Here is a 115,343-nt window from a genome sequence, read left to right on the forward strand (position 1 = left end):
TTCTCTGAGTTAATTTCCCAAATGTATCCCGTCTTAATGTCATACGCTTTTCCAAAGTATTTAAAAGCACCTTCACTAGAGATTAAGAAACGTTTTCCCTCAGGAATTTGATGAATTCTATTCACTGTCTCATCGTGTAACTTTTGGAGTTCTGCTACATACTTGTCGGCATTTTTAGTATAGAACTCTTTATTTTTAGGGTCTTCTTTAATTAATGCCTTTTTCACATTTTCAGCATATAAAATACCATTTTTAATATTCATCCATGCATGTGGATCTGGTTCTTTTTCTAATCCCTTAGTTTCTAAATAAATAGCCTCTACACCTTCACTTACTTTATAAACCGGTGCATCTTTTTCTGATTTGTTTGCAGTTTTCAATAGTTTTTTAAACCATGCTCCGCCCTCTTCTAGGTTTAATCCATTGTAAAACACCATATCTGCATCTGTCATTTTCATAACATCTTTTGGTAATGGATCATATTCATGCGGGTTAGCTCCAATCGGAACAAGACTATGAATCTCAACTTTATCTCCACCAATTTGCTTCACCATATCATATATAATGGAGTATGTAGTTACAACTTTTAATTTTCCATTGCCCTCTTCTTTTCCATTGGTGTTACTCGAACACGCTGTTAATGCAAATACGAAAATACAAAGTATCGATAATAAAACATTTTTGAATTTCATCTTTATCCTCCAATCAATTATGACAACTCTGCTCTATTTTTTCTAATTTTGATAGCTCTCCAAAACAAACCTTGTGACGGTGAAAAAAAGAATGCCAATGCGAACAAGAATGTTGCGACAAGAACAATTGTTGCACCTGAGGCAAGATTATAAGAGAAACTAAAATATAGCCCTACTACAGATGAAAGTGCACCAATACCTGCGGCTAAATAAATCATGACCCATAAACGATTTGTTAATAAATACGCTGTAGCCGCTGGTGTAATAAGCATAGCGACAACTAGAATAATTCCTACAGTTTGAAGTGATGCTACTGTAACCATTGTAAGTAGAATCATTAAGCCATAATGAATCCATTTGTTCGGTAATCCGTAACTTTGCGCCATCGTTGGATCAAAAGTGGATACGAGTAATTCTTTGTAAAACAGCATCACAAGCCCGATAATAACCACTCCGATAATAAGTGTCATCCACATATCAGAAGAACGAACTGATAGGACATTCCCGAATAAAATATGATACAAATCAGAACTACTCTTCATAAAGGTAATTAAAATAATCCCTATAGCGAAAACAGATGTGAACATAATCCCTATCGCCATATCATGTTTAATTCTACTATTTTGACTTACAAATCCAATTCCAACTGCAGTAATAACACCTGTTAAAACCGCCCCTATGAAATAGTTCATACCGATCATATAAGAAAGTGCTACTCCAGGAAGAACGGCATGTGAGATCGCATCACCCATTAATGCCATACCTCGTAAAATAATAAAACATCCTATTACCCCACAAATCACTCCTACCATAACGGAAGTTAAAAGCGCCTTCTGCAGAAAACTGTACTGCGTTAATGCATCTATAAATTCTACAATCTTCATGATGAATGTACCTCCGCTGCATTATTAAACAATATTCCTTGATTCACATATGCTTTTGACATAACAGTTGGTTCTAATACTTGTCGTACTTCCCCGTAATGAATTAAGCTTTTATTCAGTAATAGTAATTTATCAAAATAGGACTCTGCTTTACTTAAATCGTGATGTACAACAACAATCGTTTTCCCTTCTATACGTAATTCTCTAAGAATTTTAATAATTGTCTCTTCACTTGTTACATCAATTCCAACAAATGGTTCATCTAAGAAAAATATCTCTGCCTTTTGTGCTAGCGCTCTCGCCAAAAAGACACGTTGTTGTTGTCCACCTGAAAGCTCACCAATTTGACGATTTTTAAACTCTTCCATTCCGACCTTTTTTAAACATTCAAACGCCCAATCCCGATGCTCTTTCTTCGGCCTTTTCATCATCCCTAAAGATGGATACGTTCCAATTAGTACGACATCTATTACTGTGATCGGGAAATCCCAATCTATATCACTTCTTTGCGGTACATATGCAACATGTTTTCTAGCGCTTCGAATATCCTCTCCAAGAATCCGAACATATCCCTTATCACTTGGGATTAAATCTAAAACAGCTTTCATTAAAGTAGATTTCCCCGCACCGTTTGGACCGATAATTCCAACGAGTTTTCCTTTTTCAATTTCAAAAGAAACGTTTTGAACTACTTGATTCCCTTGATAGGATACAAACAAATCTTTGACGATTATAGCCTCACTCATTTTTTGTGTATTCCCCCTTCTTTTTTTCTTTAATATAATTATTTTGCACAAAGGCAACTTTCGGACAAAAAATATAATATGAATTTACATTCATACCTAAGTTTCCCTGAGGAAACTTTTTTATATGAGTCAAATTATATAAGCCTAATGTAAATTTGCAAACTACTTTTTACTAATTTATGAATATACAATAAAAATCATTATCACTATGAAACAAAATACATGATCCATTCTATGCTCTTTTGGAAAGGATATTACTGTGAAAAATTAGCACTATAGTATATAAACGAAAGAGCCTACTCGTATGAGTTGGCTCTTTCTCTTTGAGAATATCCAATACGCTTTACAGCAAAAAACTATGATTAAAGTCAAATCACTTCCAAACAACACCCCGCCGCTCGTATTCCATTCTATATTCAACAGCAGCTGCAATTTTAGGACTTGCGAACCTTTCCGTAATCCAAAGTCCTAAGTCAACTCCTGAAGTAACTCCTCTTGCAGTAATAACATTTCCTTGATCCACAATTCTGTAAGGAAGAAGCTCTCCTCCATATTCACTCATTTCACTCTGCGCCAAACGATGCATTGTTGCCTTTTTATCATTCAATATACCGGATGCAGCTAGTAACATACCTCCAGTACAAACTCCCGCAACAATCGTTCCTTCATTGTGCATCTCTCTAATTATTTTAGTTAAAGTACCAAGTTCAGCTTCCTTTCGTGCCCCGTGCTCAGCTTTATGATTCCAGCCACCACCAGGTACAATTAACAAATCTGGGCGATTATCCATTCGTAAAAAATCATGTAGTTTCACCGTAACTCCAAACGAGGTAGTAACTTCTTGTTTTTGTTCACTAGAAACTAACTCAACCGTAAACGGAGCACCTTCTTCTATCGCTCTTTTCAATACCTCAAAAGGTGCAAAGGAGACAAGTTCTCCGAAGCCGTCAAACAATACAATTTGTATTTTCATTTTTAGAACACCTCATATGCTTTGTTTTATAAATCCCAAAAGAGAAGAAATGTTATCTACAAATTAACAATGAAGACAACCTTTCTCCCCTTACTCTATAAACTTTCAAATGTCCCTCTAATTCTCTCCCGTCACCTAATAGACTCATCGTCTTTTTAACGAAGTTCCAATTTAAACTACCGGATAACCATAGCAACGAAGAAAGTCTTTTATAATCATTTGAAGTTAAAATGTTATTAGCTTTATACCCTTCTAAAAATGCTCTAGCAACTTCCGGACATACTTTATGCGACTGTATTCCTTTCGTTCGAGAGTACCATTTTATTAAAAAGGCTAATCCTTCAATACGGTCAACATAACTAATAGATTCAAAATCTACAATTCCCTTTACCTGTTGACTTGAGTCCCATAAAACATTCAAAGGATTTAAGTCTGTTTGTACAATAAACTCTAATTCACTCGTATATGCGCAGTCTATATGATATTTAGCAAAATCTATATACTCCCGCAATTCCTTACATGCGCTTGTCTTGCTTTCTAACATATTAATAAACTCAACATACCCATCCAAATGAGATTTCTTCTGAAAAATCGCGCTTTGAAATGCACTAGAAATATCATGAACCTTTCTTGCTTCCTTTCCAAATGCTTCTGCGATAGCTTCTGTACAAAGTGTAATATGTTCTCCTTCAATCCAATTAGACAATATAAATCGGTATTGTTCATCATTCCATGCGACTAATGTAAATGACTCCCCTGACCTATTTTTATTAATTTGCATAAAAAGGATCCCTTGCTCGCGTAAATAATACGTAAAACGTACTTGCTCTATCAATTGTTCGTTTGATAACGCCCCAAAAGCCGGATTGATCGTTCGCTTGCTATTGATAAACCGTGCGGAATATCGCTTTCCATTCACCATAATTTTATAGTGTAAATCTGTATTCCAGCTATTTTTATGTAACTCTTCTTCCACTGCTAGTGAGTGAATTTCTTTAAAATAATTTATTAATACATCTTTTATTATGTATTTCATCCTTTTTTCCTTTCATGTGAAAAAATTTTCAATACAACTCAACTTCCTCTCATCATATCCATGCCACCATTAAAAAAGGCCATAGCCTTTCCCAAAATGAAAAACTACGGTTCTTTTTACAACTCAATAGTTAAAATATTTTCGAAAGGTGGAGTCTCTATAGCTTTTAAATAATCTCAAATTAATAATTATAGAGTGATTCCGCCTATAAACAAAACCCACCAGAAACATCTAAAATCTGCCCTGTTACCCAGCGACTATCCGAAGAAGCAAGGAACGCTACTGCATCTGCAATATCTTCAACTTGTCCTATTCGTCCAAAAACAGATGAATTCGTAGCAAAATTTCGTATTTCCGGATTATCTAGCAATTTCGCATTTATATCTGTCTTCGTATATCCAGGCATAATTGTATTCACTGTTATACCTCTTTCTCCAAGATGTTTAGCTAGAGGAAGTGTCATCGTATTTAATGCACCTTTACTTAAGCCGTATGCAATGGACCCTGCAAAACCAAGTCTTACTTCAGCTGATGAAATGTTAATAACTCGCCCCTCCGCTCGTAATAACGGTAATGTTTGCTGAATTAAGAAGAACGGCGCCTTAATATTTACGGCCATAATTTCATCAAAAATTTCTTCTGTCGTATTTTCAATCGTTCCTTGTATACCTATGCCTGCATTATTTACTAAAATATCAATCTCTGATGTACAAACTGTCTCTTGCAGTTCTTCCTTTAATTTCTCTACTAGTCTTTTGACACCATCAATTGAATTGAGTTCAGATTCAATTAAGAACGCTTTTCCTCCATTAGATTCAATTTCTCTAACTGTTTCATCTGCAGCTGCTTTATTTCGGCCGTAGTGAACTGCAACTAATGCACCATCTTTCGCCAATCTCATCGCAATCGCACGACCAATGCCCCGACTCGCTCCTGTTACTAACGCTACTTTCCCATCAAGATTCTTCATTTTTTCCACCCTTCCTACATTTTCGTTTAATAAATCCTATACTTATATTTTTATGCAAATACTAATAATTTTAAATATAGATTTATAGGTAATTTAGTTCCTTCACTTATGATATTATAGTTATAATTTACGATTTACTTTAGAAAATAAAAAGGAGGGCTATCCAATGCAAAACGCAGTAAAACTAGATGAAATTGACCATAAAATTATGAACTTGTTGCATGAAAATGCGAGAATTTCTGTTTCAGAAATAGGACGTATTATATCCATGACGCAGCCCGCTGTAAAAGAACGCATTAACAAGCTTGAAGATCAAGGGGTTATAGCCGCTTACCGAACGAAGTTTGAGCCTTCCAAAATTAATAAAGACATTCAAGCATTCATTATGTTCAAAACGAGTCAATGCTCTGATTTTATCCAATTTTGTAATGCCGCTCCTGAAGTAACAGATTTATATCGAATTAGCGGGGAATTTAATTATATGATGAAAGTCATGAGCGATTCGATGGATTCTCTCGCTGCATTTTTAGACTCTTTAATGCAATTTGGATTATCGTCTCCTTTAATTGTTTTAAAGAGTGAATTTGAAGAAAAATTGTCGTTCTGATAAGAGGGTACGTATTATCCTCCGCTAACATTAAAAGTTGCTTCTTTGTGAGAGAAATCAACAAAATAAATGATATAATCTATTTAAAATCAAATGATCAAACACAATTGATATAGATGGTTAGGAGAAAATTAATGAACGAAAAAATAGGCTATGTTTGTAAATTTTGCGGAGTATTTCACGATGAACTCCCTATATGTTATGGGAATGAGGCTCCCGATTATTTTTACTATATCCCTGAAGAAGAGCTAGAGAGTCGAGTTGAAATGGATGAAGATCTATGTGTAATTGATGATGAATATTTCTTTATGAAAGGTTGTATTGAAATTCCAGTTTTAGATGGAGAGGGACCTTTTATATGGGATGTATGGGTATCTTTAAGTGAAACAAACTTCCAAAAGACGCTTGATTACTGGGAAACGAAAGGAAGAGAAAACGAATTAGAGCCAATGTTTGGTTGGTTATCTACCCAACTTCCTTGTTATCCAGATACAGTAAGTTTAAAAACAATGGTTCATACTAGAGAAATCGGTTACAAACCTTATATTGAACTCGAACTAACAGACCATCCATTATCTATTGAACAAAAAGATGGTATTAAACTAGATCGCATCCAAGAAATTGCTGAAGAAATTTGTTATCAAAATAACGAAGAAATAAATGATTAGTAAATAAAAAAGAACATTGAAAAATCAATGTTCTTTTTTATTGCATTTTCACTTATTAATCAGATTTCTCTTCGAAAAGAGAAATCTCAACTGTATTTTAACCACCTACCCCTGATTCCTCTGCTCCTCCCTAAACTCCTCCTTTACCTTCTCTAACAACCCTTCTTCCGTAATTAATCGATACGCTGTATTCGCTAGTGCTTTTGCCGATGTAATTAATGCTTTGTCCCCGAGTTCTGAACGAGCTGCTTCTCTAAATTCATTCGTATGCGCAATTAAATCGTCTGGACCGATTTTAATGTACGGATGAATTGTCGGTACGACTTGGCTTACGTTTCCTGCATCTGTTGAGCCAATTCCTACTCTTTCTTTACGGTTTACATCTTCACCTAGTAGTTCTAACTCTTCGGCTACGACGTCATTAAATGTTTTTGTTACGAGTAGTTCATCGATTTCATTTTGGAATTGATGAATTTTTACTTTCGTACCTGTTGCTAACGCTGCCCCTTGTGCAATATTTCTTACTTTTTCTGTTACTTCCGCACATCTTTTTCTCGTTGCAGCACGGATGAAGAAGCGTGCCGCAGCATAATCCGGAATAATGTTAGGTGCTTTGCCACCTTCTGTAATGATTCCATGAATTTTCACATCTGATGGGAGTTGTTGGCGAAGTGCATTAATACTGTTATACAGCTGGATAATCGCATCTAATGCGTTAATTCCTTCTTCTGGTGAGGCTGCTGCATGAGCTGTTTTTCCGTAAAAATGAAAATCAAGTGGATCGACCGCTAGTGATGGACTCGTTGGAGCTGTTTTTCCGCTCGGATGAATCATAAGCGCCGCATCAATGTTTTTAAATAAGCCAGCTTTCACATAACTCGATTTTGCGCTACCATTTGGCCCGCCTTCTTCTGCTGGTGTTCCGAACACGACAACTTCTCCGCCGATTTCCTCAAGCGTTTCTGATAACGCGATCGCTGCTGCAACGCTAATTGTTCCGATTAAATTGTGACCACACGCATGACCGAGTCCTGGTAAAGCGTCATACTCAGCTAAAAATGCGATAACTGGTCCTTGTTTCCCGGAACTTTTTCGCGCGATAAACCCTGTTTCATGACCAGCTATATTGTGCTGCAACTGAAATCCTGCGCTTCCTAACAACAAACTTAACGTTCTTGATGCGTAAAATTCTTGGTTACCAATCTCCGGATTCGCATGAATATTATGACTTGTTTCTATGTACTTTTCCTTATTTCTTTCTATACTCTCTTCAATTGTTTTTCTTTGTGACGTTACTCCTGTCGCTCCCATTTTTCTTCCTCCTTTTATTTTCACGTAAAAAAGCCTCTTTCTAAAAGATAGAAAGAGGCTTCTGTATATACAGTCAAAATGAGCTTCTTTCTTATCTTTCAAGTTACCTTGCTGGAATTGGCACAGTATTCATAAAGAATCCGCTGCCGAGGTGTCATAGGGCCAGTCCCTCAACCTCTCGTGATAAGAATTTTCATAAAATTATATTAAATTACATTCATTCTAAGTTCATTCTGATTAAAAGTCAAGGAATTCCTATCCGAATTTACCGAATATCTAAAAATCCTTTTAACACACCAATTGTTTCTGGTGCTTGCAGTCTTGCACATACGTACGGAAATTCCATACTACCTTCAAACATCATTTGAGATGTAAGTGGTGCTCCCGCCCAAAAGATTTCATCATCGATTACGATAAACGGGAATGCTTTATTTTGTCTTTGTAACTTTAGATTTTTCAATGGAACTGGTCCATCACTATACACTGTTATTTGCGCATTTGTACGCATTAACGCTTGCCATACTCGCTTATCCACTTGTTTTGTACTTGGAAGTGAAATAATAATTTTTCGTTTTGCGGCTAAAATATCTTTCAATAACCCTTTCGGCTCTTCAAGATTCATTTCCATAAACCAGCGTAAACGTTTCGAGATTTTTCGCTCCCACAATTGTCTTGATGTCGTGCGATCATACACATCTCCGTGACGTTCTATATGAGCTGTTAATTGCGATAACGCTTGTTTTCTCGAAAGATTTTTACGCATGTAGTGGCAATCTGATAATTGAATGAACTTCCCTCTCGCTCTCGTTACTGCTACATTGACGAGGCGATGGTTTTTATGATCAAAGAATAACACGCCAGGGCGTTCTTGCGGATAACTATCTACCGTATCAAAGATCATCATATCTCTTTCAGACCCTTGAAACTTATGAACTGTCGCCGCTAAAACTGGTATGTTTTGATATTTCGTTCTCTGCAACATTTCTCTAATGCACGTTGATAAAAAGCGGGACTGTGCCCTGTAAGGCGTAACTACACCGATAGATTGAACACCATCTAACAATCCAATTAACATCATTTGCATCGCTACTAAACCAGACATAATATTAAAACGAGAACCGGAAGCAGCGTCTTTTAAAGAAAAGGCTCCCATTAAGCTCGTATCAAATAAAACACTCGCCTCATTTGCGAACGGTTGCAGTTTCGCAAGTTCTTTACGCTCTGAAACAGATGGATGATCGTACACTCTATTTTTATAAATAAATGAATTCGTAAACTTCGATATATCCGTATGCATACGTCTTTGCTCCTGCAGCATAAAAAGGTTCGGATGTGCTTCTGATTTATTTACAGAATCAACAATCCCTGCATGATAAAACATATCTTCACCGAGCCATTTTCGAACGAGTTCATGGTTCGCCATCGCAATCGGAGGTAACTGTAAAAAGTCACCACAAACGACAATACGTTTCCCAAGTGAAGCAGCTAATGCGATTTGCGGAACATAAGCCATACTTACTTCATCTACGACAACTAAATCAAATGTACGCTCATAAATAAGGGAATCAATTGCACATTTCGATAAAGTCGCACCGATTACTTTCGCATTTTCAATGTATTCTTTTTCTACTTCTTTAATTTTCGCTTTTTGCTTTCGAAGATTACTTTCAATCTCTTGTATACGCTTCTTATCAGCAGAAGTCGCTTTATATGATAAAATCTTTTCACGAAGATCTTGTCGTGTCTCTTCTAAATAGAGTCTTTCTTCTCCCCAAGATCCATTCGTCGTTTCAACTAACTTCGATGCAAGTAACGTTTCATGATTTCGTATATGCTCATGTTGACTATAACCGTAACGAACAATTTCGCCAGGTGTCCATTTCTTTTTCTTTTCAATTTGCTTCGTTACTTCACTCATTAATACGTCAACTGCCGCATTACTATGAGCTAACACAAGTACCGATTTTCCTTTTTGATAATGAGCCGAAATAATACGTGATAAATTGTACGACTTCCCTGTTCCAGGCGGTCCCCACACATACGTTGTCGGATTGTAAAATGAACGATACGCCAATTCATTTTTCGTATTTTTCATCTTTTCAATATGTTTCGGACTGCTCGTCCCATCAACAAGACGCTTTATACGATTACGTTTTAGCTTATCTTTATGAGCTTCTTTCAATCTCTCTTGCAGTTGTTCTAACAGTTGCCACGGTTCACTGTATAAAACCGCTTCTCGTATTTCACCTTGTATATAATCGTTTAATTTCAGTTCTATTTCTAATCCATGTACAGATAATACTTCTCCTGTCGCTTCCTCACCATCGAACTCAATTCGAATTGGTGAACCTTCAGGTAAGCTTACTTCCGAAATAAGTTGAAATACGTATACTGTACTTTCATAATCTGTATATAAAAAACGACCGTTCATGATAGAAATTTTACTACCACCTATCGTTTTCCAATGTTTAATTTCATACGCTAATGCATAATGCCACTCTTTCATCGTTGCCGATAATGAAGGAGTTTGAGTAGGTGTATTCATCGTATAATCTCCTTCCTTCTCCCCAAACATACTTTCTCACTATACCATATAACACGCTAAAATTTGTAAGGTTTTTATCTTGCTTATTTTCTTAATTTTCAATAATATATTGTATATAATTTTCAGAAAGAAGGAAGGAATCTACATGCCAGTTAGAAGAATCGAACACGTTGGACTTATGGTTACAAACTTAGAAACATCTATCTCATTTTATGAAGAAGTAGTCGGCTTACAACTCATTAAACGTATGGGACATCCAAATCCAGACTTAAAACTCGCTTTTTTAGGTGTGGAAGAATCGAAAGAAACGATACTTGAACTAATTGAAGGTTACAACTCTTCCCTTCCGGCAGAAGGAAAAGTACATCACATTTGCTTTAAAGTGGATTCATTAGAGGATGAAATCGAAAGACTACAGAAACACAAAATAACCTTCCTACTAGGAGAAGAAATTGAAAAATTACCAGATGGAACACGTTACATATTCTTCGCTGGTCCTGACGGAGAGTGGATTGAGTTTTTTGAGACGGAGAGATAAAGTAAACCTTTATTTTGCGGGATAGAAAAAGAGCCGGAATTCCGGCCCTTGTTTTTACAAGTGCATATCCAGTAACAATAAAACATACCTCCAACCTGAGAATTCACCAAGATTAAAAACACAATCCTTTTGTTAGGAGTAGAGAATGATTAATACAATCTATATTATTATTTTTTGGATACTTATTCTATTTCCAATCCTGTATGTAATTAAGATACAGCGCTGGAATATAAAAGTGGCTGCCGTATTTGTTGGAAGGATCCTATTAAGTATTATCTTTTTCATAAATGGAATGGTGTTAGGAATGCAGCGAAATTGGTCAGAGCCTCCCTATGAAACAGAATGGGATTTCTTTATAAAATCTTTATTAAACGGGAAAACTGATGCACTTATACACTTGGTACTTCTAATTATTATCATTACTTTGGATCTTGTCATCACATTTTATTATATTAATAAAAAGAAATAGGGTGTTCTCTCCTATTTCTTTTCTTAATGTTATAAAAATCTTTCAAATAGCTCTAACTTGCACAATGCTTCCCGTTAATATAATACGCTGATTCTGTGAAAACCGTAAATACAACCTCTACTTCTGGAAGTCCAAAATCCATTACATATGTAGTAATGGCCTTGGCAAATCGATCACGAATTTCCTGTCCACGCTCGAACCATTTCACTTCAATAAGAGGAAACGCTTCTATTTCTTCTCCATTGAATACAAACGTAGAACTTGGTAGTTCCAAGGTGAAATTATCCGTACCACACTCACAGATATCTGCGAGCTCTTCTACTAATGGCTTGCTTATGCTTTTTAATTGTTCAATAGTAATTCCACGAAACACAACATGCGGCATGTGAATCCCTCCGTTAGATAGCTTTATATTTGCTCACATCATAACACAATTTATTTTGCTGCACTAACATCTATTGGTACATTTCAATGACATTCTTAAGAATGATCATATGTTATTGAAGCAATACATGTATTGTAACCTGAAAAATAATAAAGGGGTATTGTCACATCGATATCAAACTATCAAAAAGAGATGACCCTAAATTAAAAAACACGCTATTCTTTCTGTAGCATCAATTCAAAAAAGAAGGGATTCCCCCCTTCTTTTTTGAATTCCGTGTCCCTCATTATTTACTATAACCGCGATTCAGTTTAGTTAACTTTTCATTGATGTGAAAAATTCTTACTCTAATATCTTTAACACCAGATGCTTGAAGTCTATTTTTGTGCATTTCCGCGTATTTTTCAGCATCTTGTTTTTCTTCAAATACATAGATGCCTCCAGCTTCTTTCGTTTCTTGATTCTCCGTCCATATTTTCGAATGGAATCCTTCTTCTTCATTAATACTTTTTGCTAAATCCAAAAATGCTTTTTCCATTTCTTCACCAAAAGGACCTTCAAACGGAAAATCAACTTGTAGTAAATATGCCATTTTCACTCACTCCTATGTTCAATATTTTCACAACCTCTTTTATAAAATAATTAAAAAATGATAGCAACTTGAACGCATACAGTTTAACGGCTTTAGGTTATGTTTAAAAAAACAGCCATTCCTTAGTGAAACGGCTGTTTTCGTAATTCAATAAAAGCTCCCAGATTGCGGTAGATATTTTTAAATATTATTTTGTTTTTTTGACTTGATTATAATAAAAGATGGACTTCGCGATTCGTTTATTAAATCTGGCATTTTCTCTATCCCTGCCAAAGTTGATTGCGGCTCGATTATTTTATCCAGCGAAAGCCCGTGTTCAATTAAAGTATTTATTAATGTGGCAACAGTTCTATGATAAATAACCACACTATCGTCAACAAACCAGTTGTGTACTCTCATTCCTTCTTCTTGATAATTATCTAATGCCCAGTGTGATTTATTACCATCTTCAGTTTTTATCCAATGGTTGCTTCCTTTGCGAGCTGTTGCTATTGGGTGTTCGGTTGAAAAGATAAATTCACCACCGCTTTTTAATAATTCATTAATCTTTTGAATCATTGCCGAGTAATCTTCAATATAATGTATAGAGAGGGAACTTATAATCAGGTCGAACTTTTGATTGGCTAGTCCCATATCCTCCATAGGAAGACACATAAATTCTATGTTATCATCCTGATTTAACTTTTTAGCACGTTCAATCATATTTTTGGATATGTCTACACCTATTACGTTTTTTGCACCATTTTCTATACAATACTTTGAAAAATGACCATCACCGCAACCCAAGTCTAGTACCGATTTTCCTTTCAAACACAGAATTAATGATTTGATTGCTGGCTGTTCTATGAAGTCATTAGCACTTATTCCACTTTCACGCAACGCTGTGTAGTTTTTGAAGAAATTCGGATTATCGTAAACATTTTGTCTCACTTACATCACTCCTCTGATAAGGTTTTCATAGATTAAGCTGACTTCTGTTTCCAAATTACCATACTAACCATAAAAATTTTGTCATCCTTTTATTCATGTTGTGTATATAAAGCATAAAGATTGTTGGATTTTGAATCAACATATACGTCCCTTTTATTTAAAAATAAAAAAAACCCATATTCAATGAAAAATACAGGGTTTTTATGAAGCAGTTTATTTCGTTTACAGTTATACTTAGTCGAAAGAAGTTCGTGAATTAAATATTACTTATCTAATTAAGACGAATTTAGATTCCGGCCCAAACATCTTTTCCATATCGCCCTTCTTCTTGCACACGATCCAGCCAATTCCTTGCTTCTTGTTCACTGACTTCATGAATTTCTTGATATGCTTGACAAAGGGTGTCTTCTACGTCAGGAGCCATTTTACTTCCATCACCACATATATAAAGATGCGCTCCATTATCTAATAACGAAATTAAATTGATTCTATCTTGTTTTATTAAATGCTGTACATATGTTTTAGGATATCCTTCTAGGCGAGAAAAAGCTGTGTGTAAAGAGATTAATCCATCTCTTTCATCATTTTCTAGTTCTGTACGATAGAGATAATCCTTTTCAGGATGACGACAACCAAAATATAGATGTGCTTGTCCTAAGTTAATACCTTTTTGCTTTTGAACACGACGCGCTTGCAAGAATCCACGGAATGGTGCAATTCCAGTACCTGGTCCAACCATGATAATTGGTGTTTCTGGATTTTCAGGTAATTGAAAGTTTGATTGTGGCGTTCGAATGAAACAGATAATCTCATCTTTATTATGACGCTGAGCTAAATAATTAGAAGCGACTCCTTCATATGTCCCTACCCCACTCCATGCAGGTGCATTAACAACACCAACCGTAATGCTCAGACGATCCTGTGCAACGAGTGGAGAGCTTGAAATAGAATAGTAACGCGGTTTGAGCGCAGGAAGAAGTTCTAAAAAGCGTTCAAATCGGAGTTCACAAGCCTCATACTTTTCAAGAAGATCCAACATTGACATACGTTTCTTTAATATTTGTTCATGATAAACTCCCTCTTCCAATAATGATTCCAATTCCTTTTTATGAGGAGGGCATGCTGTGAATGTCACCATTTCTCGTATTTGTGCTCGAGTGGCTGCTTCTTGAACTTCTACACTATAACTAAGAAGGTCAAATAAACTAACAGGACTGTCTAAAGGTATGTGATTTACACTTCGTCCACTTGCACTCAGTATGACTTGATCCTTCCCATTTAATCCAAAGCGTTTTAAAATTCGGTTGACATTTTTCTCACTATTAATTGGCAGCACCCCAAGGTGGTCACCTTCTTGATACGTAGCGCCTTCTGGCAAGGATATCTCAATATGTCGCGTGCTTCTTTCACTGCTAGATGATTGAAGTTCACGATTTTCTAGTATAGATGCATAAACTGCTTCATATGTTCGCGCAAGAGGAGATCCTCCAAGACGACTAACAAATTGTAAACTTAATGTACTGCGTTCTTTCTCAATGTTTTTGTTAAGTTCCAATCCAAATGCCTTCATCGCATCAGACCACATACTTTGTTTCCATTGCTCGAGCTGTTCCTCGAAATCACCACTTGCATCTGCTTCTCCACGTGTCGAAAATCTTGTTGCTCCTTTTTGAGCCATTTGCTCATCAATGTATCTTGGAATTCGCTGATAAGTACTAGCCCAATTATGATCTCCACAACCAAAAACTGCGTATTGAACACCTTTTAGCTCATCCGATTTTAATTCCTCCAACCATTGCACAAACTGCCCTGCATTACTTGGTGGTTTTCCATTATAAGAAGAAGTTACAATAAGAACCGCCCCTTCTTTTGGCAGACTTCCAATTCCATCGTTAAGTGCTACCACTTCTGTTTGAACACCTTCTAAACTAGCTGTATCTGCTAGTTCTCTTGCAATACCTTCTGCTACCCCTGTATCCGATCCATACAGAACAAGAAGCGAAAGATTATCGGCTCCAATAATAGAAGGAGTCTTCTGAACTTGCTGTTCGATTTCATCGTTTTTCAGTTTCTCCTCTATAGGCGCAAGAACAGTAGTATGGCTAATAGTTTGATTTCGGGGTAGAATCCTAATTTTAAAATCACCAGGCTTTAGCGTTAATGTTTGTTTTACGTCCAGCTGATAGTCTTGATAATCGATGAATTCAAAATGTTGAAGAAGCATTCCCATTACGAGTGTGGCTTCATGAAGTGCAAACTGCATACCGATACATGCTCGTTGACCATTTCCAAATGGCTTATAAGCATGATGAGGAACCTTATCCAGCTCTTCAAATCGTTCAGGTTGGAATTCTTCCACATTGTCTCCCCACGCGTCTTTATCCCTATGTAGCTGTGGAATAAGAACAGAAATACGATCTTCTCCTTTCTTAATTGGATATTTCCCACCAATCACTGTATCCTCTTTTGCATAGAGACTGAATGCTGGAGCAGTAGGCCATAGACGTAGCGATTCATTTAAAATCATCCGGATATACTTTAATTTCATAACTTGTTGGTATGTTGGAGTGGGATCTGTTAAAACCCGATCTACTTCTTCATAGGCTTTTTTCAATTTATCTGGATTCTTTAATAAAAAATAGATTGCAAAAGATAATAATCCACTTGTTGTTTCATGCCCAGCTATTAAAAAAGTGATAATTTGGAAACGAATATTTTCATCATCTAATTTTTCACCAGTTTCCGGATCCTGCACATTTAACATACGGGAAAGTAAATCATTTTCTTCCTGATTTCCACTACTTTTACGTTCAGCAATAATATTATCTACTAAAGAAAACATAGATTGAATATCATGCTGAAATTGACGTTTCGTTCTCCACATGAGTTTATCTTCTATATCCAGCCGCTGTAATTGGTGCATCGCCTCATCTAGAGCACGGCTCATGCTAGTAATAAAAGGATGAGGGGTCTCACGATAATAGCTATTAAATCGATAATTAAAACCACATAGACCAATTGTATCCAATGTAAGGCGAGTCATATCCTCCGGAACATCTACGTTTTCATTCGGATTAAGCCGTGCCCATTTTTGAACGAGTTGTACAGCAATATCGACCATCATAGCATGATAACCTTTCATTGCTCGTTGGCTGAATGTAGGCATCAAAATATTATGAGCTTTTTTCCAGTTAGGCTCGTGAGTCTCGCTTGTAAATAATCCGTCTCCAGCAAAGGCGCGAACTTTCGCTAAAGCACCCTCTATACTTTTATCAAATCTTGTTTCGTCACAGACTTCTGCTACCAGTTCATGTCCAGAAACGACAATAATGGTATCACTTAAAGTTTGAATTCGAAAAATGGGACCATACTCTTCCGCTATCTTGATAAAGGATAGGGTCGGTTTATCTTTATCGATTAATGGGAGATTCCCCAGCAATCCATATGTTTTCGGTTGAGGAATGGCAGATACTTTTTTATCCATTAAAAACACCCTTTCAAAAAAGCATGAAATAAAATATCCCATTCAATAAAAAGAAGATAGCAATGAATCGCCTGGGATAAAGATATGTAATTGATTACCTTATTTTATCTTTTCCCGAACTATTCACGATTATGATATTGCTTATAAGGTTGGTAATCTAAGTTGTTTGTTGATATTAGATTTATAACTTGCAGAGAAAATACTAAATTAAAATGAAGCGTATTATTATAATGTTTATCACAAATTGAGAGCTAAAGATTGTAGTATTGGGAAAACCAGTAGTTCCTAATGTCAATTCAAACAAATACGATAAGCAAGTATACTGTGTTACTAATGAAAAAGGATCTGATATGAATATCAGATCCTTTTTACTATATATAATTATTTCACTGGTCCTTTTCCAAATTTAAATACCAGCGCCTTAGCAGCAGAAATTTGCATTTCTTCATAGTCTAACTAAACAGTAAAAAAACTTGTAGGAATCATGATCTAGAGTCTTATTTTTCCCTACCGATTTAACCTCTCGACAGCTTCCGCGCTTGTATCTACACGTTTAACGAAAAAAACTAATAGTAGTGCAACAACATTCATGCCAAGCGCTACATAGAATGAATATTGAATTCCGGATAATAAAGCCTTCTGAGTTAACATTGCCTTCGTAGCCTCTGTGAAGGTTGTAGGATCTACATCAACCATTAGACTTTCAGCTTTTGTTTTTGTTACAGAATTCATAATCGTAACAAGAATAGCAGTACCAATCGAACCGGACACTTGTTGAGCTGTATTATTAACAGCTGTACCGTGCGGATTTAAGCGAGTTGGTAATTGATTAAGTCCGTTTGTCATAAGTGGCATCATCACCATCGCCATCCCAAACATCCGCAATGTGTAAATAAGAATAATATGTGTGTGACTAGATTCGATTTGCAGGTTTGCCAGCATATAAGTTGAAACAGCTGTAATGGAAAGTCCTACTATACCAAGAATCCGAGGGCCATATTTATCAAATAGTTTACCTGTAATGGGTGACATAACCCCCATTATTACCGCACCTGGGAGCATCATCAGCCCAGAGCTCAGTGGAGAAATACCACGGACGTTTTGTACATAAGCTGGTGTTAAAATCATACCCGAAAACATGGCCACTGCGTTAACAATTGCAATTACAGACGCAAGTGCAAACATTGGGTACTTGTAAACACGTAAATCCAATAACGGTTCATTCATTTTTAATTGGCGGACAATGAAAGCAATTAGGGCAATAGCGCCTATGATTAAGGTTGTTAAAACAATTTTATTCGTCCAACCGTCGGAGCTTGCAGAACTGAATCCATATAACAAACCGCCAAAACCGACAGAAGATAATAGTAATGAGAGATAATCAAGTTTTGCATTTTTATTTTGTCTCATGACGTTCTCAGATTTCCAAATCCCTAACAGTAAACTAATGATTGCTAACGGTAAAATCATTTCAAAAAGCAAACGCCAGTCATAATACTCTACAATATAACCTGATAGTGTCGGTCCAATTGCTGGAGCTGTAATCATAACTAATCCAAAAATCCCCATTGCGGTTCCCCTTTTTTCTCTTGGAAAGCTTACTAGCATAATATTCATTAACAAAGGCCCCATGACTGAAGAACCTGCTGCTTGAACCATCCGGCCAGTAAGTAATAAACTAAAGTTCGGTGCTAAAGCCGCTAAGGCCGTACCAAAAATAAAAATCACCATAGATGTAATAAATAAGCTCCTATTGGAGAAGCGGGTTATTAAAAATGCTGATGCCGGAATTAATATACCACTTACAAGCATATACCCTGTAGAAAGCCACTGGATCGTTGAATAATCTTTAATGTCTAAATCTTTCATTATTGATGGCAAAGCTACATTTAAAAGCGAGTTATTTAGAAATGAAACAAATGCCCCAATAAAAAGGATTACAAGCATTAAATATGGTGGTTTTCTTTTATGTAATGTTTCACTCATATATTTATTTGCCCCTTCATTATAAATTCCATTGATTAGTTTAAATCGTTTGTATATCTGCATAAGAATATATTGTCCTTGCAGTATTTTGCCAAACTCTTCGAATGGATATTCTCTTTTTAGCAATTCTATTTGCTCGACATAACATTTTAAAATCTTTTTTATTGATTAAACCTTTATAAACATTTAAATAAGATTTTGAATGAATATTTAAACACGTTTGTTAACCGAAATTAAATTAGGCTGAAATAAACAAAAGGAGCAACTGAAAATACCCTTCTAAAATAAAGTGAAACTTTACTCAGTGGGACTTTTACAGGCAGTCCCCCCCCTCAAACTTCTTTGCTTTCGCTGAATTTTGAGGGGGCGGTGTCTTACTACCCACAAATAGCGGGATAAATCAACAAGACCACTCACCCATTCTTTTAAATACGGGCTTGTAAATCTAGTTATGTAACCATCCATAAAAAGGAATATTACATAGGCTAAGTCTAACATTACATTTTTAAAGTGAGGGGAATAAGCTTATGCACCAATATTGGTATTTGAATTCAAATGGAAACGGGGAGCAATATAATAACCAAATTTCAATGTCATCATTACATTCACAACCTCAAATAACTAAAGCTCAGGGAATGGATGGTCTGAAGGTTCCTGAGAATTTGAGTTGTCGAGTCTATCCATTTGGTTGGGATTCACCAGCCAATTATACGGGTTTCACTCCCGAGCCCCCTCCCTTCCCTTTAGGTCAGCCAATCCATTATGCAGGGATGATGCCCCAAGGACATCCTGGTAATTGGGCTCCATTACCAGGCCATGCAGGTTTTAATTTTCAAAAACCTCCCATCCCCTGGCCCCAACCATTCAATCATACAGGGATGTTCGCACAGGGTCATATTGCCGCTTTACTATCACCGCCAGCCAAAGCTTTTAATTTTAATACCAATAATAACTGGGGTGTTTTTGGAAATTCTCCAGGATGGGGAGGACAGATAAATCCCATGGGATGGGGGAATAACGGGCAGCCAGGAATGCTTGGAAACTTACTGACAGCAGGAAAAGGCACCATGAATGGAATCGGAATGCTTAGTAGTCTAATCGGTATGGGAAAATTCTTCTTTTAGTTAATTAGAACGGGAGGATAGGTCCATAGCTCAAACATGCCCCCTCAATGTATTTATTGTATAGGTTCCAGTACTCCCTCCAAGTTCGTTTGCTAGTCAAGCGAACTTAATTAATAAAATACAAGGGAAAACCTTCATCTTATGTATGAAAGGATCTTTCAATTAAAGATCCTTTTATATTGCTCATTTAACTAAATAAATTGGTTAATTGCATAACGCTCTTCTAACTTTCCTTGCGAAACTTAGCGGATCATCAACGTCTTCGATATTAACGTAAATTAAATTCGGCTCATCACATAACCACTCATTGTGTATAGACGAAACGATTATTCCTTGTTTAATAATTGTAGCAACAAATTCAGTAACTTCTTTTTGTAAGAGCGCTATCCGCCCTAGACATAATGCCCGTCCAGTTTTATTATCTCTTGATTCGAATGAGAAGGAAGTTGTTACTCTAAAACGTTTTCCTAAGATAGTTGCTTGTATTTCATCCCGATTTATTGTTGCCACGCATTTTCCACCGGCGAATCCTTCTTGGCCACCGATAATTCTTGCAAACTGTTGACAAATTAATTCATCATTAAACGCCATACCTTGAATCATCCCCCTTTTACTGTTAGGTTATGAATGAATACATACGTCTGAAACGGTAATGAATCTATTCTATTACAAAAAAGATGATAGCAATCTAACGAAATCTATTAGCTTGATTACTTGAATTAACTCGGCTATTATATGTTAAAACATTTTTAAAGAGCATAAAAAAGACACCCTAAGGTGCCAGCCTCCAACTTGAGAATCGTATCTATGTATGGAGAAATTTAGAAAAGACAAATACTAAAGATAAGGTTCTAACTATAATTTATAGAGCTCTTATGCCATTAATTAATTACATTGTTCATCATAAGAAGAATCCCGTTATATTACTTTCTGACCAGTCTCGTTAAAGCCATCCCAATAAATCCAGCGCCCATTCCTATTAGCCATCCAGCATGAGTATCGCCTAATATAGATCCCACTCCTCCGCCAAGAAACATGCAGCCAACAAATACTAATCCTCCAATTCCCCAATTCGTCCGTTCCATAATTCAATCACACCCTTTCAATAAAACATATGCTTTTAGCTATCTAAACTTTCTTGCATAGGATGGTTAATTTTTTTGCTTAGGTTTAGCACTTTCAGGGATATCTGCTTTCAAATCGGATGCTTAGTACTCTATTTTATAATCAAAAACATTGTTTATGGTGTTAACACCACATGTCTATAAATCTAATAGAAAAGGTTTCCTCAAAACGAAAAATTAGAGGCTTTTATAGCAATGAAATTCATTTTTCTTTATTTAGCTAGCCGGTAGTTTAGTTTAATAAGTCCAAATGATAAGATAGAAGAAATAATGATGAATATAGGGGCGATTCAAAATGGATAACTGGAGAAATAACACAATTTGGTTTGAACAAATACCAGATGATCTTCAGGCTTGCTTAAACTTAAAAGAAGATAAATTTAATGAGATGCAGCTTGAAAATATTGAGTATTTAACTTTTTGGTATCATAAAAAAAATAAGCTTGGCAACTTTTTGGGTATGCCAGAAAATCTCCTCTATTTAGAATTAAACTGGTCCAATATACACGATTTCCTTGGGGTAGAAAAAATGAATAAATTAAAGCGTTTAGAATTACATTATTGTACTAAATTACAAAATGATTTTGGTTTGTCTGGATTAGCCGATACGCTAGAATATTTACATATTAATCAATCAAAGAAATTTGTACCAAATGAAGAATTATTCTCTCTGAAGAATCTTCGGGTTCTGTGCCTTAATTCTTGCGGTAATCTTGAGAATTTGAATTTTTTAAATCATTTCCCTAATCTAATTGACTTTAGATTTGTTGATACTAATGTGTTAGATGGTGACTTATCACCAATTTTAGAACATCCAACAATCCGAAGTGTAGGCTTTCTGAATAAGAGACATTACAATATTAAAGATGATAAGATGGATGCTTTTTTAAAGGATAAAAATGGTGGAGGAGAATTTAAAACCGTTATCAATTATGGCGAATATGAGACTTTTAGATATATTTATTAACTCAATTGTTCTTAAACTAACGGAGTGCTAATGTTAAATAAGTAGCATTTTTTACTTCCGCTAACGAGAATTATTTAAATAAGCTGTCCATATGGGCAGCTTATTGGATTTTTTCAAATACGCGATATTTTATTTGTCGATAATTTTTTAATCTTCATTATTGATTTCTATTGTACCTGTTCTAGCACTAACCTTTAAAATATTTAATAGATTCTCAGGTGTCTTGATTTCCACTTCATATTCAAATTTAGATTGAGCTAAGTTGTCATCTTCTAATTCGAATTCTTTTTTCACATTAATAATTTCTCCATTTGTATGAGCTAAAGAAATTTCACGAACTTGTTTCTCTGTATAGTTTTCATTCTTTTTCGCATAATTGTAGCCCATACCATAATATCCACCAACAATAGCAATACCACTTACTAAAATAGCAATTACACTTATAATTATTTTCTTTTTATGTTTTAACATTTCCATCCACTCCTTAATAATTAATCATTTATTCCAAATCTTGCTTCAAGTACATTTTCTGCTTGCTCTAATTGATCTTCAAGTATATCTTGTTCTCTTTCTTGTATTTGATATTGTTCAACAGTTATCGTTCCAGCGTGAAAATCTGCTTCTAGCTGATCATCAGATAGATCTATCTTGTCATCTAATTGGTCAATTTCTTTTTTTGCTGCTAAGTACGTATTTAAGTTATCTTCTTTTGCTCCAACTGGTTTCGTATTATTTGCCTTTTCTACAATAGATGTGACTTCGTTTTTGAAATCTTGTGTTTGCTTAGTATCATTCATAGCAGGCCCTGTTTTGTGTGGTTCTTGTTGTAGTTGCGTACCTTCTTTTTGTGATGTATCGTTTTCTACTTTCAGTTGTTGTATTTCTGTATCGTTATCAGCTTGAGTAGAACAAGCTGTTAAGAATAAACAAGACATTGCTCCAATCATCATCCATTTTCCCATTATGTTCTCCTCCCTTTACATGTGCACCTTATCCATGTCCTTATATTACTGAACAAACATTAAAGGAAGATTAATGCGCAAAAAAATAAAATGATATAATTAAATAGTTTCTAATCTTTCTTTAATGTTTCGGAATTATAGTGATACATATAAATAAGAAGAAAAGGAGAATGTTAATGCGAGTTCTTATTGTCGAAGATGAAAAAGACTTACAAAATATATTGGTAAAACGATTAAATGCAGAATATTATAGTGTCGATGGATGTGGGAATGGAGAAGATGCTTTGGATTATATAAGCATGGCTACCTACGATTTGATTGTGCTTGACATTATGATTCCCGGAATAGATGGTTTACAAGTATTACAAAGATTACGTGCGGACAATAATACAACTCCTGTCTTGCTTCTTACAGCTAAAGATACAATTGATGATCGCGTAACAGGACTCGACTTAGGTGCGGACGATTATTTAGTAAAGCCCTTTGCTTTTGATGAGCTGTTAGCAAGAATTCGAGTGTTGATGCGAAGAAAAACAGGAAATACATCTAATGTGTTTGAAATCGCTGACCTAGTGGTGGATTGCAATATGCATAAAGTAACAAGAGGAGATCAAGTTATCAATCTTTCCAGTAAAGAATTTGCTATTTTAGAATATATGATTCGTAATAAAGACGTTGTGTTGACACGAGATAAAATTGAGCAACATGTGTGGAATTACGACTATGAAGGTGGCTCGAATATTATTGATGTTTACGTCCGCTATCTTCGCAAAAAAATTGATAGCCAGTTTGAAACGAAGTTAATTCATACAGTACGAGGAACTGGTTACGTATTGCGAGTAGAATCATGAAAAGACTATCAATAAAAATGAGAGTGACCCTATGGTATACGGGGCTAGTTGTAATTATTATGGCACTCGTGTTAGCTTTTATTTTAACTTCGTCAGATAAAGTTTTGCTTTTTAATATGAAAAATCAATTGAAGAGCACAGTAAAAGAAAGCATTGAAGATATCGAATATAAGCATGGACAGTTAAAGATTGACGATGAATTTGAGGCCTTAGAAGATGGAGTAAATATCATCATTTATAGTAAACAAGGTGAGCTGATGGCAGGACATAATCCAACAACCTTTAATAAAAAGGTATCGCTTAAATCCGATGAAATACAAACCATTAAAGACGGTAATAAGGAATGGATAGTATATGATTTTCTCCATAATGTAGGCGGCGATGAGCAAGTCTGGGTTCGTGGCATAATGACCATGAATCAATTATCATCGACCATGAATACGCTTATTGTGGTAACACTCATCTCATTTCCATTACTTATTCTCATTGCGGCAGTGGGAGGATATTTTATTACGCAAAGAGCGTTTCGACCTGTGCAACAAATGAGTGATTCAGCCAGTGAAATTGGTGATGGTAAAGACCTTTCGAAGAGAATTAATTTACAAGGTTCATCGAAAGACGAAATGTATCATTTAGCACAAACCTTTGACAAAATGTTTGAGCGATTGGAGACATCATTCGAAAGTGAAAAACAATTTACATCTGACGCATCTCATGAATTAAGAACACCAACATCTGTTATTATTTCGCAATGCGAATACGCTTTATCGCAGAGGAATAATCCGAAAGAAATGGAAGAATCGTTAGAAGTAATTTTAAGGCAATCGCGTAAAATGTCCGCGTTAATCTCGCAACTCTTATTATTAGCACGAGTTGACCAAGAAAAGCATAATACTTTTCAATTTGAATGTATCAATATGAGTGAATTAACGGAAATCGTTGTAGAAGAGCTTTCATTAATGGTTCAAGAAGCTTCGATTAATATAACAACACATATAGAGGAAGACCTGTTTATTAAAGCAGATCAAACATTGATGATGCGTTTATTAATGAATTTACTAACGAATGCGATTGCTTATAGCAAAGCGAACGGCACTGTGAATATGCAACTGTTCCGGGATGAAACCAACATAATAGGTAAAGTCTCCGATAATGGCATAGGCATCAGCGAGCAGCATATTGTGAAAATATGGGACCGCTTCTATCGAGTTGACGCAGCACGAACATCTTCAAACAATGGAAACACAGGTTTAGGATTGTCGATGGTAAAATGGATTATAGAACTACACGGAGGAGAAATTACCGTTGAAAGTGAATTAGGAGAAGGCAGTACTTTTACATTTAAACTACCAATTGAAAACCGAGCATAATGTATGCTCGGTTTTAGCTTTAGAATACAGATTGATTAAAAAGCTCTCTTCAGTCCTTATTTAAAAGTAAATACAAAAACTCCATTTTGAAAAAAAGCGATCAAAATGGAGTTACTCTTTTTAGCTATATATGAGATTTTATAAAACCATCTACTTAAATCTATTTTCCAAGTATACCATTCAACAATCTGAAATATTCTAATCAACATAGATCATGACTTTAATCAGCTCCCAACAAACTTCTGTACCCACCTAAATTTTGAGCTGGGAGTTTTACTTTCCACAAATAGTAAGAGGCTAAATATATAATGAAGCCCCAGAAATCCAAAGGTCTCTGGGGCTTCATTATATATTTAGCTCTTTTTGCTTTTTGTTTTGTTTATGTCTATGCAGCAATTTTCGACTTATGAGAGAAATCAGTAATAAGATCAGTATTAGTATGAAAAGTTGCATAAATGATAAATCAAAATATTTAGCACCTGTAACTATTAAAAGTGTAGAAATCGTACCTTTTACAATGAAAAAAATAATAATCCATAATCCGCCTTTTTTCCAGTTCATTTTTATTTTACCCTTTCCTACGTTTTAATTCTTAAATGGGACACCTTAATAGAAATCTATTATATTAATAAAAAAGTAAACTTTTTCACAAAAATCATGTCCAATTACATGTGACGACTTCATAATAAATGAAAATGATATTCAGTGTCAATTTTATTGACTATTTGAATATCTATTTATCATCTCAATCTCTTTCTACTTCGTTTCTTATAGGCAATGAACTCTTGTTTTCAAACAAAAACACCTCCATTGAATTTGCACACTAAATATGCGAATTCAAGAGGTGTTTTTTCATGTACCATCAGATAAGATTTCCTACTTTATTTATTTTTTGATACGTAGCTATTTTCTAGTACACAATAACTGGATCATTAGTGTTCAAACTATCATATACAGTTTTTGCAACATTAGGAAGAAGGTTTACACACCCGCCTGATCCCCCTGTTAAATAAGCATTATTTGCCCAGTCTTTTCGCCAGCCTGCATCATGGAATCCTTGGCCACTATTTGTGAATGGAACCCAGTAATCTACTTTAACTGCATAATCAGCTTTACCTACTGCGCTGCCTTTCAGCGTGTATGGTGTTCGTTTATATAGAACGTACCACACACCTGGTGATGTATCTTCACTCGTGCTATGTTTACCAGTTACTACATTTGTTGTGACGACTAATTTCCCATCTTTATAAATCCAAATTTGTTGATCTGCAATTGAAACTTCCGCATACGTGTCTCCGATGCCATTATTCGATGTTGTTTCATAACCGATACCTTCCTTCTCCCAACCATTTCCATGGATATTAGAAGCAGATAGCGATTTTTCACCCTTTTCAAAAGCTTGTTGAACTTGTTTTGTTTCTTTTTCAACATCTAGTGCCCAGCCGTAGCCTTGTCCTTTTACTGATATGACCGAACCGGAATGGGTTTTAAAGCTGAAATTTTTATTTAATGTTGATTTAGCATTATTAATTTCAGCAATCTTATTCTTAATGTCGCTCGCATCGATTGTAACTTTCATATCCTTTGACATAGAGGCATTTTGAATTAAATCTTTCGCTTTTAAAGGATACACTTCATTCTGCACTTTATATTCAACTGACTGCCCAAGAAGATTCTGTAGTGCTTTCTCCTCTTTTTTAACAATCGGATCGTCTTCTTTAATAGGCTGTATGTATGTAGACTTCAGATGAATTTCACTTTTATACTTCTGCTTGTCGTAATCTTTCAGTAGACTAGTAACGTCATACTGTTTTCCATCAACGCTCTTCGAAATAACAACTTTTCCTTGTTCCAGCTTCGCCATAGCATCTTGAGGCGCTTGTAGTTTTTCATTCATAGAGATGAGCTTTTCTTCTACAAGTTTTTTCATCGTTTCACTACGATACTGATCCGCCTTTTCCGGTAGCACTGAATATTTTTTTTCCTTTGAGGAAGGGAAAAATGTCCACTGGCTTTTTAATAGTTTCTTAACTTGAGGCAAATCTTTTTCCGTAAGTTCCGTTTTTGTATCTTTTTCATCTAAAATTTGTTGTTGATCAACATAGACTTTGTTTTCTAGTCCAGATGTTTTTAATTTCTGTATTGCCTGATCAGCGTTCAGACCACCGACTTTTGTGTCATTAATCGTAACATTTGAATTGAAGTGAGTTGCCTGATAATAACTCATTCCTCCAATGAGAAGTACAATTACACCAACACCCGCTGCAATAAGCTTCCAATTTGTAAAACGTTTGCTTGATCTTACTCGTTTTCTCTCAACTTCTTCAACTGATTCATTTATTGGATTATTGTTCATCAATCTTTCCCCCGTATACATTAACGTCAATCGATTTTAAACTAAAACCATTGACTAGTGTACCTTATTTTTCCTAAAATTTCATTATTTTTAAAAAGATTTTATCGCATTTAATTGATTAAATTTAGACTTTTTAATAGAAAGACACACTGAATAATCCCTTACAAGTAGTGAATCATTACAAAAAATCTGAAAAAGTTAAGTACTATTTTATTTCCCTTTGGTTCGGTTATCATTTCACTTAAAATACAAATATAATCCGTAACCTAAAAAAATTATTAATATTATAGAAATAATGAGTATTGTGTATATGACCCCTCTTAATGTTGTACTCATATAATCACCCCTCTCACGCTTCAATAATTCCATTATATAACAAATAATTCGTTGGAAGTTTAAAACATGTTTTAAACCTAAATTAAGCGAAGTAAGGGACGCCATTTGACTCCCCTTACTTCGCCTTTAAAGAACAATGAGTGAATCGCTTACTCAACCAGCTTATTAAGTAACCTTTCACTATTTTTTACACAATTGTAATTATAGTGTTTTTTGACATTTGATCATTATAAATTTAAATGGAGGTTTACTTGCCATATTTTTATGTGGCTCCACAATTTCCGTAGTTTCCATCAGTCCATATTTTCCAAAGTCTTGTTGTACCGAGTCAACATCATAAAAATACATTTTTACCCCTTCCATTATCTCGAAGTAGTCTTTACCAAGTTGTTTCCCCTTCCCAAACATTGGGGCATCTTTAGAAATAGTAGTAAAAATCATATATCCGTTTGGTTTTAACTGACTATAACAATCTTTAATAAACTTCTCTCTCTCATCCTTATTCAACAAATGAATAAGTGCATAACAAAATATACCGTCATACAGTTTGTTATCAAAAGGCATATCCGTAACTGAACCGTGGAAGAAATTAGCATTGAGTTCATTTGCCCTCGCCAATTCAATCGCCGTTTTTGAAATTTCAATACCTGTTACATGTATTCCGTTATCAATAAAAACCTTCGCATTTCTACCGTACCCAATACCAGGAATCAATATATCCTTCACTTTCTTTTCAAGGAAAATGTCCTTCGTCAAAATTGCGGAATCTGAAGGTTCAAATCCCCACATCATTTGATTTTCTATAAAACTTGCTTCCCAAAATTCTGTCATACATCAATCTCCTATATATATATATCGTTATTCACCATTGAATGTTGAAAAATCATCGCATATTCACGAAATTGTATCAAATTTCAACATTAATTTAAAACAAAAAGCATTGGATATCCAATGCTTTTTCACACTTACGCAAACAGAGATGTATTCGCATATAAAGCTGGTGAACCACCTGAATGTACGAATAAAATGTTGTCCTCTTTATTAAATTTACCTTTTCTAATTAAATCGATTAGTCCCGCTACTGCTTTACCTGTATAAACTGGGTCAAGTAAAATACCTTCAGTTTTCGCAAGTAACTGTACTGCTTCAACCATTTCTGGTGTTGGTAAAGCGTATCCTGGTCCTACATATTCATCAAAGCATGTAACTGCTTCGCGTGAAATAGAGTTTGGGATACCAACGTGAGCTGAAGTTTCATCTACAAGTTTTGCTACTTTCTCTTCTTGCTCCGCTTTTCCTCTACTTACATTTATTCCGATTACAGGAATTTTGCTTTGCGTTCCGGAAAAGCCAGTAATTAAACCAGCATGCATACCAGCGCTACCACTTACACAAACAACTGAACTGAAATCAATTCCTTGCTCAAATGACTGAGCCATAATTTCTTGCGCACAAGCAATGTATCCCATTGCACCAGTAGGATTTGATCCACCAACTGGTATTACATATGGTGTATTACCTTTTTCACTAACTTCTTTCGCTACTTTATGCATCTCTTCCATAAGATCTGCTCCGTTTGGCACAACAATTACGTTTTCAGCACCTAATAAATGATATAAGAAATAGTTTCCGTTAAAGTCTGGCTTTTCTTCTGGCTCAAGCCCTTCTTCTAACACAAGAATACATTTCATTTTTTCTTTTACCGCAGCTGCAAGTGTTAGACGGCAATGGTTTGACTGAATACCACCAGCTGTAATTAACGTATCTGCACCCTTTTCCTGTGCATCCGCAACTAGAAACTCTAACTTTCTCGTCTTATTACCGCCAGCTGTTAAACCAAGTAAATCATCTCGTTTAAAATAAATAGTTGGCCCACCAAGTGCTTCAGAAAAATTGTTTAATTTTTCAATTGGTGTATATGATTCTGTATATTTTTTTCTCGGAAATTTAGCTAAATTCATCAATAACGCTCCTTTTATACTCTTTCACAGTAAATGTAACCATACTATTATTACATGGAAAAATGATGAAGTCACCTTTCTGGATTAAAAATGTAGGGAATTTCGTTTCGGTGCATGAAATTGCATTAACGATTTTAACTTCAATACGGTACATGAAATTTATATCAGCGATTCTCAAATTATATCGACCGATACTTAAAATATATCGACTTGCCGATAAAAAACGACAAAATAAAAAGAGCCCACTCATTAAGAAGTAGGCCCTTACCAATCACTTATTTACCGAAAAACGAAGAAGCTGCGTTAATCCTGGCTCTAAATTCATTTCGCCTTTATGGCGTACGTATACAATTTTGTTCCCATCAAATTTTGGAGGATTCGCTTTATTGTACGTGTACCACTCATTCGTTCCTTCTACATTGTACTCCATATACTCTGTTGCACCAACGATTACGTTTTTACTATCATCAGCCGTTACATCTGGTGCCATTTGTGCAATTTTTGCATCACTAATTAATAAGTTCTTTATACCTTTATCACGTTTATAATCGTAAGCCGTTACGACAACATCGTTACCATATGCTTTCACTTGCAACCCTTGTTTAAAAGAAGATCCATCCGGAGCATGAATCTCGCCGCCATTTGGACCAGCTGACCTCCATCCTGTTTCAATGCCGCCCGTATTTACAACTGTAAATCCTTTTTCATCTCCGCCTGCAATTTTCTTTTTACCAGCCCAGTCTGGTAAATTTAAATCCCAGTGCGTATGGCTCGTGAAAAAGACAACTTGCGGGTAATCTTTTAATATATCGTACAATTTATCCACGTTTAAATAGTCATTTAAATACGGTGATTGTCTTGAACCAGATACAGAATCAGGTAAAACGTGGTGAGAAAAAATAAAAATCGGCTTATTTTTATCTTTTTGACTGTAGTCTTCTAAATTTTGTTTCAGCCAACCTAATTGTTCCTCACTTAAGTACACTTGATCTGACATTTTTGAATCATGGTACCTCATATATTTTTCTGTCCCTAAAAATAATAGTGGATAACCATCTAATTCTTTTTTATGGTACACCTTTTCTTGTCCGCTAAATTTCAAATATCGATTAAATAGCGTATCTTCTGCTACACCGTTTGGCCATGTACTTTGAGATAACTTTCCATCAGCTGTCCATTTCCCAGCGTAAAACTCATGGTTCCCAATAGCCGACCATACATTTTCCGGATGCTTGTTTTGGTTTAACACACGCTTCACATCATCATATTGTGATTGCTGTCCTTTTGACGTTATATCCCCATTCATAATAAGTGCTCTAGATAGCGGCGTCACTTTGTTCATATCTTTTAATACGTGATCAAAATCCGATAAATCCCCTTGAATGTCACTAATAACATTAAACATCGTCGCTGTTTTTCGTGCTTGTGCTTGTTCTTTTCCCTCAGCATTCATCGAAAACGTTGGTAATAACACTGCCATAACGGCTAACGAAGCAACTACCTTTTTCATACAATTTCTCCCCCTAATAATAAAATGTATAAACTGACATGTTCTGCTTTCTCTTAGATGCTTGCCCAATTCAAATTATAAGGAGGGATTGTAAAGATAGATGACGTTAAAAATTAATTGTTTTTTAAGAGATTTTGTCGTTTTTACACTCCTCATGGAGCTATCTTTTCAGTTAACCTACTAATATTAAATGAATGTATAGTTACGCGATAAATCGCTTCGTTTAATATGTTGTATTTTAATCTACTTTACACACTCTCAATAAAGCACTTTACCCCTTCAAATTTTCTTCATTTAATCTGAACAGCTCTTGTAAAATAAAACGTCCATCTTTTCTTATCAGTACGTCATCGAACCAAATTTCACCCCCGCCATACTCTGGCCTTTGAATGTTTACTAAATCCCAATGTATCGCTGATTTATTCCCATTATCTGCACCTTGTAACGAATCTCCAATTGCTACATGATAACTACCATTTATTTTTTCATCGAATAACGTATTATTCATTGGGTGTAATATGTAAGGATTAAAAGCTAGTGCAAATTCTCCAATATATCTTGCTCCCTCATCCGTATCAAGAATTCGATTCATTCGCTCTGTATCATTTGCATATGCCTCTATTATTTTCCCTTGTCTGACATGTAACTTTATATTTTGAAACGCATAACCTTGTTGAACAGATACTGTGTTAAACGTTATTACTCCATTTACTGAATTTTTAACAGGTGCTGTATACACTTCACCATCAGGTATATCATCCGTTCCATCTCCTTTTAAAACGCCAATTCCTTCAATTGAAAAATTCAAATCCGTACCTTCTCCAATAATCCTAACTTGCTTTGTCTTTTCCATTAATTCTTTTAATGGCTCCATTGCTTTCGACATTTTATTGTAATCTAACGTACATACATCATAATAAAATTTTTCATAAGCCTCAGTGCTCATATTCGCTTCTTGCGCAGACCCCGCATTCGGAATTCGAGTTGTCACCCATCTTGTTTTATACACTGCTTCACTATGAGCTTTTCCAAATATCTTTTGATATAACTTCATTTTTCCTGCTGGCACATCTGCTAATTCATATGCATTTCTAGGGCTACGGAGATTAATATATACTTGCATCTTACTTAAGCGGTAACATTCCCAATCTGCAAATAACTTAAATTGTTCTTCAGATCCTGATAGAATCAATTGCCTTGTAACAGAAACATCACGCATTGATACATGTGCGTATCCCCCTGCTTTTTCCACAAACTTAATAATTTCACGAACTACTGCGGGATCTATTTCAGTAACACTTTGAATCAATACTTGATCATCGGGCTGCACTTTAGTTGAATGATTGACTAGTACATCCGCTAACTTCGATAGTTCTCGCTTCATGAGACTCTTCACCCCTTTTTCATCCAAACAATAGATACACAATAAACAATTAGAAATAAAATATATTAATTCCAAACAGCCGGAATCACCGCTACACCAAAATAAAAAGTTCCTGGTAACAACCAAATGCTACAAGCAATCATAAAATCCTTTTTCCTTGCAACTGCCGCAATTACTGCTAAAAAAGAAGGAAGCAAAAACATGAAAAATACAGTGATATATAGTTCCTTATTAAGTGTTTGATTGCTGTAAGGGTTAAAATATAGAAAAACAATTGAAAGGATAAAAATGCTTACAGCCGCCACTACCCCTATATAAACATTGATTTTTTTTCATAATCCCCTACTTCCAATAGCAATTTTTTGTACTGAACGTATCTTTTGAGTTCAAAGGTTAGCTGAAACTTGTTGAAGAAAGTGTACCGCTGAATGGAGTACGACTAAGCCATACACATAAAGGAATTAATTCTTGTGCTTGATATTTACTTTTTCGTTGAACGAATCCTGTTTTTTAGCCAGGTGCTCCGCATCCCATTCACTTAAATAAGATGCGTATTCTAATTCATCTGGATTATCATGTAACATAGAAATAAACTCTAATTTATTCCCATCACAATCCAGAAAGTATACACTTGCAGCTGGCATCCACCTTTGGACAATTGGCTCTTGATTTCCTTTCCCTTGGCTTCCCACCACTTCTATTCCACGATTCTCTAACCACAATTTAGAAGACTTTAGAAATTCTAAATCTACACCAAAAGCAAAGTGTTTTATCTCAAAATCTTCAATATTATGTACTTCCCATAATCCAAGCATTTGCTTTTTACTTTCTCCTACCCAAAAGAAGGCCACCTTTCTTTTGGATAGTTTTCTTGCTAATGCTAACCCCAACTTATTTTGATAGAAATCTATCGCCTTTTCTAAATCTCTTACATGTAAATGTGTTTCATATATGTTCTGTATCATTCTGCTTATTCCTTTCTTTATTAGTTAAGTAGTTACTGTAATTCTAAATCTGAAGTATGTATAATCATTGTAATTTATCTCCATATCCAATATACCTATTTACTATTCTATCGAAATTGAAATATGATAAATCCAACTGAGGTAGTAAATTCAAATAAAAATTCTACTACTTTTGCAGGAGAAATCTCCAATACATTCAGATGAAATCATACTAAAATAATAAAAAAGCGCTATTCTTTTAGTAAGAATAGCGCTTTTGACTCTTGGAGTTAGTTAATATTTTTCAGTAAATAGGTATGTGCAATTACCCCATCACTATCAAGCTAAGTTCATACACCGTCAATTATAGTAAAGGTTGTTTCTTTTTTAAAGGCTATGTGTAAGGAATTTAACCCTCCCCCAGGAATCAAAAAATTTTTGAGGGGATGCCTACGTAATATAACATATTTACAATTACGTTGCGTTTAGGTTTAAAATGCGTATCTTTTTCATCTATATTTCAACTACCATATTTAAGTTTATAAGAGTTATGCTTTTTAAATAAAAGTAATTACTTGTTTTATAAACTCGTAACCAAAATAACCACTAAATCCGAATAGTACTATTGCGGCAAATATAGATACCCCTTTAATAAAGGTTGGATTTAGAAACCGTCTAGTAAAATGAACAAAGCTTAATAAGACCATATCATGCATAAAGATACCTAATAAAATACCTACAGCTATTAATATAAATGTTGATGTACTTGCACTACCTAATGAAGAAACTAGAACCGGCCCAAAGACCCCTATCCAAAAGACAATATTAGCCGGTGATATAGCAATCATAAAACCAGATAAATAAGCTGTTAATAAAGATTTATTAGGATCTTCTCCCTCTATGTTAACTTCTGACTTTGCTTCTTTAATACTTTCTATTCCAATAAACATTAAAAACCCAAAACCTAGTAACCACATAACTGCTTCTACCCACGGATTGGTTAATACACTAGAGAACCCTAGATAAATCAGAACTATTAAAGATAAATCTACAGTCATTCCTCCTATACCTACAAACCAACCATGTACGAAACCATTTCTCATTCCTTGTTTAGTCATTTGGACAGTCATAGCACCTGCAGGTATTGATAAAGATAAGCCTAACAATATATATGTAAAGAGTGTTACAATCATAAAAATTCTCCTATTTTAATCAATTATTATTCTTTTTATTAAATTATGCATGAAAAGGGCACTTACCTTTGATCGATTCATTACCATCTGTTATTACAGATTATTTCCATTCTCTTTTATCTGGAGCAGTCACCCAATTAGATGACCACTCTTTTGGACCATGTTCGTTAAGATATTTTAAAATACTCCAAGTACCCCTTTGTTGAAGAGCAATGCCTAAAACCCCATAAGATCCTTTACATGTTTAGCGTTCTTTTTAGATGTTAGTTTTTCAAGTAATAAAAATGCAACATCAAAAGCTGTACCTGGATTTGAAGATGTAATAATGTTTCCATCTTGAACGATTAAATCATTTTGTACTATTGCACCGAAATTCTTTAACTGCTCTTTTCGTTTACTCGTCGGATGACTGTATGTGGTGGCTTTTTTATCTGTAAGAATTCCGCTTTTTCCAAGCGCTAATGATGCGACACATATACTGGCAATAGGCTTCTGCTGGGCATAAAAATGTTGAATAACATGTAAGAATTCTCTACTATATGCATCCCGATAAAAGCCAGCTTCTTCAAAACCTCCTGGAATAGCTAATGCATCAAACTCATCTAATTGAATATCATCAACCGTTTTTTCGGGTATGACAGTAAAATTCCAAGTACAGGTTAATTTATTCCGAAGGCCAACTGTTACGACCTCAGTTGATCCATCTCCCTCCCATTTATTCCAACCTAGTACATCTGTAAATACACTAGCTTCTACTGCTTCAAATCCATCAGCTAATAATAATAAAACCTTTTTCATATCGTAAATCGCCTCCCGTTATCCTTATTTTATACAAATATATAAGGCTGATAAATAAGTTTGATAAGGATATTTGATTGTTTGGCTTTATTATATAAGGAATTTAGGTTATTCTATTTTATAAAAAAAGGTTGGATAATTTATGGATCAAATTGATAAAAAAATCGTGGGATTATTACAGTCAAATGCAAAAATTTCAATGAAGGATCTAGCAGAAGCCGTTCACTTATCTGCTCCGTCAGTAACTGAGCGAGTACGGAAGTTAGAGGAGCAAAAAATTATTGAAGGTTACCATGCACATGTTTCTCTAAAAAAAATAAACCGTCCAATTTCTGCACTTATATTGTTTAAATCAAAGGATTGTAAATCATTAGCTAACTTTTGCTATAATCATCCAGATGTACTTGAGTGTTACAGAGTAGCAGGGGAAATTAGCTATATTGTCAAATTAGCAACGTATTCTGTAGAAAGTTTAGAACAATTTATTGATGATACAATGCAATATGGTACACCATCAACGAATATCGTGTTATCTTCTTATGAAAAAAAAATAATTGCTCCCTTTATTAGTGAAAAATAAAAATACTGGCACAATCAATTAACTATTACTTACTCAATAATCCTTTAAAAATAGCCCTGATTTTTTGACTGTATAAAAATCAGGGTCTCTAATCATTTTTATCGTTTTTGGGTAACCCATTTTTATTAGCTGGGTAACGATGTGCACTTCCCCCTATATAAACATTTAAATTATTCTTCACAATCCCTCTACTTCCAATAGCAACATGCTTATTACTTCCCATCACTACACCTCATTTCCTTTTTTACAAAAAAAAGACACAGAGATCCCTCCCCATGCCTACTACTTCTCTACTTCTTCACCGCATGCACATAATGCACCGTCTCAAAAGCTTCTAAATAATCGTTTCGTCCCTCAAAATATAGTTTATTAATATCCTCTGGTGATAAGTGCTCATAAATGAGTAAGCCCGCCTTTTCTAATAGTGCTTCCATTTCGGTATAAGAAAAACACGATTTCATCGGCTCCCCGCCTATCTCAGCCATCTTTATCATATTTTCAACTCGATTGGATAATCCTTTTTCCGTAAATAAGTTTTCATCAGGGTAATCAAAAACGATAGAACTCCCTTCTGGAACCATCTCGAATAAACATTCTATTAAACTGGAAAGTTCCTCTTTTGTTAAATAGTACGTAACACCTAAAAGGCTAAAGAAAGTCTTTTTATTTTCAAATCCTTCATTTACTAATTTTTGCTTAGAGAAATCCTTAGTAAAATCCATCGAAACAAAATGAAGATTGCTTGGAATTTCTAGACCTGATTCTTTCACTCTTTGTATTTTAAACGCTTGCGTAGAAGGATGATCCACTTCAAATATTTCTATTTTATTTTCTAATTCTCGGTGTCTAAAACTAAACGTGTCTAAGCCTGCACCGAGTATGACGTATTGCTTCGCGCCTAATGCAATTTCATGTAATAGCACTCTTTCACAATATGCCGCGCGTGCCAAAGGTGTTGGTGATAATTGAACTTGTGTAATCCATTTTAAAATTTCTTTCGGATTGTCTTGAAACTGCTGTGCAATGCCTTTATTAAAAAAATGTATTCCTTGAACCATGTTCGTTTCAATATCATTACGTTCTTTTTGTGAAATAAGATCTTTAGCTACATAATCATCAAAGATTTTAGAACTATCAAATTCACTATGATACGCCCTTCCGAAAGCTGATACTAACGACGTTACACTTGCTTCACCTTTTTTCACGCACATACACTCTCCTTCATTTCCACAACAAAAATAGGGTCCCCCCTGGCCAGGAGAACCCTATTATACACTTTATTTTTACATTGTTAAATTATAGCATAAATAAGTTTTTTTGTCAAGTTTTCAGCCCGCTAACACTCCGACACTTTGTATATTCTCCGGCAGGAACATCGAAATTATATACACAATTTTCCGAATTATTTATTCATTCTTTTTTGAGCAGTATTAGTATCTTGAGATACCGGTATGTGTTCGGTAGCTCTAGATAAACCTGTTTTTGGCATATTAACATAGATTGCTTCAGAAGCACCTTTTTCTATTTGATAGGTTTCGTGAAAAACACCGACACTCCCATTATCTTTAATCTTATTATTGTACGATTTCCAAGCATATGAATGATTTTTTCCGTGAGCATAGTTTACTAATTCGTCGAATCCCTTCCAGTATTGAATTAGGATTACTTTTCTCCAACTAAATAAGAATTCTGTATGTAAGAAACCCCATTGTGGATTTTGATACAATTCTTTAATCATAGGTCCCATAGCATTAAAAACTGGTATCCACTTCCAAAATTTTAATAGGTTATTAATACGCATACCAATAATAAAAACAACAAATTCTTGATCCTTGCTATTGGCTATATGCCTGCCGTTAAAAATTTTAGCCCCCACTTTAATCCCCCTTTTTTACTGAACATAAATAATGTACAGCTCCCAAATAAACCATAACACTCCCCCCTGAATTTTCCAATTAATTTAACACAGATTATGAAAGGCCGTATTTAACAATAAAGGGTATATAGAAGCCGAAACGGACGAATGTATTTGCTGAATGAGCTGTTTAAGGAAGAGGAATATGTACGCATATTAGTTCATTTTGACATCCCAGATGATGTTCTTTATGAAAGAGTGACTCGTAGCAAGCGAAGTACAAATATATTTAGAGGTAACTATTCTAGTTTCAAAGAGGTACTCAATCGCCAACAGGCCGAATCACTGCATGAAGATGTGGTAGATCCTGTAGAAAATGAGGCTGATTATTTGTTTGTTATTCGCGATAGTAAAGATGTAAAATCTACTATAGAAGAAATTGTTCATCTTGCTGAAGATTTGTCCCCTATCCCAAAATAAGAGACTATAAGAATCACATAATCATAGATTATTATGCAAATACTTCCTCTAGGCGCCGAACATGGTATATAATAATAAAATAATCTACTTCTATATGCTCAATTTTACACAATAGAGTTCACTCATAGGAAAGAGGTACAAAAATATGAAAACAAAACAAACAATCGCTGCTTCTACACTAGCTTTAGCAATGATTGCGGGATCTACCCCTACTCATGCAGAAGTAAATGAAGCTACTCCCCAGCAAAGTACGGGAGATCGCTTAGCTGAAATTAAGCAACATAGACAAGAGTTAGATGCGAAATTACAGCAGCACAAAGAAAATGTGGATCAAACATTAAATGAACTTAACCAAGTTAAGGAAAATGTTGACACAAAGGTTAATGAACTACATGAGCGTAAACAAGTTGCTGATGAAAAAATTAACGAAATTAAACAACATAAACAAGAGTTAGATGCAAAACTTCAGCAAGACAAACAAATTGCCGAGGATAAAATCGCGGAAATTAAAGAGCATAAAAAACAAGTAGATGATAAAGTTGCTGAAATTAAAGAACATAAGCAAAATATCGATAATAAGGTTACTGAGATTAAAGAACATAAACAAACTGTCGATGAAAAAGTGAATGAAATTAAGCAACATAAAGAGAACATCGATCAGAAGGTTAATGAACTTAAGGAAGTAAAAAAACAGGTAGATGACAAATTAGCTGAGTTAAAGAAAGCGAAACAAACTGCTGAGGACAAACTTGCTGAGCTAAAAGAAAATAAGCCGAATACTGGGAACACGTTAGAGGAGCTTAAGAAAATTAAAGGCAATTTAGATAGTCTTTCCGCTAACTTAGAACTAGCTAAACAAGATGTAAAAAACAAACTAGCTGAATTACAAGAAGCTAGACAAGATTTACTAAATAAAATAAACGAAATGAAACAAGCGAAACAAACTGTTTCAGATGATTTAACAAAGAAAAAACAAGACTTAGATATTAAAATAAACGATTTTAAACATACTGAGAAAAAAATTGATGACAAATTAGCTGAGTTACATACAACAAAGCAAAATGTAGATAACAAAATTAATGAAGTATCACAATCGAAACAAACGCAAACAGACAATAACAATACTACTGTTCCAGCGAAAAACAGTGCTAGAGAACTTCCTAACGCTGGTAGTGAGCAATCAAGTAACGTGCCTTTAGGAATGTTATCTGTCTTAGGTGGACTTTTATTAGTAACACGAAATAAAATTAAAACGTTATTCTCAAAATAAAGCCATTATATCTATTTTAAAATAATCATACAAAGGCCAACTGCACATATATGTACGGTTGGCCTTTTTTCTTTATATTAACTGTCCATCTCTAAGTGTCAATATACGATCACATACATCAAGCATTCTTTCATCATGCGTAATCATAATTGCTGCTTTTTGACTTTCTTTCACTTCACGTTTCATCATTTCCACGACTTCACGTGCGCGTTTTGAGTCTAAGCTTGCAGTTGGTTCATCCGCTAATATTAAATCTGGGTTGTTCATGAAAGCACGAGTGATTGCTACCCTTTGTTTTTCCCCGCCCGATAGTTGATTTGGATAATGAGTTTTTCTTTCAGATAATCCAAATGCTGCTAGCAAGTGATCCGCACGCTTTTCCGATTCTTGTTTGCTGTCTTTTTTTAACTTTGCAATGTAAAGCAATTGTTCTTTTACATTTAAATATGGAACAAGATTTGCGAACTGGAAAATGAAGCCGATTTTTTTCAAACGAATGTCTGTCATTTCCTTTTCTGATAACTTCGTAATATTTTGCTCGCGAATGTAAATATCCCCTTTTGACGGTGATAGTAAAGCACCCGCGATTGATAATAACGTACTTTTCCCTGATCCAGAAGGACCGACGATTCCGATAAATTCTCCAGCTTTCACATCAAGCGACATCGGATGAAGGGCTGTTACTTCCGTATTCCCTTCTCCGTACACTTTACTTACTTTGTCTAATTTTAATAATGAAGTCATTACATCCCGCCTCCAATTGCTTCTAATGCATCAACTTTTAATACTTGGTATAACGAAATAAGTGTTCCTAAAATACTAATTACGATAAAGATTGCTGCATATTGTGCAATCATCGGTGTTGTTAATAAGAACGGCATACCCGCTGGTAAAATTTGTTCTAATCCTTGTACAAGAACAATACTGATTACCATCGCAACGACTGATAAGAATAACGCCTGTACGACTAAGCTATTTGCTAAATAAGAATTTTTCGTTCCAATTGCTTTTAGTACACCTAATTGCTGTGTTTTTTGCAGTGTAATTACGTAGAAGAATACACCGATTAGTAACGCAGCGATAACAAGTAAGAACGCAATGATCATCGTTAATGTTCCTTGCTCTTCTTTAAATCCTGGAATACTTTGTAGCACTTCTTTTTTGTCGATAACATGTGCATTTTTAATTTCTTTATCTGTATTAAGCGCAATTGCACTATAATCTTTTTGGTTTGGTTGTGAAATAGCGCCCCATACGTCTTCATTTACATAAACGACTGGTGTATGGCTAAACATTTGATCTTTCGTAAATCCAACGATTTTAAATTCTTTCTTTGAAACAGGATCAATAATTGTATCCCCAATATCGATTCCTTTTTCTTTAATTGATTCATCAGCAACCATTTCGTTATTTGCTGTACCTAATTTCTCACCTTTTACAATTTTCGGTTCTAAAAATGAATCACGTTCACTTGAGAAAATAGCAACATCCACTTTTTTCGAACTATCTTTCTTTTCATACGTTGAAACTTTCACACGAAACGGAACTGCCTCTTTCTCGCCTGCTTGATTTACTACGTTATCTACATCTTCTTTCTTAATTTGTGAACGAAGTAATTTATTTTCCGCATCATCCGCTAGTACAAATTTATTTGCCTCCATATTTTGAATCGATGAAGCATTATCATATGATAATCCATTTGCTAATCCTGAAATTACAAGGACTAAAAATGATAATAACACCATAATAAGTCCGATTAATCCATATCTTAATTTTGATTGTTTTAATTCACGCAGAGCTAAAAACATTTCGCTCGCTCCTTCCTATTACTTTCTATGCACTTATCATAAAAAAGAAATATGAACGGAATATGAACAGAAGATTACAGAAGAAAGATTAAATTTTCAGAAAGTATTGAAAACAAATGAAATCCTTGATACAATTCAGTCAAATAATCTTGACCGAGTAATTTAATTTGAGGAGTTGATCATTTTGAAGCCCGTGTTAACACTAACTACTTATAGCCAACTAAAAGCAATAAGCGATCCACTACGTGCCGAAATGATGATGCGTCTATGCGAACGTCCTTATACAGGACAACTGCTATCTGAAAAATTCGGCATTTCAAGGGCGAAAATTCATTATCATTTAAAAGAATTAGAGAAGAATGGCCTTATAGAAATCGTATATACAGAAGAAAAGAATGGCATCGTTCAAAAGTTTTATCAATCTGTCGCTAAAGGATTTACCCCTGCCGCGGACCTATTACCTCATTTAGAAATATTAAGCGAATCAGGTCGCCAAATCTTTTTACAAATGACGGAAAGAACGAAAAGCCATATTCTCGCTGCACCAGAAGAATCTTTTACATTACGAAATGCAAGTGAAGACCCAGCTGAGTGGAATTACGTTTCATCCTGCTGGGAATTTGATGCTACGCCAGAACAATTTCAAGTGTGGGTGAAAAAGTTTCATGAATTAATGGCTGAATTAAACGAAATCACAAAAAGTGCGGATAAAGATCCAAATAGTAAAGCTTATTATATTTCTACTACTGCACTTCAAATCGCTGAGAGAACAATGCAGCAATTTGTAAAAAAAGAAGAAAAATCGTAATGCGATTTTTTTTACATAAACGGTCAAATTTATTTTACCGAATAAATTTTTTATAAAGGAGTAGATAAAGTGGACATATTAAAAAACCGGAATTTCCTCTTACTATTTTTAGGGAGAATTTTTACAAACATAGGAGATAGTTTGTATTATGTAGCAGCGATGTGGCTCGTATATGAGCTGAGTGGTGATCCTTTTTATTCTGGATTGGCTGGTTTCCTTACATTATTACCTTCTGCATTACAATTTCTTACCGGTCCATTCGTTGATAGATGGTCAATCAAAAACACCCTTGTAATCACACAAGTCCTGCAATGCATTCTTATATTAATCATTCCTATTACACACTACTTCGATCTATTAACAGTTCAACTACTACTCATCATTATGCCCATCGTAGCCTTTATCGAACAATTCGCCTATCCCGCACAGTCAAAAGCTTTACCACTTCTACTGCATAAAACACAATTATTAAAAGGAAACTCTCTCTTTTCATTTGCGTATCAAGGCATTGACTTAATTTGTACGACCCTTTCTGGAATATTAGTAGCACTATTTGGCGCAATCACTTTATATGTAATCGACTCTTTCACATTCGCGATTACTGCGATTTTGTTTATTTCATTAAAAATGCCGACACAAACCGAAACAGGCACATCACTTTCAACAAAGCAATATTTCTCTGATTTAAAAGAAGGCTTTTCAATCGTCTTTCGTTCATTAATGGGCATCTTCTTAATCGGTTCAGTTGTCGCTAATTTTTCAATCGGTATGACGATGGCAATACTCCCTTCTTTCGCCGATTCTTTAGGAGGGGTTAAATTATACGGTTTCTTTTTAGCCGCTATATCCGCCGGTAGTTTAATTGGAGCACTATTCAGTTCATGGGTTGGTAAACATAATATTAGCCATGTCTCTATTATTAGCTTTGCGACTAGCGCTTTCTTTTGGTTTCTCTCTACGTTTGTACCGTTTCAATGGTTATCAATTTTTTTATTCGGCTTAGCTTGGATACCAATTGGTGCGACCAACATATTATTTGCGACAATTAGTCAAACTTTAATTCCAAATCAATATCTTGGACGCATCAATTCAGTCACACGAAGCATGGGTACAATCGCTATGCCGTTCGGCTCTTTAATTGGCGGTTACACCGCAAATGTATTTAGTAGCCAACTCATTTTCGCGCTCGCTAGCATCGGAATTTTATTCATTTCTCTCGTATGGCTACTTCATCCGAAATTACGTTCATTGCCGAAAGCTGATGAAATTACAGCGGATACTTTTGAGCTTCGGTTTAAGGAAGAGCGCGGGAAAGGTGCGGCTTTATAGCAGAAAGAAAATATTATCTAATCCGTAATGTGTAGTTATAATAAAATTATTTAATTTTATTATCTCAAACAAGCATAACCCCGTTCTAAATATAGGACGGGATTATGCTTGTTTAATTTTGTATGTAAGATACTTCACTTCACTAAAAAATATAACAATAAAGTTGTTTAAAAATCTAAGTTTTATTCAACAAGAGCGCCCTTTAATGGAATAACTAAAACGTTCAGTTAACGATTTGATGGCCATGCCCTCTGTATCTTCCTTAATTGAATAATTCGGCCTGTATGATAAGCATCATGAAGCATGGTGTCCAGTAATTTACCCTCAAATGAATTTTGTTCAAGCTCTTTTTCGGAAAAGGTAAAGCCTGTATCGTTGATTACCAAGTAATCGTTGATACAGGCTTTTTTAATTTTTGTTCAACTAACACATGCGTTAGTTCAATAAGATTTTATTAATCTCTGTCCTATATTCATCTTCATCAAATACGAATTGAGGTATTAAATTACATATCATAAGGTTCAAGCTTCAAAATAAATTCTTCAACATCCTTGCCTCTTGCGTTGGAAAAACCCTTATCTTCAGAGATGATTTTAAACCCGCATTTTTCCAATACCCTGATGGAGGCGAGGTTATCTTTAGCGGAACGAGCATAAAGTGGGCGTATCTTAATATACTCCAGAAACTCTGCCAACGCTAAAGTTACAATACCATGACCCCAATATTCCTTCCCAATCCAGTAGCTTACTTCGGGTTCGCCGAACTGTTCAAAGTTCGAGACGTGTCCAGTGACAATGCCATTGAATAATATAGTCTTAATTGTAATAGTCTCGTCAGCAATATTTTTTTTCCAATGGTCAAAAAATGCGTCCTTATCAGTGGGGTCTTTAGCTGTAAAAGCAGCCATATAGTTCGCCGTTGAATCTAGTTGTTGTTCGAAAAAGATAGGAAGATCTTCCTCTATGATATCTCGTAGCTTCACTTCGCTTTTGCTAATGGATTCCATATAATTGACAAGCTCCTTAACATATTTTTGAATATAAATTCTTCAAAGTTTAGAGAAATTCCTTCTTCAACTATGCCAGTTAGTTGAATTAAAAAGTTTATTTATTGGCCAATGGTATAAAGTCCAAGTTTTCATCCCTAAGATAGTACATTGTCCCATTATCTGTTTGTGCTTCTCTAATGGATACAACCTCATGCTATTTATCCTTTATTTTTTTGCTTAAGGGATATTGTCATTTAGCTACTAACTCCTTTAAATACTTAAAGTCAAGGTCCTCGCACCAAGGCTACGTCCTCCACCATAAAATAATATACCTAATATCATAGATTATCTATTATGACTATGTATTTTAAATTTATCTGTTTAGATAAAAAAAGATAGTAGGGGCATTCACCCCTTACTATCTTTACTATTGATATTTATGTATCTTTAAATATATAAGTGATGTACTTTTTTGATATTATGTGTGACATTGAATACACGTTACTACAATGATAATCATGATGTACATTCACATTTCTTCTTTTTCATTTATTTCGGAAGCTCAACCCGAACAGTCGTCCCTTCCCCTTTCGTACTATATACCGAAACGGTTCCTTGATGCAGTTCAACAATTTTCTGCACAATTGATAACCCTAAACCGCTACCTTCTACGTTTCTCGCTCTTGCTGTATCTACTTTGTAAAAACGATCAAATATACGATCCATTTCTTCTTTTTCCATACCAATTCCGTTATCTGATATAGAGATTATAACGCTAGATTCTAATTCTTCTACAACAAATTCAACGGTTCCGCCATCGTTTGAAAACTTAATGCTATTCGTAAAAATATTACTCCATACTTGATGAAGTAAGTTTTCATCACCTTTTATGACGATGTTTGGCACATCAAACTCAACAGCGATATCTTTTTCCCGCCATTTCCATTCGAGCATAAAAATGACGTCTTTAATTTGCTTTTGTAAGTGAAACTCTTTCATTTGTAGAACTTTCTCTTCTTTATCTAATGAAGCAAGCGTAAGTAACTGTTTACATAAACTAGACATCCGCTTACTTTCACCCTCAATAATTTTCAAGTAACGTTTTCTTTCCTCTTCACTCATATTCTCCGATTGTAATGTTTTCGAAAAACCTTGTATCGAAGAAAGTGGAGATTGGAATTCATGAGAAACGTTAGAAACAAACTCTTGTCTCATTTGGTCTAATTCTTTAATGCTCTTTGTCATCTTTTGAAAATTAGTCGCTAGTGTACCAATTTCATCTTTTCGATTTTCATCTAATTCGATATCATATTCACCACTTGCAATCTTTTGAGTCGCTTTCGTAAATGTTCGAATAGGACGAACAATATACCCTGCTGCAATCGCTATAAAAATGATACTTAATACAACGATGAAACCGAGTAATACCGCTAGAAAAATTCTCATCTCGCCGAATTGTTGCTGAATATCAGGGCGAATGAATAAAGCGTACTGTTTATCATCGTGTTTTAGCGGTACACCGACACTATTAATTAATTCATTATCGAAAAATCCTGTAATAAAGAGGCGCGTTGGATATGTGGAAACGCCATTAAACGTCTCACCTTGCAATACTTTATGAACGGTATCATCACTAATTGTTATCTTACGAAACGCATTCCCAATACGCTTTCCATGATTTTCGTCATCTACAATATAAATTTCATACCCTAACTTCGCAATAGACTGTAAGTATGCCTCTTTATTCTCTTGACTTTGCTTTTCATATAATGATTTTACTTCTTTAGCATACATTAAAATCTTTTCACTATTGTACGGTTTTAACTTCACTTGATAATATACGTTCGTTAATAAAAAACCGATAATACTACTAAGAAGCATAATACCGACTGTCATAAAAACAAATCTAGAATATAGTGATTTCATTTTATTTCAACTCCAACTTATAACCGAGTCCGCGTACTGTCGTAATTTGAAAATCATCTGTTCGTTTTGAAAAACGATCTCTCAGTCGCTTCACATGAACGTCAACTGTTCGTTCATCTCCTTCAAAATCCATTCCCCATACTAATTCAATTATTTCTTCTCTTGAAAAGGTTCTTCCAGGATAACTAGCAAGTTGTGATAATAATTCAAATTCCTTTAATGGAAGCAAAATCGTCTGACCGTTACACTTCACTTCAAACCCTTTTCGATCAATAGTCGTTCCGTGTAATGTAATAATATCAGCACTAAGCATTTGATAACGGCGCAATAAAGCTTTCATACGGAAAATTACTTCAGCTGGTTCAAATGGTTTTACAATATAATCGTCCGTACCAGAAATGAATCCTTTTTCTTTATCGACTAGCTGATCTTTTGCAGTTAATAAAATAACAGGTATATCATGATACTTCCGGATTTCTTCGCATAACGTATAGCCATCAACAAACGGCATCATAATGTCTACTATCGCAAGATGAATATTTTCTTTCTCTAAAACGCCTTGCGCTACCTTTCCATCTTCCGCTTCAAAAACTTTAAAGCCCTCTTTTTGTAAATGGTAATGCAATAACTCTCTAATATGTTTATCATCATCAGCTAATAAAATATGTATCATCTTCATTAAACCCTCTCTTGTTCATCCTTCTACATTCTTACATTAAGAAACAATTGTACTTTTTGCAAGAAAAAGAAAAACAAACTGCTATTAGTTTTTTTGAATAAGAGTTGATACATAATACGCTACAAGCCAACATTTTAAGATAAATAAAAAGAATCTATTTTGAAAAAAATTATTCAAAATAGATTCTCACATTTTAGTATTAAGATTATTTTAATAAAAAATAATTTCTAAGCCTTAGAAATATCAACAAATCCTTCTCCAAATACATCACGAACATCGTGTATAGCGATGAACGCAGCCGGGTCCGTAGTTTGAACAATCCGTTTTAGCTTCACTACTTCTTGCTTATTAATAACAATATAAAGAATTTCCTTCGGAGTTTTCGTGTAATAGCCATGACCTGAATACACGGTAACCCCTCTGCCCATTAAGGTAGTTACCTTCCCGGCAATTTCATTCGGGTTATCAGAAATAATCGTAATGGCTTTCTTCGGATTTAAACCTTCAATTACAAACTCCATCACTTTCGTTGCTACATATAGCATAATAATTGTTATCATCAGTTTTTCTGCACCAATGATGAAATAAGATGAAAACGCAACGATTAAATCGAAGAACAGTAGACCGTAGCTAATGCTCCACCCTAAATACTTATGCGTCATCCTTGCTAAAATCGTAGTACCTGCAGTTGTTCCGCCAACACGAATGATAAGACCAATCCCGCACCCGATAAATATTCCTCCGAAAATGGCATTTACGAGCATTTCATCTGAAGCAATCGTCCAGCCTTCTGTCAAATGAAGAAATAGCGAGTTCGTAACTACAGCGATAATCGTATAAATTGTTGTGATCTTGTTTAAAAATTTATAACCAGCTATTAACAATATTGCATTTAAAATTAAGTTGACTAAGCCTGGTGACCACTCAAATAAATAGTACGTAATAATCGTGATACCTGTTACCCCGCCCTCACCAAACTCGTTCGGGATAACAAACAAATTGACACCTAACGCAAAAAGAAATGCACCAATAATAATAAAAATAATGTCTGTCGTTCTTTTTTTCATACAGTACCTCACTTCTTATGTAAATATTTATTCTGCCATAAACTCTCACCATTATATCGTGGAATATTCAAATCGAACAGTGGTTTATTTTTATTTTAATATAGGATGATAAAACAACTTTATCCTATATCCACATGTAATTTAAAAAGTAAAACAACTGTATTTATTATGTACTACAAGTAAAGTTTTGATTTCACATGCAATTCACGCTAAAAAATGAATATGAACACTTACTCGCACAAACTTCGAATAAAAAACAAATAGGCGAAGCTATAGAATAGACTTCGCATCAAGCGTGTGAGCACAGAGATTTATATAAATTTTTATATTCATACATTACAGGAATAAATTTACTTATCTTTCTCCATATATTCTTTAATCTTTCGTTCTTCCCACTCTTTTCCGAATATCCCAAATGGAAAAGTTGTCAAACCGTGTATAACGATACCGATCCCCCAACCTCCAAGTGGATATAAAAACCATAATTTGCTTGAATCAGAGCTTATATTTATAAAAAAAAGCATTAAGTTAACTAGTATATAGACCGTTAAATGAATGTAAAACGCTTTTAAATTCTCCATCCTTTTTTTAGCTCGTAAATAAACCTCATCTCGCTCCATCCTTAAACACCTCTTTCATTATTGTATTTTTTAAACTCGCTCCGATTTAAACATCATATTCTAATCGAAAATCCCTTATTCTCAAAAAAACACAAAATAAAAAATACCCATCAAATTGTCATACACATGATAATTTGATGGGTACTGCATGATACATTTAGTTTTTACATTTATTGTTTGGAGTAAATTGCAAATAACGACTTATACTCGCCTTATTAAGACCAGATCCATACATCCTCATTATTTTCAACGTTGCTCTTTACTTCATGAACTTTTTCGATATGATCCGTTGTGTTGTAGTTAATAGAAATTCCGCCCCAGCCTACATACTTCATATCAATTTTTACTTTCTCACCCGTATTAAATACTTGTCCTTTAGTTAAGTACACTTCAATAATAGCTTTCTTCCCATTTACTGATGGATACTGCACTACAACATATTTAGTAGAACTATCTCCTTCATCTTCCATCGTTCCTACTTTTGATACTTCCCCAATTACATAATCAGGAGAACCATCTTCTTTCATGTGCATACCTAATTTATTTGACGTATTTTCAACTGTATTTGCACTCATATATTCAGTAAAATTACGCATCATAGATCCAGTAGCTTTAACCTCATCCCCTACTTTCACATTTGAAAGGGAATCTATATATACACTTACAGGCTCCTCATATTGCTTAGATTTTACGACAATTACACCGTTATCTACTTCTACTACTCGCCCTTCTAACGTCGAGAAATTCGATTCAATAGAAGCGGCACTCGCTTTTGATAGTTCTAATCCTGGTAAATTCGTTCCTGATAATGCTGCGATCCCTAAAGCACCTGCTAAAATTATTTTTTTCATACCCATATGTAACCTCTCCATTCATGATGATTATATTTTTTTGATTGGATACGACCAACCTGTAACCATTATAGTTACAGGTTATAAAAAATAGCAACCTCCTTTCGCATGCAATGTTGCATACTGTAATTTTTAAATATAAAGTTTGATAAAAAGATTTATTGTATTTTATTCATATATTCAACAATATTGTTAGGTTCATAAATAACAGCAGGTGTATTTGTTAATGGTGGCGAAATTAAATGTCATGTACTATGTTCTTCAACTCTACGGTTTGTATAGTCGTAGTTAATTACATTATGTAGGAGCGGAATTAATATGTTAATGAAACCAAAAAGATTACAGCCAGGAGATATTGTGGCGACAGTAAGTTCTTCATGGGGAGGTGCTGGTGATTCTAAGCTAAGATGGCGATATGAGCAAGGAGTAAAAAGATTAGAAGACGTCTTCGGTCTTAAGGTTGTCCCAATGCCAAATAGTTTAAAAGGTAGCGAATACCTTTACAACAACCCTGAGGCTCGTGCAGAAGATTTAATGACAGCATTTAAAGATACTCGTATTAAAGGAATTATTACGAATATTGGCGGTGAAGATAGCATCCGTTTACTTCCTTATATAGATTTTAATGTTATACGCGAAAATCCGAAAATCTTTATGGGCTACTCTGACGATACCGTTTCACATTTGTTTTGTCATAAAGCAGGAATTCCCTCTTTTTACGGTCCAGCAATCTTAACTGATTTTGCCGAAAATGTGGAGATGGATCCATATACAATTGAAATGGTGAATCGAACTCTCTTTTCAAATGAGAATATTGGCGAGATTCAACCAGCTCATGAATGGACGAGTGAGCGTTTAGAATGGATAGAGGCGAATAAGGATCAACGGCGTACGATGCAGCAAAACAATGGATATGAGCTACTTCAAGGCTCTACTACTGTACAAGGGCGTTTAATTGGTGGTTGTATGGAAGTACTGGAATTTGCAAAAGGAACGGAACTTTGGCCTAAGAAAAAACATTGGGAGAATAGTATCCTTTTCTTTGAAACTTCTGAAGACCATCCAGAACCAAGTTATATAAAGTATTGGTTACGAAATTATGCAGCGCAAGGCATTCTACAAAAAGCAAAAGGCATCATTTTTGGTAAACCAAAAGACGAAAAGTATTATGAAGAATATAAACACGAAATACTGAAAGTTATGAAAGAACATAACTTAGAAGATTTGCCGATTCTTTATAATTTAAATTTTGGCCATACCGAACCAAAGTTTATTTTACCTTACGGTGCGATGGCAGAAATTGATTGTGAAAATGAGTCTTTCTCTATTTTAGAAAGTGGTGTGGAATAAAGTGGAAATTTAAATAAGCGTGGGGGTTCCCTCCCCCATCTCAATCAAGCTTAGAGTGTTAAGAAATTATAAATGTTAGGTGTTCTAGAACATGAGGACACCTATGTCTTTGTAATTATTGAATAATCAGTTGCAGTTCGTTACGAATCACCAAAAAAAAATAAATTATCCTTTCCTAATAATTCTACAGAAAGGATAGCTTATTTTTTTGCTTTATAGGTTGTATAAAACCTTAGCTTGATATCGATGTAGCGTGACCCAAAATAGCCGATAACCTACACTAAACAAAATACCAAAATATCCCTTTAAACTGATATAATGAAATATAGAATACTATATAAAACTACAGGAGGCTATTATTGGATAAACTTTTTGATCATATGAAAACAAGGTTCATTTTAATGTGGGCTATTATCTCGTTTGTAATAATGATGTTTATTTTACCTTTATTATTCAAAGAAATTCCTAAAGATGTAAAGTTAAATATCGCTCTTATTATTTCAATTTATGCTATCCCTATGTTTTGGATTGGTTTTAAGTTTAAAAGATATAATATCTCGTTTAAAACTTACTTGTCAAAACCATCTTCCTTTTCTTTTAGAACAATTTTTGCATCAGCAATTATGACTATGCTTTTTGGATTAGGTATGTTATTGCTAATCGTGATGGTATTTTCATTACTACCAACGGACACTTCGTTAGAGGATACAAACGAAATAGTTAAAACAAAAAGCATGTGGTTTGTTTTAATGAAAGCCATAACTCTTTCTTTCATCGCTCCTATCTGTGAAGAAATTTTGTTCAGAGGCTTTATTCTTAGTCGTTTTACGTATAAATTTGGAATAAAAAAGGCAGTTATATTCTCTTCCGTCTGCTTCGGTATTTTACATTTAAATAATGTATTTGGAACCACACTATTTGGGATTATTTCTTGTTTAATGTACTTGAAAACTAAAAGTTTATTCCCTTCTATAATAGCTCACATGGTTAATAATATAATTGTAGCTTCGAGAGATATCTTTTCTGCTTTACAGTCTACAAGCACACCTTCAGCACAACCTGATTTAACTATCATTCTTTTAATATCTACTGTGCTAATAACAATTGGATTAATGTGGATTATCCCTTTTATTAAAAGGCATTCAGAACTATTAAGATATAATAGTTTACCACCATTGAAGCACACCACAACTTAATTAAAATTGTTACTATGTGAAGGATTTTTCATTTTGGGTTAATCTGTTTTCTTAGGTTGATGGACAAGGGACCATCAACCACTTTATATCCTTTTCATTCACCCCCTCTGCCTAACCATTACAGAATTATCCCAGAAAAACTCCCCTTCATTACTTCTTTTTCAAGTTGATTCCTACATGTAAATAGCGCAATAATTTTTGTGCGATTTTTTTCATCGGGTTCAAATTGTTCAATGGTTACGTCACAACGAATGGTATCACCGCTAAAGACAGGACGTAAAAATTCAAAGTCCATCTTGCGAGCTAGCACGTTATAATCACCGCCAATTTTTGTAGGCAACGTTGATGTTAAAAGTCCTTGTACAACAAATCGTCCTTGTTCATCCGGTGTAACATGATGAACACCTTCATCTTTAGATACTTCTGTAAATAAAACAACATCTTCTTTTGTAAAAGTTCGCTCAAAGGTGATTTTTTCGCCTACTTGCAATTTCATCCATACCCCTCCTCAAAAACACTTTTAAAATAAGAAAAACCGAAATTAAAAATCATTTCGGTTTTCAAAACTGTAGAAGTCTATATTTACTTTAGCGAATGAACAAACAACCCACTACGAAGTTTCGGTTCAAACCACGTTGATTTCGGCGGCATTACTTCTCCAGCGTCTGCGATTGTTAATAAATCTTCCATTGATGTCGGATATAATGCGAATGCTGCTTTGTATTCACCGCTATTCACAAGACGTTCTAGTTCTTCTAATCCGCGGATTCCGCCGACGAAATCAATGCGTGAATCTGAGCGTGGATCATGTATTTCAAGCACCTGACTTACTAAATGATCTTGTAAAATAGATACATCTAAACGCCTAACAAGATCATTCGCATCAAACGTTTCCTCTTTCACAGTGAGCTTATACCACTTCTCGTTTACATACATTCCAAATGATTTTGGCTCATTTGGTTTATACGGTGAACCCCCTGCTTCTTCCACATAAAAATATTGCGCAACTTGCTTTAAAAATTGCTCTACTGATAAGCCATTTAAATCTTTCACAACCCGGTTATAGTCCCAAATTGATAATTCATCATGAGGGAATAAAACAGATAGGAAGAAATTGAATTCCTCTTCTCCTGTGTAATTCGAATATTGCTCTCTTCGCATTAGCCCTACTTTTGCAGCTGATGCAGAGCGGTGATGTCCATCTGCAATGTACAAGTTAGGAATATCTTCAAATGCCTTTACTAAAGTGGCAATTACTTCTTCATCTGCAATCTTCCACGCAACATGCTCCACACCATCTTCTGCTGTAAATTTATAGATTGGCGCATGTTCTTCTTTCCAGCTTGCAATGAAACGTTTCACTTCTTCTTTTGTACGATACGTTAAAAAGATTGGCCCCGTATTTGCGTCACACACATCTACGTGGCGAATACGATCAAGTTCTTTTTCATGACGCGTTCTTTCATGTTTTTTAATTGTATCATCTTCATACTCGTCAATCGATGTACAAACGACAAGGCCTGACTGCGTTCTTCCTTGCATCGTCAGTTCATAAATGTAAAGCGCTGGCTCCTCATCTTGAACGAACACTTCTTCTTGTATAAATTGCTTTAAATTTTCACCCGCTTTTTCATATACGCGATCATCGTACGGTGAAAGTGCCGGGTCTAAATCAATTTCTGCTTTATCAACGTGTAAGAAAGAATATGGATTCCCTTTTACAACTTCTCTTGCCTCTTCACTATTTAATACGTCATAAGGAAAAGCTGCTACTTGTGCTGCTTTTCCTTCTACTGGACGAATAGCACGAAACGGTCGGATTTTTGCCAAGTTTCTCTCTCCTTTACACAATCATTCGAACAGCTACAACACCTGTGATTTTGCTTATATTTTCCACAATATTCTCTTTCATTATATCATCAATTCCGTTATCAATATCAATCATTGTGTACGCCCAAGAATGTTTACTACGATTAATCATATCCGCAATATTAATATGATGTTCTGCTAAACATCCTGTAATTTGTCCTACCATGTTCGGAACGTTTTGATGCATAATTGTAATTCGTTTTTTTCCAATGTACGGAAGTTCTACGTTTGGATAGTTTACTGAATTACGAATATTACCTGTCTCTAAATATTCACGTAATTGACGTGCAGCCATTACTGCACAATTTTCTTCAGATTCAGACGTAGATGCACCGAGATGAGGAGTTGCTGTTACATTTTTCATCTTTATAACATTTTCATTCGGAAAATCCGTTACGTAATGCTGAATAATCTCTTCATCTAGCGCTTTTCGAAGAGCTGTTTCATCAACAAGTGCCCCTCTTGAGAAATTGAATAGACGCATTCCTTTTTTCATCGTTTCGATCGCGTGTTCACCAATAATCCCCTTCGTTTGGTTCGTAAGAGGAATATGAAGTGTAATATAATCACATGTTGCAAAAATTTCATCTAAGCTAAACGCTCTTTGTACTTGCGTAGAAAGACGCCATGCTGTTTCAACAGATATATACGGATCGTATCCGACAACGTCCATCCCTAAAGATAACGCATCGTTCGCAACTAAAGCACCAATTGCGCCAAGACCGATAACACCTAAACGTTTCCCTGCAATTTCTGACCCAACGAATTGCTTCTTCCCAGCTTCAACAAGCTGTGGTACTTCTTCTCCATCCAACTCTTTCGTCCAGCTCACTCCGTTTATAATATTACGGGAAGACATAATAAGGCTTGCGATAATAAGTTCCTTCACTGCATTCGCATTAGCCCCTGGCGTATTAAATACTACAATCCCTTTTTCCGTACAACGCTCAACAGGAATATTATTTACACCGGCACCAGCTCTTGCAATTGCCTTTAAATCTTCGGAAAACTCTTCTTGATGTAAAGAATAGCTGCGAAGTAAAATACCATCTGGATGACCTACTTTGTCTCCAATTTCATAGCGATTCCCATCAAAAATTTGCAAACCCTTTTCCGCAATTTGATTTAACGTCTGAACACGAAACATATCCCCATCTCCCTATCTATTTTCAAGCTCAAATTCCTTCATATAGTCTACTAATTCTTGTACACCTTGGGTTGGCATCGCATTGTAAATACTAGCGCGCATACCGCCGACTGAACGATGTCCCTTTAGCGTAACGAAACCGCGCTCTTTCGATTTTTGTAAAAACTGATTGTTAAGCTCCTCTGACGGTGTTGTAAACGGAATATTCATAAGTGACCGATACGTGGGATCAACTGGTGAAGTAAACAATTTAGATTCATCTAAAAAATTGTAAAGAAGTGAAGATTTCATTCTATTTTGTTCTTCAATCGCAGATACCCCGCCTTGTTCTTTCAACCACTCTAGTACAAGTTTTGCTACATAAATACTAAAGGTTGGCGGTGTATTATATAGGGAGTTATTTTCACTGTAAGTTTCATAGTTTAACATCGTAGGACAAGTACTATTTGCACTGCCAATTAAATCTCTTTTTATAATTACAATCGTTAAACCCGCTGGCCCTAAATTCTTTTGCGCACCCGCATATATGAGACCAAACTTCGTAACATCATATTGTTCTGATAAAATATTTGAGGACATATCCGCAACGAGCGGTACTCTTTCTAAATGTGGAATATCCACATATTTTGTCCCCTCAATTGTATTGTTCGTTGTAATATGTACATAATCTAGTTCTTCACCATTTGGTAAATCATCCATTTTAGGAATCGTAGTAAACTTCTCTTTTTCAGAAGAAGCAATCACTTGTACTTCTCCTACTTTTCCGGCTTCTTGCAGCGCCTTTTTAGACCATGAACCTGTCAGTACGTACCCAGCTTTTTTATACGTACTCATTAAATTTAACGGTATCATAGAAAATTGTAATGACGCACCGCCCTGTAAAAATAAAACTTCATACTCATCAGGAATGTTCATTAATTCACGAAGTAAGCTACTTGCTTCATCAATAATACTTTGGAAATAAGAAGATCTATGGCTCATTTCCATAACAGACATGCCTGTCCCGTTATAATTTACAAGCTCCTTTTGCACTTTCTCTAAAACTGGCAAAGGGAGTATAGATGGTCCTGCTGAAAAATTATACACTCTCTCCATCACCCAGATAACCTCCCTATTTCTCATTTTTATTATTTTTTAAACTTTCTGAATTATAACCTATATACAATACACGGTCAATTTGTTTTCCGTTATTACGGCGCAAGACGCAATGGAATCGCTCGCATGTGCACCCTGCTTTTTATAAACATACAAAAAAGTGTTAAGTACATAATCGTACTTAACACTCTAGTAATTAAGTATAATAGCTACTTACTCGTAAAGAACCGATCGAAAATTTGATAAATAGCTGAAAGACCAAAGAGCCAATAAATAGTATCCACAAGCGCCGGCATAGAACCAAACCATTTCTCAACTACATTATAATCTAACGCCACAAACAACCAATTCAAACCGCCAAGAATCACCAAAATTACTGTAAGGTATGACAAAAATTTCATTATGATTGCCCCCTAGGTGATAAGATGGTGAAAGGCCTTTCACTAAAATATATGTAATAGATTCTAAAACTTACCTATTTTATAAAATTTATTTTCGATACCAGCCATTAATAACTGTCTCTGCTTCTTTACTATGTATTTGATATGAATGATTACTATCATTAGATCCGATAAACCAAATTGAAAAACCTTTAAAATATGGCTTCGCTTCTAATACATCTCGGTAAGCACGCCACCCGTTAAGTTGTACATCTTTCGAAAACACATTCGTAACATCTGGGTTCCACGGGCTTTGTAGTCCAAGTTCACGTGCTGGCACATTAAATCCACCAAAATAAACTGGCTTTCCAGTTGTTTTATGTAATGTCTCAAGTTGCTGAACGACATTTTGGCCACGATTGTATACTGTCGTCGCAAATAAGCTTTGTTTTACTTCTTCGTATGATGGATTTCTTTTTCCTGAAACTTCAAACCAACTATCAATACTTACAATGTCCACCTTTTTTAAATACGGGCGATTTATTTTCTCTTTAAATTTCGCCTCAAAAGAAGGATCCCAACTTGCAGTTAACCACCAGTTCATTTGATACAAAACATTTCCTTTATACTGCTGGCGAACAAAATTAATCGTATCATTCCAATATCCTTCTGCATATTCCATATTCACGAAATTAGAAGCGATTTTCAGCCCATAAATATTGTACTTACTTGTAATGGAATTAAAAATATCTTGTAAAACAACAGTTTTCCAATTCCAGAAGAAATCGTTAATATTACTAGGGTTCCACTCTGTTTCTCCAATATTTCCTTGCTGAATAAACGGAAACGGCTCCAATATAACTTGTATATTATGCTTTAATAATTCTTGAATTAAAATAATAGCTTGTTTCTTTTGCGCCTGATTAATTACCATATTAGCCGAATTTACATCCGAAATATCTACTTGAATAGGTACATTCACCGTATTTAAATTCAAGCGCTCTACATCTGCTAACACTTTCGCTACATTGCCTACTTCCCATACCGTTACGTTTCCTGATTTTATTTTTCCAGATTGAACAGTATTTACATCCGCCTGTATATTTCCCTGGAAACAAAAAGAAAACAACATGATACACGCTCCTAAAATACTTACTAAACTCTTACTTTTCTTCACAAGTTTCCTCCTATAATTTTTGACATACTTGCTTATTCTATACAATGTTTCACATATATTCCACAAGAATATTAATGAAATTTCATCAATAAAAATGCTATTCACCCTTTATCCATACCTTATTCATACTAACCTCCTAAAAATAGTAAGGTAAATAAAAAAGGAGCGTATTTCCGCTCCTTTTTTATCTTTTCACGATTGAAGTTATTGAATTTTTTCTGATAATCTAACCACATCTATCTTTTCTTATAAATAAATTTTTATACTCATAAATGTATCAAAAAATTTTTATCTATATTCGCTTTTTGTTTGTATTACTTTTACATTTACTTCATTCGTATTACTTTCATATCTTTGAATATTCATGATTACACCTCCATTATATTTGTATATAACATCCGCCTAATTATGATATTTGGTAAAATTCACTATTCGAGACGTAATTATTGCAGTAATTAAGATAATAATAGCGGTTATCAAGCCAGATTCTCCAATCCAAATCTCAGTTTGATATCCTGTACTTGCACGTGTGAAAGGTCCTTGAATAATGGCATTCCAAGTAGCATGGATGATAACCGAAGGCCAAATGCTACCTGTGATAAGTCGTAAATAAGCTGTAATATAACCGAATGGCACAATACAAAGATAGATACCAAGTACTGAAAGAACGACAGATGGTCCCGCTACATATAGGCCAGCAATAACAATTGGAACATGCCACGTTGCCCAAATCAATCCACTAATAAGGATGGGCCGTGAAAACTCTGCATCAACTAGCCTTGTGAGCATATAACCTCGCCACCCCATTTCTTCTCCCAAAGCTGGGATTAAGCCAAGCAAGCTTCCGAAAATGCCGCTCAATACTACTAGATAAATGAAACTGAATGGTGCCGTTACATACTGAAGTCCAAGCATATTGTAGATTGGTTCTAACATACCACCTTCGGGATGCTGAAACCCCGCAATTCCGCTCAACCAGGCGATAGAATAAGTAATTCCGCAAATAATCATAGGGATTAGCAGAGCAAAACCAATCCCCTTCCATATCTTTAAGTTACCGAGACTAAAAGATACATCTTTAAACCCTTCTTTCAGTATTATGCGAGTCAAAATAGAAGATAATGCTGGGGTAAACATATATACCACAATAAGCGGCATACTTTTCGTAATTATTACTACTACATTTAGGATAATAGAAGTAATGATTAAGATACTCAGAAATAGTTGAAGTCCTATTTTAGCACGTTGGATTTTATCTTTATTGTGGAACGATTTTGCGTGTAATCTCATTGTAATCCGCCCTTCCCTTTTCATTCACTTGTTTATCGAATTTACTTCTTGTCATTTCTACAGACACAACTTAGAATAAAAATATTTTTGTATACAGATTCATTCATCTTTAAAATCCCTCCCAAATTCATAATCTAGTTTTACTTGCGACTCATCCATGCAATTATTATTTATAAGTTGTCATAACCGATAGTACAAAAGTGTAATGATTAGCATATGACCTGTGTCAATTAACCTTATGACAATATGTAACTAGAAAATATGATATGGAATAAATAACAATTGAATTAAGGCAATTGATTCGTGCAAGTACATGAATCAATCTCGCTTTTAAAAATAATTCAATTGAGGTGGAAAAAAATGAATAAGAAAAGAATAATTGCAATGGTTAGTACAGCTTTATTAGTCACAGGATGTGTAGAAGTAGGAAAGGCTCAAACAGTAGCAGTCGAAAATTCAGGCCAATCAATCCAAAAAAATATAGTTAAATCAATACAATCACAGGCTTATCCATTAAAAACGATAGAGCCGTCAAAATCATTTGAGGATTTAAAACCACTTAAGAAAATGATTGGGAGCGCACAATATGTAGGATTAGGAGAGAATACTCATGGAAGCTCTGAAATTTTCACTATGAAGTTTCGCCTTGTGAAATATTTGGTTACTGAGATGGGTTTTACAAATTTCACAATGGAAGAAGATTGGGGAAACGGCTTAAAGCTAAATGAATATATCCAAACAGGAAAAGGAAACCCTAGGGAATTTTTAAATTATTTATATCCTACTGATGAAATTTTAGCCATGATTGAGTGGATGAAAGATTATAATGCTGATCCATCCAATAAAAAAAAGATCCAATTTATTGGGCTCGACTTAAAGGAGTTGGACCAAGGTTGCTTTAATAAAGTAATTGATTATGTAAGGCTGCATCGACCAGATTTGCTGGCAGAAGTAGAAGAAAATTATAAAGAATTGTCGGCTTTTAATGGAAGTACACAGGAATATATGGACCTTGCTCCTGAAATAAAAGAAAAGTTCAAAGCAAACGCTGAGAGAGTAGCTCGATTACTAAAAGATGAGAATAAGCAATCCAACACAGAAATAGCTTCACCCGAGTACATCTGGGCGAAAGCAACGGCAAGTGCAATAGAGAAATTTACCACAATGCTAATTCCTAACGACTATCCAAGTATGTTAAGGCTACATGAGCAATACTTGGCCGATCATGCAATGTGGGCACAAGAGACATTGGGTGGTAAAACAATGGTATGGGGACACAATATTCATATAGCTAAAGGAATTATCGATGAGAAATTATACCCTTATGTTGCGGGGCAGTATTTGAAGGAACGTTTAGACAATAATTATGTCACAATTGGCAGTACAACTACGGAGGGGAATTTCACCTTATACAACGACACAGGAGATAAGATTATAACGGATCCGATTCCACAAGATGTAAATAGTTTCAATTATACTCTCGGAAAAGTACCATATAAAATGTTTTTATTGGATAATCGTCACCTTAAAGGACCAGCAGAGAAATGGGTTAAAGCAAAAAGACCATTACTAAGTATAGGGGCACGACTCTTACCGAACGAATCGGCATACTTTGATAAGTCATTGCTTGAGCAATTTGATATTATTTTTCATATTCGAAAAACAAGTCCATCTCATATTAAATAAAAGTACAAAACAATCCCTTCTCGCATCTGCAAGAACGGGATTGTTTTATGGAGATTAATATAAGCATCTTTTTTAACCAGAAGTAGGTTACTCTCCCCTTTTTAGCATCATTTAGAAATGTCATATGACACTTTTACACTAGTGAGAATGACAAAAAAAGCAGTACAATTCGGTTATTACATAGATAGGAGCGATGAACTTTATGAAATCAAGATTCATCCAGAATGGTTATTTTTTATTGCTAACTTTCGTTACAGGATTGTTTTATTTTTGTTTTTATCTAATAGCTCTGCTATTCAGTTTCACCCTTTCATTTACGGTAATTGGGATTCCACTAGTTATACGCGTACTACAGACTACTACACCTTTTATCCAATTCGAGCGCATACAGACGAAAATTTATACAGATATTTCAACAGACTCTTATGATAGAAGTATAACAATAGATACATCGAACTGGACTCAGGTGAAATTAGTGCTTACAGATCATCGTACTTGGTCTGCTGTCTTTTGGTTAATGCAGAAATTAGTGATTGGCATTTTCAGTCTCATTAGTGCAATCATTTTTTATGTAATGCCACTTATGTTGCTGTTGGCACCACTACTGTATCAATACATCGAAATGAATATTATATTCATACAGATAGATACTTTTGCCAAGTCCCTCTTTGTAATGTTTATGGGTATAGTATTTACCGCCATAAGTATTAGAATAGTAGATGGTTTGACAAAGAAACTTGGGGGCTATACACGTAGCATGATTCGGCAACTAAATCGATAGAAGTTTGCAATCTGTGCGTAGTATCGCAGTTTTAAATTTAAAAGTATAATAGGCATGAAGGATTAAATTATAATATATGAAGTAAAAAGGTAGGCTACTTAGGGGGTAAATGACTTGTTAGATATGGTTAAGTATTGGTTTTGGTACGATTGGATTATGTTAGGGATACGTCTACTTACTAGTGTGTCTATCATCCTAGCTACATTAAGTTTTCAGGATGGGTTAACATTGCCACTTTGGATTATTATTCTTTGGGAGGTTGTTGCCTTCTCAATTCCATGGGTAGCCTTACTGTTCAATTACAAATATTACTTGTTCACAGAAATACTGCTATATGGTGGACAATGTATATATTTAACCTCATTATTTCCGGAAGCTTACAACATATTTCTTATATCAGTGTTTCTAATTGCTGTAAATAGTAAGCATTTGTCCTATTATTGGACAGCTCCAACAACAGTTTTTATAACAACTGGAATTTTCTATGCTGTTGCGCCAAGTAATAGCTATTGGACTATGGTCACCTACTATGGATTCGCTTATGTAATGGGATTCGCTTTTCATTTATTAATCGCCAATCATAAGCAAAATGAAGTAATTCGTAAACAAAACGCGGTACTTGAGCAATATATGTCTCAGATTGAACGCATTACACTGGCAGAAGAACGGAACAGGCTGTCGAGCGAGCTTCATGATACAGTTGGTCACGCTTATACTTCTATTATTATGGGGATGGAAACGTTGCGTACCGAACTTGCTACTGAGATGGGTATACAGAGGCTAGATTCTCTGCTTGAAATGGGACGTAAAAGTATTGAGGACGTGAGAGGTTACCTACATCAAATGGATTCTCCGTGTCAATCCCCTTCCTTGATTCAATCTCTACAAAATCTTGGAGCCGAATTTCAGGAGCACGCTCAGGTAAATGTAAGTTTTAGGACATTCGGAGAGGAATATCAACTATCTCAGCAAGCGAAGATCGCATTCATTCGTTGCTTACAAGAGTCCCTTACGAATGCAGTACGTCATGGCCAGGGGACTGAAATTATAGTTTCATTGCAGTTTGAACAACAATATACGAGGTTAGAAGTTCAAGATAATGGAAAAGGAAATGTAGAATGGCAGGAAGGCTTCGGTATGAATGCGATGAAAGAACGGGCAATGAATTTGCAAGGTCAATTGTCTGTATATACAAAGCCAGAGGAAGGAATGCTTGTTACATGTACCATACCGCGACAAACTGAAATAAAAGATGGACTTATTCGTTTGTTAATTGTAGATGATCAGCCATTTGTTCGGGAAAGTTTGAGGACACTACTCGATAGATATGAAGATTTAAATGTAGTCGGTTTGGCTGAGGATGGCAATCAAGCCATCGATTTGTGTGGGCGCCTTCAACCCCATGTTATACTTATGGATTTAGATATGCAGCACATGGATGGAGTCGAAGCAACCAAAAAGATTAAGCAACAATGGCCACATATCCGCGTATTGATTTTTACAACTTTTCAAGATACCGAACAGGCGTTGGAATCGCTTCGCAACGGTGCGGATGGTTTTTTACTCAAATCTATTGAAACGTTGGAGCTAGCTAATACGATCCAACTTATTCACAAAGGTGGGACACTGATTGATCAGGGAATGTCTCACAAAATATTTGAGAAGTTTGATGAGCAAAAAGAGACACCTCAATCAAAAGCAACCGCCTATGAGCTAACAGCTAGGGAGATAGAAATATTGCAGCTAGTAGCAAAAGGACTTCGATACACTACCATAGCATCAAGGTTATATTTATCGAATGGTACGGTCAGAAACTATGCTTCCACAGCTTATACAAAGTTAGGAGTCCGTAACAAAGAAGAAGCTGTTCAAAAGGCTCTAGAAATTGGAATTATTGAATAGCAAAATGTTATGCGGTGTATAAAAATGAGCAACAAAGAAAAAGAACACTTTGTGTGGTTTCTTTTGTAACAGAGTAAATAAGGCCCGTTATCGTATAAGTAAATGTTAAAACACTTACTGTTTTGTCATAATAAAATCATTGAATCTTATTCTCTAAAATACAAAAGCCTACTATCAATTTAACTGATAGTAGGCTTTTAAAATGATTTAAGAACTGGGTTATGTTCTAATTTAACAGTTTTCATCAGTGGAAATATTATCACTTCGGCTGTAAAGTTAATACTTCCCCTTCAATTCCATCTGTATTTAAAGTAGTCGTATGATACTCACCATTCACCCAATCATCTATTTGATCATGATACCAATCGCTTCTAAAATGTCCTGACTGTCCCGGCCCCACTATATGATAACCGTTTGACATATCTTTCGTATCAATGACAAATCGCCAAGAAGCTCCATGATTTACAATACCGTTATCTCCGTAATTCGCTGCTTGAACAGTAACTTGACTTCCTCCAATTGGAACTGGTTTCTCACGATTAAATGCGAGTAGTGCCAATATACTAGATGATCTCGAAATTGGATGTGTAAAAGCAAGTTGATGGTAATCGCCCCACTTCCACTCTGCAACATTCGGTCCATATTCCTTCTGTAATTTTTTCATTACATTCTCGTACGATGTATGCACAACTTTCGTGAACCCTCCGTACTTCGTAAACCAAGCGCTATTTTCTCCTGCTACTTCTTTTCGAATCAATTCATCAACTACTTGTGACTTCCCTTCAAATAACTCCATCACATCTTTCGGTATTTCTTTTGAAAATAGCGTATTCGAAATCTCTTTCATTAACAAATGGAATATTAATGGTGCAGCTTCATCTTTACTATCGTAAAAATTCCACTTTGTTAATTGTTTTACGCCTTCTTTCTCTACTTCATTTAAAGATGCTTTATTTAACTCTTTTAAAAATATAGGAGCAAATTCTTTCCCGTATAAATTTTTTTGATCCATCTGTAACTCTTCTAAATCTTTTACCGTATACTTATCCTTCTCTTGCAAAAACTCTTGAATACGCATTTGCCTGTAGGGTTGCGCCCACGTATTACTAATATGGTACGGATAATTATCATCAACAATTTTATTATTTGCAGTTGAAATAAACCCTTGTTTTGGATTTATTACTTTCGGTAGCTGATCAAACGGAATATACCCTTCCCATTCATATTCATCTGTCCATCCTGGCACTGGCAAACTACCATCACCTTTTTTACGCACTGGTATATTTCCATTCGCTTTGTAAGCAATGGTTCCATCATTTGATGCAAACACAAAGTTTTGAGTTGGTGTATGAAAATCTTGAAGAGCCGTTTCAAACTCATTCCAATCTTTCGCCTTATTCATATTTAATACAGCCTTTAATTCAGCGGAAGGCTCCAAAGCAGTCCATTTCAAAGCGAATACTGTTTTTGTTTTCTCTTTTCCTTTATCCGCAAACTCTGAAATAACTGGACCATGCCTCGTAACCGTAACGTTATACGGAATTGTTTTCCCGCCTTTTACTTTAATAGATTCATCAACAACCGTAGCCTTTTCCCATTTATCGTTATACAAAAATTCATTTTCATTATTAGGATTTCGCTTCTCAATATATAAATCTTGCACATCAGGACCTGTATTCGTAACGCCCCATGCTATTTTGTCATTGTGTCCTAATATAACGCCTGGTACTCCTGCGAAAATAACGCCACTCACATGTAAATCTTTCATTTCAAGTTGCGATTGATACCAAATAGAAGGTGTCGCAAGAGATAAATGAGGATCATCCGCTAAAATCGGCTTACCAGATACACTCTTTTCACCACTCACAACCCAGTTATTACTACCGTTAAACTCTGGTGGAATAACTGTCTTTGAAAAACTTTGTGCTACATCCACATTTGTATTTTTCAATTCAGCTAGCAATCTAGGCGCATCTTTCGGATATGTAGGAAATAGCTCATTTGCTTGCTCTTCCGGAAGATTTTTCAACGCCCAATATCGAAATGCTTGTCCGTGCCAATGTCCTCCTAAATCAAACGCCATATACTTTCCAATCGTTAAAGAGTCCACAATTGACCATTCAGCAGGTTCATAACCTAATAGAGTAAACTCCACTGGCAATTTCTTTTCGGCCTTCGCTTCACGTATAAAAGTATTCACCCCATCCGCGAATGATTGCAGGGCATATTTCGCTTCTCCATCATATTGACTAACAGATGCTTCTGCCGCTCGCCGTAAACCCAGCGTTCGAAACAATTTATCTCGATCAACAGCTGCTTCCCCTACAACTTCACTTAACATACCAGAAGCTTGTCTTCTACTTAAATCCATTTGAAACAAACGATCTTGCGCTTGTACATACCCTTGCGAGAAATATAAATCATGCGCATTTTCCGCTTTAATATGTGGTACACCTTTACTATCCCGCTTTACCGCAACAGCATGTTGTATATCCTCTAGCTTTATCGTTCCATCTATCTTTGGCATAGATCTCAGCGTATATATGTTCAAAAAAATCATAGCGCAAATAAACAAAAAAAGAACGATACTACTAGACCAAATAAAAATTCTTTTTCCCCTTTTTCGTTTCTTTTTTATGACGACTTCCATACAATCCCTCCTCTCTCAATCTATTCGCTTCTATTGTGAAAGAACCTTTTAGAAAAGAAGAAATCATTAACTTGCTCATGCTATGGATCATACAAACTGAATACTTCTCTCTTACGCACTATTTCCTTTCCTTTATTAAAGCTTACTCGTCCTTTCTTACACCAATTCCTCAAAATCCCCTTCACATAAGCAAGTGTCCCCTTATTATTTTCAAACGCAATTTTAAGTGCCTCTAGTACTTTATCTCCTGAAACTCTTTGCATCCATCCCTTTAATTCCTTCACTATATATGGAGATAAACTACTAATATTTTGTTCGTAAAACTTGTAAACTTCACTATGCGGAGTGACCTCCTCTACTATTTCTACCTCTTCCTTCTCTTGAATAATTGCTTGTTGTGAATTACTACTAACCTCTTCCTCTGGCATACCAAAATACTGAAGTAATAACGGAATCTTGCATTCTTCTTCAAGACATTTACGCAAAAACTTATGTAGGAACTCTTTACTTTTCACCATTTTCAGCTCACGTAATACACATTTCTCTATGTTCGTATTAAAAATAGGATTATAGTGTAGCCAATTTATAATGAATAACTCTTTCGTTTCCGCATCATATAAAATCTTCCCGTATTCCACAAACCGGTTCAATAACTTCTCAACAGTCTCCATACTGTAACCAGTTTCAAGCTCTGCCAAACGTTTTGGCAATATGTAAATACCACATTGCTTCGTTTTCGTATCAGTTAACAAATATATATAAAAATAACGCTCTTCTGGCGTTAAATCTAATATGAATTCATCTTGCCAAAAGTTCACCTGCACATTACGGTACACCGCCATATGTTTCCCACCTCCTTTTATTCATAAAAAGGTAAATTTCAATCCTTCAATATACATATAGGAATGAGGGCTTTGTTTTTGCATTTGAATTCCAAATTTTTTTAACTACTACAACGACGGTTTTATTTTTTCGCGCTTTTTTGTTCTTGTAGTTGTTTTTGTTTTGTTTTTTCTTAGTGATTTATTACTTGGTAGGGGCTTATAAGGGGCTTATATAGTGTTTTCATTCCTCTCTTATCCGATGCCTAATTACAAATGTCTCCAACAATCTTCATATATTGCAGACAACCATTATGATTCACCTGCTCATATTTACACGAAAATAAAAAGCACCCGTTGCCTTCGTAGACAATTCAGTGCTTTAAGGTTGAAAGTTTATAAATAAAAGTGTCTATAATCGAAATAGTTGATTGAAATACAATTCTGTTACATTTATTTTAGTAACGATAATATGATACATACCGTATTATCTACAACTGAACGTTCTGGGCGAGATTTCATTAACACCGTTAATCCAATTAATGAAGTGACTAGCGTTTGCGCCAATGCTTTAGCATTCACATCACTTTGTAATTCTCCAGACTGAATACCTTTGGCGATCAATTCTTGAAATATAACTGAAAGATACATTTGATGTTCTCTAGTCAACACTTCAAATTTTTCATTATGAGGAGAAAGCTCCACCATTGTGTTAATACAAAAACAGCCTTTATTTGATTCTTTTTTATATTCCTCTTCCACCATATTTTCAAAAAATATACGAATGGCCTCTTTTACAGATTGTTCTTTTTGAAGTTTCGTTCGAATGCTAGCTGCGTGTAAATTCGTGTATCTCCGTAACGCAGCTTCAAACAGCCCTTCTTTATCACCAAATGCTGCATATAAACTCGGTCTTTGTATTTCCATTTTAGCAGTTAGATCGCTTAATGAAGTAGCGGCGTATCCTTTTTCCCAAAAAAGTTGCATAGCAGCATCCAAAGCTTTTTCTTTATCAAATTCACGTAGTCGAGCCATTTAATCCCTCCTCTTTTTTCACCTGTTTTCTAAATTATAAATCACTTTTTTATGTACTAATCAGTATATTATATATCGTATTAAATTATAAATGATATGTCAAAAGAAACTGAATTTAATTTACAATTCACTTGACATAGCAACTTATCCTTGATTATATTTGACTTACGAAATAATATACCGTTCGGTACATTATTTTAAAAACAAAAGGAGATGATATTATGGATGCTAAAGAAAAAATGACAACTGCTCTTACACAGAATAATGATCAGTTCCAATCACCTATTAATACAATCATGCCCGGATATATAACTCTATTATTTTCAATAGCTTGCGGGATGGCTGTGGCGAATATATACTTCGCTCATCCTCTACTTGATTCTTTATCAAATGCGTTTAAGATCCACCATTCAACTATTGGTGTCGTTATTACGATTACTCAAGTTTGTTATGCACTCGGATTACTTTTATTAGTTCCACTTGGTGATTTGTTAAACCAAAAAAGACTTATTATTGTTCAAATGCTTTTATCCGTTTTCGCTTTAATTGTGGTCGGAGTCGCTCCTTCCAGTACCGTACTTTTTATAGGTATGGCCTTAGTCGGAATTCTTGCGACTGTTACGCAAACACTCGTCGCATACGCATCCATTTTAGCTAACCCAAAAGACCGTGGGCGAATAGTAGGTTTCGTCACGAGTGGTGTCGTAATAGGAATTCTACTTGCACGTACATTTGCTGGAACATTAACAGATTTAGCGGGATGGCGTTCCGTTTATCTTACCTCTGCTGTACTTATGCTCTTCGTAATTGGTTTGTTATATCGTAATTTACCTAATCTTAAACATAAAAAAACAGCTATGACCTATCCTAAATTATTACATTCCGTTCTCTTATTATTTGTAGAAGAGCGTCTCTTACGCATTCGCGGAATATTAGCATTGCTCATTTTCACTTCATTCAGTATTTTATGGACTTCATTAGTTTTACCTCTAAGTGCTGCACCATATAATCTATCACATACAGCTATCGGAGCATTTGGTCTTGCTGGAGTTGCTGGTGCATTAGCTGCCACTAAAGCAGGACAACTTGCTGATCGCGGATTCGGAGAGAGAACTACTGGCATAGCCTTATCCTTATTATTACTTTCATGGCTCCTAATTAAATTAATGAACCATTCTCTATTCCTACTAGTTATCGGTGTTATCCTTTTAGATTTAGCTGTGCAAGCTGTACATGTCACGAACCAAAGCATACTTTTCACAGTGCGTCCAGAAGCGAGAAGTCGCCTCACTGCCAGTTACATGATTTTTTATTCTATCGGCAGTGCAACAGGTGCAATTCTTTCAACAAACATTTATGCAAGCTACGGATGGAACGGAGTTTGTATATTAGGTGCATCCGTTAGTGCTTGTGCTCTTTTATTTTGGGCAATGACCTTACGGCGATCATCACAACTAAAAGAAGAATAATTCATTTATATATTTTTTAATACGTATTTTTCTACAAGATTATAGAATACCATTTACTTTTTAAAATAAATCAACGGCATTTTCATATTAAAAATGCCGTTGATTTCAAATTTTATGTATGCGATTCGCCATGTCATGATAATAGATCATATACTAGCAAAATACATCTATTACAAATTACCTTTAACTTTTCTAACAATCTCGTTTATCGTATTTCGATCAAACTTGTCACTAATTTCGTATGGCTCACGATCTCCTACTAATTGTACGCCTACGATGTCGTTGCGGTCCTTACCGTATTGCACTTCAATAATAGATCCGCGCTCTATTTGTTTCCAAATGTAACCTGCTTCATCTTTATTATCTAAAATAATACAGTCCTCAATATTTTCATCGATCCCAATTAACTTGTTATCATCCATATACCCAATCTCGTATTGTTGACGTTCTTTCGCTTTGCCGCTTACTAATATACCTTTGCTACCATATGAGTAATCCATATAGTCCTTTTTCTCCGCTTGTACCGCTTTCGGCTCTTGTACTTCAGTTTTTTCAGTAGTCCCACAACCAATAATAAGACCGATTGGCATAACTGCAGTTAATACTACTCTAGTAAATTTCTTTATCATTTATAACTAACCTCACGTGATTAAGTTTTAGTTTCATTTATCGCTTTATTAAAGGATAACATGGCAACGCGAAGAAAAAGCCAAACAAAAAATATTATTTACATTTCCCACTTATATAAGGGACTAGGCCGTTTAAACCTAGTCCCTACATTAACTTTAACTTTTCTTTACATGCTTAATGATGCTTCATCCTTATTTCTTTACTATACCCTGTACAACTTATGTGTTAGAAACTTCTTCTTTCATTTTATCCCGCTATTTGTGGGCAGTAAGACTCCCACCTCAAAATTCGGCTGGAGCAAAGAAGTTAGGTGGGAGAATAACTGCCCGTAAACGCCCGATTGGTGTAGGCTAATAATCAGTGGGGGATGCCCCCCACTGATTAAAGTTTCACTTTATATACCCTATCTCTTTTCTCATCACTTTTGACAAAAACCAGCTTTCCTTCTTTAACAAAACCTTCTAATAGTAAGCATACTTGTCCATATGCTTTCGGCTTATTCGTAGTGAATCTTTCATCGGGTATTTTACCAGCTCGTATTAATTGTTCACATAGCTCAAGTGCACTTATTTCTTCAGAATTAAATAATCCCAATATATCTTGTTGCAATGGCGATAAAAGTACTGGTATCTCAGCTACCTCCACCGTTTCTTTTTCCTCTTCAAATAAATCTTCAAATGAAATTTGATTCATTACATCTTTTCCTTTCTGATAATGAATTTGCTTAACATGAACTGAATCTTATATGTACTAGAACTTTTAAATTTAGTTATTGTTATGTAGTCCTTACCTCTTTACATAAATTTTATAACTCATATGCATCATTTTAAGTAGTATGTTTCAATTATACCAAATATACGTTCTATCATCTATTGTAGAATTCGTTATTGCAGAAATGAAAGCAATGGTGAACATCATCTGATTTGTTAGTTGCACAAAACATGTAACAAATCTATACTCATCTTTTAGTTTGTCAGCCACTTCTATAAAAGTAAGACTAGAGCCACCTAACCCATGTAAACAAAAGATAACCGGATTTTTCTTATTACCCCATTCTGTGATGTGTACTTTCTTATGTCGATTATTAACAAAATATCTCTTCACCCTATTCAGCTCCTAAAATATTTTCCCTACACCAACTATTTCATCTTAACAAAATTTGTAAGATGCTAACAAATAAAAACACTACCAATCGCAGTGTTTGGGCTACCTCCACATGTCTATCAAGCTAAGAAAAGCTAACATCCAAAACAAAAAAGATGGCGAGGTTAATATTGTAGCATCTGGAAAGTAGGCAGTCTCTAAAGCCTAGTTAAGCAGATACAGTAAGCAAGTATTCTATGTTACGAATGAAAAAGAATCTGATATGAATATCAGATCCTTTTTCACTGCTTCTTTTATAAATTTAATTTCTTGATACATATATCTTTTCACACGATAACTGGTTCATACGTGCTCAAATTATCATACACCGTTTTCGCAATACTAGGAGGAAGGTTAATACTTCCACCAGATATGGCTTTTTAATAGAATCCAAGTGTATTTTTATTTGCTAGACTTAATTTTTTCGCAATACTCTTCTAAAGTTAACCCTTTTTCTTTTAGATAAACAGCAACTTCTTTTCCTACGTAACGATAGTGCCATGGCTCATACTTAATGCCAGTAATATTCTCTTTATCTTTTGGATAGCGGAGAATAAACCCATACTCTGCAGCATTCTTATCTAACCATTTGAATGCATCGGTAGTTTCAAATTTTGCATTTAAATCTTCTACAGTATTCTGCCATTCAACTGAAATAATGTCTAATGCTAATCCAGTATGATGTTCACTTGCGCCAGGATACTGAAGATATTCCAATGCCTTAGCACTAGCCTCTTTATCCGACAAACCTTGAGATTTATAGCTTTTAACTGAAGCATCATAATACGTTTGTTGTAATTTTATAGCTCGATAACTTGATCTTAAATAAAGATTGATCCCCTCTTTTTTTGCAGCTGTTACCATATCCTGATAGGAAGTTGCAATTCTGCTATCGATTTTCATATTTGGCTTAGCATTTTGGGTAATACTTGTTAATTCAATTCCTAGTTCCTTTGGTAACATATGCTCTCTATTTACAAGGATAATTCTCCAATCATTAAGATCAGAGATAGGTAAAACATCTTTTTTATTCGCATTTATCTCATTTTTATTTTTATCGTTATTATTAGTAGTTTCCTGAGATGTTTGCTTTCCACTACAAGCAGCAAGGCTCCATCCCAATGTCAATACCAATGCTAAAATTATAAATTTTTTAATTGTATCTCATTCCCTTTTTGTTTATTAGTCTTTATACCAATTTCCCAACACATCTCTAGGAATATCCTTGAAATCCTTCAAAGAAACGGGACCTACAAATTTTTTAATCCCATGATTTTTAGAATTTTCATTCGAATAATCTTTTAAAAATTGAATTTTAAATTGTTTCTTACCATCAGCATAGTCGGTTACTGTCGGTACGAGTGCCGCTTGTCGTATACCAAAAGTTTTATCTTCATACTTAACAAATTGTATATAGGATAATCCTCCAACCAATGTTTCTAATTTTTCTTGAGCAGAAATAAGATTTCCAAGAGAATAATAGATTAGCGTTTGATGTCCATCTTTATTTTGTTTCCACTCAATTGGTTGAATTACATGTGGATGATTTCCAATTACTACATCTACACCTAAATCTGTTAAATATTGAGCAACTTCTTTTTGTTGTTTTGAAGGTGTAGTGGTATATTCAACTCCCCAATGCACCATAACAATCACCATATCAGAACTACTCTTTGCCTTTTCCACATCATTTTGTATCGCTTTTTTATCAATTAAATTTAATGCCCAAGACTTATCAGCTGGAATTTTAATTCCATTCGTACCATATGTATAATTAAGTAAAGCAAAACGAATCCCATTTTTTGTAATCGTTTTTATTTCATTGCGCTCGTTTTGACTCTCATTAATGCCTACCGGGATAACATCCGGATATTTCTTCCAGTATTCTCTTGTATTCGCAACACCTTTAATACCCATATCCATAGCGTGATTTGTCGCTTGAGTCACTATATTGAATCCAGTATCCACTAAAGATTGACCCACTTCTTCAGGTGTATTGAAAGTAGGATATCCCTGTACTTTTAAATTATTTCCTGCAATCGGGGTCTCCTGGTTCACTATAGCAAGATCACTTGATTTAACAGCTTTTTTGATATTTTCATAAATATAGTTATAATCATATGAACCGTCTTTTTGTTTGCCATCTTTAATTACTGCGTCATGGTATAAATTATCACCCGTTGCTAATAAATTCACAACCGATTTTACTTTTTTATCTTCCGTAAAATTAGGAGACTGTTGGATAGGACTTTTATCTACCCAATTTGGTGCTTTTAATGATGTATCTATATTGGATTGAGCCGGTGGTAATGAAGCTTTAGATGTCTTAACATCTGTATTACCACAAGCGGTTAAAAGCACTAAAAAAATAAGACATAATAAAAAAAACTTTTTACTTCTCTGTAAAGTATCTAACATGTGATCCTCTTTTCTGTTTTATTACTTATAACCAGTTCTAACAAATCATTCTTTAAAACAACGTATTTTGGCTTTACCCTTAATTATGGAAGGACACTTTGTTACATTTGCTTTGGAATATACGGATAATCATTTTCCATTCTCTAGCAATCTATCAATTCCATCAGAATTGATAGATTGCTAGAAAAACATGATCCATCAGGATGTCGACTAGATTCTAATCAATCCTCCAGATATTGAGTTTCATATACCTGTTCCAATTGCAGTAACTGATTTAATCTAAACAAGATAGGAGAATAGTTCATATAGCCTCTTCTCTTGCTTTACGTTCGTGAGTGGCTCCAAAAAGAGGGGATCGTTGCTGTAACCCCCTTTAAATATTATGGAAGCTTTGTAACTAATTTCTTTACGTTAAGCGACAAATATTATACCGATAAAAACAAGTAAGACCCAAGAACTTATTTTACCAATATACAAAAAAAGTAGCAATCTTTTCTACGCCCTATATAAAGAAGCCAATTAGGAGAAATGCAAAAGGAAATGGCATTTTATATGTATCGTACTCTGAATTGCACATAATTTTTAGCAAAAACAATAAATACATAATTCCCCGTTTGTTTTCTATGAATTTCCGCAAAAAAAATAGAGGTAGTACCGACATTGGTACCAACCCCTCATCCAATCATTTCAATATAATTTCACGCTTTCTTCAGTGAAAATAGAATATAGATTTTTTCAATTTCATGCGATTCTTCTAATACCCACGAAGTTTGATTTAAAATCTTCTGTAACCCTTCCAATCCAAGATACCTAATTTGCACACCAATAAACTCCGTAAATCCAAGGTATCCCGGATTTACATGCGCTCGGTCGAAAATTAATAAACCCGTGACACGGGCATCCGCTGGGGAATTTTCAAAGAAACGGTTTAAATTCTCAATGATATCTGAATCCGAACCATACTCGAAAAGCCCCCCTTCCGATGAACAGAGCTGAATCCAACCTGAATGTTCCAAGCTCATTTTTAATAATGAATCCGGTTGGCTCCAGTTATAATGAGTTGTATTAAGAGTTATATCAAGACCATGGAATCGTTCCCCCTACTGCTTCAAGACACCCATACACCTTTTCGCGAAATTAGGGCCGTAAGTATCAATATCTAAAATATTAATCTCAATCTTTCGTCCCTTAAGTAATTCCGGGTCTGATTCCTGTATTAAAATCAAAGTATTGATACTGTCCGTAGCAGCACCACCAGCTATATTAAAAAAACAAAGACCCCGTTCAGGGAATTGCTTAAGCTGAGGAAACAAAATTTCCGACTGGTGTCTGCAAAGATCCCTCAGCCTAATCCGAAGTCCCATAAAAGAAGTTTGCTTCACCGCCCACTTGTCCCGAAAGCCTAATTTTATCCCCTTACTTAAACCAGGGCCTAGTTTGTACAGTAAAGTACGCATACCGCTAAGATAGGAATCATCAACATTCGGCATTTTCACAAAGATATTTTGAATAAAGCTAGGCATCTTTTTTAACGATTCAATGCTCCGGGCTGATTTGAGGCAATTCAAATGATACGCCTGTTCATCAATACTTTCATTAAAAAGGGGATGAGTGATATCCAGCACCGGCAATTGAATTTCATCCTCAAAAACCGCATAGAGGATTCGCTGATTTTGATTTACTTCCATATTTTGAACTCCACCTCGCTTAAGCGATCAATTTCGAACTAACTAAAATACAAAGCTAGTATAATTCTGCTCTTCCAGAAAGATTTAAAGTTGCGGTTGTATTTACTTGCCATTCCGCACCGAACACAAAAAATGATACGTATTTATAGTATGCTTTTTGATATTACACTTTTCTTCTTGACGACAAAATTGATGGAATACAGATTAACGAGCACTCGGCTAATTCACCTATTTTCCCCTGCAAATTTTTAGTTTTAATTTATTATATTCGCTCTCCAATCCATGTCCGGCCAACTAGTTTCTTTTCGTTCTTCCTAGAAAATATCCATTCATTCTATTCAATTCCTCATCTTCCTATTCCTTCATTGGTCAATAAAAAAACAAGCCATCCAACTCACAAAGACTGAATTGGATGGCTCTATACGATAAAGAGAATTTATTATTTGTATTACTTCAATTTACCCTCAAAAACAATTTTTCTACCACACGGTTCAACTTCTGTTTTTCCGTCTTTCTTTACTTCATGAAAGATTGGCTCTTCCATGCGACGAGACGGTGCATATCCTTCTTGTTCCATACGCGCTAAGCAGTCTGTAATCGTTTCGTTTTCTAGTACTTCAAATTTTTTCTTATTAGGTTGTTTTGTCATGCCCTAACCTACTTTCTATTTTTCTTGATGCGAATTGATTCTTCATGTAGACCATATATACCATTGCGAGAATTCCCATTATAATCATAACCGCAATAAAAAAGCTTGTATACTGTATTTTTTCTATAAATACGCCTCCTAATACAGGTCCCATAATACTTCCTATACTAAAGGCGATTCCGGATAATATATTACCTGCTGGTAGTAAGTGTCTCGGTAATAAATCTGTCATAAATCCAAGCCCTAGTGAGAAGCATGAGCCAATGACCATACCTGCTATAAGCATACATGCAAAGACAATCCAGTAATATTGATCAAATACTGCCGCAAGTAAGAAAATGCCTGTACTTATGCTAAACGTCCACGTTAAAATACGGTCTCTTCCGTATTTATCACTTAATATACCGAGCGGGATTTGTGTAATAATGCCCCCAACTGCGAATGCTGGTAATAAGAAGGAAACTTCCGATACAGACCACCCTTTTCGAAGTGCGTATACTGGTAAGTTACTATTTAGCATCGCTTCAAGCACACCGTATGCGAGCGGACCAATTAGTGCAATCCAAGCTAATCCAACGACTTGTTTATAACGAGAAAAGGATGATTCACTTTCAGTTTTTGCCTCATCTTGTGCTGGAAATGCATTTTTCGTTGGGAGTAGTAAGAGCCAACCTATTAAACAAAGTATAGTAGATACGATAAATGGTGTCGCAAGACCGTACTGAACAGTGCTTGCTAAATACGGACCAACTGCGAAACCAATTCCGAAGAATACACCGTATATCGATACTTGTCTACCTATTTTACTAGGATCTGACGTTGTCGTAATCCACGTTTGCGTTCCGACATGGAGCATATGATCTCCAACACCAACTAGGAACCTAAGAATAAACCATACCCAAAATGAAAATGTTTGTGTAAAAAAGAATAATGAAATAATAACGAGAAACCCACCAATTACGATAATTGGTTTCATTCCAAACTTTTGCATCGGTTTTTCAAGAAACGGTGAAATAAATAATATCCCAATGTATAATGCCGTCGCATGAATACCGTTAATACTTGAACTAACCCCTTCTTGTTCAAAAATCATTGCGATGGCAGGTAAGAGCATCCCTTGTGACAAACCCGAGATTGCTACAATCCCAACCATAATCCAAAATGTAAAACGCATTGACATCCCTTATCTCTCCCTTTTGTAATTCACCACACTCATTATATATTGTTTACTGTGGAATAAGAAAGAACTAGTGGCTGAAATAATTTTGGTTTTCCCACAAAAAAGAAGCTAGATACATTTCATCTAACTTCTTCCTCAACCTACTTATCTTCTAACCAATCCTCAACATGTTTTATAAACACATCTAAACAATCAATAAACGGTGAATGCCCGCAATCTTCTAACACCTTCAACTCCGCATTTGGCAAATGTTTCGCTAATTCCTCACCAACTACTTGTGGTACGACATAATCGCGGTCACCTTGTATGACGAGTGTTGGAGCTTTAATATGATGAATTTGCTTATTTCCCTCTACAACCCCGTTATGTTCATCCGAAATATTAAATGTAATGAGCGCATAATTCACATCTACGAAATTACGTTGCGTTAACATATCATCTAAATACTTTTCATAACGATTCGGTTCAGGTTGATTATGTGTATATATTAATAGATTCCATACTGTACGGTAATATAATTTATTCATATTTTTTATCGCATCTAGCACTGGAGCAATTTGTACGGGATCTTGCGCGATTTCTTCTTTCGTTTTTACTAAACTTGATACGATCGGTTGCCCGTTAATATCTTTTTTAAAAATTGGATATCCCTTCATTCCCACTGATTCTACTAAAATCAACTTTTCGACAAATGTTGGATGATTCGCTGTAAATTGCATCGCAACACCACCGCCCATTGACCAGCCCATTAATGAAAATTTTTCTAGTTTTAATTGATCGATAAATAGTTTTACATCTCTTGCAAAGTCTTGTAATGAATCTATCGATTGATTATATGTTGATTGGCCAAATCCTCTTAAATCAAGAGCGTAAATATGGTATTGATCTTGCAACTTTTCAATAACTAAATCCCAGTGTTGTGACGATGTCATGTTCCCGTGAATGAGTACAAGAATTTCTGTATTTTGCCTTCCAACTTCCTGATACGCAATCGTTTCTCCGTTCGATAGTGAAACAAACTCCATTGTTGCAGGCTTAATCATCACAAGTTCCCCCCATTCTTTTAATAGAAAGAAAATTCTTTACTTAATTAAAGAATACCATGTAGAATGTACGTTCTCAATACAAAATCTATACGAAATTTCCACATAAAACAACATGTCTATTACTAGACAAGTAAAATAAAAAGGTATATAGTTAGCTAGGTAACTAATTTGAAAGGATCAAAATACATGGACGAAAAACAACATTTTTTTCACATTGTCAGTCAAACTTCTCGTAAGTTTACGAAGAAATTTAATGAACGTGTATCTCCAACAGGATTATTTAGTGCGCAATGGGCTGTTATTTTCCGCATTAATCAAACTGGATCTTGTACCCAAACAGAATTATGTCAGTATTTAAATGTTGAATCCCCAACGATGACCCGCACGTTAACACGTATGGAAACGATGGGCTGGATTATTCGGACGGAAGGAAAAGATCGCCGTGAAAAGTTGATTTCCTTATCGGAAACAGCAATAGAAATGATTCCAGTATGGCAAGAAGAAGTTGATTCCTTTGAAGAAAAGACGCTAGAAGGTATTAAAGAAGAAGACTTACATGAAGCTTTTCAATTGTTACAACAAATTATCAAAAATTTAGATCATTAATTTGGAGGGATGACGATGCAAAGTGAAAAACTTTGGACGAAGGATTTCCTCGGAACTTGTTTTAGTAGTCTGTTTCTCTTTTTAACATTTTACATGCTTATGACTACTCTGCCTGTCTATGTTATAGACAGCCTAAAAGGAAAACCTGAGGAAATTGGTTTAGTTGCAACTGTTTTTCTTATTTCATCTGTTTTATGTAGACCATTCACAGGAAAATGGCTCGATGATTTAGGAAGAAAGAAAATATTATTTATTTCACTTTCACTATTTTTAGCCGCTACTGTTATGTATTTCGGTACGCAAAGTTTATTTTTATTACTTGCCCTTCGCTTCTTACATGGTATTGGATTCGGAATGGCAACAACAGCAACTGGAACAATTGTAACTGATGTAGCACCAGCTCATAGACGCGGTGAAGCACTTGCTTATTACGGCGTATTTATGAGTCTACCGATGGTAATTGGTCCTTTTTTAGGTTTAACAATTATTTCTCATTTTTCATTTACTGTACTATTTATCGTGTGTTCAGTATTTTCATTACTCGCATTTTTATTAGGATTACTAGTCAATATTCCGCATGAAAAACCAGTAAGTAAACAAACACGTGAAAAAATGAAATGGAAAGACTTAATTGAACCATCTTCTATTCCGATCGCTCTGACAGGATTTGTTTTAGCCTTTTCTTATAGTGGCATTTTATCCTTTATTCCTATTTATGCGAAAGAACTCGGTTTAAGCGAAATTGCAAGTTACTTCTTTATTCTATACGCACTTGTTGTTGTAATCTCTCGTCCATTTACAGGAAAAATATTTGATCGTTTCGGTGAAAATGTACTTATTTATCCAGCTATCATTATTTTCACAATTGGGATGTTCATTTTAAGCCAAGCGCAAACTTCATTTTGGTTCCTTGGCGCAGGTATGTTAATCGGTTTAGGATACGGAACATTAATTCCAAGTTTCCAAACGATTGCAATTTCTGCCGCTCCAAACCATCGACGTGGTTCTGCGACAGCTACTTACTTCTCGTTCTTTGATAGCGGCATTGGCTTTGGTTCTTTCATTTTAGGTATAGTCGCTGCCAAATCAAGTTATCATAATATGTATTTTATCGCAGCTATTATCGTTGCGTTCACTTTACTTCTATATTATGGATTACACGGACGAAAACAAAAATTCAAGAAACAAAGTACAGACGGAAAAATATCTGCTTAACGTTCATAAGGAAAGTAAACTTACCCGTTTACTTTCCTTATTTTGTATTTATTTTAAGACGAGCGTATACTTATAATAGAAACTAAAGGAGGTACATGCATGAATGTAAAGAAATCTCCCCTGCTATTACTGTTACTAGTATTACTATTCGTAGTTACAGGGCTTGGGTTTACTTTTTTTAAAAATAATAAAACGACCCCCACTAAAGCAAATGTCACAAAAGAAAACTGGTTAGACGATCCTTACTTACGCTGGTCGTATACACATATGAAAGAATTCACTTTAATAAATGAAGTAAAAAACATCCCTGACCAAGTTGCTCCCTTCCCTACCGCGTTACAAAACTTAGACGATTTTGCTGTGGAGCGTAGATTTGGAAATACGACTCCTCTAAAAAAACTTTTAGACGAAAACAAAACAGATGCTTTTGTCGTTGTACAGAATGGTCAACTTGTTTATGAACGATATTTCAATGGATATAACGAGAGTGAACCTCATGGAATGGCATCGTTAGCAAAGGTATTTACTGGTGCAATTATACAATCTCTCGCTGAAGAAAATCGAATTGATGTAGAAAAAACAGCTGACACTTACATAAAAGAATTAAAAAATACACCGTTTGGTAAAGCAACACTTCAACAATTAATGGACATGCAAGTTTCCGCTGAATACCCTACTCACGGATATATGCAGCTAGGACTAGAAAATCAAGATGCACAACTATATTTAGCTAGTAATATTTTACCCCGAGGTAAAAATTACGAGGGGCCTATGAAAATTTATGATATGTTACTAGAAGCAGAAGAAACTGCACCACCCGGTTCCTCTTTTTCTTACAATAACGGATCAACAGAAACACTCGCTTGGATTATCCGAACAATCACAGGAAAATCATTAGCTGAAAATGTAAGCGAGCGAATTTGGTCTCAAATTGGTATGGAAGAAGACGCTTATTACGTTACAGATGAAACAAAAGTAGAACAAGCAAGCGCTGGTTTAAATGCAACTGCTAGAGATATGGCGAGGTTCGGGCAATTACTTTTAAATAATGGTCAATATAATGGAAAACAAATCGTCCCTTCTTCTATTACAGAAAGTGTGAAAAATGTACAAGAAGGTGAGCTCGCAATTGGTCGTGGTGCTTCCATTTCTTATCATAATCAATGGTGGATTCCGCACAATGAACAAGGTGCTTTCGAAGTGTTAGGCAGTTACGGACAAACTCTTTACATCGATCCGAAAGCAAGTATGGTAATCGTCCACTTCTCTTCTAACGCTGCGCCTAGTAATGAAATCCATTCGGTTTATTCCGATATGTATATTGATATTGCACATCATTTGGAGAAGCTTCCACAGTAGTGGAGGCTTTTTTTATTTACCCAAATCCTATTCCAGTTAGTACTTGGTTAGTAGGAGTTGCCGAAAGAATTACTATTTAAGCCACGCGTAAACCCCATTTATATTGATAATATTTTAGTAATTTGAAAACACTAGTGCTTAGGAAAGGAGGGATTACGAATGTCTGTGAAAAAGCTATTAACTGGATTAATCATTTCACTTGCGATGATTGTAGTTATTACTACTTTAGGATCACTCCGCGTATTGGCCGAATCCGACGTTGTGAGACAGCCTATTGAGGTTGAATTGAATGATGATTACTTTAATCCGAGTATCATCACTGTTCCGGTTGGGAAAACGACGACGTTGCTATTGAAAAACAAAGGAAATAGAGAACATACCTTTACGGTGAAAAAACTCGGAATTGACGCCGAAGTCCCGTCAGGAAAAGAAATAACAATTACCGTAAAACCTGAAACTCCCGGTACATATGAACTAATATGTCGGTTCCACTACTTGAAAGGAATGGATGGAAAAGTAATAGTCCAATAACGAGCGGTACCGGTCGATCCTTACTTTTTGATAAAGTGAAACTTAAATTCGTGGGGGTATCCATCCCCCACAGATTATGAGCTCTCACTAATCAGTTTTTTACTGGTAGCATAAAATCGTTACATTTTCATAGCGTATGAAATTTGTGTTTTGATGGTGCTATCCCATCGCCATCAAGTTAAGCTTATATAAGTTTAACTTTACGTAGAATTTTTTCTTTTTTCTAAAGGTCCAGTGTAAGTTCTTTAAAGATTTGCATACTAAATAAACCCTATTGGGTTTCAATTTTTTTGATTATGCTACATGATTGTGAGACATAGTAAAGTCATATACGACGCCTAAGATATCAAAGACTGTTTTCTTCTTGTACCGGTGAGATTTTCTCCCGTGTAAAAGATCATGAGAATAGCACTCAAAAATCAATTCTTGGATTCAGCACTCAATCATTAGAAGAGGCTATTTTATAATAATCATCCCCAAAAAAAAGAAACGAACAAAAATGTTCGTTTCTTTTTTTTGTGTTTAATGCTCAAGAAAACTTATAACCGCATAAGTATATAGAACGACTAGAGCAAAGGCACATATTCCCATAATTATAATCGCCAGTGCGCTTTTCTCTTGTCTAAACCCTATAATTCCAAGAATAAATGCACTCCACATTGTTACCTTAAGCATTGTAGAAAGGTTGGGAATTGAATATCCACTCAACCAGGTAGAGAAACTTACAATTACGGAAAAAGAGAACAAAGTTAGAACAATAGATAATATATTAATGTGCTTCCCATACTTCAGTTGCATTTCGCTACCCCCTTTTCTTTTCATTAGTGAATAATAGGTAGATGGCTATATTTTTATTCTATTCTAAATTTTCTTAAAAATCCACAACGAAAAGAAGAGGTTGTCCCAAAAGTCGCTGAATAGTTACTTTTAGGTAACCTCTTTTCTTTATTTTTTACTTTCCTGTAGTTTAGAGATACTTGCTTCTTTTTCAGGTAACGTATCAACAAAATCCTTTTGAGATTTTAATAAGTCAGATTGTTGTATCCAAGCCATAAGATCATCTAAAGATTTACGGGCTTCTTTTACATCGCCAGTAATACGATTCATGTTCAACTTATTAAATTTAACTAAAATTTCTTGTTGAATCTCACCTTGCAATGCATTGGCTTGCTTTGTTAATTCTTTATTTTCATCACTTTTTTCCTTTTGAACATTATTCATAGCTTTCCCGATTTCATGTTTATCAAAAGCATCTTGCGCTTTCTTTAAATTTTTGGTTTGTTCTAACTTACTTTTAATCTTCTTATCATCCTTCAACTTCAAAGCCTCTTGACAATTCTTTATAGCTTCGCTATATTTTTTATCCTTAATGTTCTTATCAGCTTTTGATGTATAATCTTCAAAGGAATTACTACTACAAGCTGCCAGTAGCAAGATGAATGCTAGAATTAACCCATAAAACTTAACATTTTTCATAGAACCTATGCCTCCCCTTCTATATGCATATACTTATATCATTACAATTTCTGTAAAAATCGAAAGGGATACATATGTTATCAATTTGATAAATATTCTGTTGGAGGCATTATGTATCATTTATTATCTTTTTCGGTAGACTGAATATATTCAAAGAAATCCGGTGGTTCTTCCATTGCTTCTTTTTTAAATTTTTCAAGTTCTTCACGTTCACGCAGAGACAATTTTTCTAGTTGGAGTACCACCCCATCACCATCAAGCTAAGAAATGCAAATACCCCCAAAACGAAAATTTTATTATTTTACAGTTATTTACGGGAATTCAGATCATTCAACTTAAAATAACTGTTAGTTTCCCAAATAATCAATATCTGATTTTATCTAATAGGTTTACAGAGGGTTATGTAAGGACACTATGCGTTAATATAATACTTCGCGACTTCTTTTATCGTAGTTTACCTGGAAAAGCTCTTCTCTACTTGGCGGTGGTGGGGGCTTTTTCTTATACACTTTTACTTTTTTAATTCTTTTAGCGTTACATCCCTAAAGAACTTTGAATAAGGTTTGTCGCTATCGTTTATCTATGGGATGCTATTTAATCTTTTAATAAATCTTCGTCTAAAAAGAGTTCGATGTCATCTAAATTTACACTTTCTTTTCTTTCATGAATTGAAAATTTTAAAATAAATTCTTCAAATGAGTTTGCTATAAGATAATAATATTCTTTTCCATCTTCGTTTATTGTTTCACCTTCATGATACCAATAATAAATTTTACCCCTGTATTTATTTTTTAAGCCTATACATATTAAATCTCCCCCGTCTGCATCTGCAATAGGCATTACACTACTTCCTAAAATATCCTTATAAGTTTGAATGATTGATTCAATTTCATAGGCATCACTAGTAATACCATAAAAGCCACCTATCGAGTCAAAACCATCCTTGGGAGTTACAGGGGTAACTTCAATTGGCTGGTACATTCTATTATCCTTAATAAAACACCCTCCATATTCAAGCAAAAACTCTTTGTAGTCTAATGGTAAATCTACACCATATATTCGTTTAATTGTTTCGATTGACTTATATGCATCTTCTTTTTTTGATACTACCATTTCCGAATCAATTATTTCATTTAATACTTGCTTTATTATTTTTTTCATTTTATTTTCCTCCTCTTAAATCTGATGCTGAACCTATATGTGGTATATTAGCATGTAAATCTGTTGGAATTAACTCAATTTCAGTAGAACTTTTATGGTGAGGTGTTAACCTTTTTTCTTTTAACCAGGTCTTTCCTTGATTCTTTGATTTAAAGTATACGCATAGGTAAATAGAGAAGAATGGAGGATTCTTACCTAACATCCTATATTTATATTTGAGTAGTATTTGGAAGATGTGAGTAAATACCATCAATATGAGGTTGTAGCTGATTTCTCGAATATAAAAACCTATATTGATAATTGTAGTGACCCTACACTAAAAGCACAGGTAAATGCTAGTACTATTGTGGTGATTATAGCAAATTAAAAGCACAAATTGGAGAGATAGCTCCAGGTTTTGGGACAATAAAAGGGGGAACACAAATACAACTTCCTTTAACAGTCGAACAATTAGAAGGATTGAAACAAATAAAATAAGGAGGATAATTTTAATATGACAAGAGATGAGGCAAAACGAATCCTATCAGAAGAAGGATTAAAATATTATAACTGGTTTCATGAAAAAGATGTGGATCCGGATGAGGTTCTAATTTATAAAGAGGATAATAAGTGGGTTATTTGTGCAACTGATGAGAGAGCGAGTATTGTAGAAACCTCAATTGCTCATTATGGTAATGAAGAAGAGGCATTAGATGATTTTATTAAACGAGTAAGATTGGAAAAAATATTAAAGCCATGAAGATAAAAGGTTGAGTTAATTTTTTTTGAATATAGTTAAAAAGCAGTAACCCGAAATTAATTTCAGGCTACTGCTTTTTAAGTTAGTCCTGGGGTCTCGCCACATTGCTAGCAAGCTAACAAAAAGAAATCCCCTCAAAGTGAAAAAAATACGTTATTCTTTCTGTAGAATCATAGGAAAGGATGGCGTTTTTTGCTTTATGGGTAGTGCAAAAACTTAGCTTTATAGCGATGGGACGGAATCCCTATAAAGATTTTTAATGTAATAAAATACGTTTATGTTACTATTGAATATTTCATCTCCTATTCCTTTGCTAAATGCCATTTAATGATATGTCCAGCGTGTGTAAGACCTCCTCCAAACCCATAGAGTAAGAGAGTGTCCCCGTTTTTCACCTTTCCTTCGTTCATACCTATGTCTAATGCCAATGGAATGGAGACGGAAGAAGTATTCCCCATGTATGTTACACTCGTTAATGTTTTATCCAGTGGGACACCTGATTTTTCACATATAGATTCAATCATTCGCAAATTAGCACTATGTGGAACAAACCAGTTCACCTCATCCAGTTGTAACTCTGCTTGACATAACAATTCTTTAATACCAATTGGTAGTGTCCGTGCTGCCCACTTATATACTTCTCTTCCATTTTGAACTATCTTCCCATGTGTTTTTAAAGGATTTCCAAACATGGTAGTAGATAAATTTTTACGATATACATGCATACCCCCTTCCCCATTTGTCCCAATATGGGTAGCTATAAAGCTAGACACTTCTTCATCTTTCTCTACTAAAACAGCTGCGGCTCCATCTCCAAATAAGATACATGTAGTTCGATCTGTATAGTCTGTAATCTTAGATAAGGTTTCTGTCGTTACAATTAAAATCTTGCGATGAAGACCAGATGTAATTAAACCATTCGCCAGATGTAATCCATATGTAAAACCAGCACAAGTAGCATTGAAATCAACAGCGCCTGTATGCTGAATATTAAAATGCTCTTGTATTTGGCAGGCTACACTTGGAAAAGTGTAGTCAGGCGTAGTTGTTGAAACGAGAATACAATCCACGTCGACAAGACTTTTATGATAACGTTCCACTAAGTTTTCAATAGCTTTAAAAGCTAATGTAGAGGCATATTCGTTATCACCAGCAATTCTTCTTTCCTTCATCCCAGTTCTTTGTACAATCCATGCATCATTTGTATCTACTAGTTTTTCTAAATCATCATTGGTCAGCTTTTTTTCAGGTACATAGGTACCAATAGCTGTAATTCTTGCTTTTGATTGCATACATTTATCCTCCTTTACTATTTTTACACTTAATTATATAATCAAATAATAGTACCAGGTGCTAATTATTGTGAATATTCGAACATGCTATTTTAGGGAATTAAACTAACTAAAATATCTAGCTATGGTATAAAGGAGAGAAATTCATGTTCAATATTCAACAAATTAAAGAAATTATTCCCCATCGTTACCCCCTATCGGATCATTGAATTAGAAGAAGGAAAGCGTGCAGTTTGGCTCAAAAATGTTGTGACTAATCAAGGGTTTTTTACCGGTTGTTTTTCTGGCTATTCAGTTATTACCAACATCCTTATTGTAGATGCCCTTTTAACATGAATAAAAAAAGTAGAAGTTTATTAAAAAATTTTTTGGAGAAGAACAATGCTAAAACCCTGTATTAATGGAGAAATAAAAGAAATTTAGAATAATTTAAAGGGAGAAGAGTGATGATTGATATTTTAAAGATTTTTGCGGCCTTAGTTTTGGGCTACCTTTTAGGCAGCCTTAATACAGCGGTGATTGTAGGGAGAATATACGGAAAGGACATAAGAAGCCATGGAAGCAAAAGCGCCGGGCTTACCAATACTCTGAGAGTACTTGGGAAATCTGCTGCGGTGTTTGTTCTTGCGGGAGATATATTAAAAGGGATAATTGCCTGTTATATAGGCTTGTTCCTTAGCGTTTACTTTTATTCGGGAGAGGCTAAAGATTGCGTAAGCCTTTTAGCGGCAGGCGCAGGGGCGGTTATAGGGCATAACTGGCCGGTATATTTTGGGTTTAAAGGGGGCAAGGGAGCACTTACAGCAGTGGCTGTGCTGTTTATGGTTGACTGGGTTATGGCCCTTTTATGCCTTGGCTTTTTTGTGATAATAGTAGCTTTAACCCGTTATGTCTCTTTAGGTACAATATGTGCTACATTGCTTATTGCGGTTATTTCATTTATTCCTGTTTTTGGGAATACCGTATATTTTTATATATTTGCATTCCTAATGGCGTTTATGGTTATTTTCAGGCATATGGAAAATATAAAAAGGCTGCTTTCAGGAACAGAAAATAAACTTATTTTTCTGCGGCGTTGAGCATGTCGTCAAAATAGAAAAAAATTGGGGTTAGTTAACCGTTTAAGGGGTACGGCAACGATTCTTTACTTTTGGAGCCACTCAGGAAAAATGTACTTTATGGCGTACCGCCACATGCCTATCAACCTAACAGAACAGGTTGCCCCAAAAACGATAAAAATGAACTTCGGTGCTAAAACAACACAAAATTTTCGTTTAGGGGGTACTTTAAAATCTTAGCTTGATAGCGATGTGGTGCTACCCCACCACCATCAACTTAATATTTTGAAGTATCCCCAAAATGATAAAAATAAACTTCTTTCTATAAATGACACAAATTTTTCATTTTGGGGGCATTATAAAATTTAAACTTGATAGCGATGTGGTAATACCCGTTTAGAACGATATCTTTGCCCTAAAAAAAATCGAACCATAAATTTGCCGGCAAGCTTATGGTTCGATTTAAATTATTTACTTTTAGTAACTACTCAGCCCCTCTATGAAAAAAAGCCAGAAAAGCATCTTTTTAAATGGGCGAGAGGGACTGGCCATGCATAGAAGCGGTCAGGGCCTTTTCCTGCCACGCGTAAAGCTTTAAAACAAAGAAAGGCAGCGAGGTGTAGGTCCATTTTTATCTTCATGGCTGGAATTATACTCCTTACCAAACTTCTAAATGAAATGTATAGCTGAATAGTTACCTTATTTTTCAAAAAAACATTCTGACTATTTCTTTTTCACTTCTTCTACAAATTCCCATGTCTCTCCGTTATCTTTTGATTGATAAAGTGCACTACTATCGCCATTGTAGTCTCCATCTGCCCCTTGTCCCACTAACATATTAAAAACCCCATCTTTCTCATATGGCATACTAGGAGAATCAAAAGGACTTATTGTGGACTGTGTATGATCTAATTTGACTTCATGCGGCGGATATTCTACCTTTTTGAAAGATACCCCCCCATCATCTGTGCGATATAACTCTCCCTCATTACCAGAAGGTCTAACTGCTCCTAAAAACCCAAGTTTATCATTTATAAAAGTGATTCCTGATACACTACCAATCCCCCTATTAAATGGGTCTGGATTGATAACCTCCCATGTTTCCCCTTCATCACTAGTCTTGCTTAATGAATAAAAGGCGCTCCCTAATGCTTTATCTGTCATATTTAGTTTATAACCAACTTCTTTTGATAGGAAAAACTGTTCTTTTTCATTCTTTAAATCTTGTTGTTTCTTCTCTTTAGGCCTATCTTCATTTGGAGGCGTCTTTGATTTACTCCAACTTGCGTCACATATTAAGTTATATCTAGCAGGTACTAGCTCTTTCTCTTTTCCAGGGACAAATATAGATACAGTATATCCAATGATTTCAGAAGCTGCTTCTTTAAGACTCTGCCCCTTACCATCCTCAGTAATATTAATAATTCCCTCTGTATTGGATCCCCAATTTCTTTTTCCATAATAAATCAACCCATACTTACTTTCATTCCACTTTCTAACCGTTTGCTTAACTGGAATCGCCTTAACCGTTTTAATTAAAGGTTCTACTAATTTATCATCATCATAATCAGGCTTTGCATACCCGTCTCGTATTATAGTAATATCTTCTGATTTCTTCTTATTATAAGAGATTAAATAAGTTTCTTCTTTCCCATCAACATTTTTCCCATAAACAAATGTATCAAACGCTGTGATTGTTCCATCTGAATGAAATGTAAGATCAAAATCAGTTGCCATATACAATTTCTTTGGCAAAGGATGTTTTTTATTTATATCTTCAAAAATACCTTCTACTCCAGATTCATATATATTATTATGTTTAAGTTTAACTGACCTTTCATGTTTTAACCTTTCTATAAACCATGCCAATTTGCCATTGTAATTTATTGCACTTTTATAAATCTGCATCCCATAAAATGATGTAATTGCAACAATAATGATAATAGAAATGGATCTCCATGCTATTGAATTAGTTAATTTTTTAGATTCATATTCTCTATTTTTTATCACCTGCATTGTAGTAAATGTAGTCATGGATATAAAAAGCACTATACATAATAACAAAATATAAATATTATAATTCATCCTTCCGTACTTACAGTATAAGGCTAACTCATAACAAAAAATGCCGTATACAATTATTAGTATTGGATTTGTTACTAATGACAGAAGTAACCTTTTTGCATTTTCCCTAAATATAGAAATCACTCCTAATTACATGAATTACTGATATTAAGTATACTTTATTGTAAAGTAACAAAAAAGCTATTTAATCTTGCCGCCAAAAATACAATAGACATCTGTCTATGTAAATGGCAGTTGTCTATTAAAGCCGTTTAAAAATCTAGTTGTTTCATAGACAATGGATTTTTGAGTGAATACTAAAGTTGCTTCATTTGGGAGCCAAATAATGAAAATGAACCCTCATAATAAACATAACAAATAGAGTATTTGCATTTAAACTCTATAAAACTCAAATGTATTTTTTTCTAGACATATTGCTTCATCGGAATTTTTGATAATAATATCAAAACATTGACTGTATGGATGCATAAACACTTCGTACTGAATCCGACGTTCTGCATGAGACCGCCTTAAATAATTGATATCGGCTCCCCTTTCAGCAATATCGCGGCTAGACCTTCTCATTAATTCTGTTTCACCATCTGCATAGAAGTAAATTTTTAAATCAAATAAATCGGGATTAATAAATGCGACACTCATTCCTTCTACAATCATTAGTTGAATAACCTAAGGCTGCTTCGGTAGCCATTTTTTTGTACCAACTGGCAGTTTAGTTTTCAATATGTGAAAAGGGATTTCTAAGTGATTAATTGAATATATATTTATTGTTTACTAATTTTTGAGAGGCCCCATTATGGGAGATAAACTTTACTGTATTGCTATCAAGTTCTTAATGAAGAAAGACTAAGAGCTTCGCACGGTTCTGTAATAACTTATAGTAATGCTGTGACGGGATCTCCTGTTAGTGAGATAGGGTGTTTTTTAATTTATTTATCATAATAACGTACCACGAAATTGCAACTCTCGTCCTCAAGAATTATTTCTTTTGGGTGAAAGTTTTTTTATTATATAAGTTTCATTCTGTCATAATTTAAAGTTTTCGAGAGGAGAAATGATATGAATTCTATTTTATTAGATGTTCCGTTACAAATAGAAACAGACAGACTAATTCTTCGAGCACCACTTCAAGCTGGTGACGGGAATGTCGTACACCAAGCTATTAAGGATTCAATTAATGAGTTAAAACAATGGTTGCTTTTATTCCAGTCAATCCCTACTGTTGAAGAAACGGAAATTATCCTGAGAAATGCCCATATAGATTTTTTAAAAAGAGAAAGCTTTCGCTATCTTATCTATCATAAGGATACTAATGATTTTATTGGAACTGCTAGCCTTCACGGAATTAATTGGAAGATTTCTAAATGTGAAATTGGATACTGGATTAACACGCAATTTAGTGGCAATGGATATATGACAGAGGTAGTAAGTGAGTTAACAAACCTTGGATTTCAGTTACTCAAATTTAGAAGGATTGAAATAAGATGTGAATCTACTAACACTAAAAGTCGTATGATCCCTGAAAAATTAGGTTTTGGGCTTGAAGGGATATTACAGAATTTACGATACGGGAAAGCCCACGCAGGACTTTAGTCCGTCTTTAGACGTGGGATGAAAGCATCGTTTTTGCATAGCAAAACATGGTATACTTTATTCATAGTCATGCAAAAGACTCTAAAACGACTGTTCTCTGAAAATAGAATACATATGAGGTTGGGGTAGCCAATTCTTCTACTCCTTAAAATGTATTAAGTCGTCATGCAAAAGACGTAAAAACATTTGAGAACGAACAATCTGTACGGTATGGTCACAGTACCGTAGCCCACGAACCTATATGGTCTGTTGTGGGAGTGGTGATGGCACACCGCAATCTTGCACGTCAGCGATACCAGAAATGGACTTCGCCTTTGGTAGCAAGAATCCCACTGACGTTAGTCAGCTGGCCCCTTTAGGGGTGGGAGTGTAAAGTAATGAAGATCTTTCAGCTGACAGTAAAAAACTAACTGATACCTGCATCTATGCAAAGATAAATTAGATTAAAAGTTTAATACTCAATTGAGTATGTTTACACAGTTTATTCCCCTTCTAATCCGTTATTATGATTTGTTTAGAACTATAGTACATCAATATGTTTAAAATGAAATGTACTGAACTGGTATATTCTATTAAAACAAGAAGATTTACTTCTCATATTAATAACATCAGTATTATATGCAAATGTTACAATCATTTTATAAATAAATTACTTTATAAAGTTATAAAATTGGGACCGTACATATTAGACCTATCTAAAATGTACGGTCCTTTTGTTTACTAGTACTTATCTAACCTAAAGATAAGTATGTGGTCCTTTTACAATTTGAATTTCTTTGTAAGCTTCTTATATTTTCTATATGAACGTCTAACAATGTTTAACATGAAATACGGTACTTTAACAGGGAAAGGCAATTTATAAATGAAAGGCAAGTAAAAGGTGAAATATGCCTTTTCTAAGTCTCTCCACTTACTATCTTCTTTTGTTTTTAAGAAATCAGATACATCGACTACATATCCCCTTCCGTTTTCCATCATCACATTTTTTCCGTGAACATCACAAGGAGTTAATCCTTGCTCCCTTGCATACTCTATAGCTTCATTGATATCAAGGATTACCTGCTTAGGAATCTTAATCCCCTTATGAATAGCATCGTATAAGGTAATTTCTTTTAAACGTTTCAATACTATGAAATTTTCTCCTTTATACATAAGCTTCGAATAAGAAGGATGATTTCCGATTCTTCGGTATACTTCTGACTCTTTTTCAATTCCTTCTCCTTCTCGCGCGTAAACTTTCACTACCCAATCTTTGTATTCTTTGTGCATAAATACTGCGGCATAATTACCTGTCCCTAAACACTTCCAAAGTCTAGGAATATCTTTAACTACTATAGGCTCGAATTCATCCTCACTTCTTATGCTTACCTCTTTTAATAATTCGTCCTTTATCAATCTCACAAAACTATTTATACTCATCATTTCCACTCCGGTTTTGCTACAAGGGGTACTACCCCATACCCATCAAGTTAAAAAGTACCTTCTTTCCTAATACGAAAAAAATGAGCAGACTTCACTAAGTAACTAACTTTAGCGAAATAAAATTTTCATTTAGGGGGGTACTTCAAAACCTTAAAATGGATATTCTACGCAAATATATATTATTGATACAATAAGTTATGTTAACTTCACATGATTATATTATACAAAAACTCAGCAAATACCGTTACAAAAAGTGTACAAGCCATATCTACTCTCTCTAAATAGTTTATTGCGAATCTATTTTAAGGAGAATTCTTACATCACAATTTCATAAATCTAAGGTTTCAAACTATTCATTACGAAAAAAAGACCGTATTACTACGGTCTTTTTCTCGCTCTTATGCAAACACTATGACTGTGTAACTTTATTAGAAACAAGTAGTTTTTCAATACATATAGGTAACATGTCTAATAACGTTTCAAATGCATAATTTACGTCCAGACGCTCCGTCCATTGATGTGCATCTTTTCCTACTGGTCCCATATTTAATACTGGAACGTCAAACTCTTCTAATTCCTCTAGTGGAATCGAATAACCTTTATCCCATAATGGCATATTGTCTACGAGAGAACTCATTGAATCCAATGGGTTTTGTAAGCCCACATAGCTTAAATCTGAAATTCCGCCAAAATAATTTTGGTTTTCAAATGTAATGCTATGATTATAGTGGGCATACTTTTCCATTTCTACAACTACCTCTTTAATTAAAGGATTGTTGCGTGAACTCACAGCTGGATAGTATGGCGGTGCAAAGAAAAGTACAATCATTGGAGCCTTTTCTTTACATAAGATAGCTAATTTGTCTACTAAATCAATAGTTACCGCACGATCATCTTTATCTTCTCTATTTTTTATAATATCGGATTGAATTTCATCTATTTTTCCTTGCCCATGTTGTTCAATTGCATAAGCAATAAGCTCTTCATACGTTAATACATATACTTTAAGATTAGGCGGTATGAACGGATTATGCTTAGAAAAATGATACGCTCGCTCCTCATACGATTCTTCAATTTTCTCTGCTACTTTCGTTACTTTTTGGCGTAACAATGAAACTACATCTGTCATCGTTTTTTCTAGTAAAAACAAATTAAATAATGTGACTGCACGATGAGGAATTTGTACAGAATAATCCTCCTTTAAGTCTCTTTGAAGCAAGTTAGTTGGTGGAGGACTCGCTTCACCATCTACAATATCGCAAAGGTCAGTATTCAACTCTAATTCAGCTGTTAATAATGCAGCCATATAACTCCCATTTAATCCTGCAAAAGGTTCGCCTACATGTGTCTCTTTTCCATAGCAAAGGAAACCAGGTAACACCTTACCAATAGAACCAGTATAAATATACTTATTTTGGTCACCAGGATGCCTTGAAAACATAGACTCTGAATTTAGGACCGTTTTATACTCTAAGTCATGTTCTCTTGCTAAGTCTAATAATCTTGGAACAGCGGCTCTCATCCCTACAGAGTTCACTTCTTCATCTGGAACAGCCAATAAAAGAACATTCCCATCAAATCTTCCTTCACAAGCTTGCTCAACCATCGCCATTTGTAAGGCTAGACCACATTTCATGTCCATCGTTCCTCTACCAAAGAGCCAATCTCCTTGTTCAATATCTTCACGTACATGATCTGGTAGCTCATCTTTATGAGAATAAAACATAGATGTTAATTTTTTAGGGTTAAATGCATCTTCTTTCCACACTCCGTAATCTTGTACATCTACAACATCAAAGTGACTAACAAGAATTACAGTATTTTTTGTACTATCACTTTTCTTTACTAGAGCTGTAACAAAATATCGTCCATCCCCCGTCAGATTTTTTTGCAAATGATGCGGATTTTGTTTGAAATACTGTAAGTCAGATAGTTGTTCTACAACAAAGTCTGGCAATATAACTTCAGCTTCTGAACCTGTAATACTAGGAATTTCAACAAGATTGCTTAATAATTGAACCAATTGTTCTTTAGATTGCCACTTTGACATATAAATCCCCCTATTTTTCCGCATTATGAAATTCATTTCCAATATATGAATAAAAAATGACGACAGCTATCAAAATTATAATTTTGCCGTTTGGCAAGCTTATGGTTCTTTTTGTTTGCGGCAAAAATATGCTTCCAGGATTTGAAGAATATTTTTAATATCGCTTTTAAATAAAATCACTGTTTTTATTTAAAAGCGCGATGTTTTGCCCCTTTGGATCTGTTTATCTAAAGAGATGTTTTTATAGTGAAAAGAAGATCTGAACTGAAAGGCGGATTAAGAAACTGCTGAGTAGCAATAAAGTTACTCCACTAAAGGGCCAGATTGTTGAGGAACGTTTTCAGGAAATTAGATTATTCGAGTTTGAATATATCATTGAGATTATGAAGGTTTTTTACTTAAACTGACGGGGCAGTAATACTCAATTAAAAATAATGGTAAAGTTAGCGAAAAGAAGAAGGATTGAAAATTGTATAGATTCATTCATTGTAATACATTTTAAGTTTTTGTGTGGCGAGGTATTTGAGAAGTAAGAATGATTTCATCAAAAAAACATTGAAGCTCCAACGGGTTTTTATATGACTATTTTTCCAGACCCAATTTAACATCACAAATTACAAATAAACATTCTATACTTTTGGTTAGATTTTTTATATAGTTTGATTGACAGCAAAACCTAAGAAAAGGGGTGTTATTCATTGAGAATCACTTGTCACCTTGATCAATCTGATTTACAGGAGTATATGCAAAAAGTCTTTGATACCAGTTATTTGGTTTCTAGTGTAACGAAAATGCATGGCGGTGCACAAAAGGTAGTCTATAAGATTGATTGCAGCAATGGATTTTCCTGCGTTCTGTATGTTTGGGATCTTACCATGAATTATTTTCAAGAAGAAATAGCAAACCGAGATATACATGAGCACTCCTATAGTAGTGATTTATTTGAATTAAATAACAAGTATTTAATTCAACAAGGAATTCAAACTCCCCTTCTATATGATCTGAATAAGGAAAGAAACCGTCATCCTTATGATTATGCTCTCGTTGAATATGTAAATGGACAAAAGGCAGAAGTTTATTTTCAACATTCCGATTCATATGTTAAAGATAAAGTGTTTCAGCGGATAGGAGATATGCTGGCAGACATGCATGCCAACGAGAGACTTACTCATGGGAAAGTGAATCAAAGTGGGATCAACACGGAAAAATGTCATCACTTGCAAATGAAGAATGCAAAAAGAGATTTAGATTACGCATGCCAACATATTGACAGCATCAGGGCTAGTCATAGCAATCTACTCGATACATTGTACGAGCTTGAATCAAAAATTGAAACAAGAAGTCGTTATGGATTTATACATGGGGAACTCGGCCCCGATCATGTATTAATTAATAACAAACTAGAACCTTATTTGATTGATATCGAAGGAGCCGAGTTCTTTGATATTGAGTATGAGCACAGTTTTTTGCAGTTTCGATATGGGGATTATTATCGATATTTAAAGAATGATACTCTCGACCCCAACAGGATGTTATTCTATCGATTCCATCATCATATATCCTTAACTTCAGGCGGGTTGAGATTGCTTCACAGAGGATTTCCGAATCAACAATTTGCAAAAGATCTAACCGATTACCATTCCCGTTGTGCACTGCGTTTTATTGAAGGTTGAACTTATGTCATTAAAAATTTAAAGATAGACAGGAGTTAAATACAATGATAAAAGGTTTCGGAGGAATATTTTGGAGAACTAAAAATCTTGATGTTATAAAAAAATGGTACAGTGAAGTGTTGAAAATTGAAATAGAAAATTGGAACGGGACTGTGATTAAACCCGAATTAGGAACTGAGACTATCTTTTCTTTCTTCACTGAAAATGACAATTATTTCCCAACAGAACAACAAGTGATGTTGAATTTCCAAGTACATAATCTAAACGAGACTATTCAGCATCTTGAACATATTGGTGTACCTCTTGAAAAGAAAGAAGAGATTAATGAATTTGGAAAGTTTATTTGGATTAAAGATCCTGAAGGGCGATTGATCGAACTTTGGGAGAAATAGCCGGTTGTAATCATTTGCTATTAAGCTAACAGATGCTTTAGTTCAATAAGGTAAATAAAAAAAGTGCATCTCCGTTTATTAGACACAGTCTAACAATCGGAGGTGCACTTTTTTAATCTAAATTAATACTTTTAATAAAATCAAAATGATTTTCATCAGCTAATTTATCGATATAACCTGTTATATACAGATTTGCTTTAGATACTTCTGTATTCTTAAACTCAGAATAAAAATCAGGAGAAAATGATACTTCTAAAACAATACTATCCCCAGGTTTAATATTTAACTTATTACCTTTAGCTAACACTCTAAATGGATTTGTTGTTTGGCCAGAAACAGTAGGTGATTTAGGAAATGAAAACATAACATTATTTTATACAATAATATAATCGGTATTATTAGTCATTTTTATTTTATAAGATATTTCAGTGTTCATATTAAGATTTTTAGAAATTAATTCATACACTATTCCATTTTCAACATCTGCTTGTTTAAAAGTAATATTATTTTTACTAGAACAAGCACTCAAAATAAAAAACAAAACCAATATGATTATTCCATATTCTTTTTTCATTGATCTATTACCACCTATCAGTAAACACTATATCCTCTTTGGATTGTCATAACATTTGAAACGTACGTAACACTAGTAATACTCTAAAAGCTAGAATTAGAACCGATAATGACAGTAGCGTCCAGTTCCTTGTTTCTAGCGACTTTTGTGCTAAGCCCAGCACCAGCAAAGATTTCAAAGGCCCGGGGTGCCTGAACTTCGCTCGTCTCTATCAAAAGATGTCCATCCAAAGCTAACCAGAGTAAAGCATCTTCTGCTACTCTTCGCAGAATGTTAAGACCATCTTCTCCTCCGTCAAGCGTTACATTTGGTTCATATAGGCGTGCCTTCCGGGGGAGAAACTTTATTATTTCAGTAGGAACGTAAGGTACGTTCGCAACTAGGATATTTACATGGCCCTTAAGTGAGTCTGGTAGAGCTTTATACAAGTCACCTTCAAAAGCACGACCGCCAAAATTCGTTACATTGCGGCTAGCGCATTGTACTGCGATAGGGTCAATGTCAACAGAATACAATTCAACTCGTCCCAAAGCTGCTGCCAGTGCGGCACCCACCGCACCTGATTCACAACATAGATCAACAATGATATCGCTAGAACGCGACAGGACCTCTGTTTGATGAACAAGGAACTCGGTACGTTTACGCGGTACAAAAACGCCTCGATCCACTTCTATTCGTAGACCACAAAACTCCGTGTATCCAACAACGTATTCCAGAGGTAAACCGTTGACTCGCATTTCTACCATTTTCATAAGGTCCTCTGGAGTTAGTGCCTCTGACATAAGTAACCGGGTCTCATCTTCTGCAAAAACACAACCGGCACTTCGAAGCTTGCTAACTATATATTTTTCCATTTTCATATCCAAAAATAAATTTGTTTTATTCTCTATATTATCTCACCACTTTTGATAAAGTTTGTTTGTAATTCAGAGTTCGTTAAAAATAGCTAATATCCTTTTTCAATAATCTGATTCTTACATAAACTGTCATTTGATGGGCATATTCGTTCTATGACCATCTCTTTCCCTTGTATATAGAGCATTCTTTTCAATTTCTGTTTTCGTTTATATCTAATTAACAGAGATATAAACGAAAACACATATTTTTACACTATTTCGATTTATATATACAAACTATATTTTTAACGTTTTGGGCTATTTGCTTTGCTTAAGTTGATTTGCATAGATACTACCCCTCTTTGAAATATTTCAGTTCAAAATGAAATAACATTTCAACATAGACTATTAATCTACCTAGACATTATGACAACTACCTTAGATATCTGAATTTTCTATACATTAAAGGTTATCACCTAAACAACCTCGAATATTGTAATAAACATACATAACATAAGGAGGTTGATCTATTTTGTTTCGTTCATTTACAAATGGATGTGTTGCTCTTGTGCAGCGTTTCTTACCAGAACCGTTTATTTTATCATGTTTATTAACTGTTTTCGTTATCTTCTTCGGCATGTTTGCAACGCACCAAACACCGGTCGAAATGATTACACATTGGGGCAATGGAATTTGGGGACTTCTCGCCTTTTCTATGCAAATGGCTCTTGTACTCGTGACAGGATCTGCATTAGCAAACGCTCCTCTTATTAAAAAAGGATTAACGAGAGCAGCGAAATTACCGAAAACAAATGGACAAGGTATTATTGCTATTTCAATCGTAAGTTTACTAGGAGCATACATAAACTGGGGATTTGGTATTGTTGTATCGGTTTTATATGCAAAAGAAGTGGCCAGACAGTTAGAAGGATTAGATTATAGGTTAGCAATTGCTTCTTCCTACTCTGGATTTCTCATTTGGCATGCAGGCCTTTCTGCTTCTATCCCTCTTACGTTAGCAACAGGAGGCGAAACGTTAATCAAAACGACCGCTGGGAGTATTAAAGAAGCGATTCCAATAACAGAAACGTTATTCTCGCCATACGCTCTCGTTCCGGTTATTATCTTTCTCGTTACGATGCCTCTTATTAACCGAGCAATGCATCCAGATGAAAAGCATACAATTACTGTAGACCCTATCGTGTTCCATGAAGAGGCTGCCGCTCAAGAAGTGGAGCAAAATACGTTCGCTGAAAAAATGGAAAATAGCATAATTATTACACTTTGTATTGGATTATTAGGTCTTATTTATATTTTCAACTACTTTTATACGAAAGGCTTTAACCTTACACTTGATATCGTTATTTTCATGTTATTGATTGCGGGTCTTATTTTCCACCGTACTCCGATTCAATATATTCGCGCTTTCTCTGACTCAACTAAGAGTGCTTCAGGCATTTTACTTCAGTTTCCGTTCTATGCTGGAATTATGGGGATGATGATTGGAGTAAATAGTGAAGGGCTTTCGCTTGGAGGAGCTATTTCTACTTTCTTTATTAGCATTTCAAATGAAACCACATTCCCGCTCTTTACATTTTTAAGTGCTGGCATTGTAAATATTTTCGTTCCATCTGGAGGCGGTCAATGGGCAGTGCAAGCACCAATTATGATTCCAGCTGGCGCTGAACTTGGTGTACCTGCCGCGAAAACAGCGATGGCAATTGCATGGGGCGATGCTTGGACAAATTTAATTCAACCTTTCTGGGCATTACCGGCATTAGCGATAGCTGGTTTAGGCGCGCGTGATATTATGGGATTTTGTGTTGTTAACTTACTATATGCAGGATTTATCATTAGTCTATGTTTCTTATTTATTTAAACGAAAAGCTAGTTTTATACTAGCTTTTTTATATAATAAATCATTCGTTATCTATACAGCTTATTACCTTCCTCCACTCTACCTCTGCATGATTTAATGCTTCATATGTAAACAAATCTTCACATACTTTTTCAATCATATGAGGATTGTTCTTAAGGAAATTCCACTGCAATACTTTAGGAAGAAAATATGTTCCATATTCTTTACTTCCCTTTATTACCTCATCAACTTCTCTTTCACAAATCCCTCTTATTAAATAATCATTTCTTAATTGTATCTGAATTTGTTTTAACGTTTCACTACACTTCTTCAATTGGACTAAACACTTAATATACGTACGAAAAAGTTCGTCATCATACTTACAGCACTTTATAATACGATCGATTTCATTCATAATGTACGAGCCGCTTCTTCTATTTGTAACAGCCATTTTTCACGCTTCGTTACTTTACTCGTTTTCACAGATTGAAAAGCAGAACGTTTTATATTGCGAATACCACAAAAACGCAAAACCCCTCTTTTCATCATAATCCAATCCGCTGATCGATATAATAGTGCTACGTACCATAACGGTGAGTCTAACGTATTAATAACCCACGCCTTCTTACCTTTAAATAAGCCTTTCGGTAATGCCCCCTCATATTTATAAGCAAATCCAGCTACAAAAATACGATCGATAAATCCTTTTAAAATAGCAGGCATGCCCCACCACCATATCGGATATATGAAAAGAAGAATATCCGCCTTCTGCACTAATTCTCTATATCGCTTCGTCTCTTCTTCATTTAGTAAATCACGTCTTTTCTTCTCTTCATTAAATACAAGCACTGGATCAAATTGTTCTTTATATAAATCAAGTAGCGTAACAGAATGATTTGTTTCCTCAAGTCCTTTTTGCACATGCTCTAAAATTACCCCATTAAAGCTTGAAGGATTAGGATGAGCGTATATAATTAGTACGTTCACTACAAAACAACTCCCTCTTTAGTTAAAGTTTCCCCTTCTTTAACATCTTCTCTACGATTTGCACATTTTTCGAACTTTGTAACAAACGATTTAATACTGTTAGTAACTCTTCTTTTTCTAAACCGTTCAGTTTCTCTTTAACCGTACTCTCACCAGCACCTTGAATTTCATACACAACTGCCGCCATATGTTTACAATAATTTTCGTACGGACACTCGCAACTACTTTCTGCAAAATCTTCAAGATCAATAACCACTTCATAATTTCCTGCATTACCAGTCACAAAAGCAAATACTTTATTATCATGTACTTCAACATCTTCTACATGTCCCTCTTCATAATATTCATAACCTCTATCAACAATATATTTCGGAATATACCTATGTAGTTCTTTTAATAAATATGCGTACATAACAACACCTCTTCCTTTAATTCCCTTTTGACTTCCAAAATCCTGCATGTTATTCTAATAACTGTCAAGTAGCGAGTCTACGTGACAAAACGACTGACACCTATTCGGCGGAGGTGTCTCTTTTCATTTGCAGCCGATATGAAGTGCCTCTTTCAGGCACATTCAATCTTTGACACTACACACTCAACACCATTCCCTTGTATCAGGCTGCTTTAGCAGTCTTTTACGCTACATACTTCAAAAAAAAGAGAGCTCAGCTCCCTTTTCCCGCCTTATAAAATACCCCTTTTTCAGCATAGCGATATTCATCATCAGCTAAAGTAATTTTCCCATCCAGTTTGAGTTCATCTAATAGTCTTGATAAATAAAATTGATGTAACATTTTTTTAGTGAATTTTCCTTCATGATGCGAAACGATATGTTCTTGAATATCTAACAATGATATTGGCTTATCTTGCTCTATCATATATTCATAAACTGTACTACGCAGTTTTACGTATTTTTCGAGTGTCACAGTACTTCGCAACCCCTTTCTTCTTAATATAAATTTTCGTAATCGGTTTTTTTGCAACAAAAAAACCTCTCCGATAAGAAGAAGTTACGTATATCTTCGTCTTATCTCCCAGAACAAATATGTTCTGCTGGAATTAGCACCTGCATCGCGGTTGCTGGGTTTCATCGGGCCAGTCCCTCCACCTCTCTGGATAAGAAAATATTCACTTTAAATTTAACTATACGTAATTTTATTATAATTGTCAAATAAATATAAAAAATTATATTTTCTTATTTATTGTTCATACTACAAAAAGATGTACAAAAGGAGGCTACTACTTTGAAAAAGAATGCTCGTGGATACGTACAAGATTCTTTTCATTCCTTACAAGAAGCGAAACATTGTTTAGAAGATGCATTACAGACTGTTGAAGAAGATTTTAATCGCGCACGTATTGAACAATCCCTTTACGCTGTAGAGCAAGCTCTTCAACGTTGCGATTACACCGTTCACATTTTAGAACAAGAATGAAAACTTCCCATCAAAAGATGGGAAGTTTTTTTCAAATGGCATACTTCATCATTATTACCGTTATTATTAAAAAATATACAGAATTAACAATTTCTAAAATCCCTACTTTTAATATAGAAATCTTTTTGCCATACAACATAATGGCCCGAATTACACTTGGTACAAATATGAGTGAACACCATGGATTTATAGCAAATACAATTACCGTTAATACAATATGGTATCCCCAAGATATAAAACGATACTTCGGATTGTTTTTTTCACGAATCATCGTTTTCACATAAAACGTACTTCCTAAAAAATATAGAAATGAAATAAGCGCAATGAATAATGCTGTTTTATCTATGAATTTCACGGAGAAATAATAACTGATTAAGCCGCCTATACAAAACACTATAATCGCACAAATATCATTTAGTAATGCTCGTTCATTTTTTTGACGAGCGTAATACATATTTACAATAAACAATGGAATCATTAATACTGCGAATAAAAGAATTCGCCATTCATATAATAAAGAAATCATCCCAAATATAAATGCAATGATAAAATAAACAATTGCAGCGTGTAGAAATTCTTTTTTTCGTCTTTGCCTTATGTACATGAGAAATGGATAAGTGGCTAGATAGATAAAGAACCAGGCTAAAAACAGTGGGATATGATAAAAAGTAGGTTTACCAAGTAATACACTTAATAGAAATGGTATGACAAGCATCGCCCATGCTCCATGTTGCTTCGGAATAACTAACTTCATTAACTATACACCTCCCTCTTGAAAATAATTCTCACCTACTATTATACAAATAATTTCATATAATAACGGATATATATTGAATCTATTTTTTGACAATAAAAAATGCTTCTTACAATATGTAAGAAGCATGAAAGAGGCAAACGAATATGTAAGTCGCGACCCTACCTTATATGAGTATGCTTTTCTATGTCACGTTATGCTCATCTAATATACCGTATTTCTTTTTAAATCTTGTGAGGATCGTAATCCATGACGTACTAAATAACAGAAGGAAAATAACATTCGATATCGCATGACTAAGATCGAAAGAAAAACTTGCGACATAGTAAGCAATAACTGTTTCCCACGTTGCTTCCTGTATAAAACCAAGAAGACCCCAAAAATTCATAATCCAGCCAAATAGAAATCCAACGGCAAATCCGTACAACAGTCTTCCCCACAGTTTTTTCATTAAAAATGTATTACGTAATAGTCCAGCTATAAACCCGATCATGCCCCAAGAGAACATTTGCCACGGAGTCCACGGACCTTGTCCTAAAAAAATATTAGATACAATGGCAGCCGTTGCCCCAATCATAAAGCCAGTTTCACTTCCAAAAACAATTGCAGAAACGATAATGACAAAAGAAGTCGGTTGTACACTTGGTAAAATAGAAAATGGTACCCGGCTAACCGCTGCAATCGCCGCTAACACAGCAACGATAACAATTTCACGTGAAACAAACGCCTTCCTTTCAAAACGAATATAGAAAGGTAACATAATGACAGCTAATAAAAACAAACTACTTACCATGTAATACCCGTCCATAATAAAAGTCGTAAAGAGTAGTGTACATATTACAACGGCAAAAATAAATATTATAAATGCAACATATCGTTTGGACACGCTTCGTACACATCCTCCCACGTTAATGCAAACGGCAACTCTCTACGGATGAATCGATTAATAGATGTTGTATAAAAGAAGTTACCACTAAAGAACTCTTTCGGTGCATCATTCATAATGACTTTCCCGTCAAATAACATCATACATTGATCAACGTATTTCGCTGCAAACTCAATATCGTGCGTTGCCATTACAATAGTTGTACCTTCTTTTTGCAACTGTTTAAATAGCTCTCCAACTCTTTCCTTTTTCCATGGATCTAGTCCCTTTGTCGGCTCATCCAGTAATAATAAAGTTGGCTTTGACAATAAAGTTGTACATAATGCGAGTAGTTGTTGCTCTCCCCCGCTACAATCATGTGGATGGCGCTCTTTAAGTGAATCTAACCAGAACTTTTTCAACATTTCTTCTGCTATTACTTTTCCCTCTTCTCCATATAATTCACGCGCGCGCTCATAAACCTCTTCCCACACTGTATCAAATGTAAAATGATAATACGGGTGTTGTGATACGTACCCTATACTTTTAAATCGTTCTTTCGAATCAATTTTATGTATCATTTTTCCATTCCACTTTACCTTACCTCTTCTAGCTTTTTGCAATCCTACTAAAATCGTTAACAGCGTAGACTTCCCGGTTCCGTTTTTCCCAACTAGAGCTGTCCATTTTCCCTTTTCGATGTTCACTGTTAAATCGCGTAAAATAAGTGGACTACTTTTTTCATATTGAAAAGATATATGTTCTGCACTTAAAATTACTTCTTGCTTTTCACATTGTTCTACTTGCCCATTCCTATATGATATCGCTGAAAAATCATTCATTTTCATTTGTGCTTCTCGCACTGTAAATGGAATCTCTTTCACATTCCACTCTAAAAACAATCTTGGAATTTGCGGAATGAATGGACGAAACTTTTCTACTTCCCACATGTTCGCTATCACACTTTTAGAAGTACCATCATAAATGATTCTGCCATTATCCATACAAACAACGCGTGTTGCGAGCGGTATAACTTCATCTAAACGATGTTCACTTAAAATAATCGTAATTCCAAGTTCTTCATTAATACGCTTTAACAATCCTAAAAACTCTTTCGCAGCAATCGGATCTAGCTGCGCTGTCGGTTCATCCAGTAATAGTAGCTTCGGCTGCATAACTAATACTGCTGCTAAATTTACTAGTTGTTTTTGACCACCAGATAACGTATGAACAGATTGGTGCAATAAATCTTGAAATCCTAAAAAGCTAAGGAGTTCCGCTATTCTTTTTTGAATAATATGTGATGGTAACCCAATATTTTCTAAAGAGAATGCTAGTTCTTGAATAACTGTATCCATTACGAGCTGATTTTCTGGATTTTGAAATACCATACCAATTTCTTGTGCAGATAATAAATCTGGTACATCTTCTAATAAAGCACCATCGTAATATGTATGCCCAGAACGCGTGCCAATTGGAAGTAACTCCTTTTTAAAATGTTTCAATAAAGTTGTCTTCCCAGAGCCGGAACCGCCAGCAAGTACTATAAATTCTCCTTTTTGAATAGAAAGAGAAATATGCTGTAACGCTTCTTCATTTTCATCAGTATATATAAATGATAATTTTTTTATTTCTGCATGCGCCACCATATCCATTCCGATACGATAAACTTAACTAAATCTATACAATTTAATCAAATTTACACAAGTTAGTGCTTCATCGTGTTCTCGCAACCCCGAAGGGACGAGGGGTATAACACTCCACACGAGGCAGTATCGTTACCTCCTATTATCAAGCATTTATTTTACCCATCTTGATAAATTTATCGAAGCATTTACATCCCTATCGTGATGGCTATTGCACCCAACACAACACCACTCACGTATTTTTAAACTCCACTGTCCTTCTGGTTGAACTGAATGGTCGTATTTTACTCCACAACTTGAGCAAATCTTGCTTGAGGCGAACCATTTATCAGCTTTTACATACTCAATGCCATACTTCTCACACTTGTATGATAAACATTGAAAGAAGAAGTTTAATTTTTGAAATGAAAATGCTTTCGATAGTTTTTTGTTTTTTAACAGGTTTGAGATATATAAGTCTTCCACAACAATCCTCATTGGTTTGGTTTTCACCAATTTAGCTGTTGCTTGATGGATATGGTTATTTCGGATATTCGTAATTTTCCTAGATAACCGAAGGTGCTCAGTTTTAGCTTTTTCATATCCGGCATATTGAAATTTCACACCTTTTTTAGATCTCCTAGACATATCTCTTTGCGCTGACTTTTTCCTTTTCAAAAGTTTTTTAACCTTAGCATCTTTGTTTATATTTCGTTCTTTCGTACCATTAGAAGCTACAAACAACTCTTTTAAACCAACGTCCACACCAATCGACTCATTGGTTAGTTCTTGTGGTTCGAATTCTTCTTTGAACCCTACACTAATCCACCAGTGACGACCATCAAATGTAACTCTTGGATTTGATGGTTTTTTGTTTCTTGGTAGTTGTTGGCTTGTTTTCACTTCTCCAATAGACTGAATATCAACTACTTTCTTTCCTATAATCAGTCTTTCATAACTGGCATAAAATCCTTGGATTAAATCTTTTTTGGTTTTATAAGAAGTGTGATAGCCATTTTTGTACTTTTTGAACGAATTTTTTCGCGCCTTGTCAAAATCTTTTGAAGCCTGTTTGGGAACTTGTGCGTTGATGTCATTTAACCACTCATATCGCTTTCGCTTCTTGATCTTTGTAAATCATTTCTGTAAATCTAACTGTGAAACAGATTTTCCAAATAGCTTATAATATCTATCACTCATTCTTTTACAATAGTTATAAGCAAACCTTGAAGCTCCAGCATGATTTCGAAGCACTTTTTCTTGTTCAGGCGTTGGAATCAGTCTGACTTTCTTCGCCAATATCATCAGAAGTCAACTCCTTGATTATCTGTTTGGTCTTTTTAGAGCGCTTGCCTTGAAGTTTACAACTAAATACTGTAATGATTTGAACAAGGTCTTCTACGACCTCCTGTTCTTCTGTTTTAGCAGTATTGTCAATTACTTCAATCGCTGTTCCATGTAGTTGACAGATCTTTTCAACCAACTCATAACCGAACCTCACAAGTCTATCTTTGTGCATGACAACAATTTTTTCAACCTCATTGTTCTCAATGCGTTCAATTAACTTGTTAAAGCCTTTTTTCTTATAGTTGATTCCAGAACCAATATCTTCGATAATTTCAAATTGATAACCTCGCGCGATAAGATAATTGCTTCATTCTATCGACTTGTCTTTCTAGGTCGTTTTTTTGACTCGAAGAACTGACTCTACAATAGCCAATTACTGTGCGATTATTTGGGCGCTCCCCTTTTAGATAATGAAAGATTTGTTCTTCTGAATAGTAGCGTGTTCCACCAGCAGTCACCTTTTCAGGTACTAATTCACCGCTTTTGTGCATTCTCCTAAGACTACTAGGATGCAAACCTGTTAATTCCGATACTTGACTAACTCGTAAAAATTTCATTATTATTCTCACCTCATTGGATTCACCATAGAACATACGTTCAGTAGATTCAACGAGATTTGATAGATTTAATTAAATTTATCTTGTTCAACTAAGGGCGCAAGTCCTTAGCCAGTTCTCTTATGAACTTCTCATGTTTTCACATGAGCGCAGACTATATGTTTATCTCTTTAGAGATAGAGGATTTTTCCATCACCATAGGCTTGTGATGTACTCTCGTCAGTTATACGAGATAGTCGTTGAACGTTCATCTTATCAATTTTAACTTAGATGATTCGATGCGGAAGACCCATTGTTCTAGTGTTTAGGATTTAACCTTGCACCATCTGATTGATTTTTTCTGCTTTCGCAACATTCACGCTCACCATTTCTAGCCACGTTGTAGTTCAATCAGCTTTAGGGATTGCCCGCAGTTAACCCTCACTACTAGCCAATCACTTGACTAGCAGGGCTTACTGCTATATTTAATTAACTTTAGTTATAATTGATTAAATAAATCGTAACAGTTAGTTACCCTTCCTTCCATTACAATCGGTAAACTAATAAACATCATAAATAGGAAAAACATAATTCCATCGTATTGCTGGAACAGTATTGATTCCACTTTCGGATAGATGATCAATTTCCCTCCGCCATAATAACTAAATATGAATGAGGATATAAATAGAATACTTAAATAACTTAGCGTGTACCAATCGCGTCTTTCCATTCTATACCTAATATAAGTCGTACGTTTCGTTACACCAAATCCACGAGCTTGCATAGAATCTGCTGTTTGTAGTGCATCTTCTAACGAACAAACTAATAACACTTGCAGTAATTTCATTCCATTTTTTATACGCTCAATGAGTGAACCTGAATCTAATTGTACACCTTTCGTTTTTTGGACAAGTGTAATTTTCTTTAACCGCCTAATAAACAAAGGAACAAATCGCACTGTAATCATCGTTAACAATGCAACTTTCGGTGAAATTCTTGAAAACAAATATAAAAATTTATGACTCGAAATAATATCGTTATAAGAAGCAAATGTAAACATAATTGCAACTAATAATAATCCCATAACAAGTCCATACATACAAGCCTCAAGCTTAATCCGGCTATCTCCTAAATAAAATAACGTAGTCGCTCCTCTATGTGTTAATAAAGAGTTAAATAAAATAACCATCAGAAAGAATACGATAGTACTAGGTAGCATCTTTCTGATTTTCTCACCATTTCCCTGTACTATATTTAAGATTACTATTAGTATAATCGCTCCAATTAAAAAAAGAGGATGAAGACACATCATACATAGTATCATCACCCCAATATAATAGAAAAAATTCACAAAAGGATGTAAAGAAGAAAAATTTATTTTCATAGTCCTTTACCGAAGATCCTTTCTTAATTTAGTATACATACACCCATTCAACTGTATCTCCTGGTTTAACTGTAACTACACCAGCACTACGGTTCGGAAATGCACCGTTCACACGGTATTTCCAACCACTTGTATCACTTATATCTTTTTCGTATAAATCATTAATCCCTTTTACGTAAACATCACCTTTAGATCCACTCGCATCAACATCTAATCCTGTACTCTTTAGCACACTATATACAGTAGCACCTTCCTGTACATCTACCTTTTTCGCACCTAATAAGTACCCTTCATTTCCTTTTACCGAGATAGTGACTTGTTTCGCTTTAGGTACTGGTACTGGATCTGGATCTGGATCTGGTGGTGGTACCGGTGTTGGCGGAGCTGGTACATTATTGTTCTCTTCTGGATTTTTCTTTTGTTCCTGCTTTGGTGTTTCTTTTGGCTGATTAACAACCTTTGCTTCTTCTTTTACTTCTGGCGCTTTCGGCTGCTGGGGTTTCTCTTCTTGTACTTTTTGTTGCTCTGGTTGTTTATTTGCAGCAGGCTGTTCCCTTGGTTTCTCTTCTTTCTTTACTTCAGGCTGTTCCTGCGCTTTTTCTTCTTTCGGTTTCTCTTCTACTTTTTGTTCTTGTTTATCTTTCTGCTCTTCTTGTGGTTTTTGTTCCGGTTCAGCTTGCTTCTCTTCCGGTTTCGGTACATCTTTTTGTTCTTCCTGCTTCGCTACTTCTTTTTGCTCTTCTAGCTTCGGTTCTACCTTCTTCTCAGGTTTTACAGCCGTTTCTTCACATCCGGCTAATAATCCCAATGAAAGAATTAAAGAAATGAACCATTTCATCTTACTCATGCTGCCCCTCACCTTTCATAATAAAATTAGGAGCAAATGATTGCTCCTAATTTTTGTTAAGCTGCTTTACGTCTCCATAATACATATGCAGAAGCGATACATAATACACCCATACCTACTTGTGTTGCTGCACTATGAGAAGATGCTCCTGTTTGTGGTAATTGATTCTTATTCTTGTTTGTTTCTTTATTAACTCGTTCGTTATCTACAACAACTTTTAGATTTTCATCTTTTGGTTGTTTTTGTAACTCTTCTTGTTGTTTCGGCTGTTCTACAACTTCTTTTTCTTCTACAGTTGTCTCTGGCTCTACAATTGGTTTCGTATCGATTTCATTCTCTACTACATTTGACCAATCATAAATCGATTTTCCAAGATCTTCAAACTGAAGTAACGCTAAAAATGCTTGCTCTGTAGCCATTCCGCTACCTTTTTGATCACTCGGTAACCATTTGAACTCACCATTTGGAAGCTGGTATGACATTAAATTTTGTACTGCTTTATTAAGACGATCTTGATCTACATCTTTAACTAGCGATAGTCCAATAATTGCTTGTGCAGTACTATTAGAATTCTCTTGTCCATCAGCGGCAAAACCACCATTACCTAGCTGCTGCTTGTATAAATAATCAACAGCTTTTTGAATAGCTGGCTTTACATCTGCTTGATCTTGATAAGGAGCTAATGCTGCTAATACCATACTTGTTACATCAACGTTACTAGCACTTTCTTTACTACTTGAACTATCATATGTCCAGCCACCGTCTGTATGCTGGGCTTGTAAAAGTGCTTGTACTAAAGCAGCTCGATTCCATTTTGCTTCGGCCGGAATCTCATATTTCTTTGTATCTAATGCAAGTAATGTAAATGCGTATCCTGTAACGGAATTCACTTTATCTGATTCAAATAAATTTTGTACTAAATTTTGTCCCTCTACCTTTGTAGGATCTACATTCATTGCATTCATCATAATAATCGTTCTAGCTAAATCTGTTGCTGAAAAACGATTTAAACGCTTCTTAACCTTTTCAGCTACTGGCTTAACATAGTTTATTTTCGTTTCAAGCGGAACATTTACACCTGAACGAGCAAGTCCAATCGCAACCCAATCACTACCAATTCCATCTTGTAACATCTTTTCTGATGTTTTAGAAATCGCTTCGTTTAATTGTGCTGCTGGAATTTCGACTTTCTCTTGCTTTGGTTGTTCTGTTACTTTATCTTCTGGTTTACCATCTGGTTTTTCTGTTTTCGGTTCTTCTGGCTTACCATCTGGCTTTTCTGTTTTCGGTTCTTCTGGCTTACCATCTGGCTTTTCTGTTTTCGGTTCCTCTGGTTTACCATCTGGTTTTTCTGTTTTCGGTTCTTCTGGTTTTGGCTCTTCTACAGTTTTACAAGTGCCAAATTTATCTAACGTTTGTTGCAACGTTTGTTGACTCATATTGCTCCAGTCTGCAACGTAACGAAATGCAACAACATCCCCAGACTCTAATTTATAACTATCCGCACCAACTTCTGCAGATTTATCATTTACATCATACAACCAACCGCTCGTTGCTCCGGCCATTAATCCATCGATGCCCTTTATATACGTTCCAAATGACATACTTTCAGATGTTACTTTGTCACCCATAACTTTTTGTAGCAAACTAAAAGCTGTTTCTCCATCTTCAATGGAAACTTCTTTCGGACATAACATAATTCCTTTTTGTGATTCACCAATAATTGCAAGTTTCGCTGTCTTTCCTTCAGCAAACGTAATATGTACTGTATTCGCAAAAGAAACAAATACAAGTGCAACTGCCATTAATGATGTAAGCAGCCATTTCTTTAACATTGCCATCCCAAAATTCCCTCCCTTTACTAACATTCACACAAAAAAAGACCCTTTAAGGGTATGCGGTTGACACTCTCTTTTTGTAAGTGTCGAACAAAAATGTACAACACCTCCTACCCGCATTAACGAGCAGTAAGACCCCCACCTCAAATTCAACGAAAGCAAAGAAGTTAGGTAGGGATCAACTGCCCGTAAATGCCCGATTGGTGAAGGCTAATAATCAGTGGGATGAACAAAATCCCCACTGATTAAAATTTCACTTTATCGTAAATACGATAAACCTATACATTCTACAAATTTTGATTTTCTGTATTATTTTACTATTGACAAAGAATTTTGTCCATGATTTATCGGATTTATTTTCTAAGAATAATAGCTTAATAGCCTTCCATTATTAGAAGTCATCCCTCACTATGTAAGCTTTTATCACTAACAATAATTCCATCTTCATCTACATAAACATATTCATTCGGTTTCCATTCAACTTCACCAAATTGCACCGGAATATTTCTTTCTCCTTTTCCTTCTTTTACACTTCTATTTGGCATTGTCCCTAACGCTACAATACCAATATTAATATTTTTTAATTCACTAGAATCACGAACATACCCATTTACAATAATTCCTGCTAAGTTTCTTTCTTCCGCAATAGCTGCCAAATTATCACCGAGTAACGCACAATTTTTAGAAGCTCCGCCATCAACAACTAATACTGTACCTTCCGGCAGTGTTTGTAACCCCTCTTTTACTAGTACATTATCATCCTTCACTTTTACCGTTGCGATTTTCCCATAGAATTATTTTTTCTTCCCGAAAGACCGAAAAGACTGGCGACATATTTGTAATTCCTTTTCAAATTCATCACATAGATCCGTAGTTTTCCACATCTCTTTCCCTCCTTTCTTTTCCTTTTATATTACATATTCTTGGATTTTTTTCGTTTCCCTGTCTAATGCTGCAACAATTTGTATGTGCAGAAAAAGGATAGAAAAACTATTGCCTTAAGAAGCCACCTTTATTATAATCTATTTCACAGATAAATTTCAGAATATTAAAAATTAACCAGGTGAAAAAGGAGGGGTTTTATGCAATTACAGACCGAGGTAAAAAAACAGCCGAGTAAACGAAAGTTTAAAATGCCTGACGCGTACGTACTACTATTTTTTATCGCCTTACTTTGCGCCATTGCTACATATTTCGTTCCTGCTGGAGAATTTAAAAGAGTTACAAACGGTACTGTTACAACGACAATACCAGGAAGTTATCATTCTGTTCCACAATCGCCGGTAGGGTTTGTTTCTTTTTTTACCGCTATTGAAAAAGGGATGACACTTGCTGCTCCGATCATCTTTTTAATTTTATTTACAGGTGGAGCTATTGCGATTCTTGAAAAAACAGGTGCTCTTGACGGTTTAATCTATCATGTAATTAACAAATTTCGGAATCAGCAATTACTTTTCATTTGTATTGTCGCCGCACTCTTTTCTATTCTCGGAACGACTGGTATTATCGTGAACTCAGTTATCGGCTTTATCCCCATCGGCATCATCGTTGCACGCACATTAAAATGGGACGCTATCGTCGGCGTAGCAATTATTTATTTAGGCACTTATGCTGGTTTTAATGCTACTATTTTATCTCCCTCACCTTTAGGCATTTCACAAAAAATCGCAGAACTCCCGATGTTTTCAGGAATTGGTTTACGTACGGCAATTTATATCTCTTTTTTAATTGCTACCGTTTTGTATATTAATTGGTATGTAAAACGCTTAAAAAAATTGAATAAAGGAAGCATACTCGGAGATAACTGGTTTCCAAGTAATGCTCTTTCAAGTGAGAAAGAAACAGAGAAAACAGAAGTTCCTTGGACAATACGTCATAAATTAATTTTACTCGTTTCAGCTTTATCATTAATTGCATTTTTAATAGGCGCTTTTCGTCTACATTGGACGGACGCAGAAATGACCGCTACTTTTATTTTCATAGCAATTGCAGCAGGAATCATAGGTGGCATGAAAGCAAACGATATCGCTTCTACTTTTCTAGCGGGCTGCCAAAATCTCATATACGGTGCTTTGATCGTCGGAATGGCTCGTTGTATTTCAGTCATTTTAGAACAAGGCAAATTACTTGATACAATTGTTAATCAGCTAGCACAGTCTCTCGAAGGACATAGCCCTGTATTTGGCGTTCTCGGCATGTATGTAAGTAGTGCCGCATTACATTTCCTCATTTCATCCGGGACAGGAGAATCTGTTATTTTCATTCCGATATTAGCTCCATTAGCCGATTTCATGCATATTACACGCCAAGTTACAGTACAGGCTGTTATGCTTGGAGAAGGTGTAGTGAACTGCCTCAATCCAACTTCCGGTGTTTTAATGGGCGTTCTCGCAGCGAGCGGCATTTCTTATGGAAAATGGATTCGCTTCATGGCTCCACTTGCATTCATTTGGTTTATCATTGGACTTATTTTTCTTATTGTTGGCGTGAATATTGAGTGGGGACCGTATTAAAAGACTCATATTATACTTAACTTAATAAAATATCTATTCTATTCTCCAATCCTATAAAAATCACTTATTCTAGTATAGATATAAACAGGGATTGATCATAGTGATCAATCCCTTCTCTCAAAGTAAAATACCTTTAAATATTTTAATTCCAAATTTTATTTACCCATTCTGGATGATCAATAAAAGGATTACGATTATGTTGATATTTCGTAAAAATCACTTCATTACGCTTTCGCTCTAAATCATCTACCGGGTCTTGTTCATTCCATTTTAGTAAAACGGATAGTTTACCCATGTACGGATCTTTATTGTTATTCACCTTTTCATTTAATTCTAAGTCTATTTCGCCGTTGTCTCCTTCATAACGAACAGCCATGTAAAATAGCATTCTAGCGATATCTCCTTTTACACTATCACGAGGTTCCCAAGAATCACTATCGTACTTACATTCTGTCGCTTCTGAATGATTCACACCACCATTATCAAAATCCAGATTTCCACGTGAGCTATTTACAGATACATCCGTCGCTCTTAAATGATGCAAATCTGTTCCAGCTCCTGCAGTCGTTCCAAAATCACCGTGAGATTTTGCCCAAACATGCTCTCGGTTCCAATTATCAACTCCTGAACCATTCGTAAGTTTCCCTTGCGAACGCCCAGTATATAAGAGTATCACATTGTTTTTATTATTTGGATCTTCATCAGTATCTCTTAGTGCTTCCCAAACCGCACTGT

The 115,343-nt window shown here is 35.0% G+C and carries 107 protein-coding genes, 9 pseudogenes and 2 riboswitches (2 of these 118 cut by a window edge); of the genes and pseudogenes, 32 read left to right on the forward strand and 84 right to left on the reverse strand.

Going from position 1 to position 115,343, the window contains the following annotated elements:
• From mntA to ABH957_RS04355, 6 genes are all read right to left on the reverse strand, one after another.
• Nucleotides 1-692: the 5' portion of a manganese ABC transporter substrate-binding protein/adhesin MntA gene (mntA, locus tag ABH957_RS04330; protein WP_404453182.1), read on the reverse strand. The gene continues 244 nt to the left of window position 1, outside the view; only the first 692 of its 936 coding nucleotides appear in the window; the start codon lies at nucleotides 690-692; the stop codon falls past the left edge of the window.
• 17 nt (nucleotides 693-709) lie between these two features.
• Nucleotides 710-1,576: a metal ABC transporter permease gene (locus ABH957_RS04335; protein ID WP_002165479.1), complete on the reverse strand. Its 867-nt coding sequence runs from the start codon at nucleotides 1,574-1,576 to the stop codon at nucleotides 710-712.
• Nucleotides 1,573-2,322 (reverse strand): metal ABC transporter ATP-binding protein, encoded by a 750-nt coding sequence (locus ABH957_RS04340; protein ID WP_002084653.1) that lies wholly within the window; start codon nucleotides 2,320-2,322, stop codon nucleotides 1,573-1,575. The genes ABH957_RS04335 and ABH957_RS04340 overlap by 4 nt, the downstream gene beginning before the upstream one ends.
• Before the next feature lie 373 nt (nucleotides 2,323-2,695).
• A complete protein-coding gene (locus ABH957_RS04345) occupies nucleotides 2,696-3,295 on the reverse strand; it encodes a DJ-1/PfpI family protein (RefSeq protein WP_404490830.1) in 600 nt (199 codons plus the stop codon).
• Between the two features lie 52 nt (nucleotides 3,296-3,347).
• Nucleotides 3,348-4,331, reverse strand: coding sequence for a phosphotransferase enzyme family protein (locus tag ABH957_RS04350; RefSeq protein ID WP_404510678.1), 984 nt, complete (start codon nucleotides 4,329-4,331; stop codon nucleotides 3,348-3,350).
• Between the two features lie 205 nt (nucleotides 4,332-4,536).
• Nucleotides 4,537-5,301 (reverse strand): SDR family oxidoreductase, encoded by a 765-nt coding sequence (locus ABH957_RS04355; RefSeq protein ID WP_404453173.1) that lies wholly within the window; start codon nucleotides 5,299-5,301, stop codon nucleotides 4,537-4,539.
• Between the two features lie 166 nt (nucleotides 5,302-5,467).
• Here ABH957_RS04355 and ABH957_RS04360 point away from each other — a divergent pair, with 166 nt between their 5' ends.
• Together ABH957_RS04360 and ABH957_RS04365 are read left to right on the forward strand one after the other, a co-directional pair.
• Nucleotides 5,468-5,908, forward strand: a complete 441-nt coding sequence (locus ABH957_RS04360) for an Lrp/AsnC family transcriptional regulator (RefSeq protein WP_404449198.1) — start codon at nucleotides 5,468-5,470, stop codon at nucleotides 5,906-5,908.
• A gap of 134 nt (nucleotides 5,909-6,042) precedes the next feature.
• Nucleotides 6,043-6,576 carry a DUF2199 domain-containing protein gene (locus ABH957_RS04365; RefSeq protein WP_328012272.1) on the forward strand — a complete coding sequence of 178 codons (534 nt, stop codon included), beginning with the start codon at nucleotides 6,043-6,045 and terminating at the stop codon, nucleotides 6,574-6,576.
• A gap of 105 nt (nucleotides 6,577-6,681) precedes the next feature.
• Here ABH957_RS04365 and ABH957_RS04370 read toward each other — a convergent pair whose 3' ends face one another.
• Nucleotides 6,682-7,887, reverse strand: a complete 1,206-nt coding sequence (locus ABH957_RS04370; RefSeq protein ID WP_404490829.1) for a M20 family metallopeptidase — start codon at nucleotides 7,885-7,887, stop codon at nucleotides 6,682-6,684.
• 88 nt (nucleotides 7,888-7,975) lie between these two features.
• Nucleotides 7,976-8,077: riboswitch (SAM riboswitch) on the reverse strand.
• Between the two features lie 75 nt (nucleotides 8,078-8,152).
• Complete coding sequence (locus tag ABH957_RS04375; RefSeq protein ID WP_404453167.1) at nucleotides 8,153-10,462, reverse strand: AAA domain-containing protein; 2,310 nt, start codon at nucleotides 10,460-10,462, stop codon at nucleotides 8,153-8,155.
• 115 nt (nucleotides 10,463-10,577) lie between these two features.
• Here ABH957_RS04375 and ABH957_RS04380 point away from each other — a divergent pair, with 115 nt between their 5' ends.
• Nucleotides 10,578-10,970, forward strand: a complete 393-nt coding sequence (locus ABH957_RS04380; protein WP_404449206.1) for a VOC family protein — start codon at nucleotides 10,578-10,580, stop codon at nucleotides 10,968-10,970.
• Nucleotides 10,971-11,115: 145 nt separating this feature from the next.
• Nucleotides 11,116-11,439 carry a hypothetical protein gene (locus tag ABH957_RS04385; protein WP_404449208.1) on the forward strand — a complete coding sequence of 108 codons (324 nt, stop codon included), beginning with the start codon at nucleotides 11,116-11,118 and terminating at the stop codon, nucleotides 11,437-11,439.
• 52 nt (nucleotides 11,440-11,491) lie between these two features.
• Here the strand turns inward: ABH957_RS04385 and ABH957_RS04390 are convergent, their stop codons facing one another.
• The 5 genes from ABH957_RS04390 to ABH957_RS04410 all read right to left on the reverse strand — a co-directional run bounded on the left by ABH957_RS04390 (nucleotide 11,492) and on the right by ABH957_RS04410 (nucleotide 18,816).
• Nucleotides 11,492-11,824 (reverse strand): DUF1904 family protein, encoded by a 333-nt coding sequence (locus ABH957_RS04390; RefSeq protein ID WP_002142404.1) that lies wholly within the window; start codon nucleotides 11,822-11,824, stop codon nucleotides 11,492-11,494.
• 286 nt (nucleotides 11,825-12,110) lie between these two features.
• Nucleotides 12,111-12,416: a monooxygenase gene (locus tag ABH957_RS04395; protein WP_149190667.1), complete on the reverse strand. Its 306-nt coding sequence runs from the start codon at nucleotides 12,414-12,416 to the stop codon at nucleotides 12,111-12,113.
• Between the two features lie 180 nt (nucleotides 12,417-12,596).
• The gene (locus ABH957_RS04400; RefSeq protein ID WP_404453164.1) at nucleotides 12,597-13,346 is read right to left on the reverse strand and encodes a class I SAM-dependent methyltransferase; all 750 of its coding nucleotides are present in this window, start codon (nucleotides 13,344-13,346) and stop codon (nucleotides 12,597-12,599) included.
• Nucleotides 13,347-13,632: 286 nt separating this feature from the next.
• Nucleotides 13,633-16,830, reverse strand: coding sequence for a bifunctional P-450/NADPH--P450 reductase (gene cypD, locus ABH957_RS04405; RefSeq protein ID WP_404453162.1), 3,198 nt, complete (start codon nucleotides 16,828-16,830; stop codon nucleotides 13,633-13,635).
• 507 nt (nucleotides 16,831-17,337) lie between these two features.
• On the reverse strand, nucleotides 17,338-18,816 hold the full coding sequence (locus ABH957_RS04410) for a DHA2 family efflux MFS transporter permease subunit (RefSeq protein WP_404449214.1): 1,479 nt from the start codon (nucleotides 18,814-18,816) through the stop codon (nucleotides 17,338-17,340).
• A 527-nt stretch (nucleotides 18,817-19,343) separates the two neighbouring features.
• Here ABH957_RS04410 and ABH957_RS04415 point away from each other — a divergent pair.
• Nucleotides 19,344-19,940 (forward strand): hypothetical protein, encoded by a 597-nt coding sequence (locus ABH957_RS04415; protein WP_404453159.1) that lies wholly within the window; start codon nucleotides 19,344-19,346, stop codon nucleotides 19,938-19,940.
• Nucleotides 19,941-20,144: 204 nt separating this feature from the next.
• Here ABH957_RS04415 and ABH957_RS04420 read toward each other — a convergent pair whose 3' ends face one another.
• Both ABH957_RS04420 and ABH957_RS04425 read right to left on the reverse strand, forming a co-directional pair.
• Nucleotides 20,145-20,543 carry a DUF1259 domain-containing protein gene (locus ABH957_RS04420; RefSeq protein ID WP_404453156.1) on the reverse strand — a complete coding sequence of 133 codons (399 nt, stop codon included), beginning with the start codon at nucleotides 20,541-20,543 and terminating at the stop codon, nucleotides 20,145-20,147.
• 320 nt (nucleotides 20,544-20,863) lie between these two features.
• The gene (locus tag ABH957_RS04425; RefSeq protein ID WP_002190108.1) at nucleotides 20,864-21,025 is read right to left on the reverse strand and encodes a hypothetical protein; all 162 of its coding nucleotides are present in this window, start codon (nucleotides 21,023-21,025) and stop codon (nucleotides 20,864-20,866) included.
• Between the two features lie 334 nt (nucleotides 21,026-21,359).
• Between ABH957_RS04425 and ABH957_RS04430 the strand changes: the two genes are divergently transcribed.
• Complete coding sequence (locus ABH957_RS04430; RefSeq protein ID WP_061674497.1) at nucleotides 21,360-22,031, forward strand: hypothetical protein; 672 nt, start codon at nucleotides 21,360-21,362, stop codon at nucleotides 22,029-22,031.
• 147 nt (nucleotides 22,032-22,178) lie between these two features.
• On the opposite strand, the gene ABH957_RS04435 is transcribed toward ABH957_RS04430, so the two are convergent.
• Nucleotides 22,179-22,502, reverse strand: a complete 324-nt coding sequence (locus ABH957_RS04435; protein ID WP_002161193.1) for a PepSY domain-containing protein — start codon at nucleotides 22,500-22,502, stop codon at nucleotides 22,179-22,181.
• A gap of 20 nt (nucleotides 22,503-22,522) precedes the next feature.
• Nucleotides 22,523-22,993, reverse strand: a complete 471-nt coding sequence (locus tag ABH957_RS04440) for a hypothetical protein (RefSeq protein ID WP_002128054.1) — start codon at nucleotides 22,991-22,993, stop codon at nucleotides 22,523-22,525.
• A gap of 176 nt (nucleotides 22,994-23,169) precedes the next feature.
• Between ABH957_RS04440 and ABH957_RS04445 the strand changes: the two genes are divergently transcribed.
• Both ABH957_RS04445 and ABH957_RS04450 read left to right on the forward strand, forming a co-directional pair.
• On the forward strand, nucleotides 23,170-23,844 hold the full coding sequence (locus ABH957_RS04445) for a response regulator transcription factor (protein ID WP_219303061.1): 675 nt from the start codon (nucleotides 23,170-23,172) through the stop codon (nucleotides 23,842-23,844).
• Entirely contained in the window at nucleotides 23,841-25,214 is a 1,374-nt protein-coding gene (locus ABH957_RS04450) for a sensor histidine kinase (RefSeq protein ID WP_404453154.1), read from the forward strand. Before ABH957_RS04445 ends, ABH957_RS04450 begins: the two co-directional genes overlap by 4 nt.
• 345 nt (nucleotides 25,215-25,559) lie before the next feature.
• Here ABH957_RS04450 and ABH957_RS04455 read toward each other — a convergent pair whose 3' ends face one another.
• The 11 genes from ABH957_RS04455 to ABH957_RS04505 all read right to left on the reverse strand — a co-directional run bounded on the left by ABH957_RS04455 (nucleotide 25,560) and on the right by ABH957_RS04505 (nucleotide 35,696).
• Nucleotides 25,560-25,775 carry a hypothetical protein gene (locus tag ABH957_RS04455; RefSeq protein WP_193665134.1) on the reverse strand — a complete coding sequence of 72 codons (216 nt, stop codon included), beginning with the start codon at nucleotides 25,773-25,775 and terminating at the stop codon, nucleotides 25,560-25,562.
• Nucleotides 25,776-26,124: 349 nt separating this feature from the next.
• Nucleotides 26,125-27,570: a L,D-transpeptidase family protein gene (locus tag ABH957_RS04460; RefSeq protein ID WP_133116657.1), complete on the reverse strand. Its 1,446-nt coding sequence runs from the start codon at nucleotides 27,568-27,570 to the stop codon at nucleotides 26,125-26,127.
• A 537-nt stretch (nucleotides 27,571-28,107) separates the two neighbouring features.
• Nucleotides 28,108-28,737 (reverse strand): class I SAM-dependent methyltransferase, encoded by a 630-nt coding sequence (locus ABH957_RS04465; protein ID WP_404453151.1) that lies wholly within the window; start codon nucleotides 28,735-28,737, stop codon nucleotides 28,108-28,110.
• 134 nt (nucleotides 28,738-28,871) lie between these two features.
• A complete protein-coding gene (gene cuyA, locus ABH957_RS04470) occupies nucleotides 28,872-29,867 on the reverse strand; it encodes a D-cysteate sulfo-lyase (RefSeq protein WP_001046600.1) in 996 nt (331 codons plus the stop codon).
• Nucleotides 29,854-30,117: a hypothetical protein gene (locus ABH957_RS04475; RefSeq protein WP_113709891.1), complete on the reverse strand. Its 264-nt coding sequence runs from the start codon at nucleotides 30,115-30,117 to the stop codon at nucleotides 29,854-29,856. Before ABH957_RS04475 ends, cuyA begins: the two co-directional genes overlap by 14 nt.
• Nucleotides 30,118-30,138: 21 nt before the next feature.
• Nucleotides 30,139-31,377, reverse strand: coding sequence for a DUF4073 domain-containing protein (locus ABH957_RS04480; protein ID WP_404453147.1), 1,239 nt, complete (start codon nucleotides 31,375-31,377; stop codon nucleotides 30,139-30,141).
• A 271-nt stretch (nucleotides 31,378-31,648) separates the two neighbouring features.
• The gene (locus ABH957_RS04485; RefSeq protein WP_404490827.1) at nucleotides 31,649-32,761 is read right to left on the reverse strand and encodes an aminopeptidase; all 1,113 of its coding nucleotides are present in this window, start codon (nucleotides 32,759-32,761) and stop codon (nucleotides 31,649-31,651) included.
• A gap of 65 nt (nucleotides 32,762-32,826) precedes the next feature.
• Nucleotides 32,827-33,066 carry a hypothetical protein gene (locus ABH957_RS04490; protein ID WP_404453142.1) on the reverse strand — a complete coding sequence of 80 codons (240 nt, stop codon included), beginning with the start codon at nucleotides 33,064-33,066 and terminating at the stop codon, nucleotides 32,827-32,829.
• Between the two features lie 156 nt (nucleotides 33,067-33,222).
• Nucleotides 33,223-33,726 carry a VOC family protein gene (locus tag ABH957_RS04495; RefSeq protein ID WP_404453139.1) on the reverse strand — a complete coding sequence of 168 codons (504 nt, stop codon included), beginning with the start codon at nucleotides 33,724-33,726 and terminating at the stop codon, nucleotides 33,223-33,225.
• Between the two features lie 536 nt (nucleotides 33,727-34,262).
• Complete coding sequence (locus ABH957_RS04500; RefSeq protein ID WP_404453136.1) at nucleotides 34,263-34,898, reverse strand: LysE family translocator; 636 nt, start codon at nucleotides 34,896-34,898, stop codon at nucleotides 34,263-34,265.
• Nucleotides 34,899-35,114: 216 nt separating this feature from the next.
• Nucleotides 35,115-35,696: a DJ-1/PfpI family protein gene (locus ABH957_RS04505; protein ID WP_404453133.1), complete on the reverse strand. Its 582-nt coding sequence runs from the start codon at nucleotides 35,694-35,696 to the stop codon at nucleotides 35,115-35,117.
• Between the two features lie 142 nt (nucleotides 35,697-35,838).
• Between ABH957_RS04505 and ABH957_RS04510 the strand changes: the two genes are divergently transcribed.
• Complete coding sequence (locus ABH957_RS04510) at nucleotides 35,839-36,276, forward strand: Lrp/AsnC family transcriptional regulator (protein ID WP_404449915.1); 438 nt, start codon at nucleotides 35,839-35,841, stop codon at nucleotides 36,274-36,276.
• A gap of 88 nt (nucleotides 36,277-36,364) precedes the next feature.
• On the opposite strand, the gene ABH957_RS04515 is transcribed toward ABH957_RS04510, so the two are convergent.
• The 3 genes from ABH957_RS04515 to ABH957_RS04525 form a co-directional block, all read right to left on the reverse strand.
• Nucleotides 36,365-36,499: a hypothetical protein gene (locus tag ABH957_RS04515; RefSeq protein WP_016127259.1), complete on the reverse strand. Its 135-nt coding sequence runs from the start codon at nucleotides 36,497-36,499 to the stop codon at nucleotides 36,365-36,367.
• A 67-nt stretch (nucleotides 36,500-36,566) separates the two neighbouring features.
• Nucleotides 36,567-37,487: a class I SAM-dependent methyltransferase gene (locus ABH957_RS04520; protein ID WP_404453130.1), complete on the reverse strand. Its 921-nt coding sequence runs from the start codon at nucleotides 37,485-37,487 to the stop codon at nucleotides 36,567-36,569.
• Between the two features lie 191 nt (nucleotides 37,488-37,678).
• Entirely contained in the window at nucleotides 37,679-38,152 is a 474-nt protein-coding gene (locus ABH957_RS04525) for a DUF4188 domain-containing protein (protein WP_002128099.1), read from the reverse strand.
• Nucleotides 38,153-38,281: 129 nt separating this feature from the next.
• Between ABH957_RS04525 and ABH957_RS04530 the strand changes: the two are divergent.
• Both ABH957_RS04530 and ABH957_RS04535 read left to right on the forward strand, forming a co-directional pair.
• Nucleotides 38,282-38,611: pseudogene (locus ABH957_RS04530) on the forward strand (ATP-binding protein); the annotation flags it as partial.
• Nucleotides 38,612-38,756: 145 nt separating this feature from the next.
• Complete coding sequence (locus ABH957_RS04535; protein WP_002185437.1) at nucleotides 38,757-39,881, forward strand: LPXTG cell wall anchor domain-containing protein; 1,125 nt, start codon at nucleotides 38,757-38,759, stop codon at nucleotides 39,879-39,881.
• A 72-nt stretch (nucleotides 39,882-39,953) separates the two neighbouring features.
• Here the strand turns inward: ABH957_RS04535 and ABH957_RS04540 are convergent, their stop codons facing one another.
• Nucleotides 39,954-40,625, reverse strand: a complete 672-nt coding sequence (locus ABH957_RS04540) for an ABC transporter ATP-binding protein (RefSeq protein WP_002128101.1) — start codon at nucleotides 40,623-40,625, stop codon at nucleotides 39,954-39,956.
• Nucleotides 40,625-41,689 (reverse strand): ABC transporter permease, encoded by a 1,065-nt coding sequence (locus ABH957_RS04545; protein WP_002185435.1) that lies wholly within the window; start codon nucleotides 41,687-41,689, stop codon nucleotides 40,625-40,627. Before ABH957_RS04545 ends, ABH957_RS04540 begins: the two co-directional genes overlap by 1 nt.
• A 184-nt stretch (nucleotides 41,690-41,873) precedes the next feature.
• Between ABH957_RS04545 and ABH957_RS04550 the strand changes: the two genes are divergently transcribed.
• Together ABH957_RS04550 and ABH957_RS04555 are read left to right on the forward strand one after the other, a co-directional pair.
• On the forward strand, nucleotides 41,874-42,497 hold the full coding sequence (locus ABH957_RS04550) for an ArsR/SmtB family transcription factor (protein ID WP_016101052.1): 624 nt from the start codon (nucleotides 41,874-41,876) through the stop codon (nucleotides 42,495-42,497).
• Nucleotides 42,498-42,566: 69 nt separating this feature from the next.
• Nucleotides 42,567-43,826 carry an MFS transporter gene (locus ABH957_RS04555; protein WP_404449936.1) on the forward strand — a complete coding sequence of 420 codons (1,260 nt, stop codon included), beginning with the start codon at nucleotides 42,567-42,569 and terminating at the stop codon, nucleotides 43,824-43,826.
• Between the two features lie 227 nt (nucleotides 43,827-44,053).
• Here ABH957_RS04555 and ABH957_RS04560 read toward each other — a convergent pair.
• The 7 genes and pseudogenes from ABH957_RS04560 to ABH957_RS04590 form a co-directional block, all read right to left on the reverse strand.
• A pseudogene (locus ABH957_RS04560) lies at nucleotides 44,054-44,182 on the reverse strand (DinB family protein); the annotation flags it as partial.
• Nucleotides 44,183-44,331: 149 nt separating this feature from the next.
• Nucleotides 44,332-44,832 carry a GNAT family N-acetyltransferase gene (locus tag ABH957_RS04565; RefSeq protein WP_404510680.1) on the reverse strand — a complete coding sequence of 167 codons (501 nt, stop codon included), beginning with the start codon at nucleotides 44,830-44,832 and terminating at the stop codon, nucleotides 44,332-44,334.
• 531 nt (nucleotides 44,833-45,363) lie between these two features.
• Complete coding sequence (locus ABH957_RS04570) at nucleotides 45,364-46,740, reverse strand: sensor histidine kinase (protein WP_404510682.1); 1,377 nt, start codon at nucleotides 46,738-46,740, stop codon at nucleotides 45,364-45,366.
• 1 nt (nucleotide 46,741) lies between these two features.
• Complete coding sequence (locus tag ABH957_RS04575) at nucleotides 46,742-47,419, reverse strand: response regulator transcription factor (RefSeq protein ID WP_404510684.1); 678 nt, start codon at nucleotides 47,417-47,419, stop codon at nucleotides 46,742-46,744.
• A 227-nt stretch (nucleotides 47,420-47,646) separates the two neighbouring features.
• Nucleotides 47,647-48,486 (reverse strand): YitT family protein, encoded by an 840-nt coding sequence (locus ABH957_RS04580; RefSeq protein WP_000747487.1) that lies wholly within the window; start codon nucleotides 48,484-48,486, stop codon nucleotides 47,647-47,649.
• Between the two features lie 350 nt (nucleotides 48,487-48,836).
• The gene (locus ABH957_RS04585) at nucleotides 48,837-49,106 is read right to left on the reverse strand and encodes a 2TM domain-containing protein (RefSeq protein WP_002128109.1); all 270 of its coding nucleotides are present in this window, start codon (nucleotides 49,104-49,106) and stop codon (nucleotides 48,837-48,839) included.
• A gap of 215 nt (nucleotides 49,107-49,321) precedes the next feature.
• A complete protein-coding gene (locus tag ABH957_RS04590; RefSeq protein WP_404453121.1) occupies nucleotides 49,322-49,963 on the reverse strand; it encodes a hypothetical protein in 642 nt (213 codons plus the stop codon).
• A gap of 312 nt (nucleotides 49,964-50,275) precedes the next feature.
• On the opposite strand from ABH957_RS04590, the gene ABH957_RS04595 reads away from it, so the two are divergent.
• The gene (locus tag ABH957_RS04595) at nucleotides 50,276-51,307 is read left to right on the forward strand and encodes a S66 family peptidase (protein ID WP_404449638.1); all 1,032 of its coding nucleotides are present in this window, start codon (nucleotides 50,276-50,278) and stop codon (nucleotides 51,305-51,307) included.
• Between the two features lie 359 nt (nucleotides 51,308-51,666).
• Complete coding sequence (locus tag ABH957_RS04600; protein WP_404449640.1) at nucleotides 51,667-52,503, forward strand: CPBP family glutamic-type intramembrane protease; 837 nt, start codon at nucleotides 51,667-51,669, stop codon at nucleotides 52,501-52,503.
• 118 nt (nucleotides 52,504-52,621) lie between these two features.
• Here ABH957_RS04600 and ABH957_RS04605 read toward each other — a convergent pair whose 3' ends face one another.
• The 7 genes from ABH957_RS04605 to ABH957_RS04635 all read right to left on the reverse strand — a co-directional run bounded on the left by ABH957_RS04605 (nucleotide 52,622) and on the right by ABH957_RS04635 (nucleotide 59,461).
• Nucleotides 52,622-52,999, reverse strand: coding sequence for a hotdog family protein (locus ABH957_RS04605; RefSeq protein WP_404449642.1), 378 nt, complete (start codon nucleotides 52,997-52,999; stop codon nucleotides 52,622-52,624).
• 86 nt (nucleotides 53,000-53,085) lie between these two features.
• Nucleotides 53,086-54,333 (reverse strand): DUF1015 domain-containing protein, encoded by a 1,248-nt coding sequence (locus ABH957_RS04610; RefSeq protein WP_404510686.1) that lies wholly within the window; start codon nucleotides 54,331-54,333, stop codon nucleotides 53,086-53,088.
• 13 nt (nucleotides 54,334-54,346) lie between these two features.
• Nucleotides 54,347-55,519, reverse strand: coding sequence for a 3-phosphoglycerate dehydrogenase family protein (locus tag ABH957_RS04615; protein ID WP_404510688.1), 1,173 nt, complete (start codon nucleotides 55,517-55,519; stop codon nucleotides 54,347-54,349).
• Nucleotides 55,520-55,531: 12 nt separating this feature from the next.
• The gene (gene serC, locus ABH957_RS04620) at nucleotides 55,532-56,614 is read right to left on the reverse strand and encodes a 3-phosphoserine/phosphohydroxythreonine transaminase (RefSeq protein WP_404453119.1); all 1,083 of its coding nucleotides are present in this window, start codon (nucleotides 56,612-56,614) and stop codon (nucleotides 55,532-55,534) included.
• Between the two features lie 209 nt (nucleotides 56,615-56,823).
• A complete protein-coding gene (locus tag ABH957_RS04625) occupies nucleotides 56,824-57,015 on the reverse strand; it encodes a DUF378 domain-containing protein (protein WP_002084566.1) in 192 nt (63 codons plus the stop codon).
• Between the two features lie 88 nt (nucleotides 57,016-57,103).
• Nucleotides 57,104-58,171: a glycoside hydrolase family 113 gene (locus ABH957_RS04630; protein ID WP_404449650.1), complete on the reverse strand. Its 1,068-nt coding sequence runs from the start codon at nucleotides 58,169-58,171 to the stop codon at nucleotides 57,104-57,106.
• A gap of 402 nt (nucleotides 58,172-58,573) precedes the next feature.
• On the reverse strand, nucleotides 58,574-59,461 hold the full coding sequence (locus tag ABH957_RS04635) for a type II CAAX endopeptidase family protein (RefSeq protein WP_113935888.1): 888 nt from the start codon (nucleotides 59,459-59,461) through the stop codon (nucleotides 58,574-58,576).
• A gap of 360 nt (nucleotides 59,462-59,821) precedes the next feature.
• On the opposite strand from ABH957_RS04635, the gene ABH957_RS04640 reads away from it, so the two are divergent.
• The 3 genes from ABH957_RS04640 to ABH957_RS04650 all read left to right on the forward strand — a co-directional run bounded on the left by ABH957_RS04640 (nucleotide 59,822) and on the right by ABH957_RS04650 (nucleotide 63,830).
• The gene (locus tag ABH957_RS04640; RefSeq protein ID WP_404449654.1) at nucleotides 59,822-61,147 is read left to right on the forward strand and encodes an erythromycin esterase family protein; all 1,326 of its coding nucleotides are present in this window, start codon (nucleotides 59,822-59,824) and stop codon (nucleotides 61,145-61,147) included.
• 202 nt (nucleotides 61,148-61,349) lie between these two features.
• Nucleotides 61,350-61,928: a sensor domain-containing protein gene (locus ABH957_RS04645; protein WP_404453117.1), complete on the forward strand. Its 579-nt coding sequence runs from the start codon at nucleotides 61,350-61,352 to the stop codon at nucleotides 61,926-61,928.
• A 114-nt stretch (nucleotides 61,929-62,042) separates the two neighbouring features.
• Nucleotides 62,043-63,830: a response regulator gene (locus tag ABH957_RS04650; protein ID WP_404453115.1), complete on the forward strand. Its 1,788-nt coding sequence runs from the start codon at nucleotides 62,043-62,045 to the stop codon at nucleotides 63,828-63,830.
• Nucleotides 63,831-64,089: 259 nt separating this feature from the next.
• On the opposite strand, the gene ABH957_RS04655 is transcribed toward ABH957_RS04650, so the two are convergent.
• The 3 genes from ABH957_RS04655 to ABH957_RS04665 all read right to left on the reverse strand — a co-directional run bounded on the left by ABH957_RS04655 (nucleotide 64,090) and on the right by ABH957_RS04665 (nucleotide 68,336).
• Nucleotides 64,090-66,480, reverse strand: a complete 2,391-nt coding sequence (locus ABH957_RS04655) for a penicillin acylase family protein (RefSeq protein WP_404449658.1) — start codon at nucleotides 66,478-66,480, stop codon at nucleotides 64,090-64,092.
• Nucleotides 66,481-66,560: 80 nt separating this feature from the next.
• Nucleotides 66,561-67,322: a DnaD domain-containing protein gene (locus tag ABH957_RS04660; protein WP_404510690.1), complete on the reverse strand. Its 762-nt coding sequence runs from the start codon at nucleotides 67,320-67,322 to the stop codon at nucleotides 66,561-66,563.
• A gap of 432 nt (nucleotides 67,323-67,754) precedes the next feature.
• On the reverse strand, nucleotides 67,755-68,336 hold the full coding sequence (locus ABH957_RS04665) for a TetR/AcrR family transcriptional regulator (RefSeq protein ID WP_404453111.1): 582 nt from the start codon (nucleotides 68,334-68,336) through the stop codon (nucleotides 67,755-67,757).
• 221 nt (nucleotides 68,337-68,557) lie between these two features.
• Between ABH957_RS04665 and ABH957_RS04670 the strand changes: the two genes are divergently transcribed.
• Nucleotides 68,558-69,805 carry an MFS transporter gene (locus ABH957_RS04670; RefSeq protein ID WP_404453109.1) on the forward strand — a complete coding sequence of 416 codons (1,248 nt, stop codon included), beginning with the start codon at nucleotides 68,558-68,560 and terminating at the stop codon, nucleotides 69,803-69,805.
• Between the two features lie 170 nt (nucleotides 69,806-69,975).
• On the opposite strand, the gene ABH957_RS04675 is transcribed toward ABH957_RS04670, so the two are convergent.
• The 10 genes and pseudogenes from ABH957_RS04675 to phaZ all read right to left on the reverse strand — a co-directional run bounded on the left by ABH957_RS04675 (nucleotide 69,976) and on the right by phaZ (nucleotide 78,556).
• Nucleotides 69,976-70,434, reverse strand: a complete 459-nt coding sequence (locus ABH957_RS04675; protein WP_404490823.1) for a hypothetical protein — start codon at nucleotides 70,432-70,434, stop codon at nucleotides 69,976-69,978.
• A 382-nt stretch (nucleotides 70,435-70,816) separates the two neighbouring features.
• Nucleotides 70,817-71,128 carry a DUF3895 domain-containing protein gene (locus ABH957_RS04680; RefSeq protein ID WP_404449666.1) on the reverse strand — a complete coding sequence of 104 codons (312 nt, stop codon included), beginning with the start codon at nucleotides 71,126-71,128 and terminating at the stop codon, nucleotides 70,817-70,819.
• A gap of 249 nt (nucleotides 71,129-71,377) precedes the next feature.
• Nucleotides 71,378-71,539, reverse strand: a pseudogene (locus ABH957_RS04685) (alpha/beta fold hydrolase); the annotation flags it as partial.
• Between the two features lie 441 nt (nucleotides 71,540-71,980).
• Nucleotides 71,981-72,712 carry a M15 family metallopeptidase gene (locus tag ABH957_RS04690; RefSeq protein ID WP_404449668.1) on the reverse strand — a complete coding sequence of 244 codons (732 nt, stop codon included), beginning with the start codon at nucleotides 72,710-72,712 and terminating at the stop codon, nucleotides 71,981-71,983.
• 48 nt (nucleotides 72,713-72,760) lie between these two features.
• Nucleotides 72,761-73,996 (reverse strand): CapA family protein, encoded by a 1,236-nt coding sequence (locus ABH957_RS04695; protein ID WP_404510691.1) that lies wholly within the window; start codon nucleotides 73,994-73,996, stop codon nucleotides 72,761-72,763.
• 698 nt (nucleotides 73,997-74,694) lie between these two features.
• Nucleotides 74,695-75,018, reverse strand: coding sequence for a hypothetical protein (locus ABH957_RS04700; protein WP_404453103.1), 324 nt, complete (start codon nucleotides 75,016-75,018; stop codon nucleotides 74,695-74,697).
• A gap of 78 nt (nucleotides 75,019-75,096) precedes the next feature.
• Nucleotides 75,097-75,684, reverse strand: a complete 588-nt coding sequence (locus tag ABH957_RS04705; RefSeq protein ID WP_404453101.1) for a hypothetical protein — start codon at nucleotides 75,682-75,684, stop codon at nucleotides 75,097-75,099.
• A 448-nt stretch (nucleotides 75,685-76,132) separates the two neighbouring features.
• Nucleotides 76,133-76,333, reverse strand: a complete 201-nt coding sequence (locus ABH957_RS04710) for an NETI motif-containing protein (RefSeq protein WP_000166302.1) — start codon at nucleotides 76,331-76,333, stop codon at nucleotides 76,133-76,135.
• Nucleotides 76,317-77,513 (reverse strand): MFS transporter, encoded by a 1,197-nt coding sequence (locus tag ABH957_RS04715; RefSeq protein WP_404449676.1) that lies wholly within the window; start codon nucleotides 77,511-77,513, stop codon nucleotides 76,317-76,319. The genes ABH957_RS04710 and ABH957_RS04715 overlap by 17 nt, the downstream gene beginning before the upstream one ends.
• Before the next feature lie 140 nt (nucleotides 77,514-77,653).
• Nucleotides 77,654-78,556, reverse strand: coding sequence for an intracellular short-chain-length polyhydroxyalkanoate depolymerase (gene phaZ / locus ABH957_RS04720; RefSeq protein WP_404449678.1), 903 nt, complete (start codon nucleotides 78,554-78,556; stop codon nucleotides 77,654-77,656).
• A gap of 189 nt (nucleotides 78,557-78,745) precedes the next feature.
• On the opposite strand from phaZ, the gene ABH957_RS04725 reads away from it, so the two are divergent.
• The 4 genes from ABH957_RS04725 (at nucleotide 78,746) to ABH957_RS04740 (ending at nucleotide 82,270) form a co-directional block, all read left to right on the forward strand.
• Nucleotides 78,746-79,165: a MarR family winged helix-turn-helix transcriptional regulator gene (locus ABH957_RS04725; RefSeq protein ID WP_002013810.1), complete on the forward strand. Its 420-nt coding sequence runs from the start codon at nucleotides 78,746-78,748 to the stop codon at nucleotides 79,163-79,165.
• A gap of 15 nt (nucleotides 79,166-79,180) precedes the next feature.
• The gene (locus tag ABH957_RS04730) at nucleotides 79,181-80,380 is read left to right on the forward strand and encodes an MFS transporter (RefSeq protein WP_404453099.1); all 1,200 of its coding nucleotides are present in this window, start codon (nucleotides 79,181-79,183) and stop codon (nucleotides 80,378-80,380) included.
• A 99-nt stretch (nucleotides 80,381-80,479) separates the two neighbouring features.
• Entirely contained in the window at nucleotides 80,480-81,739 is a 1,260-nt protein-coding gene (locus ABH957_RS04735) for a serine hydrolase domain-containing protein (protein WP_242311006.1), read from the forward strand.
• 159 nt (nucleotides 81,740-81,898) lie between these two features.
• Complete coding sequence (locus ABH957_RS04740; protein ID WP_404453097.1) at nucleotides 81,899-82,270, forward strand: cupredoxin domain-containing protein; 372 nt, start codon at nucleotides 81,899-81,901, stop codon at nucleotides 82,268-82,270.
• 522 nt (nucleotides 82,271-82,792) lie between these two features.
• On the opposite strand, the gene ABH957_RS04745 is transcribed toward ABH957_RS04740, so the two are convergent.
• The 3 genes from ABH957_RS04745 to ABH957_RS04755 all read right to left on the reverse strand — a co-directional run bounded on the left by ABH957_RS04745 (nucleotide 82,793) and on the right by ABH957_RS04755 (nucleotide 84,907).
• A complete protein-coding gene (locus tag ABH957_RS04745) occupies nucleotides 82,793-83,068 on the reverse strand; it encodes a hypothetical protein (protein ID WP_002084476.1) in 276 nt (91 codons plus the stop codon).
• Between the two features lie 147 nt (nucleotides 83,069-83,215).
• Nucleotides 83,216-83,746: a hypothetical protein gene (locus ABH957_RS04750; RefSeq protein WP_404453095.1), complete on the reverse strand. Its 531-nt coding sequence runs from the start codon at nucleotides 83,744-83,746 to the stop codon at nucleotides 83,216-83,218.
• Nucleotides 83,747-84,340: 594 nt separating this feature from the next.
• The gene (locus ABH957_RS04755; protein ID WP_404453091.1) at nucleotides 84,341-84,907 is read right to left on the reverse strand and encodes an SMI1/KNR4 family protein; all 567 of its coding nucleotides are present in this window, start codon (nucleotides 84,905-84,907) and stop codon (nucleotides 84,341-84,343) included.
• 493 nt (nucleotides 84,908-85,400) lie between these two features.
• Between ABH957_RS04755 and ABH957_RS04765 the strand changes: the two genes are divergently transcribed.
• Nucleotides 85,401-85,646, forward strand: coding sequence for a hypothetical protein (locus ABH957_RS04765; RefSeq protein WP_404453087.1), 246 nt, complete (start codon nucleotides 85,401-85,403; stop codon nucleotides 85,644-85,646).
• A 302-nt stretch (nucleotides 85,647-85,948) separates the two neighbouring features.
• On the opposite strand, the gene ABH957_RS04770 is transcribed toward ABH957_RS04765, so the two are convergent.
• Entirely contained in the window at nucleotides 85,949-86,938 is a 990-nt protein-coding gene (locus ABH957_RS04770) for a ketoacyl-ACP synthase III (protein WP_404453085.1), read from the reverse strand.
• Nucleotides 86,939-87,084: 146 nt separating this feature from the next.
• Between ABH957_RS04770 and ABH957_RS04775 the strand changes: the two are divergent.
• Together ABH957_RS04775 and plsY are read left to right on the forward strand one after the other, a co-directional pair.
• A pseudogene (locus ABH957_RS04775) lies at nucleotides 87,085-87,265 on the forward strand (hotdog family protein); the annotation flags it as partial.
• A 119-nt stretch (nucleotides 87,266-87,384) separates the two neighbouring features.
• A complete protein-coding gene (gene plsY, locus ABH957_RS04780) occupies nucleotides 87,385-88,017 on the forward strand; it encodes a glycerol-3-phosphate 1-O-acyltransferase PlsY (protein ID WP_404449694.1) in 633 nt (210 codons plus the stop codon).
• Nucleotides 88,018-88,719: 702 nt separating this feature from the next.
• Here plsY and ABH957_RS04785 read toward each other — a convergent pair.
• Together ABH957_RS04785 and ABH957_RS04790 are read right to left on the reverse strand one after the other, a co-directional pair.
• Complete coding sequence (locus ABH957_RS04785; protein ID WP_404453083.1) at nucleotides 88,720-90,204, reverse strand: WD40/YVTN/BNR-like repeat-containing protein; 1,485 nt, start codon at nucleotides 90,202-90,204, stop codon at nucleotides 88,720-88,722.
• Nucleotides 90,205-90,453: 249 nt separating this feature from the next.
• Nucleotides 90,454-90,741, reverse strand: a pseudogene (locus ABH957_RS04790) (uridine kinase); the annotation flags it as partial.
• A gap of 396 nt (nucleotides 90,742-91,137) precedes the next feature.
• Here ABH957_RS04790 and ABH957_RS04795 point away from each other — a divergent pair.
• Complete coding sequence (locus ABH957_RS04795) at nucleotides 91,138-91,671, forward strand: GNAT family N-acetyltransferase (protein WP_404453081.1); 534 nt, start codon at nucleotides 91,138-91,140, stop codon at nucleotides 91,669-91,671.
• Nucleotides 91,672-92,430: 759 nt separating this feature from the next.
• On the opposite strand, the gene ABH957_RS04800 is transcribed toward ABH957_RS04795, so the two are convergent.
• Nucleotides 92,431-93,099, reverse strand: a complete 669-nt coding sequence (locus ABH957_RS04800; protein WP_219375737.1) for a protein kinase family protein — start codon at nucleotides 93,097-93,099, stop codon at nucleotides 92,431-92,433.
• A gap of 403 nt (nucleotides 93,100-93,502) precedes the next feature.
• Entirely contained in the window at nucleotides 93,503-95,143 is a 1,641-nt protein-coding gene (locus tag ABH957_RS04805) for a M20/M25/M40 family metallo-hydrolase (RefSeq protein WP_404510693.1), read from the reverse strand.
• 743 nt (nucleotides 95,144-95,886) lie between these two features.
• On the opposite strand from ABH957_RS04805, the gene ABH957_RS04810 reads away from it, so the two are divergent.
• Nucleotides 95,887-96,816 carry a phosphotransferase gene (locus ABH957_RS04810; protein ID WP_404510822.1) on the forward strand — a complete coding sequence of 310 codons (930 nt, stop codon included), beginning with the start codon at nucleotides 95,887-95,889 and terminating at the stop codon, nucleotides 96,814-96,816.
• Nucleotides 96,817-96,860: 44 nt separating this feature from the next.
• The gene (locus ABH957_RS04815) at nucleotides 96,861-97,208 is read left to right on the forward strand and encodes a VOC family protein (protein ID WP_404448583.1); all 348 of its coding nucleotides are present in this window, start codon (nucleotides 96,861-96,863) and stop codon (nucleotides 97,206-97,208) included.
• 112 nt (nucleotides 97,209-97,320) lie between these two features.
• Here ABH957_RS04815 and ABH957_RS04820 read toward each other — a convergent pair.
• Nucleotides 97,321-97,782, reverse strand: a pseudogene (locus tag ABH957_RS04820) (hypothetical protein).
• 83 nt (nucleotides 97,783-97,865) lie between these two features.
• The gene (locus ABH957_RS04825) at nucleotides 97,866-98,636 is read right to left on the reverse strand and encodes a putative protein N(5)-glutamine methyltransferase (RefSeq protein WP_404453076.1); all 771 of its coding nucleotides are present in this window, start codon (nucleotides 98,634-98,636) and stop codon (nucleotides 97,866-97,868) included.
• Between the two features lie 514 nt (nucleotides 98,637-99,150).
• On the opposite strand from ABH957_RS04825, the gene ABH957_RS04830 reads away from it, so the two are divergent.
• Nucleotides 99,151-100,497, forward strand: a complete 1,347-nt coding sequence (locus ABH957_RS04830) for a short-chain fatty acid transporter (RefSeq protein ID WP_404453074.1) — start codon at nucleotides 99,151-99,153, stop codon at nucleotides 100,495-100,497.
• Between the two features lie 40 nt (nucleotides 100,498-100,537).
• On the opposite strand, the gene ABH957_RS04835 is transcribed toward ABH957_RS04830, so the two are convergent.
• From ABH957_RS04835 to ABH957_RS04850, 4 genes are all read right to left on the reverse strand, one after another.
• Nucleotides 100,538-100,891: a group-specific protein gene (locus ABH957_RS04835; RefSeq protein ID WP_404453072.1), complete on the reverse strand. Its 354-nt coding sequence runs from the start codon at nucleotides 100,889-100,891 to the stop codon at nucleotides 100,538-100,540.
• The gene (locus ABH957_RS04840; RefSeq protein WP_404448577.1) at nucleotides 100,888-101,463 is read right to left on the reverse strand and encodes an NAD(P)H-dependent oxidoreductase; all 576 of its coding nucleotides are present in this window, start codon (nucleotides 101,461-101,463) and stop codon (nucleotides 100,888-100,890) included. Before ABH957_RS04840 ends, ABH957_RS04835 begins: the two co-directional genes overlap by 4 nt.
• Nucleotides 101,464-101,485: 22 nt before the next feature.
• On the reverse strand, nucleotides 101,486-101,875 hold the full coding sequence (locus tag ABH957_RS04845) for an SWIM zinc finger family protein (protein ID WP_002165383.1): 390 nt from the start codon (nucleotides 101,873-101,875) through the stop codon (nucleotides 101,486-101,488).
• A gap of 253 nt (nucleotides 101,876-102,128) precedes the next feature.
• Nucleotides 102,129-102,449 carry a hypothetical protein gene (locus tag ABH957_RS04850; RefSeq protein ID WP_002084449.1) on the reverse strand — a complete coding sequence of 107 codons (321 nt, stop codon included), beginning with the start codon at nucleotides 102,447-102,449 and terminating at the stop codon, nucleotides 102,129-102,131.
• 38 nt (nucleotides 102,450-102,487) lie between these two features.
• A riboswitch (SAM riboswitch) is annotated at nucleotides 102,488-102,586 on the reverse strand.
• A 121-nt stretch (nucleotides 102,587-102,707) separates the two neighbouring features.
• Here ABH957_RS04850 and ABH957_RS04855 point away from each other — a divergent pair.
• Complete coding sequence (locus ABH957_RS04855; RefSeq protein ID WP_002084448.1) at nucleotides 102,708-102,899, forward strand: hypothetical protein; 192 nt, start codon at nucleotides 102,708-102,710, stop codon at nucleotides 102,897-102,899.
• 31 nt (nucleotides 102,900-102,930) lie between these two features.
• Here ABH957_RS04855 and ABH957_RS04860 read toward each other — a convergent pair whose 3' ends face one another.
• The 9 genes and pseudogenes from ABH957_RS04860 to rraA form a co-directional block, all read right to left on the reverse strand.
• On the reverse strand, nucleotides 102,931-103,653 hold the full coding sequence (locus ABH957_RS04860) for a YwiC-like family protein (RefSeq protein WP_404453070.1): 723 nt from the start codon (nucleotides 103,651-103,653) through the stop codon (nucleotides 102,931-102,933).
• A gap of 184 nt (nucleotides 103,654-103,837) precedes the next feature.
• Entirely contained in the window at nucleotides 103,838-104,539 is a 702-nt protein-coding gene (locus ABH957_RS04865; RefSeq protein ID WP_002165382.1) for an ECF transporter S component, read from the reverse strand.
• A complete protein-coding gene (locus ABH957_RS04870; RefSeq protein ID WP_404453068.1) occupies nucleotides 104,512-106,173 on the reverse strand; it encodes an ABC transporter ATP-binding protein in 1,662 nt (553 codons plus the stop codon). Before ABH957_RS04870 ends, ABH957_RS04865 begins: the two co-directional genes overlap by 28 nt.
• A gap of 144 nt (nucleotides 106,174-106,317) precedes the next feature.
• Nucleotides 106,318-107,448: pseudogene (locus tag ABH957_RS04875) on the reverse strand (RNA-guided endonuclease InsQ/TnpB family protein).
• Nucleotides 107,408-108,047, reverse strand: a pseudogene (locus tag ABH957_RS04880) (IS607 family transposase). The pseudogenes ABH957_RS04875 and ABH957_RS04880 overlap by 41 nt, the downstream one beginning before the upstream one ends.
• 478 nt (nucleotides 108,048-108,525) lie before the next feature.
• Nucleotides 108,526-109,410, reverse strand: a complete 885-nt coding sequence (locus ABH957_RS04885; protein ID WP_404448570.1) for an energy-coupling factor transporter transmembrane component T — start codon at nucleotides 109,408-109,410, stop codon at nucleotides 108,526-108,528.
• Between the two features lie 28 nt (nucleotides 109,411-109,438).
• Nucleotides 109,439-110,257 (reverse strand): DUF4430 domain-containing protein, encoded by an 819-nt coding sequence (locus ABH957_RS04890; RefSeq protein WP_404510694.1) that lies wholly within the window; start codon nucleotides 110,255-110,257, stop codon nucleotides 109,439-109,441.
• Between the two features lie 56 nt (nucleotides 110,258-110,313).
• Nucleotides 110,314-112,098 carry a DUF4430 domain-containing protein gene (locus tag ABH957_RS04895; protein WP_404490820.1) on the reverse strand — a complete coding sequence of 595 codons (1,785 nt, stop codon included), beginning with the start codon at nucleotides 112,096-112,098 and terminating at the stop codon, nucleotides 110,314-110,316.
• Nucleotides 112,099-112,493: 395 nt separating this feature from the next.
• Nucleotides 112,494-112,979 (reverse strand): annotated as a pseudogene (gene rraA / locus ABH957_RS04900) (ribonuclease E activity regulator RraA).
• Nucleotides 112,980-113,177: 198 nt separating this feature from the next.
• On the opposite strand from rraA, the gene ABH957_RS04905 reads away from it, so the two are divergent.
• Entirely contained in the window at nucleotides 113,178-114,608 is a 1,431-nt protein-coding gene (locus ABH957_RS04905) for a YfcC family protein (RefSeq protein WP_404448563.1), read from the forward strand.
• Between the two features lie 142 nt (nucleotides 114,609-114,750).
• On the opposite strand, the gene ABH957_RS04910 is transcribed toward ABH957_RS04905, so the two are convergent.
• A protein-coding gene (locus tag ABH957_RS04910) for an endonuclease I family protein (protein ID WP_016135002.1) crosses the window boundary here: on the reverse strand, nucleotides 114,751-115,343 show its 3' portion. The gene runs 235 nt beyond the window's last position; only the last 593 of its 828 coding nucleotides appear in the window; the start codon falls outside the window, past its right edge; its stop codon occupies nucleotides 114,751-114,753.

This window comes from Bacillus sp. RC242 (assembly GCF_044908245.1).
Classification (GTDB): Bacteria; Bacillota; Bacilli; order Bacillales; family Bacillaceae_G; genus Bacillus_A; species Bacillus_A mycoides.

Coding starts and splice junctions, on each gene's coding strand:
- ABH957_RS04385 (WP_404449208.1), top strand. CDS start 11,116: ATGATTAATACAATCTATATTATTATTTTTTGGATACTTATTCTATTT.
- ABH957_RS04380 (WP_404449206.1), top strand. CDS start 10,578: ATGCCAGTTAGAAGAATCGAACACGTTGGACTTATGGTTACAAACTTA.
- ABH957_RS04375 (WP_404453167.1), bottom strand. CDS start 10,462: ATGTTTGGGGAGAAGGAAGGAGATTATACGATGAATACACCTACTCAA.
- ABH957_RS04435 (WP_002161193.1), bottom strand. CDS start 22,502: ATGTTAAAACATAAAAAGAAAATAATTATAAGTGTAATTGCTATTTTA.
- ABH957_RS04480 (WP_404453147.1), bottom strand. CDS start 31,377: ATGAAAAAGGTAGTTGCTTCGTTAGCCGTTATGGCAGTGTTATTACCA.
- ABH957_RS04580 (WP_000747487.1), bottom strand. CDS start 48,486: ATGAAAAAAAGAACGACAGACATTATTTTTATTATTATTGGTGCATTT.
- serC (WP_404453119.1), bottom strand. CDS start 56,614: ATGGAGAGAGTGTATAATTTTTCAGCAGGACCATCTATACTCCCTTTG.
- ABH957_RS04370 (WP_404490829.1), bottom strand. CDS start 7,887: ATGGGAGCGACAGGAGTAACGTCACAAAGAAAAACAATTGAAGAGAGT.
- ABH957_RS04640 (WP_404449654.1), top strand. CDS start 59,822: ATGAATAAGAAAAGAATAATTGCAATGGTTAGTACAGCTTTATTAGTC.
- ABH957_RS04740 (WP_404453097.1), top strand. CDS start 81,899: ATGTCTGTGAAAAAGCTATTAACTGGATTAATCATTTCACTTGCGATG.
- cuyA (WP_001046600.1), bottom strand. CDS start 29,867: ATGAATTTAGCTAAATTTCCGAGAAAAAAATATACAGAATCATATACA.
- ABH957_RS04505 (WP_404453133.1), bottom strand. CDS start 35,696: ATGAAAAAGGTTTTATTATTATTAGCTGATGGATTTGAAGCAGTAGAA.
- ABH957_RS04540 (WP_002128101.1), bottom strand. CDS start 40,625: ATGACTTCATTATTAAAATTAGACAAAGTAAGTAAAGTGTACGGAGAA.
- ABH957_RS04895 (WP_404490820.1), bottom strand. CDS start 112,098: ATGGCAATGTTAAAGAAATGGCTGCTTACATCATTAATGGCAGTTGCA.
- ABH957_RS04425 (WP_002190108.1), bottom strand. CDS start 21,025: ATGGAACGGACGAATTGGGGAATTGGAGGATTAGTATTTGTTGGCTGC.
- ABH957_RS04345 (WP_404490830.1), bottom strand. CDS start 3,295: ATGAAAATACAAATTGTATTGTTTGACGGCTTCGGAGAACTTGTCTCC.
- ABH957_RS04605 (WP_404449642.1), bottom strand. CDS start 52,999: ATGAAATTGCAAGTAGGCGAAAAAATCACCTTTGAGCGAACTTTTACA.
- ABH957_RS04350 (WP_404510678.1), bottom strand. CDS start 4,331: ATGAAATACATAATAAAAGATGTATTAATAAATTATTTTAAAGAAATT.
- ABH957_RS04765 (WP_404453087.1), top strand. CDS start 85,401: ATGACAAGAGATGAGGCAAAACGAATCCTATCAGAAGAAGGATTAAAA.
- ABH957_RS04615 (WP_404510688.1), bottom strand. CDS start 55,519: ATGTTTCGTGTTCAGACGTTAAATCAAATTGCGGAAAAGGGTTTGCAA.
- ABH957_RS04420 (WP_404453156.1), bottom strand. CDS start 20,543: ATGATTCAAGGTATGGCGTTTAATGATGAATTAATTTGTCAACAGTTT.
- ABH957_RS04595 (WP_404449638.1), top strand. CDS start 50,276: ATGTTAATGAAACCAAAAAGATTACAGCCAGGAGATATTGTGGCGACA.
- ABH957_RS04495 (WP_404453139.1), bottom strand. CDS start 33,726: ATGATACAGAACATATATGAAACACATTTACATGTAAGAGATTTAGAA.
- ABH957_RS04445 (WP_219303061.1), top strand. CDS start 23,170: ATGCGAGTTCTTATTGTCGAAGATGAAAAAGACTTACAAAATATATTG.
- ABH957_RS04410 (WP_404449214.1), bottom strand. CDS start 18,816: ATGAGTGAAACATTACATAAAAGAAAACCACCATATTTAATGCTTGTA.
- ABH957_RS04810 (WP_404510822.1), top strand. CDS start 95,887: ATGCAAAAAGTCTTTGATACCAGTTATTTGGTTTCTAGTGTAACGAAA.
- ABH957_RS04545 (WP_002185435.1), bottom strand. CDS start 41,689: ATGTTTTTAGCTCTGCGTGAATTAAAACAATCAAAATTAAGATATGGA.
- ABH957_RS04355 (WP_404453173.1), bottom strand. CDS start 5,301: ATGAAGAATCTTGATGGGAAAGTAGCGTTAGTAACAGGAGCGAGTCGG.
- ABH957_RS04675 (WP_404490823.1), bottom strand. CDS start 70,434: ATGATAAAGAAATTTACTAGAGTAGTATTAACTGCAGTTATGCCAATC.
- ABH957_RS04460 (WP_133116657.1), bottom strand. CDS start 27,570: ATGAACAATAATCCAATAAATGAATCAGTTGAAGAAGTTGAGAGAAAA.
- ABH957_RS04655 (WP_404449658.1), bottom strand. CDS start 66,480: ATGGAAGTCGTCATAAAAAAGAAACGAAAAAGGGGAAAAAGAATTTTT.
- ABH957_RS04535 (WP_002185437.1), top strand. CDS start 38,757: ATGAAAACAAAACAAACAATCGCTGCTTCTACACTAGCTTTAGCAATG.
- ABH957_RS04660 (WP_404510690.1), bottom strand. CDS start 67,322: ATGGCGGTGTACCGTAATGTGCAGGTGAACTTTTGGCAAGATGAATTC.
- ABH957_RS04715 (WP_404449676.1), bottom strand. CDS start 77,513: ATGTCAATGCGTTTTACATTTTGGATTATGGTTGGGATTGTAGCAATC.
- ABH957_RS04770 (WP_404453085.1), bottom strand. CDS start 86,938: ATGCAATCAAAAGCAAGAATTACAGCTATTGGTACCTATGTACCTGAA.
- ABH957_RS04645 (WP_404453117.1), top strand. CDS start 61,350: ATGAAATCAAGATTCATCCAGAATGGTTATTTTTTATTGCTAACTTTC.
- ABH957_RS04430 (WP_061674497.1), top strand. CDS start 21,360: ATGGATAACTGGAGAAATAACACAATTTGGTTTGAACAAATACCAGAT.
- ABH957_RS04870 (WP_404453068.1), bottom strand. CDS start 106,173: ATGGATATGGTGGCGCATGCAGAAATAAAAAAATTATCATTTATATAT.
- ABH957_RS04885 (WP_404448570.1), bottom strand. CDS start 109,410: ATGAAAATAAATTTTTCTTCTTTACATCCTTTTGTGAATTTTTTCTAT.
- ABH957_RS04695 (WP_404510691.1), bottom strand. CDS start 73,996: ATGTTAGATACTTTACAGAGAAGTAAAAAGTTTTTTTTATTATGTCTT.
- ABH957_RS04905 (WP_404448563.1), top strand. CDS start 113,178: ATGCAATTACAGACCGAGGTAAAAAAACAGCCGAGTAAACGAAAGTTT.
- ABH957_RS04710 (WP_000166302.1), bottom strand. CDS start 76,333: ATGACAAAACAACCTAATAAGAAAAAATTTGAAGTACTAGAAAACGAA.
- ABH957_RS04360 (WP_404449198.1), top strand. CDS start 5,468: ATGCAAAACGCAGTAAAACTAGATGAAATTGACCATAAAATTATGAAC.
- ABH957_RS04625 (WP_002084566.1), bottom strand. CDS start 57,015: ATGAAATTTTTGTCATACCTTACAGTAATTTTGGTGATTCTTGGCGGT.
- ABH957_RS04860 (WP_404453070.1), bottom strand. CDS start 103,653: ATGAAGTTAGTTATTCCGAAGCAACATGGAGCATGGGCGATGCTTGTC.
- phaZ (WP_404449678.1), bottom strand. CDS start 78,556: ATGATTAAGCCTGCAACAATGGAGTTTGTTTCACTATCGAACGGAGAA.
- ABH957_RS04845 (WP_002165383.1), bottom strand. CDS start 101,875: ATGTACGCATATTTATTAAAAGAACTACATAGGTATATTCCGAAATAT.
- ABH957_RS04670 (WP_404453109.1), top strand. CDS start 68,558: ATGGATGCTAAAGAAAAAATGACAACTGCTCTTACACAGAATAATGAT.
- ABH957_RS04465 (WP_404453151.1), bottom strand. CDS start 28,737: ATGACAGAATTTTGGGAAGCAAGTTTTATAGAAAATCAAATGATGTGG.
- ABH957_RS04585 (WP_002128109.1), bottom strand. CDS start 49,106: ATGGAGCGAGATGAGGTTTATTTACGAGCTAAAAAAAGGATGGAGAAT.
- ABH957_RS04570 (WP_404510682.1), bottom strand. CDS start 46,740: ATGAAATCACTATATTCTAGATTTGTTTTTATGACAGTCGGTATTATG.
- ABH957_RS04450 (WP_404453154.1), top strand. CDS start 23,841: ATGAAAAGACTATCAATAAAAATGAGAGTGACCCTATGGTATACGGGG.
- cypD (WP_404453162.1), bottom strand. CDS start 16,830: ATGGATAAAAAAGTATCTGCCATTCCTCAACCGAAAACATATGGATTG.
- ABH957_RS04340 (WP_002084653.1), bottom strand. CDS start 2,322: ATGAGTGAGGCTATAATCGTCAAAGATTTGTTTGTATCCTATCAAGGG.
- ABH957_RS04730 (WP_404453099.1), top strand. CDS start 79,181: ATGCAAAGTGAAAAACTTTGGACGAAGGATTTCCTCGGAACTTGTTTT.
- ABH957_RS04365 (WP_328012272.1), top strand. CDS start 6,043: ATGAACGAAAAAATAGGCTATGTTTGTAAATTTTGCGGAGTATTTCAC.
- ABH957_RS04565 (WP_404510680.1), bottom strand. CDS start 44,832: ATGGAATCCATTAGCAAAAGCGAAGTGAAGCTACGAGATATCATAGAG.
- ABH957_RS04745 (WP_002084476.1), bottom strand. CDS start 83,068: ATGCAACTGAAGTATGGGAAGCACATTAATATATTATCTATTGTTCTA.
- ABH957_RS04705 (WP_404453101.1), bottom strand. CDS start 75,684: ATGGAAGTAAATCAAAATCAGCGAATCCTCTATGCGGTTTTTGAGGAT.
- ABH957_RS04500 (WP_404453136.1), bottom strand. CDS start 34,898: ATGATTGTAACACTCTTTACATATATATTGTTAGGCTTATCTTTATCA.
- ABH957_RS04735 (WP_242311006.1), top strand. CDS start 80,480: ATGAATGTAAAGAAATCTCCCCTGCTATTACTGTTACTAGTATTACTA.
- ABH957_RS04415 (WP_404453159.1), top strand. CDS start 19,344: ATGCACCAATATTGGTATTTGAATTCAAATGGAAACGGGGAGCAATAT.
- ABH957_RS04575 (WP_404510684.1), bottom strand. CDS start 47,419: ATGAAGATGATACATATTTTATTAGCTGATGATGATAAACATATTAGA.
- ABH957_RS04475 (WP_113709891.1), bottom strand. CDS start 30,117: ATGAGTGGGCTCTTTTTATTTTGTCGTTTTTTATCGGCAAGTCGATAT.
- ABH957_RS04805 (WP_404510693.1), bottom strand. CDS start 95,143: ATGTCAAAGTGGCAATCTAAAGAACAATTGGTTCAATTATTAAGCAAT.
- ABH957_RS04700 (WP_404453103.1), bottom strand. CDS start 75,018: ATGAGCTTGGAACATTCAGGTTGGATTCAGCTCTGTTCATCGGAAGGG.
- ABH957_RS04835 (WP_404453072.1), bottom strand. CDS start 100,891: ATGAATGAAATCGATCGTATTATAAAGTGCTGTAAGTATGATGACGAA.
- ABH957_RS04455 (WP_193665134.1), bottom strand. CDS start 25,775: ATGAACTGGAAAAAAGGCGGATTATGGATTATTATTTTTTTCATTGTA.
- ABH957_RS04795 (WP_404453081.1), top strand. CDS start 91,138: ATGAATTCTATTTTATTAGATGTTCCGTTACAAATAGAAACAGACAGA.
- ABH957_RS04510 (WP_404449915.1), top strand. CDS start 35,839: ATGGATCAAATTGATAAAAAAATCGTGGGATTATTACAGTCAAATGCA.
- ABH957_RS04750 (WP_404453095.1), bottom strand. CDS start 83,746: ATGAAAAATGTTAAGTTTTATGGGTTAATTCTAGCATTCATCTTGCTA.
- ABH957_RS04725 (WP_002013810.1), top strand. CDS start 78,746: ATGGACGAAAAACAACATTTTTTTCACATTGTCAGTCAAACTTCTCGT.
- ABH957_RS04390 (WP_002142404.1), bottom strand. CDS start 11,824: ATGCCGCATGTTGTGTTTCGTGGAATTACTATTGAACAATTAAAAAGC.
- ABH957_RS04440 (WP_002128054.1), bottom strand. CDS start 22,993: ATGGGAAAATGGATGATGATTGGAGCAATGTCTTGTTTATTCTTAACA.
- ABH957_RS04665 (WP_404453111.1), bottom strand. CDS start 68,336: ATGGCTCGACTACGTGAATTTGATAAAGAAAAAGCTTTGGATGCTGCT.
- ABH957_RS04485 (WP_404490827.1), bottom strand. CDS start 32,761: ATGAAGCGAGAACTATCGAAGTTAGCGGATGTACTAGTCAATCATTCA.
- ABH957_RS04515 (WP_016127259.1), bottom strand. CDS start 36,499: ATGGGAAGTAATAAGCATGTTGCTATTGGAAGTAGAGGGATTGTGAAG.
- ABH957_RS04890 (WP_404510694.1), bottom strand. CDS start 110,257: ATGAGTAAGATGAAATGGTTCATTTCTTTAATTCTTTCATTGGGATTA.
- ABH957_RS04680 (WP_404449666.1), bottom strand. CDS start 71,128: ATGAATCAAATTTCATTTGAAGATTTATTTGAAGAGGAAAAAGAAACG.
- ABH957_RS04825 (WP_404453076.1), bottom strand. CDS start 98,636: ATGGAAAAATATATAGTTAGCAAGCTTCGAAGTGCCGGTTGTGTTTTT.
- ABH957_RS04635 (WP_113935888.1), bottom strand. CDS start 59,461: ATGAGATTACACGCAAAATCGTTCCACAATAAAGATAAAATCCAACGT.
- ABH957_RS04815 (WP_404448583.1), top strand. CDS start 96,861: ATGATAAAAGGTTTCGGAGGAATATTTTGGAGAACTAAAAATCTTGAT.
- ABH957_RS04590 (WP_404453121.1), bottom strand. CDS start 49,963: ATGGGTATGAAAAAAATAATTTTAGCAGGTGCTTTAGGGATCGCAGCA.
- plsY (WP_404449694.1), top strand. CDS start 87,385: ATGATTGATATTTTAAAGATTTTTGCGGCCTTAGTTTTGGGCTACCTT.
- ABH957_RS04395 (WP_149190667.1), bottom strand. CDS start 12,416: ATGGCATATTTACTACAAGTTGATTTTCCGTTTGAAGGTCCTTTTGGT.
- ABH957_RS04335 (WP_002165479.1), bottom strand. CDS start 1,576: ATGAAGATTGTAGAATTTATAGATGCATTAACGCAGTACAGTTTTCTG.
- ABH957_RS04755 (WP_404453091.1), bottom strand. CDS start 84,907: ATGAAAAAAATAATAAAGCAAGTATTAAATGAAATAATTGATTCGGAA.
- ABH957_RS04520 (WP_404453130.1), bottom strand. CDS start 37,487: ATGTGCGTGAAAAAAGGTGAAGCAAGTGTAACGTCGTTAGTATCAGCT.